At 42.4% G+C, this 115343-nt stretch carries 117 protein-coding genes, 1 tRNA gene, 1 other RNA gene, 1 pseudogene and 1 riboswitch (2 of these 121 cut by a window edge); of the genes and pseudogenes, 23 read left to right on the forward strand and 97 right to left on the reverse strand.

Going from position 1 to position 115343, the window contains the following annotated elements; genetic code table 11:
• From NST59_RS15505 to NST59_RS15515, 3 genes are all read right to left on the reverse strand, one after another.
• Window positions 1-930 carry the 5' portion of an amino acid permease gene (locus tag NST59_RS15505; protein WP_039181382.1) on the reverse strand. The gene continues 477 nt to the left of window position 1, outside the view, so the window shows 930 of its 1407 coding nt (coding positions 1-930); it begins with the start codon at window positions 928-930; its stop codon lies off the left edge, out of view.
• Between the two features lie 191 nt (window positions 931-1121).
• A riboswitch (Lysine riboswitch) is annotated at window positions 1122-1300 on the reverse strand.
• A 122-nt stretch (window positions 1301-1422) separates the two neighbouring features.
• A complete protein-coding gene (gene sspJ, locus NST59_RS15510) occupies window positions 1423-1566 on the reverse strand; it encodes a small acid-soluble spore protein SspJ (RefSeq protein ID WP_041088277.1) in 144 nt (47 codons plus the stop codon).
• An 81-nt stretch (window positions 1567-1647) separates the two neighbouring features.
• Window positions 1648-2076: a MarR family winged helix-turn-helix transcriptional regulator gene (locus tag NST59_RS15515; protein WP_047202395.1), complete on the reverse strand. Its 429-nt coding sequence runs from the start codon at window positions 2074-2076 to the stop codon at window positions 1648-1650.
• 171 nt (window positions 2077-2247) lie between these two features.
• Between NST59_RS15515 and NST59_RS15520 the strand changes: the two genes are divergently transcribed.
• From NST59_RS15520 to modB, 4 genes are all read left to right on the forward strand, one after another.
• Complete coding sequence (locus tag NST59_RS15520; protein WP_047202394.1) at window positions 2248-2733, forward strand: metal-dependent hydrolase; 486 nt, start codon at window positions 2248-2250, stop codon at window positions 2731-2733.
• A 123-nt stretch (window positions 2734-2856) separates the two neighbouring features.
• Complete coding sequence (locus NST59_RS15525) at window positions 2857-4707, forward strand: LTA synthase family protein (protein WP_341040813.1); 1851 nt, start codon at window positions 2857-2859, stop codon at window positions 4705-4707.
• Window positions 4708-4823: 116 nt separating this feature from the next.
• The gene (gene modA, locus NST59_RS15530; RefSeq protein ID WP_126682310.1) at window positions 4824-5600 is read left to right on the forward strand and encodes a molybdate ABC transporter substrate-binding protein; all 777 of its coding nucleotides are present in this window, start codon (window positions 4824-4826) and stop codon (window positions 5598-5600) included.
• Entirely contained in the window at window positions 5600-6265 is a 666-nt protein-coding gene (modB, locus tag NST59_RS15535; RefSeq protein ID WP_058838157.1) for a molybdate ABC transporter permease subunit, read from the forward strand. The genes modA and modB overlap by 1 nt, the downstream gene beginning before the upstream one ends.
• 29 nt (window positions 6266-6294) lie before the next feature.
• Here the strand turns inward: modB and NST59_RS15540 are convergent, their stop codons facing one another.
• The 10 genes from NST59_RS15540 to NST59_RS15585 all read right to left on the reverse strand — a co-directional run bounded on the left by NST59_RS15540 (window position 6295) and on the right by NST59_RS15585 (window position 17218).
• The gene (locus NST59_RS15540) at window positions 6295-7257 is read right to left on the reverse strand and encodes an ABC transporter permease (RefSeq protein ID WP_126682311.1); all 963 of its coding nucleotides are present in this window, start codon (window positions 7255-7257) and stop codon (window positions 6295-6297) included.
• The gene (locus tag NST59_RS15545) at window positions 7232-7894 is read right to left on the reverse strand and encodes an ATP-binding cassette domain-containing protein (RefSeq protein ID WP_058838159.1); all 663 of its coding nucleotides are present in this window, start codon (window positions 7892-7894) and stop codon (window positions 7232-7234) included. The genes NST59_RS15540 and NST59_RS15545 overlap by 26 nt, the downstream gene beginning before the upstream one ends.
• A gap of 110 nt (window positions 7895-8004) precedes the next feature.
• A complete protein-coding gene (locus tag NST59_RS15550) occupies window positions 8005-8508 on the reverse strand; it encodes a hypothetical protein (RefSeq protein WP_126682312.1) in 504 nt (167 codons plus the stop codon).
• Between the two features lie 237 nt (window positions 8509-8745).
• Entirely contained in the window at window positions 8746-9591 is an 846-nt protein-coding gene (locus tag NST59_RS15555; RefSeq protein WP_039181397.1) for an aldo/keto reductase, read from the reverse strand.
• A 69-nt stretch (window positions 9592-9660) separates the two neighbouring features.
• Window positions 9661-10530 (reverse strand): ROK family protein, encoded by an 870-nt coding sequence (locus NST59_RS15560; protein WP_058838161.1) that lies wholly within the window; start codon window positions 10528-10530, stop codon window positions 9661-9663.
• Window positions 10531-10593: 63 nt separating this feature from the next.
• Window positions 10594-12609 (reverse strand): Na+/H+ antiporter, encoded by a 2016-nt coding sequence (locus tag NST59_RS15565; protein WP_058838162.1) that lies wholly within the window; start codon window positions 12607-12609, stop codon window positions 10594-10596.
• A 312-nt stretch (window positions 12610-12921) separates the two neighbouring features.
• Window positions 12922-13533 (reverse strand): trimeric intracellular cation channel family protein, encoded by a 612-nt coding sequence (locus tag NST59_RS15570; RefSeq protein WP_058838163.1) that lies wholly within the window; start codon window positions 13531-13533, stop codon window positions 12922-12924.
• Between the two features lie 347 nt (window positions 13534-13880).
• Window positions 13881-14294, reverse strand: coding sequence for a disulfide oxidoreductase (locus NST59_RS15575; protein ID WP_047202387.1), 414 nt, complete (start codon window positions 14292-14294; stop codon window positions 13881-13883).
• Window positions 14291-14977 carry a DsbA family protein gene (locus NST59_RS15580; protein WP_058838164.1) on the reverse strand — a complete coding sequence of 229 codons (687 nt, stop codon included), beginning with the start codon at window positions 14975-14977 and terminating at the stop codon, window positions 14291-14293. Before NST59_RS15580 ends, NST59_RS15575 begins: the two co-directional genes overlap by 4 nt.
• A 141-nt stretch (window positions 14978-15118) precedes the next feature.
• Window positions 15119-17218 carry a heavy metal translocating P-type ATPase gene (locus tag NST59_RS15585; protein ID WP_058838165.1) on the reverse strand — a complete coding sequence of 700 codons (2100 nt, stop codon included), beginning with the start codon at window positions 17216-17218 and terminating at the stop codon, window positions 15119-15121.
• Window positions 17219-17631: 413 nt separating this feature from the next.
• Here NST59_RS15585 and NST59_RS15590 point away from each other — a divergent pair, with 413 nt between their 5' ends.
• From NST59_RS15590 to NST59_RS15600, 3 genes are read left to right on the forward strand one after another with little or no spacing between them, the layout of a single operon-like run.
• Window positions 17632-18375: a metal ABC transporter ATP-binding protein gene (locus tag NST59_RS15590; RefSeq protein ID WP_058838166.1), complete on the forward strand. Its 744-nt coding sequence runs from the start codon at window positions 17632-17634 to the stop codon at window positions 18373-18375.
• Window positions 18375-19247: a metal ABC transporter permease gene (locus NST59_RS15595; protein ID WP_058838167.1), complete on the forward strand. Its 873-nt coding sequence runs from the start codon at window positions 18375-18377 to the stop codon at window positions 19245-19247. Before NST59_RS15590 ends, NST59_RS15595 begins: the two co-directional genes overlap by 1 nt.
• 13 nt (window positions 19248-19260) lie before the next feature.
• Window positions 19261-20199 carry a metal ABC transporter substrate-binding protein gene (locus NST59_RS15600; protein ID WP_039181414.1) on the forward strand — a complete coding sequence of 313 codons (939 nt, stop codon included), beginning with the start codon at window positions 19261-19263 and terminating at the stop codon, window positions 20197-20199.
• 37 nt (window positions 20200-20236) lie between these two features.
• On the opposite strand, the gene NST59_RS15605 is transcribed toward NST59_RS15600, so the two are convergent.
• The gene (locus NST59_RS15605; RefSeq protein WP_039181417.1) at window positions 20237-20785 is read right to left on the reverse strand and encodes a hypothetical protein; all 549 of its coding nucleotides are present in this window, start codon (window positions 20783-20785) and stop codon (window positions 20237-20239) included.
• An 88-nt stretch (window positions 20786-20873) separates the two neighbouring features.
• Between NST59_RS15605 and NST59_RS15610 the strand changes: the two genes are divergently transcribed.
• Window positions 20874-21479 carry a TetR/AcrR family transcriptional regulator gene (locus tag NST59_RS15610; protein ID WP_039181420.1) on the forward strand — a complete coding sequence of 202 codons (606 nt, stop codon included), beginning with the start codon at window positions 20874-20876 and terminating at the stop codon, window positions 21477-21479.
• A gap of 18 nt (window positions 21480-21497) precedes the next feature.
• On the opposite strand, the gene NST59_RS15615 is transcribed toward NST59_RS15610, so the two are convergent.
• The 10 genes from NST59_RS15615 to NST59_RS15660 form a co-directional block, all read right to left on the reverse strand.
• Window positions 21498-22430, reverse strand: coding sequence for a response regulator (locus NST59_RS15615; protein WP_034280916.1), 933 nt, complete (start codon window positions 22428-22430; stop codon window positions 21498-21500).
• Window positions 22427-23743, reverse strand: coding sequence for a sensor histidine kinase (locus tag NST59_RS15620; RefSeq protein ID WP_268473789.1), 1317 nt, complete (start codon window positions 23741-23743; stop codon window positions 22427-22429). The genes NST59_RS15615 and NST59_RS15620 overlap by 4 nt, the downstream gene beginning before the upstream one ends.
• 116 nt (window positions 23744-23859) lie before the next feature.
• Window positions 23860-25305 carry an aspartate ammonia-lyase gene (aspA, locus tag NST59_RS15625; protein ID WP_039181426.1) on the reverse strand — a complete coding sequence of 482 codons (1446 nt, stop codon included), beginning with the start codon at window positions 25303-25305 and terminating at the stop codon, window positions 23860-23862.
• 18 nt (window positions 25306-25323) lie between these two features.
• Window positions 25324-26601, reverse strand: coding sequence for a cation:dicarboxylate symporter family transporter (locus tag NST59_RS15630; protein WP_039181428.1), 1278 nt, complete (start codon window positions 26599-26601; stop codon window positions 25324-25326).
• Window positions 26602-26776: 175 nt separating this feature from the next.
• Window positions 26777-26911, reverse strand: coding sequence for a hypothetical protein (locus tag NST59_RS15635; RefSeq protein WP_257218418.1), 135 nt, complete (start codon window positions 26909-26911; stop codon window positions 26777-26779).
• Window positions 26908-29343, reverse strand: a complete 2436-nt coding sequence (locus tag NST59_RS15640; protein WP_059377605.1) for a heavy metal translocating P-type ATPase — start codon at window positions 29341-29343, stop codon at window positions 26908-26910. Before NST59_RS15640 ends, NST59_RS15635 begins: the two co-directional genes overlap by 4 nt.
• Before the next feature lie 80 nt (window positions 29344-29423).
• Window positions 29424-29630, reverse strand: coding sequence for a copper chaperone CopZ (gene copZ, locus NST59_RS15645; RefSeq protein ID WP_024423475.1), 207 nt, complete (start codon window positions 29628-29630; stop codon window positions 29424-29426).
• A gap of 72 nt (window positions 29631-29702) precedes the next feature.
• Window positions 29703-30008 (reverse strand): metal-sensing transcriptional repressor, encoded by a 306-nt coding sequence (locus NST59_RS15650; RefSeq protein ID WP_012011272.1) that lies wholly within the window; start codon window positions 30006-30008, stop codon window positions 29703-29705.
• A gap of 107 nt (window positions 30009-30115) precedes the next feature.
• Window positions 30116-30571: a DUF6376 family protein gene (locus tag NST59_RS15655; RefSeq protein WP_099663690.1), complete on the reverse strand. Its 456-nt coding sequence runs from the start codon at window positions 30569-30571 to the stop codon at window positions 30116-30118.
• A 261-nt stretch (window positions 30572-30832) separates the two neighbouring features.
• Window positions 30833-32434 carry a histidine kinase N-terminal 7TM domain-containing diguanylate cyclase gene (locus tag NST59_RS15660; protein WP_039181438.1) on the reverse strand — a complete coding sequence of 534 codons (1602 nt, stop codon included), beginning with the start codon at window positions 32432-32434 and terminating at the stop codon, window positions 30833-30835.
• A gap of 239 nt (window positions 32435-32673) precedes the next feature.
• On the opposite strand from NST59_RS15660, the gene NST59_RS15665 reads away from it, so the two are divergent.
• Entirely contained in the window at window positions 32674-32913 is a 240-nt protein-coding gene (locus NST59_RS15665; protein ID WP_106025611.1) for a hypothetical protein, read from the forward strand.
• A 91-nt stretch (window positions 32914-33004) separates the two neighbouring features.
• On the opposite strand, the gene NST59_RS15670 is transcribed toward NST59_RS15665, so the two are convergent.
• The 9 genes from NST59_RS15670 to NST59_RS15710 all read right to left on the reverse strand — a co-directional run bounded on the left by NST59_RS15670 (window position 33005) and on the right by NST59_RS15710 (window position 39711).
• Window positions 33005-33574 (reverse strand): hypothetical protein, encoded by a 570-nt coding sequence (locus NST59_RS15670; protein ID WP_341040815.1) that lies wholly within the window; start codon window positions 33572-33574, stop codon window positions 33005-33007.
• Between the two features lie 7 nt (window positions 33575-33581).
• Window positions 33582-34055: a hypothetical protein gene (locus tag NST59_RS15675; protein WP_039181448.1), complete on the reverse strand. Its 474-nt coding sequence runs from the start codon at window positions 34053-34055 to the stop codon at window positions 33582-33584.
• A gap of 298 nt (window positions 34056-34353) precedes the next feature.
• Window positions 34354-34716: a transfer-messenger RNA gene (gene ssrA / locus NST59_RS15680) on the reverse strand.
• A 175-nt stretch (window positions 34717-34891) separates the two neighbouring features.
• Window positions 34892-35362, reverse strand: coding sequence for an SsrA-binding protein SmpB (smpB, locus tag NST59_RS15685; RefSeq protein WP_012011279.1), 471 nt, complete (start codon window positions 35360-35362; stop codon window positions 34892-34894).
• Window positions 35363-35501: 139 nt separating this feature from the next.
• Window positions 35502-37844, reverse strand: a complete 2343-nt coding sequence (gene rnr, locus NST59_RS15690) for a ribonuclease R (protein WP_268464310.1) — start codon at window positions 37842-37844, stop codon at window positions 35502-35504.
• A gap of 19 nt (window positions 37845-37863) precedes the next feature.
• A complete protein-coding gene (locus tag NST59_RS15695) occupies window positions 37864-38610 on the reverse strand; it encodes an alpha/beta hydrolase (RefSeq protein WP_151284825.1) in 747 nt (248 codons plus the stop codon).
• 127 nt (window positions 38611-38737) lie between these two features.
• Complete coding sequence (secG, locus tag NST59_RS15700; RefSeq protein ID WP_003212746.1) at window positions 38738-38971, reverse strand: preprotein translocase subunit SecG; 234 nt, start codon at window positions 38969-38971, stop codon at window positions 38738-38740.
• 186 nt (window positions 38972-39157) lie between these two features.
• Window positions 39158-39448, reverse strand: a complete 291-nt coding sequence (locus NST59_RS15705) for an AbrB/MazE/SpoVT family DNA-binding domain-containing protein (protein ID WP_047202977.1) — start codon at window positions 39446-39448, stop codon at window positions 39158-39160.
• A gap of 29 nt (window positions 39449-39477) precedes the next feature.
• Window positions 39478-39711 carry a helix-turn-helix domain-containing protein gene (locus tag NST59_RS15710; protein WP_024719830.1) on the reverse strand — a complete coding sequence of 78 codons (234 nt, stop codon included), beginning with the start codon at window positions 39709-39711 and terminating at the stop codon, window positions 39478-39480.
• Between the two features lie 154 nt (window positions 39712-39865).
• Between NST59_RS15710 and NST59_RS15715 the strand changes: the two genes are divergently transcribed.
• From NST59_RS15715 to NST59_RS15725, 3 genes are all read left to right on the forward strand, one after another.
• Window positions 39866-40270 (forward strand): helix-turn-helix domain-containing protein, encoded by a 405-nt coding sequence (locus tag NST59_RS15715; protein WP_034660010.1) that lies wholly within the window; start codon window positions 39866-39868, stop codon window positions 40268-40270.
• Window positions 40271-40400: 130 nt separating this feature from the next.
• Complete coding sequence (locus tag NST59_RS15720; protein ID WP_126682592.1) at window positions 40401-40802, forward strand: helix-turn-helix domain-containing protein; 402 nt, start codon at window positions 40401-40403, stop codon at window positions 40800-40802.
• 81 nt (window positions 40803-40883) lie between these two features.
• A complete protein-coding gene (locus NST59_RS15725) occupies window positions 40884-41204 on the forward strand; it encodes a winged helix-turn-helix transcriptional regulator (RefSeq protein WP_024423485.1) in 321 nt (106 codons plus the stop codon).
• An 80-nt stretch (window positions 41205-41284) separates the two neighbouring features.
• Here NST59_RS15725 and NST59_RS15730 read toward each other — a convergent pair whose 3' ends face one another.
• From NST59_RS15730 to NST59_RS15745, 4 genes are read right to left on the reverse strand one after another with little or no spacing between them, the layout of a single operon-like run.
• Window positions 41285-41974, reverse strand: a complete 690-nt coding sequence (locus tag NST59_RS15730) for an ABC transporter permease (RefSeq protein ID WP_034280931.1) — start codon at window positions 41972-41974, stop codon at window positions 41285-41287.
• A gap of 21 nt (window positions 41975-41995) precedes the next feature.
• Complete coding sequence (locus NST59_RS15735; protein ID WP_047202978.1) at window positions 41996-42913, reverse strand: osmoprotectant ABC transporter substrate-binding protein; 918 nt, start codon at window positions 42911-42913, stop codon at window positions 41996-41998.
• Window positions 42914-42926: 13 nt separating this feature from the next.
• A complete protein-coding gene (locus NST59_RS15740) occupies window positions 42927-43580 on the reverse strand; it encodes an ABC transporter permease (protein WP_025094045.1) in 654 nt (217 codons plus the stop codon).
• A 13-nt stretch (window positions 43581-43593) separates the two neighbouring features.
• Window positions 43594-44742 carry a betaine/proline/choline family ABC transporter ATP-binding protein gene (locus NST59_RS15745; protein ID WP_039181485.1) on the reverse strand — a complete coding sequence of 383 codons (1149 nt, stop codon included), beginning with the start codon at window positions 44740-44742 and terminating at the stop codon, window positions 43594-43596.
• Window positions 44743-45011: 269 nt separating this feature from the next.
• Between NST59_RS15745 and NST59_RS15750 the strand changes: the two genes are divergently transcribed.
• A complete protein-coding gene (locus tag NST59_RS15750; protein WP_024426065.1) occupies window positions 45012-45548 on the forward strand; it encodes a GbsR/MarR family transcriptional regulator in 537 nt (178 codons plus the stop codon).
• Between the two features lie 55 nt (window positions 45549-45603).
• On the opposite strand, the gene NST59_RS15755 is transcribed toward NST59_RS15750, so the two are convergent.
• Window positions 45604-46236 (reverse strand): MarC family protein, encoded by a 633-nt coding sequence (locus NST59_RS15755; RefSeq protein ID WP_058837609.1) that lies wholly within the window; start codon window positions 46234-46236, stop codon window positions 45604-45606.
• 118 nt (window positions 46237-46354) lie between these two features.
• Here NST59_RS15755 and NST59_RS15760 point away from each other — a divergent pair, with 118 nt between their 5' ends.
• Both NST59_RS15760 and NST59_RS15765 read left to right on the forward strand, forming a co-directional pair.
• On the forward strand, window positions 46355-46819 hold the full coding sequence (locus NST59_RS15760) for a hypothetical protein (RefSeq protein WP_126682317.1): 465 nt from the start codon (window positions 46355-46357) through the stop codon (window positions 46817-46819).
• A 14-nt stretch (window positions 46820-46833) separates the two neighbouring features.
• Window positions 46834-47298, forward strand: coding sequence for a GNAT family N-acetyltransferase (locus NST59_RS15765; protein ID WP_251181283.1), 465 nt, complete (start codon window positions 46834-46836; stop codon window positions 47296-47298).
• A gap of 22 nt (window positions 47299-47320) precedes the next feature.
• On the opposite strand, the gene NST59_RS15770 is transcribed toward NST59_RS15765, so the two are convergent.
• The 13 genes from NST59_RS15770 to NST59_RS15830 form a co-directional block, all read right to left on the reverse strand.
• Complete coding sequence (locus NST59_RS15770) at window positions 47321-47602, reverse strand: hypothetical protein (RefSeq protein ID WP_039181498.1); 282 nt, start codon at window positions 47600-47602, stop codon at window positions 47321-47323.
• Window positions 47599-47967: a hypothetical protein gene (locus NST59_RS15775; RefSeq protein WP_126682319.1), complete on the reverse strand. Its 369-nt coding sequence runs from the start codon at window positions 47965-47967 to the stop codon at window positions 47599-47601. Before NST59_RS15775 ends, NST59_RS15770 begins: the two co-directional genes overlap by 4 nt.
• Window positions 47964-49361: a hypothetical protein gene (locus NST59_RS15780; RefSeq protein WP_126682320.1), complete on the reverse strand. Its 1398-nt coding sequence runs from the start codon at window positions 49359-49361 to the stop codon at window positions 47964-47966. Before NST59_RS15780 ends, NST59_RS15775 begins: the two co-directional genes overlap by 4 nt.
• Window positions 49333-50100 carry an ATP-binding cassette domain-containing protein gene (locus tag NST59_RS15785; RefSeq protein ID WP_047202985.1) on the reverse strand — a complete coding sequence of 256 codons (768 nt, stop codon included), beginning with the start codon at window positions 50098-50100 and terminating at the stop codon, window positions 49333-49335. The genes NST59_RS15780 and NST59_RS15785 overlap by 29 nt, the downstream gene beginning before the upstream one ends.
• Before the next feature lie 58 nt (window positions 50101-50158).
• On the reverse strand, window positions 50159-50428 hold the full coding sequence (locus NST59_RS15790; protein WP_041107838.1) for a hypothetical protein: 270 nt from the start codon (window positions 50426-50428) through the stop codon (window positions 50159-50161).
• A 255-nt stretch (window positions 50429-50683) separates the two neighbouring features.
• Entirely contained in the window at window positions 50684-51976 is a 1293-nt protein-coding gene (gene eno / locus NST59_RS15795; protein ID WP_003212752.1) for a phosphopyruvate hydratase, read from the reverse strand.
• 30 nt (window positions 51977-52006) lie between these two features.
• Complete coding sequence (gene gpmI / locus NST59_RS15800) at window positions 52007-53542, reverse strand: 2,3-bisphosphoglycerate-independent phosphoglycerate mutase (RefSeq protein ID WP_039181511.1); 1536 nt, start codon at window positions 53540-53542, stop codon at window positions 52007-52009.
• Window positions 53535-54296, reverse strand: a complete 762-nt coding sequence (gene tpiA, locus NST59_RS15805) for a triose-phosphate isomerase (protein ID WP_017359213.1) — start codon at window positions 54294-54296, stop codon at window positions 53535-53537. Before tpiA ends, gpmI begins: the two co-directional genes overlap by 8 nt.
• 30 nt (window positions 54297-54326) lie before the next feature.
• Window positions 54327-55511: a phosphoglycerate kinase gene (locus tag NST59_RS15810; protein ID WP_039181514.1), complete on the reverse strand. Its 1185-nt coding sequence runs from the start codon at window positions 55509-55511 to the stop codon at window positions 54327-54329.
• Window positions 55512-55724: 213 nt separating this feature from the next.
• Window positions 55725-56732 carry a type I glyceraldehyde-3-phosphate dehydrogenase gene (gene gap / locus NST59_RS15815; protein WP_012011304.1) on the reverse strand — a complete coding sequence of 336 codons (1008 nt, stop codon included), beginning with the start codon at window positions 56730-56732 and terminating at the stop codon, window positions 55725-55727.
• A 31-nt stretch (window positions 56733-56763) separates the two neighbouring features.
• Window positions 56764-57801 (reverse strand): sugar-binding transcriptional regulator, encoded by a 1038-nt coding sequence (locus tag NST59_RS15820; RefSeq protein ID WP_039181517.1) that lies wholly within the window; start codon window positions 57799-57801, stop codon window positions 56764-56766.
• 309 nt (window positions 57802-58110) lie between these two features.
• Window positions 58111-59484: an amino acid permease gene (locus tag NST59_RS15825; RefSeq protein ID WP_058837626.1), complete on the reverse strand. Its 1374-nt coding sequence runs from the start codon at window positions 59482-59484 to the stop codon at window positions 58111-58113.
• A gap of 138 nt (window positions 59485-59622) precedes the next feature.
• Window positions 59623-60816 carry an ornithine--oxo-acid transaminase gene (locus NST59_RS15830; protein WP_039181526.1) on the reverse strand — a complete coding sequence of 398 codons (1194 nt, stop codon included), beginning with the start codon at window positions 60814-60816 and terminating at the stop codon, window positions 59623-59625.
• Between the two features lie 209 nt (window positions 60817-61025).
• Here NST59_RS15830 and NST59_RS15835 point away from each other — a divergent pair, with 209 nt between their 5' ends.
• On the forward strand, window positions 61026-62468 hold the full coding sequence (locus NST59_RS15835; RefSeq protein ID WP_144467935.1) for a sigma-54 interaction domain-containing protein: 1443 nt from the start codon (window positions 61026-61028) through the stop codon (window positions 62466-62468).
• A 27-nt stretch (window positions 62469-62495) separates the two neighbouring features.
• Here NST59_RS15835 and NST59_RS15840 read toward each other — a convergent pair whose 3' ends face one another.
• A complete protein-coding gene (locus NST59_RS15840) occupies window positions 62496-63233 on the reverse strand; it encodes a FadR/GntR family transcriptional regulator (RefSeq protein WP_058837601.1) in 738 nt (245 codons plus the stop codon).
• A gap of 172 nt (window positions 63234-63405) precedes the next feature.
• Entirely contained in the window at window positions 63406-64704 is a 1299-nt protein-coding gene (gene rpoN, locus NST59_RS15845) for an RNA polymerase factor sigma-54 (RefSeq protein WP_268464313.1), read from the reverse strand.
• A gap of 70 nt (window positions 64705-64774) precedes the next feature.
• On the opposite strand from rpoN, the gene yvfG reads away from it, so the two are divergent.
• Complete coding sequence (yvfG, locus tag NST59_RS15850; RefSeq protein WP_144490057.1) at window positions 64775-64990, forward strand: protein YvfG; 216 nt, start codon at window positions 64775-64777, stop codon at window positions 64988-64990.
• Window positions 64991-65011: 21 nt separating this feature from the next.
• On the opposite strand, the gene NST59_RS15855 is transcribed toward yvfG, so the two are convergent.
• The 19 genes from NST59_RS15855 to NST59_RS15945 form a co-directional block, all read right to left on the reverse strand.
• Entirely contained in the window at window positions 65012-66337 is a 1326-nt protein-coding gene (locus NST59_RS15855; protein ID WP_144490055.1) for an MATE family efflux transporter, read from the reverse strand.
• Between the two features lie 60 nt (window positions 66338-66397).
• Entirely contained in the window at window positions 66398-67213 is an 816-nt protein-coding gene (gene nikE / locus NST59_RS15860) for a nickel import ATP-binding protein NikE (RefSeq protein WP_341040816.1), read from the reverse strand.
• Window positions 67214-67226: 13 nt separating this feature from the next.
• Window positions 67227-68042, reverse strand: a complete 816-nt coding sequence (gene nikD / locus NST59_RS15865) for a nickel import ATP-binding protein NikD (RefSeq protein WP_285604184.1) — start codon at window positions 68040-68042, stop codon at window positions 67227-67229.
• A 4-nt stretch (window positions 68043-68046) separates the two neighbouring features.
• A complete protein-coding gene (nikC, locus tag NST59_RS15870) occupies window positions 68047-68880 on the reverse strand; it encodes a nickel ABC transporter permease subunit NikC (RefSeq protein ID WP_039181542.1) in 834 nt (277 codons plus the stop codon).
• Window positions 68877-69821: a nickel ABC transporter permease subunit NikB gene (nikB, locus tag NST59_RS15875; RefSeq protein ID WP_039181545.1), complete on the reverse strand. Its 945-nt coding sequence runs from the start codon at window positions 69819-69821 to the stop codon at window positions 68877-68879. The genes nikC and nikB overlap by 4 nt, the downstream gene beginning before the upstream one ends.
• An 18-nt stretch (window positions 69822-69839) precedes the next feature.
• Window positions 69840-71462, reverse strand: coding sequence for a nickel ABC transporter substrate-binding protein (nikA, locus tag NST59_RS15880; RefSeq protein ID WP_126682324.1), 1623 nt, complete (start codon window positions 71460-71462; stop codon window positions 69840-69842).
• 149 nt (window positions 71463-71611) lie between these two features.
• Window positions 71612-72790 carry a DegT/DnrJ/EryC1/StrS family aminotransferase gene (locus NST59_RS15885; RefSeq protein WP_106025603.1) on the reverse strand — a complete coding sequence of 393 codons (1179 nt, stop codon included), beginning with the start codon at window positions 72788-72790 and terminating at the stop codon, window positions 71612-71614.
• Complete coding sequence (locus tag NST59_RS15890; RefSeq protein ID WP_064498019.1) at window positions 72787-73476, reverse strand: acetyltransferase; 690 nt, start codon at window positions 73474-73476, stop codon at window positions 72787-72789. Before NST59_RS15890 ends, NST59_RS15885 begins: the two co-directional genes overlap by 4 nt.
• Window positions 73439-74032 carry a sugar transferase gene (locus NST59_RS15895; protein WP_039181552.1) on the reverse strand — a complete coding sequence of 198 codons (594 nt, stop codon included), beginning with the start codon at window positions 74030-74032 and terminating at the stop codon, window positions 73439-73441. Before NST59_RS15895 ends, NST59_RS15890 begins: the two co-directional genes overlap by 38 nt.
• A 20-nt stretch (window positions 74033-74052) precedes the next feature.
• Entirely contained in the window at window positions 74053-75567 is a 1515-nt protein-coding gene (locus NST59_RS15900; protein WP_064498018.1) for an MATE family efflux transporter, read from the reverse strand.
• Between the two features lie 28 nt (window positions 75568-75595).
• Window positions 75596-76618 (reverse strand): polysaccharide pyruvyl transferase family protein, encoded by a 1023-nt coding sequence (locus NST59_RS15905; protein ID WP_239690719.1) that lies wholly within the window; start codon window positions 76616-76618, stop codon window positions 75596-75598.
• A gap of 11 nt (window positions 76619-76629) precedes the next feature.
• Window positions 76630-77652: a glycosyltransferase family 2 protein gene (locus tag NST59_RS15910; protein ID WP_327842131.1), complete on the reverse strand. Its 1023-nt coding sequence runs from the start codon at window positions 77650-77652 to the stop codon at window positions 76630-76632.
• A 27-nt stretch (window positions 77653-77679) separates the two neighbouring features.
• Window positions 77680-78783 carry an EpsG family protein gene (locus NST59_RS15915; RefSeq protein ID WP_059376647.1) on the reverse strand — a complete coding sequence of 368 codons (1104 nt, stop codon included), beginning with the start codon at window positions 78781-78783 and terminating at the stop codon, window positions 77680-77682.
• Between the two features lie 14 nt (window positions 78784-78797).
• Complete coding sequence (locus tag NST59_RS15920; RefSeq protein WP_268502058.1) at window positions 78798-79928, reverse strand: glycosyltransferase family 1 protein; 1131 nt, start codon at window positions 79926-79928, stop codon at window positions 78798-78800.
• The gene (locus tag NST59_RS15925) at window positions 79921-80760 is read right to left on the reverse strand and encodes a glycosyltransferase family 2 protein (RefSeq protein WP_064498013.1); all 840 of its coding nucleotides are present in this window, start codon (window positions 80758-80760) and stop codon (window positions 79921-79923) included. Before NST59_RS15925 ends, NST59_RS15920 begins: the two co-directional genes overlap by 8 nt.
• Window positions 80753-81901: a glycosyltransferase family 4 protein gene (locus NST59_RS15930; RefSeq protein WP_144491524.1), complete on the reverse strand. Its 1149-nt coding sequence runs from the start codon at window positions 81899-81901 to the stop codon at window positions 80753-80755. The genes NST59_RS15925 and NST59_RS15930 overlap by 8 nt, the downstream gene beginning before the upstream one ends.
• Window positions 81867-83741, reverse strand: a complete 1875-nt coding sequence (locus NST59_RS15935) for a polysaccharide biosynthesis protein (RefSeq protein WP_039181574.1) — start codon at window positions 83739-83741, stop codon at window positions 81867-81869. The genes NST59_RS15930 and NST59_RS15935 overlap by 35 nt, the downstream gene beginning before the upstream one ends.
• Before the next feature lie 165 nt (window positions 83742-83906).
• A complete protein-coding gene (locus NST59_RS15940; protein WP_024423527.1) occupies window positions 83907-84590 on the reverse strand; it encodes a CpsD/CapB family tyrosine-protein kinase in 684 nt (227 codons plus the stop codon).
• The gene (locus NST59_RS15945; protein ID WP_024423528.1) at window positions 84580-85311 is read right to left on the reverse strand and encodes a YveK family protein; all 732 of its coding nucleotides are present in this window, start codon (window positions 85309-85311) and stop codon (window positions 84580-84582) included. Before NST59_RS15945 ends, NST59_RS15940 begins: the two co-directional genes overlap by 11 nt.
• A gap of 257 nt (window positions 85312-85568) precedes the next feature.
• On the opposite strand from NST59_RS15945, the gene slrR reads away from it, so the two are divergent.
• A complete protein-coding gene (gene slrR / locus NST59_RS15950; RefSeq protein WP_058837587.1) occupies window positions 85569-86039 on the forward strand; it encodes an HTH-type transcriptional regulator SlrR in 471 nt (156 codons plus the stop codon).
• A gap of 86 nt (window positions 86040-86125) precedes the next feature.
• Here the strand turns inward: slrR and NST59_RS15955 are convergent, their stop codons facing one another.
• The 4 genes from NST59_RS15955 to NST59_RS15970 all read right to left on the reverse strand — a co-directional run bounded on the left by NST59_RS15955 (window position 86126) and on the right by NST59_RS15970 (window position 89438).
• On the reverse strand, window positions 86126-86350 hold the full coding sequence (locus NST59_RS15955; RefSeq protein WP_039181582.1) for a phage holin: 225 nt from the start codon (window positions 86348-86350) through the stop codon (window positions 86126-86128).
• Window positions 86351-86494: 144 nt separating this feature from the next.
• Window positions 86495-87394 (reverse strand): iron-hydroxamate ABC transporter substrate-binding protein, encoded by a 900-nt coding sequence (locus tag NST59_RS15960; RefSeq protein ID WP_039183325.1) that lies wholly within the window; start codon window positions 87392-87394, stop codon window positions 86495-86497.
• Between the two features lie 17 nt (window positions 87395-87411).
• Window positions 87412-88413, reverse strand: a complete 1002-nt coding sequence (locus NST59_RS15965) for a FecCD family ABC transporter permease (protein WP_064498011.1) — start codon at window positions 88411-88413, stop codon at window positions 87412-87414.
• Window positions 88410-89438, reverse strand: coding sequence for a FecCD family ABC transporter permease (locus NST59_RS15970; protein WP_180272443.1), 1029 nt, complete (start codon window positions 89436-89438; stop codon window positions 88410-88412). The genes NST59_RS15965 and NST59_RS15970 overlap by 4 nt, the downstream gene beginning before the upstream one ends.
• 323 nt (window positions 89439-89761) lie before the next feature.
• On the opposite strand from NST59_RS15970, the gene NST59_RS15975 reads away from it, so the two are divergent.
• Window positions 89762-91171: a polysaccharide deacetylase family protein gene (locus NST59_RS15975; protein ID WP_047203008.1), complete on the forward strand. Its 1410-nt coding sequence runs from the start codon at window positions 89762-89764 to the stop codon at window positions 91169-91171.
• A gap of 15 nt (window positions 91172-91186) precedes the next feature.
• Here the strand turns inward: NST59_RS15975 and abc-f are convergent, their stop codons facing one another.
• From abc-f to NST59_RS16020, 9 genes are all read right to left on the reverse strand, one after another.
• On the reverse strand, window positions 91187-92746 hold the full coding sequence (gene abc-f, locus NST59_RS15980; protein ID WP_338595129.1) for a ribosomal protection-like ABC-F family protein: 1560 nt from the start codon (window positions 92744-92746) through the stop codon (window positions 91187-91189).
• Window positions 92747-93078: 332 nt separating this feature from the next.
• Window positions 93079-93849, reverse strand: coding sequence for an ABC transporter ATP-binding protein (locus NST59_RS15985; RefSeq protein WP_058837584.1), 771 nt, complete (start codon window positions 93847-93849; stop codon window positions 93079-93081).
• Window positions 93843-94661 (reverse strand): ABC transporter ATP-binding protein, encoded by an 819-nt coding sequence (locus NST59_RS15990; protein WP_341040817.1) that lies wholly within the window; start codon window positions 94659-94661, stop codon window positions 93843-93845. The genes NST59_RS15985 and NST59_RS15990 overlap by 7 nt, the downstream gene beginning before the upstream one ends.
• The gene (gene opp1C, locus NST59_RS15995) at window positions 94624-95511 is read right to left on the reverse strand and encodes a nickel/cobalt ABC transporter permease (protein ID WP_106025651.1); all 888 of its coding nucleotides are present in this window, start codon (window positions 95509-95511) and stop codon (window positions 94624-94626) included. The genes NST59_RS15990 and opp1C overlap by 38 nt, the downstream gene beginning before the upstream one ends.
• Before the next feature lie 5 nt (window positions 95512-95516).
• On the reverse strand, window positions 95517-96446 hold the full coding sequence (gene opp1B, locus NST59_RS16000; protein ID WP_268464320.1) for a nickel/cobalt ABC transporter permease: 930 nt from the start codon (window positions 96444-96446) through the stop codon (window positions 95517-95519).
• A 14-nt stretch (window positions 96447-96460) separates the two neighbouring features.
• Entirely contained in the window at window positions 96461-98104 is a 1644-nt protein-coding gene (gene nikA, locus NST59_RS16005) for a nickel ABC transporter substrate-binding protein (RefSeq protein WP_341040818.1), read from the reverse strand.
• 119 nt (window positions 98105-98223) lie between these two features.
• Window positions 98224-99393 (reverse strand): macrolide family glycosyltransferase, encoded by a 1170-nt coding sequence (locus NST59_RS16010; RefSeq protein WP_099663668.1) that lies wholly within the window; start codon window positions 99391-99393, stop codon window positions 98224-98226.
• Window positions 99394-99561: 168 nt separating this feature from the next.
• On the reverse strand, window positions 99562-100452 hold the full coding sequence (locus tag NST59_RS16015; protein ID WP_039183327.1) for an ABC transporter substrate-binding protein: 891 nt from the start codon (window positions 100450-100452) through the stop codon (window positions 99562-99564).
• A gap of 174 nt (window positions 100453-100626) precedes the next feature.
• Window positions 100627-100702: transfer RNA gene (locus NST59_RS16020), tRNA-Arg, on the reverse strand.
• A gap of 253 nt (window positions 100703-100955) precedes the next feature.
• Between NST59_RS16020 and clpP the strand changes: the two genes are divergently transcribed.
• A complete protein-coding gene (clpP, locus tag NST59_RS16025) occupies window positions 100956-101552 on the forward strand; it encodes an ATP-dependent Clp endopeptidase proteolytic subunit ClpP (RefSeq protein WP_024427684.1) in 597 nt (198 codons plus the stop codon).
• A 60-nt stretch (window positions 101553-101612) separates the two neighbouring features.
• Here the strand turns inward: clpP and NST59_RS16030 are convergent, their stop codons facing one another.
• On the reverse strand, window positions 101613-102191 hold the full coding sequence (locus NST59_RS16030; protein WP_041088147.1) for an LOG family protein: 579 nt from the start codon (window positions 102189-102191) through the stop codon (window positions 101613-101615).
• Window positions 102192-102324: 133 nt separating this feature from the next.
• On the opposite strand from NST59_RS16030, the gene NST59_RS16035 reads away from it, so the two are divergent.
• Window positions 102325-102654 carry a MazG nucleotide pyrophosphohydrolase domain-containing protein gene (locus NST59_RS16035; protein ID WP_126682334.1) on the forward strand — a complete coding sequence of 110 codons (330 nt, stop codon included), beginning with the start codon at window positions 102325-102327 and terminating at the stop codon, window positions 102652-102654.
• A gap of 37 nt (window positions 102655-102691) precedes the next feature.
• On the opposite strand, the gene NST59_RS16040 is transcribed toward NST59_RS16035, so the two are convergent.
• Both NST59_RS16040 and NST59_RS16045 read right to left on the reverse strand, forming a co-directional pair.
• Window positions 102692-104314, reverse strand: a complete 1623-nt coding sequence (locus tag NST59_RS16040; protein ID WP_047203861.1) for a SulP family inorganic anion transporter — start codon at window positions 104312-104314, stop codon at window positions 102692-102694.
• Window positions 104315-104351: 37 nt separating this feature from the next.
• Entirely contained in the window at window positions 104352-104933 is a 582-nt protein-coding gene (locus NST59_RS16045; protein WP_047203875.1) for a beta-class carbonic anhydrase, read from the reverse strand.
• A 553-nt stretch (window positions 104934-105486) separates the two neighbouring features.
• Between NST59_RS16045 and NST59_RS16050 the strand changes: the two genes are divergently transcribed.
• The gene (locus NST59_RS16050) at window positions 105487-106464 is read left to right on the forward strand and encodes a 2-hydroxyacid dehydrogenase (protein WP_064498004.1); all 978 of its coding nucleotides are present in this window, start codon (window positions 105487-105489) and stop codon (window positions 106462-106464) included.
• Window positions 106465-106809: 345 nt separating this feature from the next.
• Window positions 106810-107136, forward strand: a pseudogene (locus NST59_RS16055) (ribonuclease); the annotation flags it as partial.
• 50 nt (window positions 107137-107186) lie between these two features.
• Here the strand turns inward: NST59_RS16055 and NST59_RS16060 are convergent.
• From NST59_RS16060 to NST59_RS16100, 9 genes are all read right to left on the reverse strand, one after another.
• Entirely contained in the window at window positions 107187-107930 is a 744-nt protein-coding gene (locus NST59_RS16060) for an arylamine N-acetyltransferase family protein (protein WP_064498003.1), read from the reverse strand.
• A 38-nt stretch (window positions 107931-107968) separates the two neighbouring features.
• Window positions 107969-108226, reverse strand: coding sequence for an HPr family phosphocarrier protein (locus NST59_RS16065; RefSeq protein WP_024423549.1), 258 nt, complete (start codon window positions 108224-108226; stop codon window positions 107969-107971).
• 26 nt (window positions 108227-108252) lie between these two features.
• A complete protein-coding gene (gene whiA / locus NST59_RS16070) occupies window positions 108253-109203 on the reverse strand; it encodes a DNA-binding protein WhiA (RefSeq protein ID WP_003213321.1) in 951 nt (316 codons plus the stop codon).
• A 17-nt stretch (window positions 109204-109220) separates the two neighbouring features.
• A complete protein-coding gene (locus NST59_RS16075; RefSeq protein WP_047203858.1) occupies window positions 109221-110180 on the reverse strand; it encodes a gluconeogenesis factor YvcK family protein in 960 nt (319 codons plus the stop codon).
• Complete coding sequence (gene rapZ, locus NST59_RS16080; RefSeq protein ID WP_039183329.1) at window positions 110181-111068, reverse strand: RNase adapter RapZ; 888 nt, start codon at window positions 111066-111068, stop codon at window positions 110181-110183.
• Window positions 111069-111107: 39 nt separating this feature from the next.
• Window positions 111108-111572: an 8-oxo-dGTP diphosphatase gene (locus NST59_RS16085; RefSeq protein WP_144494084.1), complete on the reverse strand. Its 465-nt coding sequence runs from the start codon at window positions 111570-111572 to the stop codon at window positions 111108-111110.
• 357 nt (window positions 111573-111929) lie between these two features.
• On the reverse strand, window positions 111930-112880 hold the full coding sequence (gene trxB, locus NST59_RS16090; RefSeq protein WP_039183330.1) for a thioredoxin-disulfide reductase: 951 nt from the start codon (window positions 112878-112880) through the stop codon (window positions 111930-111932).
• A 234-nt stretch (window positions 112881-113114) separates the two neighbouring features.
• Window positions 113115-114509 carry a C40 family peptidase gene (locus NST59_RS16095; RefSeq protein ID WP_058837575.1) on the reverse strand — a complete coding sequence of 465 codons (1395 nt, stop codon included), beginning with the start codon at window positions 114507-114509 and terminating at the stop codon, window positions 113115-113117.
• Between the two features lie 363 nt (window positions 114510-114872).
• A protein-coding gene (locus NST59_RS16100; RefSeq protein ID WP_144490035.1) for a tetratricopeptide repeat protein crosses the window boundary here: on the reverse strand, window positions 114873-115343 show its 3' end. Its footprint extends 990 nt past the window's final position; 471 of the gene's 1461 nt are visible here — the last part of the coding sequence; its start codon lies beyond the right edge, outside the window — the gene reads right to left on this strand; its stop codon occupies window positions 114873-114875.

The raw sequence follows: 115343 nt of genomic DNA on the forward strand, positions 1-115343 counted from the left end.
GCAAATAATCGCCAGCAGAGCCATGACAATTCCACCAGCTGGCCCAATAATAAGCTGAAGCACATCTACGAATGGTTTGTCAGAGCCTTGCAATTGATCGTGCGGCAGAACGCCCATCGTAATCAATGTGATAATCATGTAGATCGAAAGTGCGATTAAAAGACCTGTAATGGTCGCACGTTTCACATCACGCTGTGAGGATGCTCTTCCTGATAAAATGACAGCTGATTCAATTCCAATAAATGCCCATAGTGTGGAAATAGCCGCATGATGAATTTGACCTCCAAGGCCAAGCACTCCTTCGCTGCCTGTTTCAACCGGGAAGTAGTAATGTTCAAATAATGCCGTTTGAAATGCAAATAATCCCGCAACAATAAAAAGGACGAATCCAAGCACCTTTGAAAAGGTCGTAATAAAATTCAATTTACTTGCAGCACTTAAGCTTGTAATTAAAATGGTATGTGTTCCCCATAGAAGAAGGGTACATACGATAAACGTCATGAGCTGACCAAGCGTGACCGCTTCTTTTCCAAAGGTAAAAACTTCAGTCTTCACTGTGAGAATCGGGAAAAAAGTCGTTAAATAACCAGCAAGACTTGTAATAATTGCGACATTACTAATCCAGCTTGCCACCCAATATCCCCAAACCATTGTAAATCCAGCCGCTTTCCCTTTTTTCGGATCTTTAAAAAGCGCCCTTGCATAACTTTGTGGTCCAGCCGTCAGCTGCGGCTTATGAATGGACAAATGCCCAAATACAAGCGCAATCATAAGCACACCGCCGCCTGTGACAAGCCATGCCATCGTCACACCTAAAGGACTTGCATGCTGGGCAAGCGTACTTGGCAGCATAAAGATGCCTGAACCTACCATATTTCCGACGACAAAAGCCGTCAATAACCAAAAACCCCATTTTTTTGTCTGTTCCATTTCCGTACCTCCGTTTTATTCACTTTGGACCAGACCCGGCAGTATCTTCATTGATATATTTGTGAAGCAATGACTTGCATTCTTTATGTTCATAATGGATTACTTTTTAACAGCATACCCTTATTTTTGTGACTCAGAACATAAAAAAAAGCCTGAACAAAAGTCCATGCTTTTCAAAACATACACCTTGATCTCCGGATAGCCCTCCACGCTTCAAAGACGTGGCAGTCCTGCATTTATTCAATGCAGACCCAGCATAAAGAAAGTTGGAGCTCTCTCTACACTTCGGCGCTGATGCCTTTTTTCTCATGATCTACGATTCCATCTCTCCTATGAGTGACTCATCATCCGCGCAACCTCTACCTCACTGAGACATAGCGTGAGGATTTCTATTCATTTTTACTACACGAAGGTTATCAAACATTCTCACATCTGTCAAAGGGAAAAACATAGAAAAAAGGCAGAGAACTGTTTCTCTGCCCTATACCTTGCTTATTGATCGTTGTTTTTCTTCTTTTGTACAGCTTCCTGAAGCGGATCGCCTGCTAGCTCTTTACTTGCTTCCTCTAACAGCTGATCTACCTGCTGATGGTTTTTCTCACTTTTCGCCTTTTTATCCTTTTGGAAAAATGACATCGCTGTTTCCTCCCTTTTCATATAATGCGGTTGCCTGTTTAATTTGTGCTACAGCGCTCAGCATTATACAAGGGAAGAGGCTCAATCATCATGAAAGGTCTGTCTCATTTTTTGCAAGTACGTCAGAAAGGTTTTTAAATCATCCTTTGTGAAGTCTGACATCATATGCTGAATTACCTTTCCGAAAAGACGTGTATGCTTTTCATAAATGGCCATCCCTTTTTCCGTGACTTCTAAACGGACAAGTGATGAATCGTCCTTGTCCCGTTCTCTTTGAATATAACCCTGCTCACATAATTTATTGAGTGCAATAGAGGCTGCACCAGGGTTTAAAGAGAGTCTTTGCTTCAGCTCTTCGGCATGTGATACTTTGCCTTGTATCAAAATAGAAAGAGCATATATCTGTGGGGGCGTGATGTCTTTCTCTAACTCAAGTAACTTGCGGTTTAATTTACGGCTGACTTCATAATGTACAAGAACAATTTCTTTTAAAATGTCTGCATTACCCATCCGAATCGCATCCTTATCGTTAGTATCAACATGACTTCCCCCTTATTATAGAATGTTTTTCCATTCAGCCAACCCTTTTGGCCTCTTTTTCTTTAGAAATAAGCCTTGCTGAATGAATCCTCCCTTGATATAGTGAGTACTTGAACTAAAGATAGAACAGGAGTACGCATCATGACAGGAAAAACACACATCATGGGCGGAATTGCCGCCTCCACAGCCGTTGCCTACTATTATGGATTCGACCCAGTGACGATGGCTGCTGCTGGATCAGCAGGTGCTCTGATCCCTGATCTTTGCCATACAAAAAGTAAAATCGGCAGAAAATTCCCGCTGCTCTCGACACTGATCAGCAGTGTGTTCGGTCATCGCACGTTTACACACAGTTTATTATTTTTGCTGATCATTTATTTTCTAGCAACAACATACATTCCAAATGACAGCCTAAGTATCGGTTTACTAGTCGGGATGGCAAGCCATCTCATTCTGGATGCAGGAACAGTGAATGGGATTAAATTTTTATTTCCGGCTTCCATTAAAGTGCGTCTTCCCTTCTATGTCAAAACAGGCAGCACAGGAGAACAAGTCGTACTAGCTGCTCTCACCGTCGTTACCTGCTATTACATCGCTGTCCTCTGCGGCATCTCCATCCCATTCTAATGAATCAGAAAGAGTTTTCCGAAAAACACAGGATATGAATTGATCATTCCTCATTTTTTTAGTAGGTTTAAGATAAGTGTTTTTGCCTTGCAGCTGAATACAGAATGGTGAGGAGCTACATAAATGAAAGCGTTTTTCAAAAATCACTGGTTTTTAGTGTACTCCATCCTCTTCATGTGGATGAAAACATACATCATTTATCAATTCGGATTTCACATACGAACGGCCAATCTGTTTCATGAATGGCTGCTTTTGATCAATCCACTTAGCTTTTTGCTTCCTTTGTTTGGGATTGCTCTTTTTTTAAATGAAACGAAGCAAAAGGTATTTTTATTAACCGCAAATTTGATTTTGACAGCGATTCTCATATCGAATACGATCTTTTATGGATTTTATATTGATTTCATTACAATCCCTGTCTTATTCCAAGCGAAAAACATGGGAGATATGGGCAGCAGTATGACAGAATTATTTCACCCGCTGTTTTTACTGATGCTCATTGATTTCGTGGTGCTGGCGTGGCTTTTAAAGCGCAAACCTTTACCGCCAAAAGCCTCCTTTAAAACAATCAAAACATATTATGCGGTGTGCTGTAGCTTTCTATTGTTTCATGTCAGTTCAGCCATGATGGATCACCCTCGCTTTCTGACAAGCTCTTATGATCGAGAAGTGATTGTACGAAACCTTGGGCTGTTCCAGTTCCACCTGTATGACGGCGCTGCCCAAACAGCGCGTATTGGACAAAAAGCCTTTGCAGATGAAGATACACTTTCAACCGTAGCAAACTACACAAAGGCTGATTACAGTGCACCAAACGAAGAGTACTTTGGACTTGCTAAAGGTAAGAACGTTGTGTTCATTTCACTCGAATCAACACAGCAATTTGTCGTTGATCAAAAGGTGAATGGACAATACATCACCCCCTTTTTAAATCAACTCGCTAAAAAGAGTTTTTATTTTGATGAATTTTATCAGCAGACTGAGCAAGGAAAGACATCGGATTCAGAGTTTATTGTCGCAAATTCCCTCTACCCATCTAGCAGCGGCGCTGTCTTTTTCACAGCGAGTGACAACGAATACGACACGTTATACAAGCAGTTGAAAAAAGAGAACTATCAATCCGTCCAATTTCATGCGAATAATAAAACGTTTTGGAATCGTGATGTGATGTATGAGTCGTTTGGGATTGACCGCTTTTATGATGTCGATTCGTATCAGGTCAATGAACAGAATTCAACTGGCTGGGGCTTAAAGGATATTGACTTCTTTGACCAATCCATTGATTATTTAAAAAAGTTGAAGGCGCCTTATTACAGCACGTTTATTACCTTGACCAATCACTTTCCATTTGAAATCGATCCAAAGGATCAATTGATTGATGAATATGATTCGTCCAGCGCCATTTTAAACCGCTATGTGACGACCGTCCGCTATCAGGATGAAGCCATTAAGACATTTTTTGACCGCATGAAAGAAGAAGGACTGTATGAAAATACAATGTTTGTCCTCATGGGGGATCACTATGGTATCTCCGAGGCACATCATCAGGCAATGGCAGAGCTGCTCAAAAAAGATGAAATCACACCGTTTGATGCTGTGAAATTGCAGCGGGTGCCCTTTTTAATTTACATTCCGGGGGTCACAGATCAAGCACCGCAGACAATTTCTGAAACAGCTGGGCAAATCGACGTGAAACCGACACTCCTGCACTTACTCGGTATTGAAACGAAGGATGCCATTCAATTTGGCAATGACTTATTTTCAAACGAACGGACGCCTTTTGCTGTTTTGAGAAACGGGAACTTTATTACAGATGATTATCTCTATACAAAGAACACCTGCTATGATCAAAAAACAAAAGAACCTGTTGAACAGGATGAGGTGTGTCAGCCTTATATCGAAAAAGCCAATAAAGAACTTTCCTTATCAGACAAAGTGATCAATGGGAATTTGCTGCGTTTTTATCAGCATTAAAAAGTCGCCATCTGGCGGCTTTTTCTTTTCTCTTTTTACTGAAAGCCTATGAATGGTCAAATAAGTTTGCTTATAATAAAGAATACATATGATATTGAATAATAAGAGGTGTGAACATGAAGTATGCGTTCTTCCCCTTCATCGCCATCTGCTTGCTCCTGAGCGGGTGTCAAACAGAGATGAAGTCATCGGATACAAGCAAAAAAACAGAGCTTGTCATTTCAGCAGCGGCAAGTCTTCAGGATGCACTAAAGGAAATTGAATCCGCCTTTAATGATGAGCACCCGAATGTGACATTAACAAATAATTTCGGGTCATCCGGCGCATTGAAGCAGCAAATCGCACAAGGGGCAAAAGCAGATCTCTTTTTCTCAGCAGCTGAAGCGCCCTTTGATGAGCTTGTGCAATCTGGAGATATCGATCAACATTTTATCAAGGATGCCATCCGAAATGAGCTTGTACTCATTGTGCCAAATGATCATTCTTCCTCTATTAAAAGCTTTCAAGACGCCCAGGACATAAAAGGGAAGATTGCTCTTGGCACACCAGAATCCGTTCCTGCTGGTACATACGGCAAAGAGATTTTCACAAAGCTGAACATCTGGGATCAAGTGAAAAAGAACGCTGTATACGGCAAGGATGTGCGGCAAGTTTTAAGCTACGTAGAAACAGGAAATGTGGAGGCTGGTGTTGTGTATAAGACAGACGCCCTCGTTTCCAAAAAAGTAAAAATTGCGGCTGAAGCCAATCAGGACATGCACTCCCCAATCATTTACCCAGTAGGAATCGTTAAAGGGACAGAACATGTAGAGGAAGCCAAGTCCTTTTTTCAATTTCTTCAATCAGAAACAGCCAAATCAATTTTTAAAAAGTACGGCTTTCAAGTGAATTAATGCCTATGATGACTGAAGAATTCCTATCTCCCATTTGGCTGTCCGTGCAGGTTGCCGTTGTAAGCGGGCTGCTGGCAACTGTTTTTGGTACATTGATTGGCTATTGGATGGCGCGAACATCATTTAAGGGAAAAATGATCGTAGAAACGCTCTTGATGATGCCGCTTGTCCTTCCGCCAACGGTTGTAGGTTTTTTATTGCTCGTCATATTCGGAAGGCATAGCATGATCGGGGGCGCGATTGAATGGATCTTTCACCAGCCGGTCATTTTCACTTGGTGGGCGGCAGTTATTGCATCAACAGTTGTGGCATTCCCGCTTATGTATCAATCTGCAAAGGCTGGATTTTCTACGATTGAGTCAGACATTGAAGGGGCTGCAAAAGTAGATGGTGCTCATTCATTCCAAGTCTTCGCCTATATTACAGTACCACTTGCCCTGCCTTCCCTCTTATCAGGCAGCATCCTCAGCTTTGCAAGAGCCCTTGGAGAATTTGGGGCGACCTTAATGTTTGCCGGCAACATCCCAGGAAAAACGCAAACACTCCCAACCGCTATCTATGTGGCGATTGATTCCGGACGAATGGAGCTTGCTTGGGCTTGGACGATTTGTATTGTGATTCTATCTTTTATCATGCTGTTGGCTGTACGCCGAAGCAGTACGTAAAAAATCCCTCTATGTGAGAATAGGGGGATTTATACTACATATTTACTTTGCCGTTTTGCTATAGTATAAGTCAGCAAGGACGACAAACAGATAAGCAATGAAATGCAGATCAGAATTGTGGTTATATTCATGGAAATAGGCATAAATAATTGATAGTTCCCTTTAAAAGAAAACAGGTGCAAAGCTAAGTTGGCAATCATATTTTTTAAATCAAATGCACCTAAGTTAGGGATCAATAAAAAATAGACCATATAGATAACCAAAGATAAAATAAAACTTCGACATATACTACCTAAATAAAAAACAAGTGTACTAAATAACCAGCTTGTACATACAACAAACATTAATTGAAGCAGTATAGAATGTTCGGTACTATCTTTATATGTAAACAATTGAACAGATATATCTTTTGATATGACATAATAAAAGATATGACTAGCCATGTATGAAATAAGAGAAAGAATAGGAATTAAACATAGAATGATTACATAAAGAGACAGTTGCTTTGAAAACATAATATCGTTCCACCGATATTGAACCGCTTTAATTTTCATCGTTTTATATTTCACATCATATGTCGCTAAATAGATCGCATATAAACCAAATACAAGTGGATAAAAGATAAAACCCATCCATTCTAAATTAGTTGAAATGGCTTGAGTTGGCTCCATCAAATGAAGTGATTGAATAAACTTCTCGTAATCATATTTTAAGACATTTTCTACGACTTCTCCTTCAGCACCTGATAATTCTCCTTCTTCTATGTTAACTGGCATCGTCAAAGCCTTTTTTATATCAATACCTAGCTCCTTATATTCACTTTCTGTTTTTACATATTGGGCATAGTTTGATTTTGTCGTTTCATATTGAGAATATACATTCCATAACGAAATCAGCATCAATGGAATAAACAAGATAAGAAATGTTTTAGCATAATATTGATATAAAAACTCTTTTTTCACTAACTTAAAGATATGCTTGATAAATGTCACCCAAATCCTCTCCTTTTTCCTGAAAGTCATGGATTTGAATCATTGATTTGTCTTTTAAAATAAACAATTCATCAACAATTGATGAATAAAATTCAAACTGATGACCTGTAGCTATAATGGTCATGTCTTTAGACCACTTCTTAATCATTGCTTTTAATTCCATCATTGTTCCATAATCTAAACCATTTGATATCTCATCTAAGAACAAATAAGTTGGTTTTGTTAATGCAATCAATATGAAACTCAATTTCTTTTTTTGGCCATAAGAGTAATGTTTGACCTTCTTCTTGAGGATCTCATGTGGTAGATATTCCTTTGCCAGTGTATCACATCTTTTTTGGTCAAAAGGGCTATTTAACAATAATCGTATATTTTGATAACCGTTTAGATTCAAATAGAGTGGTGAATCATCGTACATTACCTGAATTTCATTCCTTACTTGATCAATTGGCTGATGATTATACAAGATCTCCCCTTCATACTGTTCTAACTGAAGTAAACATTTCATAAAAGTTGTTTTGCCAGATCCATTTTTCCCCATGATGAAATTTATTTTTTGATGTTGTATTTGAATATGTAAATCTTCAAATACAGGCTGCTGTCGATATGTTTTTGTCAATCCTTTTACTTGGATCATTTTCCAAAAACTCCTCTTACTATTTTTTGAGATTATTTATAATATTTAAACAGCGCTACTATGATTTGTAAATAGATCTTAAGTAGCGCCTTTTCTATTAATCTATACTATTAATCCCAACCATGTTTTCCTTTTCCATTAACCCAAACTCGATCTGTAAAAGAGTTACTCACAAAGGTAACATCTCCCCACGGAGTAGGTGTTCCAAATTTAAGGGTTGTTTTATGTGCCCATTTATGAAGATTGGCTCCCTTATAGTATCTTTTAGAACCATTTTTCACCACTTTGTTAGGGAAGACGTAACCCGCATCTTGAGAACCAGAACTCGATTTAACTTTACCCGAAGAATATTTCCAATCAACATATGATTTTGACCACGCCATAAAGCTCCCTCTAGATGTGGTTAACCTTTTCGCATACACTTTCGAAGCACTTGTAGACATCTCACCTTTATTCGTTTCCTTTATTGTTTGTACATACATGGTACTACTAGAATAATCTTCTTGAATTACTTTTTGCTCATTACTCAAATCAACATTTGTTGCTCCGGCAAATGTCGTAGGTAGGATCGTAGCACCCAAAGTTAACGACAAGCCTAGTATGACTTTTTTCATATAATAAACCTCCTTTTATTTACAATTAGTAATTTACCATAAAATTCATTATAGTTCCATAAATTTCATGATATTTAAGCTAGATTTAAGGAATTCTTCTCGTTTTTCAAGATAACTTAGTAGCATAGAATGTCTTCAATGTCTTTTATTCATAGAAAAAACACCTATTCATTAGTCATGGAAGTGTATCACTTCTACGCCTATCGAAAGGTGTTCTATAATTATTCAATTTCTTTATTATTCAAACCCAACCGTCATCGTCTCTGGATTCGAGCCGACGCGTTCGTTATTGTTTAATGCATCGATTTTTTCCATGTCTTCTTTAGAAAGCTCGAAGTCAAAGATGTCTGCATTTTGTTTAATACGTTCTTCATTGATTGATTTAGGAATTGTCACGACACCGCTTTGTAGATCCCAGCGCAAGATGACTTGAGCAACAGATTTGTTGTAGCGTGCAGCAATGTCTTTCAAAACGTCATGATCTAATAGCTTCCCTTGCATCAGCGGAGACCATGCTTCAATTTGAATGCCTTTTTCCTTTGCATATTGACGCAGTTCAACAAGTGTCAGTTTCGGGTGAAACTCCACTTGGTTCACAGCTGGAACAACCTCAGCATCTTTTAACAGCTCTTCTAAATGCTGAATATAGAAGTTGCTGACTCCAATGGCTCTGACTTTCCCGTCTTTATAAAGCTTCTCAAGTGCACGCCAAGTGTCTTTAAATGTATCTGCATTTGGTCCAGGCCAATGAATCAAATAGAGGTCTAAGTAATCAAGACCTAATCGGTTTAAGCTTGCGTCAAACGCCTCAAGCGCTTTATCATAGCCTTGATCTGTGTTCCATACTTTAGACGTAATAAATAAATCTTCTCGTTTCACACCAGATTCTTTAATCGCTTTTCCTACGCCTGTCTCATTTTTATAAACAGCTGCCGTATCAATGCTGCGATATCCGTTCCGTATGGCTGCTTTTACGGCATCTACCACTTGATTGCCGTCCTCCACTTTGAATACACCTAAACCAAACCAAGGCATTTCTACTCCGTTATTCAGTGTTACGGTATCATTCAAGCTTTTGACCATTTTAACAACCACCTTTTTTATAGATTCCATCTCTTTCATTATCTCATGTTGTGCTTCAAAACTCTATTATCAGGCGTTTCTCTTCGCTTCGATGGCTAAGAGCAGCGCACCAGTCATGCCAGCCTTGTCCTCAAGTTTAGGGGAGACAATGTATGTATCAAGCGGCGGCAGGTCCACATAATCATTGACATAAGCAGCTAGCTTCTCTCGAATGAGTGGGAATAGTTGCTTTTGCTTCATGACACCTCCGCCCATGATGATGCGCTCTGGGCTTAAAATGAGCGAGTATTGCATAAGCGCTTGCGCTAAATAATCCGCTTCAAGTGCCCAAACCGCTTCATCCTGCGTCAGCTCTTTGGCAGGTTTCCCCCACCTTTTCTCAATCGCTGGTCCAGCTGCCAGTCCTTCTAAGCAATTTCCATGTGTCGGGCAGACACCTGCAAATGGATCAGATTCATGCTGCCTGACAAGGATATGCCCCATCTCAGGATGTGAATGACCGTGTAGAAGCTCATTTTTCACAACAGCCCCCGCACCAATGCCTGTACCGACCGTGATATACAAACAGCTGCTTAGCCCTTTGGCTGCCCCTTTTGTTAATTCACCTAGTGCTGCGGCATTGACATCAGTTGTAAAAGATACGGGGACACCTAATTGCTTCTCAAGCTCAGGAATGAACGGGTATTGCTTCCACTCCACTTTCGGTGTGTTCATGATATAACCGTATGAAGGATCGTCCTGTTGAACACAAATGGGTCCAAAGGAGCCAACCCCTAATGCTGCAATGTCATGCTGCTTGAAAAATGGAATGAGCTTTTGTATTGTTTGATCCGGGTGCTCTGTTGGAATCGTCATTTCCTCTAAGATGTCTCCATGCTCATTACCGATTGCACAACAAAATTTTGTACCACCAGCTTCAATTGCTCCATAATAGGCCATCATTGATCTCCCCCTGCTCGTTCTCTTTCTTCATCATAAAACATGGGGGAGAAGATGACAACATCACGTATTGGTGAGCAGAACAGCTTCCATGTCATTAATATACTCTCTTAAATGATGGGCAATATCACGATTGATCTCACCATCTTCATATAAGGTTTGTATTTCATTTCGAATCGTCTGTACAGCTTGGAAGTTAAGCTCTTTTTTCTTTCGGTCAAATGAACGGTCTTTTTGCTGGAAGAAGCTTGGACCGTGTTCACAGCGGAAAATGACTTGGTTGTAAAAACCAATGACTTGGTGGCACGTTTGCTGGTTTTCATCTGTCATATGCTGTTTGATCGAGTCTACCGCAGCCTCAGCCGTTTTCTTACGGATTTGTTTATACGAGTCCTCTTTTTCTAAAATACCGTTTGAAATGTGCTGATTCGGCCGCCATAATTGCAGCCATTGAAGCAAGCGGAGAAACTTCACCTTTGAAAAACGAATTTTGAATGAGTTTGAGTACAGCATTTCCAGCTCATGAAATCTCTCTTGCAGCTCATAAGCTTCTTCCTTGTCAATTTTCTCATCATCAATTAATTGTTGAAGTTTCATCTGTTCTGCTTTGATACCATGCAGTCTGATTTTTTTCTCTTGTCTTCTCATCCCGAATTGGTATGGTTCACGCTGGATATTTCTCAGCTTCATTCGGTAATCATTGATGAGTGCAAGGGATACTTCCCTGTTGTCCTCATTCATCCCTTCTTTTAACGTTTTAATAGCACTTCTGAGCAGCTTCCGTTTTGCATGCTGAATCTTTGTATCCAAGTCCACGTCGACCTGCTTGTCTTTTTTCTCAGATAAAAGAGGCAGTAACACACTAGCTAAAATGAGTGTACATAAGATCACGCCTGCTGCGAGGAAAATAATCAAGTGCCGCTCTGGAAATGGTGATCCGTCCGCAAGCGTAAATGGGATAGAGAAGGCACCGGCTAATGTCACAGCCCCGCGGACACCAGAGAATGTCATCAGCATCGAGGCGCGAAACTTCGGCTTTTTCACATTTTGCTTTTTTGTTGCACTCCATTTTCCTGCCCAGAACAGCCATACCCATAAGAACCGCAGCACCATGAGACATAGTGTAATAATTAAGATGTAGCCAATCACCTGCATGTTGTTAAAGGATTCATCTTGGAAAATGACTGTAGAAACATCCGGAATCTGCAACCCAAGTAAGACGAAAACAAGTCCGTTTAAAATAAATAAAATAATATTCCATGTGTTTGATGAAGCAATTTGCAGTTTGGCTAAATTCGCTTCCATTCGATCTTGCTCAATAGCATGCGTCACACCACCGGCCACAACGGCTAAAATTCCGGATACACCAATTTCTTCTGCTGCTAAATAAATCACAAATGGTGTAAGGATTTGCAGGATGATATGCATCGTGACATCGTCCATTCCTAAACGGCGGAGAAAATAGCGAAAACGAATGATAAAGAAGGATAGAATAAATCCAGTTAATAAACCACCTGCGGCAATGAGTACAAAGCTAAAGGATGCCTGAGCAATTGAAAAGGCTCCCGTCACTGTTGCGGCAATGGCAAATTTAAAGGCGACAAGTCCTGATGCATCGTTCATCAGCCCTTCGCCTTCCAGCAGTCTCATGATGCCCTTTGGCATATTCACACGGCTGGATAAAGCACTTACTGCCACCACATCTGTCGGTGATAAAATCGCTGCAAGCGCAAATGCGGCTGGAAGCGGTATGCTTGGAATCATCCAATGAATGGTATATCCCGCTACAACGACAGTCGCAAACACTAAACCGAGCGCTAAAAGAAGAATAGGTGCTCTTAATTTCCATAGCTCGTCCCTTGGGGTACGCTTCCCGTCATTAAATAACAGCGGCGCAATAAATAGAACGAAGAAGAGTTCAGGATTTAAAGAAATATGTAAACCTGAAGGAAAAGCTGCCACCAATATTCCTAAGCCCACTTGAATTAACGGAACAGGAATAAAGGGGACAAAACGATTGATAATATTAGATGCTGCAATGAGTGCCAGTAGTACGAGCACTGCCAAAAAAATCTCCACTAGTACATGTCCCTCCTCTGTATATTTTTCGTCAAGTTTTGCTTACATGCAAAGATGTGTTCATTTCATCCATCCGTCCGATCAGAAGTGCTTCTTTAGTATTCCGCAAAAAGTGAAACCAACACATAACAATCCATCTAGGCAAAAAAAGGCTGAATCCAGATATTCAGCCTGCTGACAAAATTTTCATCATATGTATTGTTCAAATGATGAACAATAGACCTTTTTTTATTTTACACGAAAACTCCAACATCTGCTGACATTGAGCTCTTAATAAACAAAAAAAAAGAGCGGAATCGCCCTTTTTTCGTTTCACCCTTTATTTAAAAAATAAGACCTGGCGGGAAGACGCCATTTGAATAAGTAGGAACAAACCCTGCATACGACGAGGATGACAAACAGCAGATATAAAGCAAGCTCGCCTTGCGCTAAGCCGAGTCCGACGAATAAGCCGCCAAGTGCTGCCCATACGGCGTAAATTTCTGCTTTTAGCACAAGCGGCTTTCGTCCTGCTAATAAATCACGCACAATTCCGCCGCCGCTTCCAGTCAAAACGGCTGCCACAATGACCGCACTGAGCGGAAGTTCTCTTTGCACAGCAAATAGTGCGCCTTGAATCGCAAACGCTGCTAAACCGATCGCATCCGAGAAATTTCCCCATGTGCTCCAGTGCTTAAGCAAAAGCTTTGGAAAAAGAAACACAATCGTAATAGATACAAGGGCAATGGTAAACATTTTGCCCTGTGACCATAAAGCAGACACCGGAAGACCAATTAATAGATTCCGAATCGCTCCACCGCCAAATGCTGTCACAATCCCTAAAATGTACACACCAAGAATATCGTACTCTTCCTCCATTGCCACAATCGCACCACTAATGGCGAATGCGACAATGCCAATGATACTTAAGACTTCCCATGCCATTTTCCGCTTATCTCCTTACCATTATCTAATCATCTAATACTACTCCCTTAATGTATATCTGACACAGGCGAAAAGCAATACAAATTTTCTTTAAATTTTATCTTTTTGCAAAAATAAAAAATAGCCCGCTTATAAGCAGACTACAGATTGTTGACAAAGGGCTAAAATGATCTTTATTTTAGCTCTTTGTCTTCTTTTCAGCGTGATAGAAAACCTTTGAAGTCTAGGAAGGACGAGTACTGGAGCGGAGCGAATTTGACATTCGTGAGCACCAGCGCGCAGGACTGACAACGAATGCGAGGGTTTGTCTACACGCTGATAGCCCGCTTATAAGCAGGCTATCTCCTTCAATCTTCTTTTGCATTTAACAGCAGCATACTAATGATGATGAGAATAAATGCAATAAGGGCTAGTAGTGGAATGGTGATAAAACCAAACCAGTTCAAATAATCAACAGAACAAGGAATACCGCTCAGGCAAGGGCGAATCGATGCAAAGCCAGGTATCTTTTGTTCCATATAATGATAGATAGAAAAACAAGCGCCAATCACAGCCAAAGGCAGGACATAATATTTTATTTTGACATCGCCTCTGAATGTCGCAATTCCAAGTAAAAGCACAAGCGGGTACATGAAAATGCGCTGAAACCAGCACATATCGCATGGGATAAACTTTTTTACTTCACTTAAATACAGGCTGCTCATCGTCGCAACGATAGAGACGATCCAAGCACTGTATAAGTAAACAAGCTTATTCTTCATGATTTTTTCCCTTTGAGCTCTTGATCAATTAATTCTTTGATTTCATCATAGTCATAAAAGTTTTGGACTTGTTTATTGTTAATGAAAAGAGTTGGTGTTGCATTCACTTTATATTGGTTCACAAGCTGATCGTCTGTGTTCAGCTGCGGCTGATATGTTTTCTTCGATAGGTTATCTTTAAGCTTGTCCGTATCTACTTTTGTTGTCTTTTTCGCTAGCTCCGTCAGCTTAGCAGGCGTGACCCATTCTGCTTCACTATCTGGCTGTGCTTGATAGACAGCTTCATGAAATGCCCAAAAGTTTTTCGGATCTTCCTTCCACACTTCTTCAGAAGCTAGTGCTGCTAATACAGCGCCATCTCCATGAACAGGAAGTGGCAAGTTAATAAACGAAAATGATACATCGCCTTTATCTATGTAGTCCGCTTTCAGTTTTGGGAAAATGTCTGTTTCAAATGATTTACATGAAGGACATTTATAATCCCCAAACTCGACAATTTGCACGGCTGCGTTTTTATCTCCCATGACAGGCTGTCCTTTAATAGAAGGCTTACTGTCAACCGTTTGTGCTTCTTTGCTGTTGTTGTTCCCAATGACGACGAATAATCCGATGAGAAGAGCTGCGATAATGGTTAAAATAACAGCAAATTTAATGGATGAAGATTGATTATTTTTTTTACTCACAAAAGCACCTACCTTATCTTTTTCATTCCTTCAAAAGAAAAAGGATAATAGCTTAGAATAATGCCATTATCCAACTTCTTCTATTTTAACAAGAGGGGATTCATTATGAAAGATGGTATTCATGAATTTTTCCTTACAATTTTATTTCATCACCCTCATGGCATTTAAAACAGCGAGTACGGTCACACCGACATCCGAGAAGACGGCTTCCCACATGGTCGCAATACCAAATGCACCGAGTAATAGGAAAACCCCTTTAACCCCAAGAGCAAATGCAATGTTCTGCCAGACAATCCTTCTTGTTCGTTTAGCGACAGCGATGGCTTCTGCAACTTTTGACGGTTGGTCTGTCATAATGACGATATCAGCCGCTTCTACCGCTGCATCTGAACCAAGTCCGCCCATCGCAATACCTATGTCTGCTCTTGCTAATACCGGTGTATCATTAATGCCATCCCCAACAAATAATAATTTTTCTTGAGGCGCTTTTTTCTGATCAATTTCTTCTAATTTTGTTACTTTATCCTGCGGTAATAATTCTGCATGTACTTCATCTATGCCAATTTGCTGGGCGACCGCTGTTCCGACTTGTTTGGCATCACCAGTCAGCATGACAGTTTGAATGCCAGACGCTTTTAGAGCGGAGACAGCTTCAATTGCATCATCCTTTAATTCATCTGCAATCAAGATCGATCCGGCAAACTCACCGTTAATCGCCATGTACACAACCGTTCCGCTTCGTTTTTCTTTTTCATATGAAATGCCTTCTCGTTCCATCAAGCGATGATTTCCCGCCAAGACTTGTGAACCACTGATGGTCGCTTTAATTCCATGTCCTGCAATATCCTCATATGCTTCGATCTGGCTTTCATCAAGCGGAGAACCATATGCCGCTTTAATTGATTCAGCAATCGGATGTGAAGAATGAGCTTCTGCTAAAGCTGCAAAAGAAAGCAGCTCCTCTTCTGACCACTTTTCGCTAGCTGTCACGATATTGGTCACCGTAAAGTTTCCTTTTGTGAGTGTGCCCGTCTTATCAAATACAGCATAGCTCACAGAGTTCAGTGCTTCTAAATAGTTACTGCCTTTTACAAGGATGCCTCGTTTAGAAGCTGCCCCAATTCCCCCGAAGAATCCTAATGGGATGGACACGACAAGCGCACACGGACATGAAATAACAAGGAAAACGAGTGCCCGGTAAACCCAGTCAGACAATTGTGCTGATGGAATGAGAAGCGGCGGCACAAAGGCAAGCAGTAATGCCAATACAACAACAGCCGGTGTGTAGTATTTTGCAAACTTTGTAATAAAGTTTTCTGTCTGCGCTTTTCGGCTGCTCGCATTCTCAACCAAGTCTAAAATTTTCGTCACTGCCGATTCGCTAAGTCCTTTTTGCACTTCAATTTCAAGAATCCCGTTTTGATTCACAAACCCTGCAAGAACTTCCTTCCCTGCTTCTACATCCCGCGGCACAGACTCCCCTGTTAATGCGGAGGTATCCACGAGTGAAAAGCCTTCAATGACGAGGCCATCAAGTGGAATTTTTTCGCCTGGTTTCACGACGATACGGTCACCGACTTTTACTTCTTCCGGCTTCACTTTTTTCGTTTCATTTCCTACTTTGAGATTCGCATATTCAGGGCGAATATTCATTAATTCACTAATGGATCGTCTTGAACGATTCACTGCTGCCCCTTGGAACAGCTCTCCAATTTGGTAAAACAGCATCACTGCCAGTGCCTCTGGATATTGCTGAATCACAAAAGCGCCAGCTGTTGCAATGGTCATTAAGAAGTTCTCATCAAATACTTGGCCGCGCACGATATTTTTCAGCGCTTTAAAAACAACATCACCGCCGACTAGTAAATAGGCTGCGAAAAACGTGATGAATTTTAGTAAGCCATCTTCTGGTATGAAATAAGCCGCTGTTCCAATGACTGCACCGCCAATTAATTTCAGCACAATCGCTTTTAAATTCTTTGTCCCATGATCATGATCGTGATGATGGCCTTCTTCTTTTGGTGATACACTCACATGAGGTTCGATGGACTGAACCGTTTTTTCAATACGCTTTGACATCGTTTCTTGCTTATCTGCATGTGTGACAGTCAATGTCCCTGTCGCAAAATTAACGGAACAAGCTTCAACGCCATCCATTTTGCTGACACCTGTTTCAATTTTACGTGCACAGTTTCCACAATCAAGACCGTTTAATACGTATTCATCCTTCATTTTTTTCATGTTCTCACCTTTTTTCTATATGATAAGTAACGTTCCCTGGATCGATTAAACCTATTAAAAATCAAAAACTTTATATATGAGCATATATTCATATATTGGATTACCTTTATTATATGAGGAGTTCTTGTCTTCTGTCAATCATTTATGAAGAAATAATTGGTTTTTTTGTGTCCGATTCTGTCATACGGATTTTCAATAAATCAAGCTCATGTCCCCTGCTCCCCGCATAACATAAAAACGATCGTTTTCAGTTTTTCTCTTTACAAAAGAAGGACAGACGCTTAGAATAAAATAAAAGTTTCCCTAAGGAAACAAATTAGCATTAGAGAATCATTTCATCCTTTAGTCAAAATTATTTATTTTATGCATATATCTTTAGGAAGTGCAATCATGATTGAAAGGGGCCGCAAGAGATGTCAAATGCTTTAACAATCGACCGTCTTCATGTCTCATATCACGGACAAGATGCATTAGAGAACGTCTCTCTTTCCATACAGGAAGGGACAATGACAGGAATCATCGGTCCAAATGGTGCTGGTAAATCGACGTTACTCAAGGCATGTTTGGATTTAATTGAAAAAGATCAAGGGGATATTCGTTTTTTTGAACAGCCCTTTAAACAAGTGAGAAAACAGATCGCCTATGTACCGCAGAGAAATGATTTAGATTGGACGTTTCCCATTCATGTACTGGATACCGTACTACTTGGAACATATCCGAAGCTCGGACTAATGAAACGTCCAAAAAAAGAAGACCGGGCATATGCGTATCACTGTTTAGAAAAAGTCGGAATGCAAGACTTTGCCAAAAGACAAATCGGTGAGTTATCCGGCGGGCAGCAGCAGCGTGTCTTCCTTGCAAGGGCTCTTGCTCAAAACGCACAGCTCTTCTGTTTGGATGAACCGTTTGTCGGGATTGATATGGCAAGTGAAGAAACGATGGTGCGCATTTTGAAGGAATTACGAGATGAAGGAAAAACCATTTTGGTTGTCCATCACGATTTGAGTAAGGCAGATGATTATTTCAGCCATCTTGTTCTGTTAAATAAAAAACTCATCAAAGCAGGGTCTGTACACGACATCCTTCGCCCAGAGATCATGCTGGAAGCATATGAAACACAGCTGCCATTCTTAAAATCAGCAGGAGGAGACGTGTAATGGAATTTTTAACCGGACTCTTTGAATATGCTTTTTTACAAAAAGCGCTATTTACATCCGTTATGGTAGGCATCATTTGCGGCGTTATCGGCTGCTTTATCATTTTACGCGGCATGGCCTTGATGGGAGACGCCATTTCACACGCCGTACTGCCAGGTGTCGCCATTTCTTATATGCTTGGAATTAACTTTTTCTTCGGTGCCGTTTTAACTGGCGTGTTAACAGCGATTGGAATCGGTTACGTGAGTCAAAACAGCCGCATAAAAAATGATTCAGCCATCGGCATTGTCTTTACAGCCTTTTTCTCAATCGGGATTATTTTGATCACATTTTTGAAAAGTTCGAGTGATCTATATCATATTCTATTTGGAAACGTACTAGCTGTTCGATCAGCTGATATGTGGATTACACTTGGCATCGGCATTTTTATTTTGCTAGCCGTCATCGTTTTCTACAAGGAACTGCTCATTAGTTCATTTGATCCGGTGATTTCTTCGGTTTACGGTTTGCCGAATCGTATGATTCATTATTTTCTCATGACCTTATTGACCCTTGTAACCGTTGCATCACTGCAAACCGTTGGGATTATTCTTGTCGTTGCCATGCTGATCACGCCGGCAGCCACCGCTTATCTCTTGACAGACCGGCTCTGGATCATGATTTATTTATCTGCTTTTTTCGGTGCTGTATCTGCTGTCGTAGGCCTAGGGCTTAGCTTTACGTATAACTTATCGTCTGGTGCTTCCATCGTGCTGGTCGCCACCATTTTATTCGGCAGTGCCTTTATCTTTTCACCAAAGCAAGGCATTCTATGGAGATCATTAAAATCTAAACGAAAACGAACGCACTTAAAAAAGGAAGCGTCTATGTAAAAGGAGGACATATATGAAGAAGGTATTTGCAATCCGTTTGACCGCAGTATTCATTGCCCTTATGATCATCGCAGGCTGTTCGACCCAGCAAAGTAATTCCGGTAAAGATGACGGCACATTAAAAGTTGTCACGACCTACTCCATTCTTTATGACATTGTGAAGGAAGTAGGCGGGCAGCATGTCTCTATTCACAGCATTGTTCCCATTGGTACAGACCCACACGAATTTGACCCACTGCCAAAGGATGTTCAATATACGACGGATGCAGACCTTGTTCTATATAATGGCTTGAACCTTGAAACAGGAAACGGCTGGTTTCAAAAGCTGCTTGAATCGAGCGGCAAGGACGGGGATGATGCACCTGTAGCCGAGCTGAGTAAAGGCGTCAAAGTGAAGCATTTGTCTTCAAAAGGGCTCGAAAGCCAGCAGGACCCCCACGCATGGCTGAATGTTGAAAATGGGATCCTTTATGCCCAAAATGCCCGAGATGCGCTTATTCAAGCGGACCCTGAGCATAAAGAGGATTACGAAAAAAATGCAGAAGCCTATATCAAAAAGCTTCAAGCGCTTCACGATGAAGCAAAAGACAAGTTTGATCAGCTGCCAAAAGACAAAAAGCTCCTAGTCACAAGTGAAGGAGCATTCAAGTATTTTGCAGAGGCGTATGGACTGAAAGCCGGCTACATTTGGGAGATCAACACAGAAAGTGAAGGAACACCAGGACAAATGAAGCGCATCATTCATTTTGTCAAAGATCATCAAGTTCCTGCTCTCTTTCTTGAAACAAGCGTTGATAAACGAAGCCTTGAAAGCCTCTCTGAGGAAACCGGGGTTCCAATCAAAGGAAAAGTCTTCACTGACTCTATTGGAAAAAAAGGTGAAGATGGAGACAGCTACTATAAGATGATGAAATGGAATATTGACACCATTTACAAAGGGTTGTCATCATAAGGAAAGACAGGTGGAGTGAATCCGCCTGTCTTATTTGTCAGCCTGCTATATTTTCCGGATGTTTTTTCGGCCAAATGACGTAGCTGATGCTAATGACAAAATCAATGGCTAGGATCATTCCCCATGTATTGACAAGCTGCATCAGCGCTTCCGTCCGCTCTGGTGCTTGGATGAGATAGGTCAAACCATATAACAGCCCCGCTCCGATGACATAAGAAATGACATGCCGAGCCCAGCCGACCATTTCATACATAGACCGCTCTTTACCGTACTTTGGTTTTCCCTTTGGCTTAGGGCCACCTGCAAAACGATAAGCAAACTTAGCATCTGCCCATTTCACCATTTGATGTCCAAAGGCCAGACTCACACCAATATAAACAGCCGCAAGCCCGTGGATGACAGTCGCCACAGCCCCCTGTCTTAAATCTATATAAGTAGCCGCAAGAAGGATGAGATCTAAAACCGGCGTACAGACAAGAAAGAAAGCACCCCACTTTTTCTGTTTAAACACATAACGAAGCGTTAAACCCATTAAAATAAACAGCCAAAAACCAATTTCACATGCCACAATCAGTAACCCGACCAATTTCCCCACATCCTTTTTAACACAATTGTATTAAATAAAAAATAACACAGATGTGTTAAAAAAACAACAGCTATGCTAAAATCAATGTATGCCAAAAATCGTTGATCACCATAAACAAAAACAAAAGGTCGCTCAAGCTGCAATGAGAGTGATTAAACAAGAAGGTTTGGAAAGCGCTTCTGTACGAAAAATAGCAGTAGAAGCTGGAATTTCAGCCGGCTCTATGCGTCATTATTTTTCCACACAGCAAGAGTTGTTTTTATTCTCCATGAATTTAATTCAGGAAAGAGTCAAGGAGCGGATTACAGGGCTTCCATTAAACGGTTCAACGGAGGAAAATGTCATCACTTTATTGGAGCAGGTTCTTCCACTTGATGAAGAACGAAAATTTGAAATGGAGGTGTGGCAGGCTTTTTCAGTCAAGGCACTGACTGAACCAGATCTACAGCCGCTCAATGCAAAGATGTATGACGAACTTTTCCAAACCGCCCAATATTGTTTAATGAAATTGAAAGAGGATGGGCTGCTGCTAGATGATATCGATCTTTTATTAGAAACTGAGCGGCTTTATGCGCTTATCAATGGGCTTGCATTGAATGGAATTGTACAGCCTCATCGGTTACCGCCTCAGCTCATACGCTCCGTGCTTCAGATGCACCTGCAATCCATCACAAAAAAAGACATGTCTCCCTAATTAGAGAGCATGTCTTTTTTAATCTTCCATAAAAATACGTTTTGCTTCGTAGTAAAGCACCTGCACAAATTTCTTCACATTGATACGGGTGTGTTCTTCTCTTCCGCTCATCTCTTTCGTCAATTCACTCATTTTCTTTCGCACGATGGTGAAATCGAAAAATTTTGATGCGTAATTTTCAAATGTTGGATGGGAAAAATCGGTTAGCCCAAGTGATGCGATATGTTTCAATGATTGGTTGATCGCACGTCTTACCCGCTGCTCGGCTGCCTTTGCTTCTCTTGCGATGTCTGCCGATGTGTAGGGCTCACTTAATTTATCCTCCGTAATCCCAGTGAAAATGATCTTTAAAGAAGGAAAGGAATCATGATGATCAGCATGCAGCGCTAAATACTGGTCTGTAAACAGAATCATATCTAATAAATCTTTAGACCCCTTCTCACCAACAATACCAAGCTCCGCCAGCAAAAACTGCCCTGCCTCTGCAAGACTTTTCCCCCGCTGCTTCGTTTTCGTCTGACCGCGCTGCTGAAATTGCATGACCGATTTAAGCGAGTGCTGAATATTTTCAATTGAATGCTCTAAATGAAGACGTTCAATCATGAGATGGAGGACGCTTAAGACCTCTACACGATTGATCGGCTTTGTCACATAATACTCGACGCCAAGCGTATACGCCTGTCCGATTAATTCCTTTGTTTCAACCTGTGACAGCATTAAATATTTCCCGTGAAACTCATCCTTGATTGCTCGAATCGTTTCAAGCCCGTCTCTTTCCGGCATCAATAGATCAATACATAAAATATCAATGTGCAAATCATTTAAGTAGCTGGCTGTTAACTCTGCGCCATCCTCTGCTTCTCCGGCCACAATACCAAGCTCTTCATCTTCAATGAGCTGAGCCAGTGAAGAACGAACGGCTTCATCATCATCAACAATAAAAAATCTCATCTCCCAATCCCCTCTTTTCTACTGACTTGATCTACTGGTATCGTTAATGTGAAAATCGTTTGTTTATTTGGGATACTCTTCATCTCAACACTCCCACCAAGCTTCTCCGCTGTATCCTTTACATACGCAAGCCCGATACCGCTCGATGGATTCCCAACCTGGTCGTATTTTAAAGTGAAGCCTGGTTTAAAAATAACATGATGATTTCGTTCTTTAATGCCAGGCCCGTTGTCGCTGATTTGAAAAATCACCTGGTTTTCTTTCTGTGAAATAGAAAGTGACACCTCTCCTTCTACAGGAATGGCTTCAACAGCGTTGGATACGATGTTATTTAACAAAGATAGAATGGTATACACGTGATAGGCGGGGTGCTGCCCATCTTCATCATAATGAAAGACGATGTTTTTTTTAAGAGCTTCAGCATAATTTTCATGAATGCGAATGACAAGCCCAGCGATATGAGAAGGACTCTCATAAGCCTGGAAATTTTCCTCATGAATCAGCTTTGATAAGGCAGAAAAAATCCGCTGGTTATCCTTTTTGATTTCATGCACCTCTCCTGCAATTTGCAAGGCGGTTTTACCGAGCTTTTTCAAATCCAATGATTCCGCGTCCTTTGCATGGTGAAGAGATTGATACAATTGATAGGATGTAGCCGTAATGTGCTCAGCATGTGCGAGTGTTTTATGAAAATATGTAGATTCCGTGTAAAGGTTGGACAGGAGCATCAGCAGATGTTCCTTTTCCTTTTTCATCTGACGCTCTCTCGCCTGCTCTTCATATAAGCGAATCATTGTATAACAAGCTAACACGAAAAAGCTTCTGAAAATCGCCAAAACAAATAATTGAAACAGCGTCCGCCCCGTTAAAATTTCATCCATGGTGCCTCGAAGTGCAATGATCTCAACAACGCTTGCGCACAGCTCCATGATGATGCCTGTTGCTCCAATCAGCCAAGGCTGATCACGGAAACGTCTGACCTTCAATAAATAAAAGAGTGTGCCATAGACGACATAATAAAGTAGGGAAGGAAATCTTAATGAAACCGCCTCTTCCAGAGGAAGATGCCCTGTCACTGCTGTATCAAGCAGCACGCGAAACGCAAAAACAGATATCCCAGCGATGATGCCGCTTGCCCATGCAGGAAATCTTTTCATTTGAAGCAGGATAAAGAAAAAGACAACGGTTCCAAAGCTGACCCGAAAGCTGTCCTCAAATGGATAAAATTTAAACTCTCCGCCAATCGGCGTCAGTACAATGAGCAGCACAATTAAATAAGGCTCTGTATTCAGCCATTTTTTTAGTAGATTCAAACGCAGTCACATCCCTAATAATTGACGATAGTATACTATGTGAGCTAAAGAAAAACAAACCTTCATGAAAAAGCGCACACCGGAACTTTGCCGGTGTGCGCTTCTCATGATGCCGCTTAATCTTCTAAACGATCTTTTTCTAAAAGTGATGCGCCAGCAATACCTGGTTTTGTCATTTCAAAAGGATTTAAGATGACATCAAGCTCTTCCTCTGTTAACACATCATTTTGCAGACAAAGCTCACGTACAGATGCGCCTGTAAGAATGGCTTCTCTTGCAATTCGTGCAGCCGCTTCATAACCAATATGCGGGTTCACCGCCGTCATGACACCGGCACTCTTTTCTACATATTCTTTTAATCTAGATTCATCTGCTTTTAGGTCACGCAAGCAGTTGTCCACGAAGGACTCGAATACATTTTTCATCATGCTGAGAGATTGAAGCAGGTTGAACACCAACACTGGTTCCATAACGTTCAGTTCAAGCTGGCCAGCCTCTGATGCAAGACAGATTGTGTGATCGTTCCCAATGACTTGGAAAGCCACTTGGTTCATGACCTCAGGCATAACTGGATTGACTTTCCCTGGCATGATAGATGAACCTGGCTGTCTCGGCGGCAAGTGCAGCTCACCAAAGCCTGCTCTTGGACCAGAAGCCATCAGACGAATATCGTTCGCCATTTTGGACATGTTCATCATACATACTTTAAGCGCAGCAGATACTTCTGTATAAGCATCTGTATTTTGCGTTGCATCAACTAAATCTTCAGCACCAACTAACGGTAATCCGCTAATGTCAGATAGATAGCCAACCACTTGGCGAATATATTTAGGATCTGCATTCAATCCAGTTCCGACTGCTGTTGCACCCATATTGACTTCATATAAATGCTGTCTAGACTGCTTGATACGTTTAATATCACGAGCAAGAACTTTTGCATACGCACTAAACTCTTGTCCAAGTCTGATTGGAACAGCGTCCTGAAGATGCGTACGTCCCATTTTGATGACATGATCGAATTCCTGCGCTTTTTCAGTCATGACTTGATGCATGTTTTCCATCGTATAAAGTAGTTTTTCAATCATATTCAATGTTGAAATATGAATCGCTGTTGGGAAAACGTCGTTTGTTGACTGCGACATGTTCACATGCGTGTTTGGACTTAGCTCAGTATAAGCGCCTTTTTCCTTTCCTAGTAGTTCAAGCGCTCTGTTTGCAATGACTTCATTGGCATTCATATTCATTGAAGTGCCAGCCCCGCCTTGAATTGGATCGACAATAAATTGATTGTTCCATTTTCCTTCGATGACCTCATCTGCCGCTTCAACAATTTTTTCTCCAAGGCCAGAATATAGTCGCTGTGTATCCATATTTGCAAGTGCGGCTGCCTTTTTGACAATCCCTAATGCTTTGATGAGTTCCTCGTGAATACGGTAGCCTGTAATTGGAAAGTTCTCCACTGCACGTAATGTTTGAATTCCATAATATGCTTGAGTGTCTACTTCCTTTTCACCTAGAAAGTCTCGTTCGATTCGAACTTGCTTGTCCTGTAGCTTCGTCATTTGAAAAGATCTCCTTTTTTACGCTGCTTTTGTTTGTTGTTTCAATTCCTCAATATACTTCTTCGATTTCTCTTGATCAAATACTTTTTCCCACTTAGACATGACAATGGCAGCAAGTGAGTTACCAAATACGTTCACTGTTGTACGAACCATGTCAAGAAGTCGGTCGATCCCAACGATGAAGGCAAGTCCTTCAAGCGGCAGTCCCATAGCACCAAGAGTTGTGATGACAACAACGATCGATGCACCTGGTACACCAGCCATTCCTTTAGATGTCAGCATTAAAATTAATAGTAACGTAATTTGCTCATAGATGGAAAGCGGCATGCCGTACATTTGTGCAACAAATATCGCAGCAATGGATTGATAGATGGCACTTCCATCTAGGTTAAAGGTATAGCCTGTTGGAATAACGAACGACGTGATCGCTTTCGGGCAGCCGAACTTCTCCATTTTGTCCATTAATCTAGGCAGTACAGCTTCTGAACTTGCTGTTGAGAATGCAAGAATGATTTCTTCTTTTAATACTCTAAATAGTGTAAAGACGCTTGTTCCAGCCATTTTAGCAATAATGCCAAGTACAACAATGACGAAGAATGCCATTGTACCGTAAACGACAAGTACCAGTTTACCTAGCGGGAGAAGCGCTCCGACCCCGAATTTGATCACCGTCACACTGATGAGCGCGAATACACCAAATGGTGCAAACTTCATCACTTTATTGGTCACCCAGAACATGGCTTCGAGTATACCCTCAAAGAATCCTAATACTGGTTTTCCTTTATCTCCTACTGCGGCAATTCCTAATCCGAATAAGACTGTAAAGAAGATGGTTGGTAATAGATCACCTTCTGCAATAGATTGGAAAACGTTTGTTGGTACAAGATGAACCAACGTTTCAGAGAAAGTCGCTTTTTCAGAAGAAGCCTTAGATGTCTCTTCATATTTAGAGATATCGCCTTTCTCCATGTTGCTCATATCAATTCCTGTACCAGGATGGAAGACGTTTGCTGCAAGCAGTCCAACTGCTAATGCAATCGTTGTCACAATCTCGAAGTAAAGAATTGTTTTTCCGCCGAGTCTTCCGATCGTTTTCATATCGCCTACACCTGCAACTGCTACAATCAATGCAGCAATAACAATTGGAAGAACGATCATTTTAATTAAATGGATGAATATATCGCCAATCGGCGTTAACACATTAATAACGGTTTCATTTTGATAAAACAGCGCTCCCACGACAACACCCAGAACAAGTGCAATGAGTATTTGAGAAGCTAACCCTAACTTTTTCATACGTGAACCCCCTTTTTTTGATAACGCTTTCTTTGTTGCTTAATCGCATCTTAACGACGAACCTACAAAAAACGACAAAAAGGAACAAAAAGAAGTGAATTTTTTATGAAAAATCTTTAAAAAGGTGGGTTTTTCCACAATATTGTTAAAAAAAGACTTCGCTTTTGGCGAAGTCTTAATGATTTTGCATTTGTTCACTTGGTGTATCTTGTTGTGTAGAAAATCTATCGTACATCGCATATCCAATGAGGACAAGAACAACGTAGAACAATGCACTAATCGTCCAAACCCATTTGACATTCATCTTCATTCTGCCACTCCTTCTCTGACTGGCTTCAATCGCTGCAATCTGAGCGCATTCAGCACAACGGACACGGAGCTAAAGGCCATTGCCGCTCCTGCAAGCCATGGCGCAAGGAAACCAAATGCAGCGATCGGTATCCCAATACAGTTATAGGCAAGCGCCCAAAATAAATTTTGCTTAATGTTTCTCATTGTTTTTTGACTAAATTCCAGCGCATCTGCAATCGCATGGAGATCTCCTGTCATGAGCGTAATATCTGCTGCTTCCATGGCAACGTCTGTCCCTGTTCCCACAGCCATCCCAATATTCGCTGTTGCAAGAGCTGGGGCATCATTGATACCGTCTCCGACCATGGCGACTTTTTTTCCTTGTTTCTGAAGCGCTGCAATATGAGCCGCTTTTTCTTCAGGCAGCACTTCAGCAATGACATGATCAATGCCTGCCTGTTTCGCAATCGCCTCTGCTGTTAGTTTATTATCACCTGTCATCATCACAACGTGAATCCCCTGCTCTTTCAGACGAGCGATGGCTTGATGAGAGGATGATTTGATCGTATCTGCGACCGCGACAATGCCAGCGACTTCGCCGTCAATCGCGACAAGCATAGCCGTTTTTCCTTGCTCCTCCAGCGTTGTGACGGATGATTCGACTTGATCATATGGGATATGATGTTTCTGTAATAGCTTACGCGTTCCAATTAAAAGCTTGTGTCCTGCGGCATTTGCTTCAATTCCATGACCTGGATCTGCTTGGAAGGCTTCAACTCCGACTGCTTCAAGACCTTGTTCCTTCATTCCATCTGTGATCGCTCGGGCAAGCGGGTGTTCCGACTGCTGTTCTGCCGATCCTGCTAGTTGCAGCACCGCATCTTCTGTCCAATTCGCGTATGCCAACACATCTGTCAGACTCGGCTCCCCTTTTGTCACAGTTCCTGTTTTATCTAACACCACCGTGTCGAGTGATTGAGTCACTTCTAAATGCTCTCCGCCTTTAAACAGAATGCCTGATTCAGCCGCACGGCCGCTGCCAGCCATAATAGAGGTAGGTGTAGCAAGTCCGAGCGCACATGGACATGCGATAACAATGACGGCTATAAAGGTTTCAAGTGCTGACGTCACATTCCCAGGGTCGACAAAGAAAAACCATATGAGGAATGTGAGCACAGCAATTCCTACAACGATGGGCACAAATATCCCTGATATTTGATCTGCCATTCTTTGAATCGGTGCTTTTGAGCCCTGCGCTTGTTCTACGACTCGGATAATCTGGGAAAGCGCCGTCTCTTTTCCGACTTTTGTCGCTTTTATTTTGATGAATCCATTTTTATTGATCGTTGCTCCGATGACCATATCTCCTGCTGTTTTATCAACAGGCAGGCTTTCTCCTGTAATCATGGACTCATCTATTGCGGTTGTCCCCTCTATGATCTCTCCATCTACCGGCACTTTTTCACCCGGTTTGACAAACACAAGATCATTCACTTTCACGTCAGAAATAGGCACAGTCATCTGTTTGCCATCTCGTTCGATAACCGCTTCTTTCGCTTGTAAGCCCATCAGCTTTTGAATCGCTTCTGATGATCTTCCTTTTGCTCTTGCTTCCATTAATTTTCCGAGCACGATCAATGTAATGAGGACAGCACTTGTTTCATAATAGAGGGCTGCCTCATGTGTGCCTCGAATCGCTGACTCGATGCTTTCATATAAACTATAGAAAAACGCGGCAGATGTCCCAAGTGCGACAAGAACATCCATATTGGCGCTTTTATTTCTTAAAGCCTTATACGCGCCTACATAAAATGGCCAGCCGACAATAAACTGCACAGGCGCTGCTAACGCCAGCTGAACCCATGGATTCATGAACGCTTCAGGCAGCCATATAAAGGATGTGAAAGAAAAATGGCTGACCATTGCCCAAAGAAGCGGCAGTGACAAAATCATTGAGAATAAAAAGCGTGCCGTCTGCTTCTCTATTGCTGCTTGGCGGTGATCTTTTTTTCCTCCCTCTGCTTGATCTACGTCTGGTTCAATTAAAGAATACCCTATAGACTGCACTGCATCTTTTATATCATTTGTAGACGTTTGGCCCGGATGATATGTGACCTGAAGTGTCTCTAGCGCAAAGTTTACAGACCCGTGATCGACACCGTCCATTCGGTTAATTTTTTTCTCGATTCGGTTTGCACAAGCCGCACAAGTCATTCCCTCTATATCAAATTCTGCTTTCTCTATCACCACATCGTAACCAAGAGATTGGACTTTTCGCTTCAAATCATCTGGTGTTAACTGCTCTGATTCGTAGATGATATGGGAAGTTTCAAGCGCCAAATTCACACTGGCATCCTCCACACCTTCCAGCCTGTTCAATCCCTTTTCGATGCGGCCTGCACAGGCAGCACAGGTCATCCCCGTAATTTGAAAGTCAATTTCCTTTTTCATTGATCTCACCTCTCCACATACTCCATGGGGGTATTATATTTTGAAAAAAAGACGTGCTGTCATGCAGCACGTATGTTCATTTATACGACATCATATCCCTGTTCTTCAATCACATCAGAGATACGGTGTAATGTGACTTGATCCGGGTGAAATGAAACCTCCACCTGTCCTTTGTCTAAATGGACTTTCACAGATTCCACACCTGCTAATTCTCCTACATTTCCTTCGACTGCTTTCACGCAATGTCCGCAAGACATGCCCTGCACTTGAAGTGTTGCTTGTTCCACTTCTCATCGCCTCCATCAATCATTTTCTATAACTTACTATACCCTAGTAGGGTATCAATGTAAACATAAATGCTACGATTTTGTCAGTTTCGTAAAGACCGTCATTAACTCTTCAATGGCTTCATCCCCATTGCCGCTCTTGATAGCATCTGCTACGCAATGATGTGTATGCTTTTCCATCAAATGCAGACTGACTTTTTTCAAAGCCGCATTGACTGCGGAAATTTGATTCACAACATCTATACAGTAACGATCGTTTTCAATCATTTGCTGAATCCCGCGAACTTGTCCTTCCACTCGTTTCAAGCGATTGATCAATTGGTCTTTTTCCTTCTCGGCTCTTGGCGAAGCCATATGTCGTTCTTCATGTTCTGTCATGTGTGATCACCTTTTTCTATTATGACTTTTCATTACCTAAATTAAAGCATATCTCCACCGGAAAAGGCAAAGATATGCTGAGCATCGCATATAAAGCTATGTTGGTCCTAATTTGTTAATTGTTCGATATCCTGCAAAAGATTGACGGATTGTTGAAGCTGTTTCATCAATCCCTGCTGATCCTCCAGTATGGAGGCAGCATCGATATCGCCTGCTTCCAATTGCTGTAAATACGTTTGGATTTCCTCTGACAGCACTTTATTTTTTTCAATGATTTGTGCATGCAGGTCTTTTGCCATTTTTGGCGCTGTGACTTCATTAAAATCTTGAATATCTGCCTTCAATGATTCAAGCTGCTGCGTTAATTCTGCTTTTTTGGCGGCATTTTGCACAGCTTCTTCAGCGAGTTTTGGAAAGTCCTCTGTAAATTGCTGAATGTCTGTCACATAGTCATTTGCCTCAGTGACATATGTCGTTGTATCGTTGACCTGATCAAGCAAGCCGGAGCACCCGCTTAATACAAGCGTTCCGGAAAATAGGAAAGCCATCACATATTTTTTCAAGATCGATCATCCTTTCATCTGTAGGATTAAAAGCATCATTTGTTCCGCTTCCCTCTATATCACACAGATGCAAAAAGACCTTAAAAATAGCCAGACCTTTGCCTCATGTGTGATAGGCAAAGGTCTGGCTAACATTGTTCATGCCGGAATGACCGAGAAACAACGAATGTTTCTGTAATGACGACCAGACCGTAAAAGCTACTCCCCTTTTAGGAAACCGTTCAAATGTTATGTTTATCATATCGAATGTCGGGACAACAGTCAATTCGGGAGGTCCTGCTCATGATACAGCACATGGCCCTTACCAGTTGATGCATAAATCCGGTTCCGTCCTTGGCGTTTTGACATATACAAGGCCTGATCCGCTTCAAATAGAAGTGTTTCTAATACACAAGGATCATTGGCTGTATGAGCAATTCCAAAGCTCGCTGTCACTCGCACTTTTTCCTCATCATTCGTAAAGAAACTCGCTTCAAACGAATGTCTTATTTGTTCCGCGATATGACATGCCTCTTTAAATGACTGATGCGGCAGACAAATGGCAAACTCTTCTCCCCCATATCGTCCAAATAAATCATCCATTTGTAAATGCTCCTGACAAATAGAGACAACATGACGCAGTGCTTCATCTCCAATATGATGTCCGTGTGTGTCATTAATTTGTTTAAAGAAATCAATATCAAACAGCATAACCGCCGTATCCTGCGCATCCTCTTCCAAAATCAGCTGCGTTCGTTCGATGAAAGAAGAACGATTGAAAATATTCGTCAAACCATCGATATACGCACGACGCTCCAGCTCTTCCTGCAGCAAACGCTGCTCTGTTACATCACTGATCACTATTTGCCTGCCCTCGATCTCTCCTCTTTTATTAAATAGAGACGAAGCGGTCAGATGATAATAGCAGGACTGGTCTTTTTCCTTTTTCCACATTAGATCATATTGCGAATGATCCTGCGGAGAGCGCAGCCACTGAATGAACGCTGAATCTTTGATGATTCCAGAGAAAATATCGTCGACTTTATAGCCAATTCCCTTTTTATTCGCAAGTGTCGGAATGATCGATGCTGCAGCGGGGTTGTAATCAATGAGTGTCCGATATCGATCTAAAATCAGAACCCCTTCAGACATATGCTCAAACACACGCTCCATTGCAATGGGAGAGATTTTAAAGAGCTGGAACGACATAATCGCCCATAAATAGAGTGCGTTAGTCAGAAACATCACCACAGGGACCGGATCAATATGAAAAGGAGTGACGCCTAATAAATAGATAAAAGAAGTCATAATGGGTAATAACATTCCCACTAACAGTATCAGAATCTGCTTTAAATATTCTTTTTTTGTGACACGTAAAAACCAAACCAGCATAAAAATAGCGAGCATCGAACAGCCAAACGTATAAACGCCATGGATGATATACCAATAGCCAATCGTAAAATCAGCCAATAAAAAACCATCTACTGGATTTATCGTGATGTCTCGATAAAAGAGCGAATGTAAAGAGTTGGTGAACACCAAAATGGTTGTGAGAGTTGGAATCAATAAGATGAGAAGCACGCGGCGCTTTGTGAAATATTGATGGAATCCCGTAAATTGCAGCACAATCAGCAGACTGAGCGGTGCGATAAACGGAAGACCTATGTATTGAAAACAAACCCAGAACATGATTTCTCCAGGGGTACGAGCCAATAATTCAAACGTATGCCCAAAGATATAAATCGCAGTTGCTCCAGACATGTACATAAACAATTGACAGCCAATATACCGATGGCGGTTTGCATGAGCAATGATTGATAATATCACGGACAGAATGCCAGAAACACTCATGATCACAATAAAATGTAAAACAATCGAATCCATGTAAACGCCCCAATTTCAGTCATTTAGAACTAGTCTAATCTTACTATATATGAGGACGTCACAAATGGGAAGATGTGATTTTGAATTGGTTGGAGGTTTTTTGTAAAATTTCAGGCGTTACCTGTTCGTGCCCCCTTATATTTTCACTACTTTTTGCTTAATTTGAGGGAGAAGTATGTTGCGCCCAGAAAAATATATGTACAATGTGGGGATCAATGGAGAGGAGACTCGAAAGGAATATGACTTTTTGGATCATCATGATGGGGCTGTTTATGCTGATTCTTTTGGAAAAACCGTTTGAAAAGAGAAGTTCTGGATTATTATTTTTGATCAGTTACTTGCTGCTGATTGCGATTTATGTGATTCAGACTACATTTGTGGAACTTGTGTCAGATGAATTTTTGATGATGTTTGCGGTGGTTGTCGTTTTTCCTTTGTTTGTTCGGTTGTTGGTGTCTTCTATGAGAAACCGTACATAAGAAAAGAGATGCCAGATGTGGCATCTCTTTTTCTGTTGTGATCCAAGTTCGGTGTATCTCCCTTAAAAAGTTCCAGCATCATTTTTTAAAATCAAGATTTTGATTTGTCCTTTGGTGTATCTTTAGCTTTCTCATCTTCAATTTTACTAACTTCTGTTTTTGCAAGAACCATCTCTTCTAATGCTTTCTTCATTCTAGAATCTATGAAATTCAAATCATCATCAACGACCTTATCTTGCTTTGTAACCTTTATGATATCTTTGAAGATCGGTTCTAATTTGTCATCTGTTTTTACTAAGTAACTATTTACTTTTTTATACGTATCAGGAACTTTGTTTTCGTTTTCTTTGGCTTCGCTAAGTAATTCTCGCAGGCTATCAATTTTCTTCTCAAGTTCACTAGCCCATTCTTTATCATAAACATTATCCATTGGAACTAATGAAAAAAAGAAAGGCATAATTCTATCTTCAAAACGTTTTAAATACCCCTTATACCATGCAGCATATTCTTTATCGGTCATCTTTTCAATTTTTTCTTGTTTTGCCGGCGTTTTATTTGACGATGAACCGTTTGCTGCTTCATTTTTACCGCATGCTGTGCTCATCATCAATGTAAATACTAGAAGAAATACTGAAATCATTGTCCTTTTATTTGTCTTCATGTGTGAATTACTCCTTATCCTTTGAGACTTTTTCTACTTCGTCATCGGCTTTGGCTGTTTGATCGTATGCTTTGTCGAGACTTTTCGAAATGTTATCCAATGATTCAAGATCAAGATTTTCAAGTGCTTTCGGTGTTTCTTCTACGGCATATTGATATCCTTTGTTTGCTTTTAGCAAATACTCATGTGCTTTTTTATAAGCACCAGGAACGTTTTTCTTTTCATTACCCTCATCAATGACTTTTTGTACATCAAAAAGTGACTTCTCGACAGATCCAAGCCATTCATCATTACCTGCATCAATGGCCACCATCTTTTTAGCAAACACGAGCATTGTGTCTTCGATATCACTTCTGTAGTTCTCATACCACTCGGCATATTCTTTTTCTGCTTTTTGGTTGCTGCACGCTGTACCGAATACCATCAGCACAGCAAGCATGATCATCGTTGCGAATAGTGATTTAGTCTTTACTTTGTTCACTAAGATAAACTCCTTCTGCATTCCTGCTGTTATTTTCAAGCTTTAAATTTAATGAAATTGCCACTTGTATATGGTGTAACATTCCTACATTTCATCGGTTAAATAGTAGTTATATTTAGCTATTCATTCAATTTATTAGTAAATAGATCCTCATTTGGCTTTTCTGTTAAAAAATTATAAAAAGCATAAAAAAAAGACGCTATCAATAGCGTCTTCTTGTATTTAATCTCAATTTTCATGTTGCCAGTCCCGCATCAAGAGCTTTCAAACCCTTGATACGACTGCATTCTAAAAGTTTTGATGGAGACGGTGGGAGTCGAACCCACGTCCAGAGACATCGATTACTTAAGCGTCTACGAGCGTAGTCAACATATTTTGTGTTCACTCATCCTCATGCCTGCTGACGGGCGCTTGGAGAGCTAGTCTGATGGATCTCTTCTTACGTCCTCAGACGGAAACGTAAGCGTAGCCTACTTCATTGGGCTCCTCACAGACACATAGGCGATGTCAGGAAGAGCTCGCTGCGCTTATTAGGCAGCTAGTGCTAAGTTTTGGTTAAAACTTTTAGTTTTGCCAGTTACATTTAAGTGCGTGTTAACGAGATCGCCTCTCGGCTCGCAGCCTAAGCTCGAACCATCCCTGTCGAATCCGTAACGTCCCCTTGTAAAAAGGGATATACGGGATGGAAGTTCAGCTTCACTGCTTCCGTATATAACTATTATAACAATCTCACTGTTCGAAACAACTGGTGGTTTCTGTCAAAACAGCGTTGATTGTTTACTGCATAACATATTGTAGCATAATGCTTCCGCTCTCAGCAAGCCATCTGCATCAGGCTAGAATTGCTTTTGACGATCGCGGAAGGCACGTTCGATTTCACGTTTTGCATCTTTTTTCTTCAGATCTTCACGTTTATCGTATTTCTTCTTCCCTTTCCCAATTCCAATCAGCACTTTTGCAAAGCCATTTTTCAAATATAGTTTCAGAGGCACAAGTGAGTAGCCTTCTTCCTTTGTCGCACCAATCAATTTGCTGATTTGCTTGCGATGAAGCAGCAGCTTTCTCGTTCTCAGCGGATCATGGTTATAACGGTTCCCCTGTTCGTATGGGCTCACGTGCATATTGTGAAGAAACACTTCTCCTCGCTCGATTTTGGCAAAGGAATCTTTTAAATTCACTTTTCCAGCACGAATCGATTTGATTTCAGTTCCTTGTAATACAAGGCCGGCTTCGTAAGTTTCTTCTATAAAGTAATCATGATTTGCTTTTTTGTTTTGGGAAACAACCTTTCCCTCTCCCTTTGGCATTGGCGTACACCCTCCTTTTGACACAGACACGGTCCAAATCGTACGGATTATTTTATCAAACAATCCACCTTTCGACAATGCTGACGCCATGTGGTCAAAAAGCAAATAGAGCGTGATGCCCTATTTGCTTTTTGGCACGTTACTTTTTCTTTTTCCGTTTTTGTTTCGGTGCGTTTTCAAATACACGTTTTTTCTTTTTCTTCTTCTTACGGCTTGTGAACCAGTCACTTCCGCTTTTATCCTCTTTGCCTTTTTCCCCAGAGGCTTTTTGACCTCCACGCCCTTTTTTCGCTGGTGGATCTGTCCGTTTTTTGAACTTGAAATCTTTTGGTGATTTACGGCGAGTGCCCTTCATACCGACGATTTCAAAATCAATCGAGTGCTCATCTTTATTGACATTCACGACTTTGACAGTGATTTCATCACCGATACGGTAGACATTTCCTGTCCGTTCACCGATCATGGCAAAGTGCTGCTCATCAAAGCGATAATAGTCGTCAGTCATGTAGCTGACATGGACAAGACCTTCTATCGTATTTGGCAGTTCAACGAATAGTCCGAAGTTCGTCACGGAACTAATCATGCCATCAAACTCTTCACCGATTTTATCTAGCATAAACTCTGCCTTCTTCAGATCATCTGTTTCACGCTCTGCATCGACTGAGCGGCGCTCCATCGTAGATGCATGATCTGCGATTTCAGGCAGCAGCTGGCCCCACTTTTCTAAGGTCGCTTCATCTGTCTTTTTCTGAATCAAATAGGTTCTAATCAGTCTATGCACGATTAAATCCGGGTAACGTCGGATCGGTGATGTGAAATGTGTATAGAATTCCGTTGATAATCCAAAATGGCCAATGCTTTCTGGATCATACTTCGCCTGTTTCATAGAGCGAAGCATCACAGTTTGAATGACGACTTCTTCTGGTTGATCCCTGACAGCATCGAGGACACTTTGAAGTGCGCGCGGGTGAATATTCGTTGACGTTCCTTTTACAATGTAACCAAACGTCGTCACGAACTCTAAAAAGCGCTGAAGTTTCTCAGGATTTGGTTCTTCGTGAATTCGGTAAATGAACGGAACATTCATCCAGTGGAAATGCTCTGCAACCGTTTCGTTTGCAACAAGCATGAATTCTTCAATTAATTTCTCTGCAACGGAACGCTCACGAATGACAACGTCTTTTGCTGCTCCTTCATCATCTACAAGTACTTTTGCTTCCTTGAAATCAAAGTCTACAGCTCCGCGCTCCATTCGTTTGTCACGTAGAATCTCTGCAAGCTTCTCCATCTCTTGGAACATCGGAACAAGCGGCTCATATTTGTTTAGAAGTTCTTCATCTTGGTCGACTAAAATCTTATTTACATCGGAATAGGTCATTCTCTCTGTCGTTTTGATCACACTTTGGAAAATCTCGTGTTTGACGACTTTTCCGTTTCGATCAATGACCATTTCACAAGACAAGGTGAGACGATCGACCTTGGGATTCAATGAACAAATACCGTTAGACAAACGATGCGGAATCATCGGAATGACGCGGTCGACGAGATACACACTCGTTCCACGTTCATAAGCTTCCTGATCAATCGGGGAATTCTCTGTAACATAATGAGAAACGTCTGCAATGTGAACGCCAAGCTTATATTTGCCATCCTCCAGCTTTTGCACAGTTACGGCATCATCTAAGTCCTTCGCATCTGCACCGTCAATCGTCACAATCGTTTCATTGCGCAAGTCGCGTCTGCCTTCAAGGTCCTTTTCATCAATCGTTTCCGGTGTGTCCGCTGCCTGCTGAAGCGCTTCTTCTGGGAACTCACCTGGCAGACCGTGCTTATGAATGATCGACAAAATATCAATGCCAGGGTCATTTTTATGACCAAGGATTTCAGTCACTTCACCCTCTGCACTCATTCTTCCTTCAGGGTAGCTTGTCAGCGTCACAACGACTTTATGACCTTCGACCGCTCCATTTTTAGCGGATTTCGGAATGAAGATATCGTTTGTGATTTTTTTATCATCAGGAATAACAAAGCCAAAGCTTTTCGTTTCAGTATAGGTACCGACAACCGTCTGAGTATTGCGCTCCAGAATGCGGATGACAGTTCCTTCTTTTTTCGTGCCGTTTGATTTGTGGCTGACACGAACCATGACGGTATCGCCATTCATCGCTGTGCCTAACTCATTTGGCGGAATGAAAATATCATCCTGTCCAAACTCTTCTGGCGTTACAAATGCAAATCCTTTTGCATGAGCAGACAGCTTTCCTTTTACTAAATTCATTTTTTCTGGTACACCGTAACGGTCGCTGCGCGTGCGAACGATGAGTCCTTGATCTTCCAGCGTCACAAGTGCTTTGACGAGCTCTTTATAATCATCAGGATTGGTAATCTCCATCATGACTTCCAGCTCTTGAACTGTTAACGGTTTATACGCTTCTTCTTTCATAAAAGCGAGTAATTCATCCATAAATTCTTCTTTTTGCACACTCTAACCCCCTATATATTTAAATTGACCAATCAAGCGATTCTAAGAATGCATAGACATCCTGATGAACCTTCTCCCGCTCTTTATCAAGCGTGATGACATGGCCTGATTCTTCATACCATTTCAGATGCTTATCATCTGTCTCTACTTCGTTATAAATGATATTCGCACTGTCTGTATTAATCATATGATCGTGACGTGCCTGCACAACAAAAGTAGGTGAATAGATCATGTCGACATTGTTTCTGACATCTGCAATCAGTTCTTGCAGGCTCTTGAGAGTATCCATTGGTGTCTTCTTGAACGCTTCCATTTCTTGTTCAATTTGATTCTCTGACTTACCCTCAAATTTCTTATAGTTACGGGCATAATCTAGTACACCCTGGTACATGACTTCTTCACTTTTTATGTACATAGGTGCACACATAGGTACAATTCCCTTTACAGGTACAGTGTAACCTAATTTCAATGAAAAAACTCCTCCGAGGGATAGTCCGCAAACCGCAATCTCTTCATAGCCCTCATCTTTTAAGAATTGATAGCCTTCTTCTACATCTTTCCACCAGTCAGCCGGGCCTGTATGGACAAGCTCTTCTGGCGGCACACCGTGACCTTTATATTGAGGTGCATGACATGTATATCCTCTTTCGTTCAAATAACGGCCAAGCATTCGAACATCGGCTGTATTCCCAGTAAAACCGTGAAGAAGAAGCACCGCCTTTTCTCCACCTTTAAACGTAAATGGTTTTGGTGTAACAACTTTCATGATGATGTGACTTCCTTTCCTTCTGATATGGTTTATATTTTCCACTTGTATGTATGAAACAAACACAAAAGAGTGCTGATAATAAAAAAAGGTCTGAAAAAAGATCAGACCTTCTGTTACTCGCGCTTTACACGCCTAAATATGCCAATGCAAGTGTTAAGATGAAGAAAAGCACTGACAAAATAACCGTTAATCGGTGAAGAATCAAGTCAAGGCCTCTCGCTTTTTGTTTACCGAAAAGCTGCTCGGCTCCACCTGAAATAGCGCCTGACAGTCCAGCACTTTTACTTGATTGTAGTAATACAACGATGATAAGTGCGATACTGACAATTACGAGTAATGTGATAACAAATGCGTGCATGAAAACACCTCCAGACAAACTGGTACACATAACTTTATTTTACATGAAAACAAGGTGCATGTCACGAAACATCAAAATAAAGATTTCCTATATATTGTCGACTTGATTCGTTATTTTGATACAATTTCGTTCCAAAGTGCTGGCTGCAGCATTTTTATATGCAATTTTTCGGTTGAAAACTCATTTTTAATGAGTTGCTTCTTCCTTCAATAGCTGTTTTAATTCTTCTAACAAACGTTCAGCTCCTTCAGGACTCAGCATCACGCTTCCATTTCCATAGCTTTTGTTGTACTTCGTCACTTGTCCCGTTAGCAGGCAGCTCTTATCTGCATCATATTTTTTCAGCATAATGGTTTGATCTTCAATGAAAATTTCTAACAGCTGCTCTTCTTTAATATTGAGTACCTTGCGCATTTCTGAGGGCAGAACAATTCTGCCGAGAGAATCAATTTGTCTGACCATCCCAGTCCTTTTCAATGACATTTCCTCCTTGGTGATGATATGAATTATTGACTTTTGTCAACATTTTCATAGTAAAATAGATCTTCAAATTTTTTATCAAAGTAATGAATCATTTTGCCAATGACAAGCTGTCCTGGTTTTCGGTGACCATTTAATACCCTGCTAAGAGTGGCAGGAGAGATGCCAATTTCATCAGCGAGCTGATTTAAAGACATATCGTTCTCGATCATATACTGCATGACAAAAGCCCGCCTGATCTGAATCTTTTCGACCATCATTACAACCTCCTATGGAATCAATATGTACAACATGTAAGGCTCTCACATCAAGCAGATTCATTAACTTATGTCAACACTTTTGCCCCTCTGCTATTTCCTTTGGTCAATGATCATACTAAAATAAGTCATATACTGAAATGTGAGGTTCGATGTCATGAATCACTTTGGTGAACAATTACGCATTTTAAGAGAAAATAGAAAAATGTCGGTCAATCAACTTGCCATGTATTCAGGTGTAAGCGCTGCTGGTATTTCTCGTATTGAAAATGGAAAGCGCGGTGTGCCAAAGCCTTTAACCATAAAAAAATTAGCACACGCCTTGAAGGTGCCTTATGAGGATTTAATGCTGCTTGCCGGTCATATTGAACAGGAACAAGTTCATGAAATGAAACCGAAATATGAGTCCATGTTAAAAATCTATCAAACGGCGCTTCAAAAGGATGTAGAACATCTTCCCATTTTTGACGGGGACAAATGGGAAAGGCTCTCCGCACAAGACATCAGCCAGCTGAATGAATACTTTCTCACGCTCATCAACCAAAAAAAGGCGAACAAATAGCGGGGCATAAACCTAATGTACATCCACCATTAACTAATGTCAATATTTTCATGGTATACTTATTGCCAATAGTCAACAAATCAAGTAGAATAGACATATCGAATCTATAACCATGTGAGGTTTTGCGTTGATGAACTTTGGTGCATATTTAAGAGCATTACGTGAAGAAAAGAAGCTTTCAGTGAACCAATTAGCGATGTATTCTGAGGTCAGCGCTGCCGGTATTTCTCGTATTGAAAACGGGAAACGCGGCATTCCGAAACCTCCTACGATTAAAAAGCTAGCTGGTGCGTTAAAGGTACCTTATGAAGACATGATGCAGGCTGCGGGCTATATTGAGGAAGTCTCTCCTGTCCATCAGATCAAGGAAGAGGATCTGGCTTTATCCAAAATAAAGGAAGCCTCAGCGAAATATGAACTTGATGATCTCGAAATATTTGATGGTGACATATGGTCGACCCTTTCGAAAAAAGAAATAGAGGACCTCAACCGCTATTTGTTATTTATGTTAAACAGCCGGTCGTCCTCATAAATGTTTTCATCATTGACAAGCTTTTTGCGCCGATTTATGACAGATGTACGGTATAATGGGTTCAGATTGGAGTGAAGGAAGATGAATCAATCTGACATGTGCCCGCGGTTTGAAAAAGCAGTTGAGTTATTGAGCAAACGCTGGGTGGCACTGATTGTTTTTCAGCTTCTCTCAGGTCAGCAGCGCTTTAGTGAAATTGAGGCGGCTCTGACAAATTTAAGCGGAAGAGTATTATCTGAGAGATTAAAAGAGCTGGAGGCAGCAGGTATTGTAAAACGGGAGGTTTTTGCTGAAACACCCGTGCGCATAGAGTATTCTTTAACAGATATGGGGCGTTCACTTGCACCCGTTTTTGAAGAAATTGCGAAGTGGTCCTCTGAATGGATCACGCTTGAATCATAAAATACATGCATGTGAACTGCCTGATCATCATAAAACAACCTCCCTTACAGATGTAAGGGAGGTTTTGTCTTTTCAACCGCTTAAGCAGATGTGATGTTTTTTTCAGCTAACGCTTTTCTTTCTTTTTTCTTGTTTGTCGGGCTTAAATAGCGTTCGAGCCAGCCCATGACAAGGTCAGCAATGATAGCCATGAGTGCCGTTGGGATCGCACCTGCTAAAATGATAGCTGTTCCGTTTGTGGCGTTTGATCCCCTGATGATGATATCACCAAGACCTCCCGCGCCCACAAATGTTCCAATCGCTGTAATACCGATGGCGATGACCAGTGCGGTTCTTAAACCTGCCATAATGACTGATAAAGCAAGCGGTAATTCAACCATTCTCAGCACTTGCCATTTCGTCATGCCCATCGCTTTACCTGATTCTAAATAGGCATGTTCAATGCTGACGATGCCTGTATACGTGTTTCGGATGATCGGCAGAAGCGAATATAAAAAGAGTGATAGGATGACTGTATTTGCGCCAAGACCTAATACAAGCATCAACACAGAAAGCATCGCTAATGCCGGTATCGTTTGAATGACGTTGGTAATGGCGAAGACCCAATTGCTCAGCTTGCGGTAATGCGCCACAAAGATGCCTACTGGAATCCCGACAATCGCCGCAAACAACACCCCGTACGCCGACATGAGAAAATGCCGATAAAATTCTTCTAACACATATGAACCGTTCTGCTGATAATACGTCCATAATTGCTGCAGTGTGTCCATCAGCCGTGACACCTCCCCATCTTACTCAAAGTAATTGTGTTTTTTCAGGAAATTCTTTGCAACGGTTGCTGGTTCTTGAAGCTCGCCGTCGACTTGGTAGTTCAGCTCTTGCATTTGTTCTGTATCGATTTTTCCGATCAGCCTGTTGATCACCTTATTAAGTCCTGGATTTTCTTTTAAGACTTTCTCCGGGACTACTGGCGATGCATCATATGGCGGGAAGAACCGTTTATCATCTTTTAAGATTTTGAGGTTATAGGCCTTGATTCGTCCATCTGTTGAATAGGCAAGCACAATATCCATTTTTTCATTTTTTAATGCATCATAGACTAAACCAATTTGCATCGGAAATGTGCTGCCAAATTTAATTCCGTATGTTTTCACAAACCCTTCATAGCCGTCGCCTTTCTTTTTGAGCCATACGTTATCGACACCAAAACGGTAATTGTTCGCATTCTTTTTCAAATCAGAAACCGTTTCTAACTTGTTTTCCTTCGCCATCTTCTGCGTCACGGCAAAGGCATACGTATTATCAAATCCATAAGAATCAAACCATTTGTAATCATATCGTTTCTTAAATTCTTTTTGGACGATCTCCATCGCACGCTCCGGGTCTTTTTCTGCATCCATTCCAAGCGTACTTGTTAAATCCGTGCCTGAATATCTTGTGGCAGAGATGTCAACGTCTCCGTTTTCCATTGCTTTCTGCTGCACAGTGTTGGAACCTAGGTTTTTCACAATGGTTGTCTTTTTATCTGTGTAATGTTCGATCATATCGCCAACCATATAGGCCATAATTTCTGATTCGGTAAAGTTTTGTGCTCCGATTCGCAGCGTGCCCCCTGAGGAGCCGGCTAGTCCAGGAAGTGAACAGCCGCTTATCAATAGCAAGCATCCGGCAAGCAGTGCACTGATCCATTTTGTTTTTCGATTCTTCACATAAGCCAACTCCTTATGAAACTTCCTTCAATCCTTTTAAGCCTTCTGGTGTTACTTTTTTCTCCAGCTTCATTAATGATAGGTCGATGATGACTGCTAAAATCGTGACTGGGATCGCACCTGCAATAATAAATTCCGGCTGATACAGCTGAAGTCCAATCAAAATGTAGTCACCTAGACCGCCTCCACCGATAAAGGCTGCAAGTGTTGTCCAGCCAATCAAATAAATCGTTGACGTTCTGACACCTGCCATAATGACCGGTACAGCAAGCGGGAGTTCAACAAGACGAATTTGTTCCCATGTTGTCATCCCGATTCCTTTACCGGATTCAAGCAAGTTTTTGTTCACACCTTGGACCCCGGCATACGTATTTCTTAAAATAGGTAAAACCGAATAGAAAAAGAGAGCAACGATTGCAGGTATTTTCCCAACCCCCAAAATAGGAATAAAAAAGGCAAGAATCGCTAAACTAGGGAGTGTTTGAAAGATATTCACGATACCGATGATAAAACCTGCGCCTCGTTTCATTCGTGTGAGAACCACACCTAAAGGAACGGCAACGATAATACCAAGCACAACAGCAATTAAGGAAATATATAAATGCTCCCACATTTTTGTAAGGAGTTCCCCACCATTTTTCTCTAGAAAGTCGATGATTTGATCCATGTGTACACCTCCCTTAATTCATTTCAGTGACAGCCGCCGGCGTATCGTCTCCCCAAATGGAGTCGTACACAACATCTACAAGACTTGCACGTGTCACAATGCCTTTTAAGTGCCCTTCTGCATCCACAACCGGTACATATTTAATGCCGCGTATTAAGATTTTCCGGACAGTGTCTCTTAGAAGTGCGCCTTCTTGTACGGTATAGAACTCTGTATTTAAAATATCACCAACGAAAGCTGCTTTTCTGCGGTTCGCATCGATTGTTTCAATATCGATATAGCCTTTTAGCACATGATGTTCATCTACTACAAGCAAGGAATCGACCCGCTTTTCTCTCATGATGTAGATGGCATCTGTTAATGTTTTTTCAACTGTAATGGTAACTGGTGACGTGTTCATCATTTGTTCTACACGTTCCATGTTCGGGTTCGATTGAAGCAGTCGTTCTTTGCCGATGAATTCTTCTACGAATTCATTGGCAGGGTTCCGCAGAATATCGTCAGGCGTACCTACTTGGACAATCTCTCCATCTTTTAAAATCACAATTCGATCAGCTAGTTTAATGGCTTCGTCCATGTCATGTGTGACGAATACGATGGTTTTATTTAACGTTTTTTGCAGTTTCTTAAATTCTTCCTGCAATGAATCTCGTGTGATTGGATCAAGTGCGCCAAACGGTTCATCCATGAGGATCAGGGGGGGTTCCGCTGCTAGTGCGCGAAGAACACCGATGCGCTGCTGCTGTCCTCCGCTGAGTTCATGAGGGTAGCGCTCTAAATATTCTGGTCCCATGTCGACAAGCTTCAGCAGTTCACGTGCCCGTTCTTTTCGTTTTTCTTCCGGCCATTTTAACAGCTTTGGAACAAGTGAAATGTTTTGTGCGATGGTCATATGGGGGAACAGTCCAATTTGCTGAATCACATAGCCAATTTCTCTTCTTAATTGAACTGGATCTTTTTTCATAATATTTTCTCCCTCGATGAAGATGTTTCCTGAGGAAGGTTCGATGAGTCGGTTGATCATCTTCATGGTTGTTGTCTTACCACAGCCACTCGGTCCAATAAAACAAATAAATTCTCCTTTTGCTATTTCTAAATCAATATTTTTGACAGCCTTTTTTCCGCCTTTATACGTCTTAGATACATTCTCTAGTTTCAGCAAATGAGACACCTCCAATTAGTCGGATCAATATTTTCAGAAAATTTACACCTTATTTATTATAGTGCAAACTTTATAAAATAAAAAGTTTACGATGTGTTTGTATTGCATAACATTTATTTAAAATTTTCAGTTAACGGCCTGCTAGATAGAGATCTCTCCTTTTTCCTCCAAATTACGAGCAAATACTCAATATTTATTGTTTTCATCAACAAACAGGTATATGATATATTGTGTTACAAATTGTCAGTCGTGAAGGGATGAATCGGGGAGTGGACAAGCAAGCGTTAGGCGCCATTCAAAAAGCACAGGATCATTATATTGAAAAAGCTGCCGAGAACATGAATGCCTTTGGTCTTTCTTCTACAGTAGGTAGAGTGCTTGGTATCATTCACATGAACCGTAAACCAATGACGCTTGGAGAGCTATCAGAGGCGACAGGCATGAGCAAAACGAGAATGAGTCAAGTCGTTCGAGAAATGCTCGATTTGAATATTGCGGAAAAGGTTTATGAAAAAGGAATACGTAAAGATCTATATGACGTTGAGCAAGATCAATACCAAACGTTTATTTCCTTGTTTGCAGCCAATTGGTCCCGAGTTGTCAGCAAAAACCGCAAAGCACATAAGAAAACGTGCAAGGAATTGCTGGAATTGCTTGAACAGGACGACCTGCCAGAAGAGACAGAGGATAAAATCAATCTGCTTCTTTCAGAAATCAAGGAAAGTCTTGATTACTATGATTGGATTAGCCGCTTAATTGAATTCTTTGAGAGTGAAGAAGTATTTAAGCATGTGCCGAAACCTTAAAAAAAGCTGTTTTATTTTACATCATTGTAGAAAAAAACAGCTTTTTTATATACACTTATGACATAAACATCGGAAACATCCCTTTTAAGCCCGCACCAATCATTTCAACTGCCACTACAGCAAGAATTAATCCCATTAAGCGCGTCACGACATTCATCTCTGTTTTCCCCATTTTTCGCATAATGAAACTTGAATAATGAAAGGCATAAAAGGTCATCGCCAGTACGATGACAATGCCGATTAAAATCGCAAACATGTGAAGCATCACTTGACTTCCCGGGGTTAAGCTCATCACTGTAGCGATTGTACCGGGACCAGCGATGATCGGAATCGCCAGCGGCGTAACGGAGACATCAGCCTTTTCTTTGCTTTCTGCCTTTTCCTCAGAATGAGGGTTTTGGACATGTGACTCCTTTGCATTCAGTAAATTGTAAGCGATACCAAAAATGAAAATACCTCCGGCGATGCGGAGTGCATGAATATCGATCCCAAACAATTTGAAAATGAGCCTCCCTGCCAATAAAAAGGCAACCAAAATAATGAAAGAGACCACAATGGCTTTTTTGGCTGTTTGGGAGCGTTCTTTCTCTGTATATCCTTCAGTTAAGGTGATAAAAAGAGGCACGTTTCCAATGGGGTTTGATACAGCAAATAATGAGACCACGACATGAATCATAAAGGAAATCAACAGACACCCTCCTTTTTTCTTAGTGTCTGCCAATCTGATGTGAATATTCCCTTGTGATGTTAAAACCTGTATATATTTAACCGATGATAATAAAGGTTTAAAGAAAGGGGAATGACACATGAAGAAAACGATCACCATCATCCTTTTATGTGCTGTGGTTTTAGGAGCAGCCGGCTGGATTGTTTGGCAGCAGCAGTCCATCAAAGCAGCAGAGGAAAAACATCAGCAAGAAAGCAAAACAAACACTGAGCAGCTTTCGAAGTTAAAATCAAATCAAGCAGATATGAAGCATAAAAACGAAGATCAAAAAAAGAAACTGTCTACCATCACGAAAAAGCTCAAAAAAGAAAAGAAAGCCTATCAAAAAGAAGTCAAACAGCGTAAAGCGCTTGAGGCAAAAATCGACCAGCTTCAAAAAGAGCTGACAGCAGCGAAAGCCACTGCTCAAGCGAATAAGCAGACTTCACAGACTCCAAGGAAAACAACTGTCAAAAAAGACCCAAATGTCACCCACAATCCGCCCTCACAATGGGTACAGGATCAATATGATTGGGGTGTGAAACAAGGATATATTAAAGAATAGAAAGGATGAAAAACATGATACACATTCGGCCATTGTCAGGTGATCATGCTGTCCCTATGGACCTTTTACTCTTAGCTGATCCTTCAAAGGAAAAGGTTCTTGAATATGTGCAATCCGGTACTTGTTATGCCGCTTATCATGAACAGGACGTGATTGGTATCTATGTGCTTTTATCTCTGTCTCAGCAGACAGTCGAAATAATCAACGTCGCAGTGAAGGAATCATGGCAAGGAAAAGGAATTGGAAAGCAGCTGATCCGCCATGCCATTTCTGAAGCGAAAGCCGCCGGCTTTCACACGATTGAAATCGGCACAGGCAACTCGAGCATTCAGCAACTCGCACTTTATCAGAAGTGCGGCTTCCGCATGACATCTATTGACCAAGATTTCTTTCTTAAGCATTATGATGAACCGATTTTTGAAAATGGCATTCAGTGTATGGATATGGTACGGCTCTCACTCACTTTGCAAGCAGACTGATGTTTTGTTCCGTCTGCTTTTTTTATGTTCTGCGCTTTTTCACCACATGCTTCACATATTGAATGAAAAAATAGAGCACGGCGCCAGCTAAAAAGCAGACCACACATCCAAAGAGCGTCGCCTCTGAACTGAATTGATACTCTTCAATTTTCATGATATAAAATGGCATGCCAAACATTGATGGACTTGATTCAACATGATTGACCTCTAGCAGCAGTAAAAAAACAGGGGTCATAAACACAGCAAATACATACAGCATCGCAAGTGTTAAACCGCTGGAAAACGAATGAAATACTTTAATCATCTCTTTCTCTCCTTCATCTCTTTTAAACTGGCTGTGATATTTTTCCCGTCTGGGCAAGCTGGATGCAGCATCACCGTATTTAGTAAAGAAAAAAACAGCAGTTGATGACTTATCGGATGCTTCCATATCATAAAAAGCACAATCGAACAAAGCACCGGAAAGAGCGGACCTGCAAGTGCCACCATCATATTGAAGCTCGGACGGACAAATTTCTCATGGACCAGCGCCACATGCTTCCAATCAATCGTTATCACAAAATCAAAGAGCGGCCTTTTTTCGATTTTGTTACACACCATGATCATCAGCATATGACCGAGTTCATGTATCAGCACAACCAATAGGAAACTACACACAAGCTCTATCATCGCAAGACAGGCCTCTTTAACATGACCGCATATATACAGCTAAAAAATGCAAGTGAACCTAGCAGATAGGCGGTGGTGAGAAGATACACATCTGTTGAAAGCCACTTCAATAAAAGCATATCGATGAAGCTGAATACAGCAATCATCATTACGATGACAAACAGTTTATTAAACTCACTGATCTTCACGATAAATCCGGTACAGGCCGCCATGGCAGTGATCAACAAAATGGACAAACTTGCAAGGACATGGCCTTCACTTTCAATGCCTATCACTATAGATGCAAACCCAATAAACACAAAATATAGCAACAAATTAATAGCGTAATAAAATAAAATTCTCGACAACAAATAAGCGCCCTTTGATGTATTTAACATAAAGATGGCCCTTTGATTCATATGATATTCTCTGCCAATCATCAGCGGAAGCATGATCAATATTTCCTTTAACGCATACTGAACAATAAAGGCATACAGCCAGCCGATTTCTACCGGTGTAAAAACAAAAGGCAGCCCCGCCGTCAAACAAACGAGAAATAAAAACAAAATGCCCTGTTCTTTAAAAACAGCTGAACGGCTGAAATAGACCAATTCCTGCCGCAGGTGCGTCAGAAAGGAAGATTGCGTTCTGATTTTCTTATAAGAAAACGACTTCACCTCTGTTTTCAGCTGCAAAAACATCCAATGGACATAAGAAGCCGCTAACCCCTTCAGCCATAGCCAGGCAGCGCTTAGAAGGATCATTAGAAATATGAGATAGACTGATGGCCATACGCGGATCATCTCCATTGCTTTTTGCAAAAGGAGAAACACCAATAGATTCAGCACCGCAAAGCCGAGCGTTTGCAGCAGCAAATGCTCTTTTGTTTTTGATACGAAATGGCTCACAGCAATCCGCATCACCATCCAAGAAGCGAGTGCAAACAGAGCCAGTACACAGCAAGTCATGCATACAACCGTTATCCAATAAAGAGATGGCGTAACACCGCTGATCAAAAGGCCTAATACAATCGGTAAAAAAAGCAGTCCAACCACGAGGAAACAAAAGAGCATCGGAAAGAAATATACACAAAGGACAAATGGCACACTTTGTATCGCACTATTCAAAAAGTAGAATTGATATTCCTGGCGCTTTAATTTATTGCGGGATAACACAATGCCTGCGCTTAAAAGTAAAAGCGTCATTTTCATCAATTGGAGGTATAGAGTAGCCGGCTCGCTTTCTCCTGCCTGCATGAAAAAGCGCAGGCTGATAACGACGTATATCGCATACATGAGCAAGAAAAAAGCCGCGGCTGCGAGAAGCTGTATTGGGTACTTTTTTGCGAGCTGCTTTCCTTTTGCTGTCAGCATCCCCCATTCTATTTTATGAAGAACGTGTCGTGTCCAGATCATTGAGTAACCTCTCCACCTGCATATAGTAATCTCGATTCACTTCTTTATAAATCTCTTCAAGTGCCTGATGAGGAAATGTCTGATTCGTTTCTTGGCGGGACATATCCAGCTTGACGTCACCATTTCTCAAGATCATGAGATGGTCATAAAGCGTATCACCAAAACTCAAATGATGGGTTGAAATGAGAATGCCAGCGCCTTGCTCTCTCAGCTTCATGAGCACCTTTTTTAAGATGATCATCATATCTGGATCAAGTCCGTTCGTTGGCTCATCAAACACATAATAATCACATGGCCTGAGGAGCTGTGAAATGATCTGCGTTTTCTTTTGATTGCCATGAGACAGCTGAGCGATAGGCTGATCCATATACGACCCCAGCTCAAACAGATCAATGAACGTCTCTTCCCGTGTGACATCTTGCTCATTTGGCAGCTGAAGTAATTGAAAGTATTCCCTCGGCGATAAATAATCGAACAACGAATGGTCATCAGGAATATAGGAAACATGTTTTTTCAACAAGGAGATATGTTCTGAGGATTGAAGGTTCAGCTGTTTACCATGTAAAGTGACGCATCCTATAAATGGCGTCAGCCCAAACATGGATTGGATCATCGTCGTCTTTCCCGCACCATTATGCCCCAAAAGCAGCAGCATCTGCCCTTTCTCGACACTTATTTGAATATTGCGGAGAGAGAAGGTGCGGCTATATGTTTTTTCTTTTAATTGTAATGTCAGCATCATATCCCTCCGTTTGATTCAGATAGAACAGATGACCTTGCATCTGTTCTCATCCCTGTTAATAACCACACTGGATTTTAACGTACATGCCTAATAATTTGAACTCTCCTAAAAATTTCGAGCCCCGTCCAAAGGTCTTGCATGCCCAAATCAATGCTCCAAGTGAAATAATGCCCAATATAGCGGCAAGGACATAAATCCAAAATGCGTTTTTCTGTACATTCTTAGAAGTTAGAATTCGTTGCTTCCTTTCATCATATGCCGCCAACAGGTGAAGGACATACATATACACACCTACTGGAAAACGAAGGCTAAAAGGATTCAGCATCTCATCACCCCCTAATATATGTAAAATGATACCACTCCCTTACAGAAAGCATAAGTTCATTTCAGATCATATTTTTAGACGAATTTTCATGATTTAGTGCTTATAAATGGGGGGGATTTTGACTTTTTCTCTAACTGAAGGAGGAGGTTTTACAGAAATAGGATAAGTCAAATGAATTAGCCAGCGGATTTCGCTCAACAAAAAAACGCTGCGTCCCGCTCTCATGAAAGAGTGGAACGCAGCGCATAGCTGACATTATTTATTCAAGTTATAGAATGTTGCAATGCCGTGATATTGTGCTGTTTCAGCCAATTGATCTTCGATGCGAAGTAATTGGTTGTATTTCGCCACACGGTCCGTACGAGACGGAGCACCTGTTTTGATTTGTCCAGCGTTTGTTGCAACAGCGATGTCTGCAATTGTGCTGTCTTCAGTTTCACCAGAACGGTGAGAAATAACAGCTGTGTATCCTGCGCGTTTTGCCATTTCGATTGCATCAAATGTTTCAGTTAATGTACCGATTTGGTTTACTTTGATCAGGATTGAGTTACCAACGCCGTTTTTGATTCCTTCAGAAAGCTTCTTCGTATTTGTAACGAACAAGTCGTCTCCTACTAACTGAACCTTGCTGCCAAGGCGCTCAGTTAATAGTTTGTGACCTTCCCAGTCGTTTTCATCAAGGCCGTCTTCGATAGAGATGATTGGGTATTTCGATACCATATCTTCATACCAGTCAACCATTTCAGCAGATGTTTTCACAACACCTTCGCCTGATAAATGATATTTACCGTCTTCTTTGTTGTAGAACTCAGAAGATGCAGCATCCATTGCAAGTTTCACTTCTTCACCTGGTTTGAAGCCAGCTTTTTCGATCGCTTCAACGATTGTTTGAAGTGCTTCTTCGTTAGAACCAAGGTTTGGAGCGAATCCACCTTCGTCACCTACAGCTGTGTTTAAGCCTTTTGCACTTAATACAGATTTCAGGCTATGGAAGATTTGAGCGCCCATGCGAAGTGCTTCACGGAAGTTTGGAGCACCTACAGGCATAATCATGAATTCTTGAATGTCTACGTTGTTATCCGCATGCTCTCCACCGTTGACGATGTTCATCATCGGTACTGGAAGCGTTTTGGAGTTGAATCCACCAAGGTATTGATAAAGTGGAATTTGTAAGAAATCAGCAGCCGCACGTGCTACAGCGATAGATACACCAAGGATTGCGTTTGCGCCTAATTTCCCTTTGTTTTCTGTTCCGTCAAGTTCGATTAACATTTTGTCGATCGCTACTTGTTCTGTTACATCAAAGCCTAAAAGCTCTGGTGCAATGATTTCGTTTACGTTGTTTACAGCTGTCAGAACACCTTTTCCAAGGTAACGGTCTTTGTCTCCGTCACGTAGTTCTACTGCTTCATATTCACCAGTAGAAGCACCACTTGGAACAAGCGCACGGCCAAAGCCGCCAGATTCTGTGTAAACTTCTACTTCAACTGTTGGGTTACCGCGAGAGTCTAATACTTCGCGTGCATATACGTCAACAATGTATGGCATTTTTAATTTCTCTCCTTTTGAATCAATTTGTTATTTTTGAATCAATGATGTCCCTGTCATCTCTTTTGGTTTTTCAAGGCCAAGTAAGTCTAAAAGCGTTGGAGATAGATCGGCTAAAATGCCGCCTTCTCTAAGCGTCGCACCTTTTTTCGTCACGATGACTGGCACAGGATTCGTTGTATGTGCAGTATGCGGCTTTCCTTCTTCGGTAATTAGCACGTCTGCGTTACCGTGGTCTGCCGTGATGATGGCATGTCCGCCTTTTGCCAGGATTGCGTCGACTACAGCTCCTAAGCACTCATCTACTGCTTCAATGGCTTTGATTGTTGGCTCAAGCATACCTGAATGACCAACCATATCCGGGTTAGCAAAGTTCAGAATGATCGCATCATGCTTGTCAGCATTGATGTCTGCAACAAGTGCATCCTTTACCTCATAAGCGCTCATTTCCGGCTTGAGGTCATAGGTTGCCACATCTGGTGAATTGATTAAGATGCGGTCTTCACCAGGAAATTCTTCTTCACGGCCACCGCTCATAAAGAACGTCACGTGAGGATATTTCTCTGTTTCAGCAATCCGCAGCTGTTTCAATCCGTTTTGAGCAAGCACTTCTCCTACTGTGTTATCCAAATTTACTGGTTTGAAGGCAACATAGCCGTCAACCGTTTCACTGAAGTGTGTGAAGCAAACGAAGTGTAAATTCTTCGGATGAGCTTCTCCGCGGTCAAACGAGCGGAAATCTGCATTTGTGAAAGTGTTCGAGATTTGGATGGCACGGTCTGGACGGAAGTTATAGAAAATCACAGAGTCGCCGTCGTTTACTTTGGCAACCGGCTCACCATTTTCTCTCGTAATGACAGATGGAATAACGAATTCATCGTAGATTCCATTTTCATAGGAGTCATCAACGACATCATAGATGTTTTGATAACTTGGGCCTTCACCATACGCCATCGCGCGGTACGCTTTCTCCACACGATCCCAGCGTTTGTCACGGTCCATTGAGTAATAGCGTCCAGAAAGTGTTGCCACTTCACCGACACCGATTTCTTTGATTTGTTCTTCCAGCTGTTTTAAGTACACTTTGGCTGTCTTCTGACCAACGTCACGTCCGTCCAAAAAGCCATGAATGTATACCTTTGTTAAGCCTTCTTTTTTCGCCAGCTTCAGCAGGGCAAAAAGATGCTGGATGTGACTGTGCACACCGCCGTCTGACAAGAGACCAAATAAATGAAGCGCCTTGTCATTCTCTTTTGCATAAGTCATTGCATCTAGGAACGTTTCGTTTTTCTCAAATTCCCCATCACGAATGGCAACATTCACTCTTGTTAAGCTTTGATACACAATGCGTCCTGCACCGATGTTCAAATGCCCCACTTCAGAGTTCCCCATTTGACCTTCTGGGAGACCTACTGCCTCACCTGAAGCCGTTAAGGTTTGATGCGGAAATTCGTTCCAGTAGCGGTCAAAGTTCGGTTTTTTTGCTTGTGCGACAGCGTTACCGACTGTTTCGCCTCTTAAACCGAACCCGTCTAAGATGATTAATGCAGCTGGTTTCTTACTCATATTGACCTTCCTCCAATAATTGAACGAAAGACTGAGGTTCTAAGCTTGCGCCGCCTACCAAAGCACCGTCAATATCGGATTCTGCCATATATTCTTTAATATTTGCCGGCTTCACGCTTCCGCCATATTGAATCCGAAGGCTGTCTGCCGCTTCTTGACCAAATTCGCTTGCAACGGTTTGGCGGATGTGTGCGCAAACGTCGTTTGCATCTTTCGCTGTAGAAGATTTTCCTGTACCAATAGCCCAGATTGGCTCATAGGCAATCACAGATTCAGCCACTTGCTGCTTCGTTAAACCAGCTAGTGCTTTCTTCACTTGATCAGCGACAAGTTCATTTGTTTTGCCAGCTTCACGCTCTTCAAGCGTTTCACCTACACAAATAATTGGAACGATGCCATGCTTGAATGCAGCATGTGCTTTTTTGTTCACTGTTTCATCTGTTTCAGCAAAGAATTCACGGCGCTCTGAATGCCCAATCACTGAATAGCCGATGCCTAGATCTTTTAGAGCAGCAGGGCTGATTTCACCAGTGAATGCACCATTTTCTTCAAAGTGCATGTTTTGTGCACCAATTTTAAGGTCTGTTCCGTTTGATAGGCTGTTTAGCTTTTCAAGGAAAAGAGCTGGCGCACAGACAATGGATTCCACTTTGTCAGGAGATGGAATAGATGACTTAACTTCTTCAACGAAGCTGACTGCTTCGCCAAGTGTTTTGTTCATTTTCCAGTTCCCAGCTATAATTGGTTTTCTCATGATTGACACTTCCTTATAGCAGTTTTGGTCTTATTTATCGTTTAATGCAGTAACACCAGGAAGTTCTTTGCCTTCCATAAATTCAAGTGAAGCGCCGCCGCCTGTAGAAATATGGCTCATCTGATCGGCAAGACCAAATTTCTCAACAGCTGCTGCTGAATCTCCACCGCCAATGACAGAATATGTATCTTTTGCTTCTGCCAGTGCTTCTGCGATTGCTTTTGTTCCTTTAGCGAATGCATCGATTTCAAATACACCCATTGGCCCGTTCCAGACAACAAGTTTGCTGTTTTTAATAACGTCAGCATACTTTTCTCTTGTCTCTGTTCCAATATCAAGTGCTTCTAGATCACTTGGAATTTCAGAGATTGGCACAATGCTTGTATTCGCATCATTTGAAAAGTCGTCGGCTACCAGAACATCTGTTGGAATCAGGAAGTTCACGCCTTTTTCTTTTGCACGGTCCATAAAGGATTTCGCTAAATCGACTTTGTCTTCTTCTAATAGAGATTTCCCTACCTCGTGGCCAAGTGCTTTCACAAATGTGTAAGCAAGTCCGCCGCCGATGATGAGGTTGTCTACTTTATCAAGAAGACTTTCAATCACACCGATTTTATCCTTTACTTTTGCGCCGCCGATAATCGCTGTAAATGGGCGATCAGGATTTGAAATGGCTTTTCCTAACACCTCAAGCTCTTTTTGCATGAGGAAGCCTGAAACAGCCGGAAGATAAGCTGCAATACCTGCTGTCGATGCATGTGCACGGTGTGCAGCACCGAACGCATCATTGACATACACATCGGCTAAATCAGCAAATGCTTTTGATAATTCAGGATCGTTCTTTTCTTCACCAGGATAGAAACGAACGTTTTCAAGCACTAGCACATCTCCTTCTTTTAAGTCAGAGATTTGCTTTTTCACGTTGTCGCCGTAAGCTTCATCTGCTTTTTCCACTTCTTTTCCAAGAAGCTCTTGCAGACGTTTTGCCACAGGTGTCAGACGCAGTTCTTCAGTAACTTGACCCTTCGGACGACCCAAATGACTAGCTAGCAGTACCTTTGCGCCTTGTCCTGTTAAATACTCAATCGTTGGTAATGCTGCGCGGATACGAGTATCATCCGTCACTTCTCCGTCCTTCATTGGAACGTTAAAATCTACGCGGCAGAACACAACTTTACCTTTTACATCAATGTCTTTTACTGATTTCTTATTCATGCTCGTCAGGAGATCCTCCTTTATTCTGGTTTCCTTACGCGTTGGACAAGACTCTCTTTATCCTTTTCCCATTTTGCCCTCATCAAAACGAGAAATCGTGCAGAACGGATAAAAACAGAGAAAAAGGGAAAGGGATGCTTCCCCTTCCCTTGTCCGTCTTCATTATATCGTGTCTCTAGGAAAGAACCAAGTGAGTTCCTTCAGTGTGAGAAATTAAAGACCTTGTTTTGCAATGTAAGCTGCAAGGTCAACAACGCGGTGAGAATATCCACTCTCGTTATCGTACCAAGAGATCACTTTCACCATGCTGCCTTCCATCACCATTGTAGAAAGAGCATCGATTGTTGAAGAGTTTGCATTACCATTGTAGTCACCAGATACTAATGGCTCTTCACTGTAGCCAAGGATTCCATTAAGTTCTCCTTCAGCTGCTTCTTTAAGTGCTGCATTTACGTCTTCAGCAGTTACATCTTGGTTTAATTCAGCAACAAGGTCAACTAAAGAAACGTTAGGTGTTGGAACACGCATAGCGCCACCGTTTAATTTACCTTTAAGTTCAGGCAATACAAGTGAAACAGCTTTCGCAGCACCTGTAGAAGTTGGGATGATGTTTTCCGCAGCTGCACGAGCACGACGGTAGTCTTTGTGCGGAAGGTCAAGAATTTGCTGGTCATTTGTGTATGAGTGAACAGTTGTCATCATACCGCGTTTGATACCAAATTTATCGTTAAGTACTTTTGCAAATGGTGCTAAGCAGTTTGTCGTACAAGATGCATTAGAGATGACATCGTGGCTAGCTGCATCGTATTTGTCTTCGTTTACACCCATAACGATTGTGATATCTTCTTCGTTAGCAGGAGCAGAGATGATGACTTTTTTAGCGCCAGCTTCTAAGTGTTTCGCAGCGTCTGCACGTTTTGTGAAGAATCCAGTAGATTCAACAACGATTTCTACGCCTTGTTTACCCCAGCTTAATTTCGCAGGGTCACGCTCAGCTGATACTTCGATTGTTTTACCGTTCACTACTAAGTTTGTACCGTCTACAGAAACCTCTGCATCTAGTTTTCCGTGAACAGAGTCATATTGTAAAAGGTGTGCAAGCATGTTAGCATCTGTTAGATCGTTAACCGCTACTACCTCAACTTCAGGATTATTTAATGCTGCACGAAATACGTTACGTCCAATACGTCCAAATCCGTTAATACCGACTTTTACTGCCATGATGTTTCCTCCTTTTATAGGTCACAATGTTTTATATTGAGGGATCAATTGACTCCCTTAATAACTCTTTTGCGGCTCCTTCGTCTGTGACGAGAACCGTTCGGCGTGGTTTTTTGAAATAAGCTTCAATCGCCCCCGCCTTTGATGATCCACCTGCAACAGCAATGATGTGTGGAATGCTTTCTAGATCATCTAGCTGCATGCCGACGGAGTGGACTTTGTGTACGACCTCACCATCACGATTAAAGTAATAGCCAAAGGCCTCTGTCACTGCGTCATGCTCATCAATCTTTTTTAAATCTTCAGCTGGTGTATTTCGTCTCATCGCCATTGTTTTTGCTTCACCAATACCATGAATGAGCATCGTGGACGATTTAATCGTTTGAAGCACTTCTTTGACGGACGGCTCTTCAATAATGGAAGAGTATGCACCTTCTGACAGCTGCCCTGGAACAAACAGCAGTTTGTAAGTACCGGAAGCTTTTTCAGCCATGTGGGCACAAATGGTGTTTGCCTGATTTTTTACATTCTCCCCAAGACCGCCTCTCGCAGGGACAAACATCATATCGCGGTTTTTGGCATCAGGGGTCATCATTTCGGCAACGGCTTCCATCGTCGTTCCGCCAGTGACGGCGACGATATTATTTCCAGTAAACCTTTTTTTCATACATTGGACAGCAGCTCTTCCCATTTCTTGCTTCACCCACGGGGATTCGTCACTGTCACCAGAAACGATAATGACTTCTTCCAGGCCTAACTTTCTCTTTAGTGTATTTTCCAAAAAGGTTAAACCTAAAACGTCCTTCATCATTCCTTCAAGCATTTCAAGCAAAGCGTGACCCTCACTCGTCAGCATCATGCCGCTCGTTTTGACATCCAGCAGATTTTGTTCTTTTAGAAACTGAACTTCAGCACGTAAGATGCGCTCACTGAGACCAAGACTCGTCGCAAGACTTCTGCGGCCAATTGGTTCAGCTAATCTGATGTACTGCAAAATGTCGTAGCGTTTTTGCATAACAATGAGAAGATCTGGCAATAATTTTTTTTGAGCTTCCAATAAACGATTCATGGCTAACGACCCTTTCTTTTCACGTTGGACTAAAAACGTCCCACTGTGACAAAAAACGTCCCGCCACAGCCAAAAAAAATCAATCCCTGCTTTCTTTAATTATTTTAACAGGATAATCTTGCATTTTCAACTCTTAGAAACACATTTAGACAAAAAATAGACACATTTTCACCGAAAGCCTGCTTGTCATCAAGGTTCTTGCGATGATATTTCTTTTCAAAATATTTATTTCCCTTTATATAGAATGAATACACGATTGAAAATGTGCATGCTGGTGATATCAGCATGCACATTTTTTTCAGGACCTGCTTATGTTTTTGTGATGGTTCCAAACTGTTTTGCCTCTTCCTTCGGTTTGATTTTAAGATAATAAATGATGTAGCAGGCGGCCATGAACGGGATTCCGCAATAAAGGCCGATCCGCTGATCCTCGATAAAAAATAAGCTGATGAGGACGATGCCAAATGCGATAAAGCCTGCTAATGGAACAAATGGATAGAGCGGTGTTCGGAAGACGAGATCCTTTACATCTCCGCCCTCCTTTATGAATTGTTTTCTAAAGAAATACTGAGACAAGCAAATGGACATCCACACCACAACAAGGACCATACCAGAAATCGAAATGAGCCACACATACACCGTTTTTGGTGCTACAACACTTGTAAGCAGAGATAGTGCAGATACACCCATTGTCACCAATAATGCATTGATCGGAATTTTACGCTTGGACAGTTTTTTCGTAAAGTTGGGTCCTTTTCCGTCTTTCGAGAGCGCCCAGAGCATACGTGATGATGCATATAACCCAGAGTTTGCTACAGATAAGACGGCTGTGATGATGATAAAATTCATGATATCTGCAGCATATGGTATGCCGACCTTGTCCAGCACGACGACAAACGGACTGTCGACGGTGCCTGCTGTCTGCCACGGAAGAAGAGCGGCCAGAACCGCAATGGATAAAACGAAGAAGACCATCGTTCTCCAAATAATATTTCGTATAGATCGCGGCAATGTTTTTTCAGGGCTTTCACTCTCTCCTGCGGCAATCCCTACAAGTTCTGTTCCTTGAAAGGAGAAATTGACCGTGACCATGGTTAATAAAATAGCAAAAACACCGTTAGGAAATAGTCCGCCATGATCCGTCAAATGACGAAATAGAGGGGCTGGTTCTCCATCTTTCAGATGAATCATTCCGAAAATTGCGCCAATTCCAATGATAATAAATAATAGGATGGCAGCGACCTTAATGGCTGAAAACCAAAACTCGGTTTCAGCGAAGCTGCGAGCTGAGATGGCATTCACGGCAAATAAAATCACACTAAATGCAAGACACCACAGCCAAACAGGGATATCTGGGAACCACCTTTGGAGCAAAATGCCTGCTGACGTAAACTCCAGTCCAATTGTACATGCCCAACTAAACCAATAAAGCCAGCCGATCATAAAGCCTGTGGACGGGCCTATATATTTGGTTGCATACTCTTGAAAGGAACCCGCTGTCGGCATCGCCACTGCTAATTCTCCAAGACAGAGCATCACCAAATACATTAACAATCCGCCAATGATAAAGGAGAGAATGGCTCCCCCGGGTCCAGCCTGATGGATAATGAGTCCTGATCCAAGGAAAAGACCAGTACCAATGACGCCGCCTAAGGCAATCATAAAGAGATGCCTGCTTTTCATGGAACGTTCTAGTTCATTATGCTGTTCTTGCTTCAAATCCGCTTCCCCACTTTCACTCTTCTATTCATCATCCTTTGACAAAATTCGCTGTTCGTGGAAAGAGAAAGGGAGAAAGTGATGGTTCTCCCCCTTTGACATTTATGCTTGAAATAATGCTTCAATATGACCAATCGCCCAGTCTAAATCTTCTTTAGAAATAGTGAGAGGCGGTGCAAAGCGGATGACGGTCTCATGGGTTTCCTTACATAACAGTCCTGCTTGTTTCAGCTTCTCACAATAAGGTCTCGCAGCCTCTGTCAGCTCCATGCCGATAAATAATCCGCGGCCGCGCACTTCCTTGATAACAGGACTTTGAATGCGAGACAGTTTGTCTTTTAAGTATTCGCCAAGCTCCATAGAACGCGCTGCAAGGTTTTCGTCGATTAAGACATCTAGTGCAGCCAGCGACACCGCACACGCAAGAGGATTGCCGCCAAAGGTAGAGCCGTGAGACCCAGGGTTAAACACGCCTAATATATCGCGGTTTGCTACTACACACGAGATTGGGAATACACCGCCGCCTAAAGCTTTCCCAAGAATCAGCATATCTGGCTCAATGTCTTCCCAGTCGCATGCAAACATCTTGCCTGTTCGCGCTAATCCGACCTGAATTTCATCTGCAATGAACAGCACATGTTCCTGTTCACAAAGCGCCTTCGCTTCCTTCAAGAAGCCCTCTGGCGGCATGACAATTCCCGCTTCCCCTTGAATAGGCTCAATCAGAAAAGCCGCTGTTTGTGGTGTGATGGCTTCACGTAACGCTTCAATATCTCCGTAAGGAATCAGTTTGATGCCTGGAAGCATTGGGCCGAAACCTCTTTGATATTCTGCTTCAGAAGAAAGGGAAACAGCCGTCATTGTTCTGCCATGGAAATTTCCGACGCACGCAATGATTTCTGCGCGATTGTCTTCGATTCCCTTGACGTCATAGCCCCAGCGTCGTGCTGCTTTTACAGCTGTTTCTACAGCCTCAGCTCCAGTATTCATAGGGAGTGCCATCTCTTTATTCGTCAGTTGACAAATTTTCTCATACCATGGTCCAAGCTGATCATTGTGAAAAGCTCTTGAGGTCAGTGTCACACGGTCTGCCTGTTTTTTGAGCGCCTCAATAATGCGGGGATGGCGATGGCCTTGGTTCACTGCGGAATACGCACTCAGCATATCCATATATCGATTGCCTTCAGGGTCTGTCACCCAAACTCCTTCAGCCTCTGAAATCACAATTGGCAGCGGATGATAGTTTGCCGCACCGTATTGTTCCGTTTGTTGAATCAATTCATTTGTCTGTGTCATCGTCTATTCCTCCTTCTATAAGCTAGCCTTTTTTAAATTAGGTTCATCTACACACATATGATATGCAAGGATCGTGCCAACTTTCTGCCTGCATCATGGCGATGATTGAGCAGGTTATTTGTGCAAAATATCTTTGCGCATGCCAAATTTTTTAGAGGAAACCGCAAAATTTTTCATGTAAAATAGAGGTAACGTCTGGAGGTGGCGCAATGAAAGAAGATTCTTATACTGCAAAGCTAGCAAATGAGATTGATCTGTATAAGCAAATGCTCGATTTAATAGATGTCGGGGTTCATGCAATTGACGAGAATGGCAATACTGTTTTTTATAATAAAAAAATGATGGAGATTGAGTCTTTGAAACGCTCTGATGTTCTCCATAAAAATGTATTAGACCTCTTCGTCTTCCAAGACGAAATGCACAGTACGCTCGTCCAAGCACTGCGAACTGGGAAACAAACCGTTCATGCAAAGCAGACGTATCATAATTACAATGGAAAAGAAATCACAACGATTAATCATACATACCCGCTCGTTCGAGATGGCCTCATCCAAGGAGCGGTTGAAATTTCGAATGATGTGACCAAGCTGGAGCGGCTGATTCACCACAATATGAAGAAAAAAGGAAGCACGCGCTTTACCTTTGATTCCATTATTGGACAAAGCCCTGCGTTTTTAGAGGTGATTGAGCATGCAAAACGAGCAACACGCACCTCTTCCTATGTGCTCATTGTGGGAGAAACAGGAACAGGAAAAGAACTATTTGCTCAAAGCATTCATAACGGCAGCAGCCGGTCATCTGGACCATTTATTACCCAGAATTGCGCGGCACTGCCTGATAATCTCATTGAAAGTCTGCTCTTTGGTACACAAAAAGGGGCTTTTACCGGCGCAACTGATCAGCCCGGTTTATTTGAACAGGCGCAGGGTGGTACACTTCTGCTTGATGAGATCAACTCATTGAATCCTGGTCTTCAAGCAAAACTGCTGCGCGTATTACAGGAGAAGCGGGTGAGAAGGTTAGGCAGCACAAAAGAAATCGCCGTTGATGTAAGAGTCATTGCCAATATGAATGAGGACCCTGTAGATGCGATCGCAGGCGGACGCATGCGCAAGGATTTATTTTATCGGCTAGGTATTGTCACCTTATTTATTCCGCCGCTTTCTGAGCGAAAAGAAGATATTCCTACGTTTGTCAGTCATTTTATTCAAAAATATAATGAGCTGTTTCAAATGGAGGTGAAGGCGGCTGATGAAGAGGTACTAGCCCTTTTTCAAGCGTATGATTGGCCGGGGAATGTACGGGAACTGGAGCATGTGATTGAAGCGGGGATGAATATGATGATGGATGAGGATTACTTAAGCATGCATCACCTTCCATATCATTTTAGATTTAAACATAGGGAAGGCCGTCCCGCAGCGCAATTACAGACGAATCCTTTGCAGCATACCGCAGCAGCTGACACGTTTATTTATACAAGCGCAGAACATACGACTGATTTCCAAACCCAAATGGAACGATTCGAAAAACAATACATCGTCCATTACTTAGAAAAAATGGACGATAATATTTCACAGACTGCAAAGATATTGGGCATGAGCAGGCAAAGTCTGCAATATCGCATGAAGAAACTGCATATTTCTCGTTCATAATAGAGCTGTGCCCTCATTCGGCACAGCTTACTGTGGTTCTGACTGTCCTGCCGGTTCTTGACTCACATCACTCAGCAGTTTTTCTACATTTTTTAAATGCGTGAGCATCGCTCTTTCTGCTTCTTCTGGCTGTCTTGCCATAACAGCTTTGTAAATGTGTTCATGTTCTTTGTAAAGCTGCCGAATGGAGGCTTTCCTTGAAAACAAGACGACTTTTCTCGTTTCCCGCATTGTTTCTACCAGCAAGGTGGAGACCTGATTCATTAACGCCTTTAATAAATCATTCTTTGAGGCTTTGGCTAAAGCGAGATGGAAGGAGAGGTCTGCCTCTTCACCAATTTCTTTATGCGCTTCTGCTAGTTTCATTTGTTCGAGTGCCTCACGCAGCTGATGAAGGTCATCGTCCGTTCGCAAAAGCGCTGCCTTTTTGACAGCACCCGTCTCAATAATGGTTCTTAATTCAAGGAGCTGCGTGATATCATGCTGCTTCATTAAAAATGCAGGAGACAGACTAAATGTGAGCTGCTCAGGATCGAACTGCTTCACATACGTGCCTTCCCCTTGCTTCATCTCTATTAATCCGATCGCTTTAAGAGCAGACAGTGCCTCTCTTACAGCGGAACGGCTGACTTGAAAGCTTTCTGAAAGCGCTTGAACCGAATCTAATTTTTCCCCCGGAAGAAGCTCACCTGTACGAATGGATTCAATTAATGCATCCGCAATTTCTTCATATATTTTTTTCGTTTTGATTTGTTTATATTTCAATTGGTCTCACCTCATCACTGTTGTCTATCCCTATCGGCTCATGCCCTATCTTATACTTTACCCCAAAATTTCAGATCACACGTCTCCCCTCTTTAATTTTCAAGAAATCTTCGAGCTGCCTTGCTTTCAACAAAAAAAGAAGCACGTGCCATGTTCTGGCAAGTACTTCTTTTTAATCGTAGCGTTTCCTCAGCGTTGAGGCTGGAAGATTCATTTGTTCGCGATATTTTGCAATGGTTCTGCGCGACACGCGGATGCCAAAGGTTTGCTGAAGCAGCGTCATGATTTGCTGATCTGAATACGGCTTTTTCTTATTTTCCGTTTGAATGAGCTCTGCAATATGCGTTTTGACTGTGTAGCTGGACGCCTCTTCTAGCGAATGCCCTTCTAATTTTGCTTGGAAAAATTGTTTCATTTCCATGAGACCATAAGGGGTTTGCACCATTTTCCCTTTTACAGTACGGCTGACTGTTGACTCATGGACTTGCAGTATATCTGCGATCCGCTTCATGGTAAGCGGTTTCATTTTATGTTTCCCTGTTAGGAAAAAATCCGTCTGATGTGAGATAATCTCACGAACGACATGAGTCATCGTTTGCTTTCTTTGCCTCAGCGCTTGGACAAGCCAATTGTACTGCTGCTCTTTTTCCTTTAAATACGTGTATGCTTCGTGCCGCTTTTGGTCTTGAATCATGGCGAAGTAGCCTTCATTCATTTCAACGTCTGGAAAAGCGCGCTGATTTAGCTCAAATGTGATGTGATCCTGCACCACAGTAATCGTCACATCAGGCTCGATATACACATGCTCTTCATCAGATGAGAAATGAAGACCTGGTCTTGGTTCAAGCTGAGACACTTCATCTTGTACCGCTTGGAGTGTTTTCATTGTAACACCTGTTTTCGCCGCAATTTCCTTCCAAGCCTTTCTGGCAAAAAGAAAGAAATGCTTTTCGATGATCAGCTCGGCTTCATACCAGCGCTCCTTTTTTCTTCTCAGCTGAAGGAGAATGCATTCCTGCAATGATCTTGCGCCAATCCCGGCAGGCTCTAGTGATTGCAGCTGATGAAGGACGGCTTCTACTTCTTCAGCTGGCACCTTTAAGACAGCTGCCATTGCGTCGATCGGTTCATTTAGATAGCCATTGGAATCAATGGACTCAATCATAAAATGAAAGATTTTTTGATTCTTTTCACTTAAATTCAAATCAATCGCCTGTCTTTTTAAAAACATTTGCAGGCTTTCTTTTTGATGCGTTCGATACGGCTCTGTCATTCGTTCTTGTGATTTTTTATGATAAACTGGTTGATAGCTGTCCGTGTCTTTCCGCTCAATCAGAGGGTTCTCAAGCGCTAACTGGTCAAGATACTCGCCGAGCTCTGCGCAATTCAGCTGCAGCAGCGTAATGGCCTGCCTGAGTTCTTGTGTGAGCACCTGCTTTAATACCTGTTCTTGTTGCAGTTTAAGGCTCATTGTCTCCCCTCCCTCTCATCATTTTACATGAAGATTGACGGACCGTATATACGAAATAGGAGTGATTTCTATGTCTGAACTTTTTTCCGTTCCATACTTTGTCGACAACTTGAAACAGCACATCACCATGAACCAAAATGAAGACAAAGTTCATGCGATGAATGCCTATTACCGCTCAGTGGTGTCAACGCTTGTTCAAGACCAGCTGACCAAAAATGCGGTTGTATTGAAGCGAATTCAGCATCTTGATGAAGCCTATCAAAAGGTGAAAAAAGAAAGCGAATGAACGAAAAAGAACACCCTTTTGTCAAGATGACAAAGGGTGTTTATCATATGCAAAAAGCTTCTGATCCAGCCTCGATTTATACATCATTAAAAAGCCAGACCGCCCTACAGTATAGATGATAAAGGCAAACCATAGGCCATGATTGTGCCAAATGGGCGTGACCACGGTTTGAACGACGATAAACAAAACCATTGCAAACAGCATCGAATTTCTAACAGGGGCAATTTCTGTCGCACCTGTAAATACGCCGTAAATGACCAAACCGAAACAAGCCGCAAACGGATAAAGTACAAGCCAGTCCGCATAGCGTAATGTCACGTCAAGCAGCTGAGGGAGATTTGTAAACAGGCTCAATATCGGCTCTTTTAATAGAAAATAAACCGCCGCAATGACACATGCCATAACAAGTGCCCACTGCCTTGAAAGGGTTAAAGTTTTTTCATAAAGAGAACGGTCATTTGCACCAACTGACCGCCCAACAAGGATGCTGGAAGCATTGGCAAAACCATCGAACAAATAAGCCATGATGTAGTGAATTTGAAATAAGATGGCATTAGCAGCCAGCAGCTCCGTACCAAAAGAAGCCCCTTTTGCCGTAAACATGTTGATGACCACTAGCAGACAGATCGTCCGGATAAACAAATCTTTATTCACATGAAACATTTTCTGCATTGCGTGAGTATCCATGATTTTCTTAATGGAAGGCATCTGGAATCCGTTTGACGAATGCTTCATGATGATCCATGCCCCTAACACAAAAGCGGTTAATTCAGACATCAATGTCGCAGCCGCAACTCCTTTGACCGCAAACGAAAACACATGAACAAGCAGAAATGCAAGCGCCATATTCATGACATTGATCAAGATTTGTAAAGAAAGGGCTTCTTTCATTTTTGCCATCCCCATCAGCCAGCCCAATATGACATAATTCATTAAAGTAAAAGGCGCTCCCCAAATGCGAATATGAAAATAGTCCGCAGCAAATTGACGGACATCAGCATCAGGAGAGATCACTAGAAAAGCAGATTGAATAATCGGCCATTGCAGGGCAATAAAACAAAGTCCGACGATGATAGCGACGAAAAAAGGTCTTAGAAAAGCAAGAACACCCTGCTCCTCATTCTGCGCCCCGTTTGCCTGGGCGGCAAAAGCAGATGTACTTACCCGCAAAAAACCAAACAGCCAATATAATGTACTGAAAATGAGACTGCCGACCGCAACGCCTCCAATATAAGCAGGATTTGCGAGCTGACCGACAACCGCTGTATCAACAGCTCCAAGTAAAGGAGTGGTCATCGTTGAAATCGTTAAAGGAATGGCCAAAGCTAAATACGCTCGATGGTTCACGACGCCACCTGCCTTTCATGAAAAATAGCCTCTTCTCAAAGAGGCGTTGATAATAAAGCTTTACCGAACCGGTCTGCCAATCGTTCGTGACAAAGGATGGTCTGCGAGCATTGCATCTCTCATTTTCCGCACCGCTTCCTCTTCTGATGAAAAGAATTCTTCCTTTGATTGAAATTGGGCGACAAGCTTTCCTTGATCAAGAATCGCCAATTGATCACTTAAGTGATAGGCTGCTGTCATATCATGTGTAATAAATACGTAAGCCACACCCAGCTCCTTTTTTAATTCTACTAATAAATCTAAAATGACAGCCTGTGTGACCATGTCTAAGCTGCTGACAGATTCATCAAGTACAATGAGCTTTGGCTGGAGCAATAAAGCTCTAGCAATGTTGATCCTTTGCAGCTGGCCGCCGCTGAATTGGTGCGGATATTTAGACAAATCTTTTTCACTGAGCCCGACTCTTTCCAACCAATGAATCAGCACGTTTTTACGTTCCTTTCGGCTCATGGTTTCATAGTTTTCAAGCGGTTCAGATAAAACTTGTTCAACTGTCCATCTTGGATTTACTGCCGAATAGGAATCCTGAAATACCGCTTGCACATGCCTGCGAAAATGCTTACGTGTTTGCTGATCTGCACGATAAACATCCTGACCTTCAAAAAGAACCTGTCCAGCTCTTGGTTTCTCTAAACCAAGTATGATGCGGCCAAGTGTACTTTTTCCTGCACCGCTTTGTCCCAGCAGCCCAAGGCATGTGCCTTCTTCAATGTTCAAATCGACGCTTTTCAAGACAGGGGCTGCGCCTTTATTTCTCATTAGAAACGACCGGCTGTTGTATGCATGACTGACTGCTTTCACTTCTAATAAATGCAAGGGCCTTCTCACCTCAAATCGGGCAAACAGCTGGGATGGATGGACGAGCTGCTAGTAGTTTTTTTGTATAATCATGCTTTGGTTGTTCAAAAAGTTCAAGAACTCCTGCCTTTTCCACAATTTCTCCTTGTTTCATGACGACAACTTGATCTGCCATTTCAGCAATGACACCAAGATCGTGGGTAATGAGTAAAATGGCCGTTCCATAGTCATGACGAATTTGGTTCAGATGCTGAAGCACCCGTTTCTGATTGTGTACATCTAAAGCAGTTGTCGGCTCATCTGCAATGATGAGGGGCGGGTGCATACAGGCAGCCATGGCGATCATGACACGCTGCAGCATCCCTCCGCTTAATTCAAAGGGGTATTTGTTGAACAGTTCGTCTGGCTGCGGCAGATTCATTTGTGCTAATGCATCTATTGCCTGTGCTCGTGCCTGCTTTTTACTAACAGCAGTATGCCGGCGGATGGTTTCAACCAGCTGATGGCCGATTGTCCATACCGGCGTAAAGCTGTTCATTGGATTTTGCATAATATATGAGATGTCTTTGCCTCGGATGGACCGCATATTCTTTTCACTTATACCGATCAATTCTCGTCCCTGTAATGTGATACTGCCAGTAACTTCAGTTGTTTTTCGATCAAGCATACGTAAGATCGACATGCTTGTCACTGTTTTCCCGCAGCCGCTCTCACCAATTAATCCAAGGATTTGACCTCGCTCTACTTCAAACGATACTTCTTGAATAAGAGGGGTTGTCCCTTGAGGTGTTTTCGTATGCACATGCAGGTTCTCTATTTGTAAAATGGGCTCTTGCACATTGATCATTCCTTTACACACGGCGTTTGATACCATATTTCTCTGAAAGGGCTTCTCCTAGTAAATTAAACAGAATCACCACAGTCATGATCACAAGACCTGGGTACAGCATCAACTGAGGATTCGTTTGAATATACGACTTCCCTTCATGAATCATTGCTCCCCATTCAGGCATAGGAGGCTGAACCCCTAATCCGAGGAAAGACATCGCAGAAATGTCCATAATCGCCCAGCCCATTTCGAGTGTTCCAATAACTGCTAATGGCGGCAGGACATTGGGAATCATATGCTTTCTCATGATATTCCAGTGCGATGTCCCACTGATTTTTGCAGCTGCAATAAAGTTCTGTTCTTTTAAACTGAGCACCATCCCTCGGAAGACGCGGGCATAATACACCCATTGCACAAGCATCAAGGCTAGTACGACTTGAGAAAGTCCCGGACCGAAGATACCGACTAATCCAAGGATCAGCACCAGGTTTGGAAATGCCATGACACCGTCACAGATTCTCATCAAAACATGATCAATCCAGCCGCCTTTGTATCCTGAAAACAGGCCGACAATTAAACCAATGAATAACGAAGAAAGAAAGATTAATAACGCACAGCCGAGCGAAACACGCGCACCATATAAAATACGAGATAAATTGCACCGCCCTAATTGATCTGTTCCAAGCGGATACTCCCACGAAGATCCCTTTAGCTTCATCGCTAGATTAACAGCTGCCGGATCATGTGGAGCGATCCATGGCGCACATATTGTGACAATCAGCAGGAGACCGAGCAGCAGGGCGCAGATCGAGATCATCTTTTGATGAGAGAAGAGATGTTTTACTTTTGTCATCATTGCTGGCGGCCTTCCTTTCTAGAAATACGAGGGTCAATGATCAGCTGAATCAAGTCAACCATCAAGCTGCTCAAGATAAAAATACAGGCTGACATGAGGACATAAAATTGAATGACTGGCAGATCCCGGTTAAAGATCGCTTCAATAAAAAAGCGGCCAAACCCTGGCCATGAGAAAACAGCCTCTACAATAATGGTTCCAGTTAACAGCTTGCCAAGGTTCACCCCAAGTCCGGTCAGCATCGGCGATATCGCAATTCTGAACACATGCTTGAACATGATCGATTGTTCCTTCAATCCTCTCATTCTCGCATATTGAACGAAAGGTTCTTGAAGCGCCTCACTCACACTTGAACGTAACAGCCTTGTATACGTAGCAATTAAAGGGACTGCCAGTGTGATCGACGGCAGGATGAGATGCGCCCATGTTCCGACCCCTTCAACTGGTAAAAGGTCTAGCTTCACTGAAAAAAAGAAGATGAGCAAATACCCCAAAACAAACGTTGGGATAGATGCTCCTAAGAAAGAAATCAGCCGGCTCACATGATCAACGGCACCATTTTTCCTCATGCCGCTGAAAAAGCCGAGCGGAATGCTGACACAAATAGCGATCAGCAGACTGGTCAGTGCCAATTGAATCGTTGCCGGTATTCGATACATCACCTCATCAACGACAGGCTGATTGGACATATACGACCGGCCGAAATCAAGATGAATGACTTTTTCAATGGTATGAAGATACTGCATATAAAATGGCTCATCTAAGCCGAATTCACTTCGTTTTTGCGCTAATATTTCATCCGTAGGTTGGATATGAGCCGCTGCTAAATATGCCTCAGCCGGGTCAACTGGCGAAAGGTGAATCATACCAGTTGTGAGCAGTGTGGCTAATAAAAATACAGGAATAATTGATAGCAATCGTTTGACGATATAGCGGCCCATTTCCTTACCTTCCTTCTGTTACTTCAGCTTAATGCCTGTGAAAGGTTGTTCATCACGATTCGCAGGGAATTCAAAGTCTTTCACAGCTTTTTGATAAACGGCTGTCTTTTTAAAATAAGAGATTGGCACAATTGCCCCTTGATCCTGTAAAGAGGATAAGACAGACGAATACAGTGCTTTACGTTTCTTTTCATTTGTTGTTGATGGAATTTCCGTCATTTCTTTGATCAGCTTTTCCTTATTTGGGTAGGCTGAAATGGCTTCTTTGAATCCAAATCCATCTGATGAGAGAACGTTCATAAACGTATGCGGATCATACGGCGCTCCGTAGTTGCTAAAGAAGTTCATATCAAACTTATTGGCTTTAAAGCGCTGAACCTGTGTGGCCAAATCCACACCCTCAAGCTTGACGCCGACACCAACGGCTGCCCATTCGGCTTGCAGCGTTTCTGCCATCGCTTTTTGAATCGATTCTGCCGAGTCATACATCATGCTGAACTCAAGCTTTTTCCCATCTTTTTCACGAACGGATTTTCCTTTTGGAAGTGTCCAGCCCGCTTCATCCAGCAATGCTTTGGCTTTATCCACATCATATTTGAAAGACTTCACCTGAATGTTTGACGTATACGGCATGTTTGTCGGCAAGATGTGATCTGCTTCATCCTCTAAACCAGAGGTGACCCCTTCTACCATTGATTTTTTATTGAAGGCATATTGAAGGGCATGACGCACTTTCTCATCTGACAGCTGATCCACTTTTGTGTTCATGACAAGCTGTCTCGTTGCAACAGGCTCTGACATTTTCGTTTCATACTTGCCGCTTGCCTCTAGCTGTTTGTAGGAATCAAGGCTAATGGTTCCTTCTCCGTAAAGTAGATCCACATCACCTTTTTCAAATGCCATGACTCTCGTTTCCGCATCTGGGATAACCTTTACCTTGATTTCTTTTACCTTTGGTTTTTCTCCCCAATAATGATCGTTTCGTTCGAAAATAGCATAATCATCTTTCTTATATGTTTTTAAAATCCAAGGGCCTGTCCCCACTGGTTTTTCAATTCCTTTTGACGTATCTCCATTTTTAGGGAAGCCTGCTTCACCTAAGAAACGAACTGGACGAACAACGGCTAATTCTTGAACAGTTGGATAATATGGTGCTGTTAATGTGAGTTTAAATGTCTTTTTATCAACGGCTTCTGTCTTTTTGATTTTCTTAATGACACCTAACCAGCTATGTAAATCTTTATTTTTTAAAATCGTATCAAAGTTCTTTTTAACAATATCCGCATTAAATTCAGAGCCATCTGAGAATGTTACTCCGTCTCTTAAATGGAACGTATACACCTTGCCATCCTTTGAAACATCCCATGATTTCGCTAATTCTGGTTTCAGCTTTCCATTCTTTTGATAGCTCACCAACGGCTCATAAATCATTGATTGTGCAAACAATTGTGATGGGTTGTATACGTGTGGATTCATTTCACCAATATCTCTTGGCCACGCCATTGTGATCATGTCAGGGTGATCCTTGTTTCCATCCGCTCCATTGTTTGTTTGAGAGCATCCTACTAATAAAAAGAGAATAAGCAGGAAGGGTAACACAGTATTTATTTTAATTTTCGGAAAATTATTCCAAATAGTCATAAGTTGCTCCTCCTAATTGATGCTGATAATCATTTTCATTTTAAGGAGGAAGGGAGCCCTTGTCAATATCATATTTGAAACGACATGACAATACTTATTCCTAATTATTCCACAAATTGAGGAATTTGATAGAAAGAGAGGCAGGCTGCTTACGAATGAGCAGCCTGTGAAGAGGTAAATGTTTTTTCTCGCAGCATGTCATGAAGTATATGGATGATACGCTCCTGATCTGCATCTGTCATGCTCGTTCCAGACGGGAGACAAAGCCCCCTCTCAAATAACAGCTCGGATACAGGCGTCCCTTTTTCCGCAGTATAAAAAGGGCAATGGCGAAAGAGCGGCTGCTGGTGCAGCGGCTTCCATACATGCCTTGCTTCGATTTGTTCTTTTTCTAAAGCAAGAATGATATCTGCTGGAGACAATTTTGTATCACGATCAATTGTCAATGCCGTCAGCCAGCGGTTGGATTTCGTTTCTTGATATTCTGGCATCAAATGAAGACCCTCCGCTTCTGATAAAGCGTCCTGATAACGCTGGAAAATGCGGCGCTTTTGATCAACACGCTCGTCCAGCACTTCCATTTGAGCAATCCCGACCCCTGCTAAGAGGTTGCTCATGCGATAGTTGTAGCCCATCTCTTGATGCTCATAGTGCATGGCTTGTTCTCTGGCCTGTGACGCAAGAAAGCGGCATCGTTCAATCGCAGCTTCATCATCACTCACAAGCATTCCGCCCCCTGATGTTGTAATGATTTTATTTCCATTAAAAGAATAGATACCGAACCTGCCCATTGAGCCGCTTTTTCTTCCTTTATACAGCGCACCTAACGATTCAGCCGCATCCTCAATGACGGGTACATCATATGCTTCACACAGAGCCATGATCTCGTCCATTTTTGCACTTTGCCCATATAAATGGACGACAATGACCGCGCGAGGTTTTTTACCAAGACGTTTTGATTCAACAAAGGCTTTCTCTAAAGCGAGCGGGCACATATTCCACGTCTCCCTTTCAGAATCAATAAAAACGGGCGACGCTTGTTCATATAAAATCGGATTTGCCGTTGCAACAAACGTGAGGGTGGAACAAAAGACAATGTCTCCTTTTTGTACACCTATCAGCTTTAAAGCAAGGTGAATCGCCGCTGTTCCTGAGGATAAAGCCGCTCCTGACTTCACTCCTGCATAGTCCGCTACTGTCTGCTCAAATTCATTCACAAGCGGTCCAAGCGGCGCAATCCAGTTGCTCTTGAAGGCTTCCTCTATTTTGAGATCCTCTTTTCCGCTCATATGCGGAGGAGATAAGTAAATTCGCTTCCTTTCTTTCATGACTTCCCACCTTCTTTCCGATCTTTGATTTCCATTGCAGGAATTCCTACCGCGACCTTCTGATCATGTATATCTCTTGTCACTGCCGCTCCAGCCCCAATGACCGTCCAGCTTCCAATCGTTGTACCCGGTGTCACGACGGCACCTGCCCCAATATGTGCACCCTCCCGCACGGAAACACCGCCAGTCAGAACCGCGCCTGGTGACAGGTGCACAAACGATTCGAGTATGCAGTCATGCTCCACGATAGATCCTGTATTCATAATCGCATGCTCACCGATGGCTGCATCTGCTTGTACCACTGCCCTTGCCATCACGACAGTCCCCCTTCCAATGACAGCTGACGGACTTATGACCGCCTCTGGATGAATGAGTGTGGCGTACGCTGTATTTTCAAATGAGAGGCGTTCCTTCATGAGCAGTCTGATCTCATTTTGCCCGATTGCAATCAGCCATTTCATATGTGGCATGGTCTTTCTCAGCTGCTCACTCATGGAGATCGGTCCATACAAAATCCCGCTTTGAGTGACCACCTCTTCAAATTGATCATCTAACACCGCACATAATGAGTAATCGGAATGTGCAAAAATGAGATCTTGGATGACTTTGCTATGTCCTCCAGCCCCAATTAAACCAATGGTTTGCTTTTTACATATCGGTTCCTTTGAATTTTTCAGCTGTGGCATGATCCGGCTGCTGCACCCCCTCTGTTTTCATGACTTTCAGCAAGGTCATCCATAGAATTTTCATATCGAGCCAAAACGATTGATGCTCGACATACCAAAGGTCATAGGTGAATTTCTCCTCCCAAGAAAGCGTGTTTCGGCCGTTCACCTGTGCCCATCCTGTTATGCCGGGCTTCACAAGATGACGCCTTGCTTGTTCCTCTGTATACATAGGCAAATACTCCATCAAAAGCGGTCTTGGCCCGACGAGACTGAGCTCTCCTTTGAGTACATTGACAAGCTGCGGCAATTCATCAAGACTAAGCTTTCGAATCAAGGCGCCGGTTTTTGTTAAACGCAGATGATCTGGCAGCAGCTCCCCATGTTCGTCGCGTTCATCGGTCATTGTCCGAAATTTATAGAGCATAAAAGGCCTGCCATACAGACCAGGCCGCTTCTGCCGAAACACCACAGGCGTTCCAATTTTCCATCTAATCAGTCCATAGATGAGAAGAAAAAGAAGACTGCCTGCGATGAGCAGCGTCAATGCCACCATCACATCGATCATTCTTTTCATCATTGCATCTCCTTTTCATATTAGCGGGAGACCGCATGTTTTACCTTACGCATCAGCTGCATCCGCTCTCGTTTCGTTCCTGCAAACACATACAAGTAGCCTATATAGAGAATGAAACAAAGCCCGCCAATACAAAACAGCTCCCACCATGAAGTCACGTTATATACCACTTGAATTCCTGCGCAGACGCCCCAAATAAATAGCGCTCCTGCAAGCGGAACCAGCGTATGCTTGTAAAAGATGGTGCGTTTCTGATTCGTGATGCTAGCCGTATAAAATGGCAGAAACACAATATTTTTGATCAATAAAACCATTGCCCCCGCGGATGCAATGCCATATAAACCGAGCTGCAGCATATGAGTCAATCCATAGGCAAAAAGCACATTAGACACACCTAATATAAGGGTGACAACCGCAGGAACTTTAAAACGATTAAACACGGTTGGCACATATGTGAGCGGTAAAAACATCAAGGTCAAACATAAATAAGCCGCATGAATCATGAGAAGCCATTTCAGCTCCTCAAAAGCAGGGCCAAGCCATAGAAGCATGAGCGGACCAGCGAGACCTCCTAAAAGCGCGGCTGGGAACGCAACAAATAAGCCGCTCCACTTAATAGCGTTTGCAGCATATTGAATGAGCCCCTCTTTGTCGTGATTCGAATAAAATTTCGTGATTGTTGGTGCAAACACAACGGCCAGTGTCCCTGCCAGTGTGCGTAATAATAATGGAAACTGTAAAATCGCCGCATATTTGCCTGTCGCTTCAGCTCCAATGAGCAAGTTGGTCATCAATAAATCAATTTGTAAAAACAACAAAATCCCCATTTGCTCAAATGAATGCCAGACCCCTGATCGAACAAGAGTGAGACTAGACGATAATGAGACATGCCGCCACTTAAACGAAAACCAAGGGATGAGTTTTTTAAAATAATAGATACCGATTCCCATAGCCGCTAAGCTTCCAATGACGGCCGCAAGTGGAATATGCCAAATGGCTGGTGTCGTCCATGTAAACAGGATGACAATCATCAGTGCTCTCAGAAACATTTGAATTGCCTGTCCAACACTTGATACATAGAGCTTATTCGCATAAAACGGTGCAGCCCCAATGCCAGACATGACGAAATTGAGCATAAATAAAAGACCCCCTAAAATAAAGGCGGTCTGTGTGTCTTTTGCGAGATGATCGGGCACATGAAGCCACTCAACCAGCTGATGAGATATGAAAAGACAAAGCAAAAAGAGACTAATAGATAGTAAAAACGAACTGACGAAATAGGAAGCGAGATAGCGCTGCGCCCTCTCCATCTCTCCTTTATGAGCCGCCACAGAAAAAAAACGCACAACAACCGCACTTAACGAAGCGGTAATGACCGATAAATAGTTGATCATATTTTGCGTCAGATGGATTAAGCCGAATGCTTCCACTCCAAGTGTATGAACAATATAAGGTGTTAAACAGACAGACATGAGCATCATCAGGACAAATGTGATTAAGTTCGCACTGGCATTATAAAGAAACGCTCGATTCATTGTGCTTTCACGCAGCGTTTAAGAGCCCTCATCCAGCTTCCTCTCCCTTTTGACCACTTGTTTTCATCAGCTGATGAACGGCCTCTTTCACAGCGGCCTCATTTGGTTCTTTTAAAAGGGTCATAAACGGAAGGTGAGCCACCCATTCAAATCCTTCCATTACCTTATGATCAAACGATCTCAGGACAACACACGGTGTATGAGTGATCGCACAAAAGATCATGCCATGCAGACGATCTGTCACGACGACCTGTGCTTGTTTTAACTCCGTCCATAAAGCCGTTAATTCATCTAAGCGAGTTGTTCGATCGACCCGTCTGCCAATTGTCGTTGTGATTAAACCGACTTGATCATATGTCTCTTGAATATACTGCTGTAGCTGTTGGCGCTCCTCCTTTGTGAGATATGCTTCTTGATCCTCACGCAGACAAAGCAAAACCCCTTCACGTGTTTCATCCTTTGATGATTCGTCTAATGACAGCACCATATCAGGCTGTTTCCACACATCTTGATCAGGAAAATGCTGCTTCATCCATTCATAGGTTGTTTGATCTCTTGCCATGAGGAGCAGTCTTGGGTGCTGCTTATACGTGTGTATGGCGCGTCGCTCCTCCCGTTTCCCTTTCTTTGTTTCTGTAAAATGAACAGTAGCAGGCAGCTGGATCATAGGATAGGACTTGAAGGTCTTGATGATAAATTGTCTCGTCCATTCTTCGTATCGGTATAAATCCCCCATATTGCCCCCACCGATCATACAAACGATGTCTTCTGGGTGCCGGCTGCGCTTTAGCGGACGAGCGAGGCGATAGATCTCTTTCATGTCCACTTCTATGATGTCATAGGCTGGAAAGTGTTTCTTTAAAAAACAATAACTCGCATAGGCAATCGCATGATCCCCCAAATTATCATGTCCCGGCAGCAGCGTGAGAATGATTTTCTTCTGATGACTCAGCTCTGGCAGTCTTTGGCGGCTCAGTCTATACTCAAGCGGATATTTGACCTTTAAGAGCAGCCACTCTGCGGCGTTTGCCTTCAATTGCTGCAATGTCAATCCCATCACCCCTATTTCCTTGTCTGATATTCGATCCATTTTTGATAGCTAGAAGCCGCAGCAGAAAGCGGATAAATCAATCGGCACTTAGCAAGAAATAAGATCATACGCTTTCGAACTGTGAGCTTCGATGGTTCCACTTGTTTGACGGCATGCTGGAATGCATCGTGTGTCACCATTTCCCGCATGTGATCAAGCTTTTCCTGAATGGAGAGGTCATTTTGGCTCTTCCATTCGTTGAGCATACAATGAAGCGTATGATTGACGATAAAAAAGTCTAATGCTTTCTCATATAGAGAGATGTCATCATGCTCTTTTAAAAACGAGCGCTGTGCATGATAATAGGTCAGTCCATGATGAAAATACTGCTTCTGATATCGTTGCACAATAGATGACAGATGAACCCTGTAGTAATAAAGGGGCTCATGAACAAAAGCAATGCTGCGTGATAAAGAAAAACAGCGCAGCGTCACATATTGATCTTCAATGTTCTCAAGCTCCCCCCGCAGCGGAAATCGAATGTGATGTTCTTCCATGAAGGCACGCCGATACAGCTTATTCCATGAGAATCCAGTTAAGTTTCCATGTAATAACGCTTTGATTAAATCCGTTTTTTCAGCTGACCGCTTGTCTAACAGCGTCGTTGGTATCGTTCGCTTTGACTGTTCAAATTGAATCCAATACTCACTCACAACAAGATCTGCCCCGGTCATTTCGGCTTTTTCGTACATGGCTTCACAGTAATGAGGAGCGAGAATATCATCTGAATCCACAAAGGCGAGGTACGTCCCTTTCGCTTCCTCGATGCCCCTGTTTCTCACAGCGCCTAACCCTTGATTGGATTGATGAATCACCCGGAAACGCTCATCACGCTCAGCAAATGCTTCAAGCCATTCACCGCTGCGGTCGGTCGATCCATCATTGATAAGAATGACTTCTATATCGGAAAAGCTTTGATCTGCAATTGATTGAAGACATTGCTCCACATATTGACTCGTATTGTAAACTGCGACCAATAGACTGATAGCTGGCATTACAGCATGCCCCACCTTTCTTCAAATCTATTTATTAAATATCGTTCTATACGGCAAAACCGAAGAATCGAACGGCATCAGCATGATGCTGTACAGAATATAGCAAACAGCAATCCCTACATACATAAACACATTAGACCGCTGATCAAAAATGCGTGTGAAATATGGCAGTAAAATGAGCTGATACAAGCCAAAGTAAATATGAAATCTTGCATAAATGACATCTTTCGTTGCAAGGATGCCAAACAAGAAACCAAGCAAACAAAAATTCACAACGTAATCACTCTCAGGTGTCAGCTCACGAAGTCGTTTTCGATAAAAGAAAGCGAGCAGAAGCGGCAAAATCAAGACACCGATTTTTGTCACATTCATTCCATTCGTATTCGTTGTGAGCCATTCCTCGTAATGACCATATGAACTTCCTTGCAGCATCACGACAAACACTGAGACAAAACGGTCATAAAGCGCGGTTAAGCCTAAGAAAATCAGGCATAAGAACAGCATCATCCAAGACCAAGCCTTTGTCCTCACAATAAAATACACAGGAATCATGATGAGAGCCGATGAATGAAACAATGAACATACAAGGACGAGCGGAAAATACAATTTCCACTGACCATTGATCACCAACCGGATGGCATAAAAAAGAATCGCTGCCACCATATACTGACGCATGCCATTAAATGACGCATAATAATGAAAGGTCCCAAGAAAAAGCAGCATACTGAGCTCAAATGGACGGCCATATTGAATAAGCGTCTTGATAATAAAAAAATAAGTAATGGCTCCGACTGAGATATACATGATTTGCGGATCATGAGTCAGTTGATTAAGCATCCATAAAATAAACGTAAACCCTGGATCCGTTGCGGCTTTATCCACACCGAATCCAAATATATGCCAAGGCTTTTCATAGTTAATGGAGAACTCATACATCTGTCCATATGTGACAAAATCGGTTCCTACTTTATACCGAATACCAGACACGATACAAAGAAACAAAAACGGAAAAAACACAAGAAGCTTGTTAGGCCGCCATCCGCTTTGAATGGTATCATCACGTCTGCCGTAAAATGCGGCAAAGCTCGACCATAAATAGACCATGATCATGTTCACCAAATAAACCGCCATCTGCCATTCCTTCCTTACAGTCCATATAGATTCATCACACGTGTAATATTCTGTTTCACATCAAATCCTCTTTGTTCAAGCTGTGAGGTAATGGTCTCTTGAAGAGGAGGTTCTGCATGATATGCTTCAAGCACCGCCTTCATCCATTCATGCGCGGAATCTCGCAGCGACATCCTTTTCACAAGACCGCAGCCTAAATCTACTTCCTCTGTAATATGATCTGAAATCACACAAGGCAGCCCAGATGCCTGTGCTTCCACTAATACAAGCGGAAGACCTTCAAACAAGGAAGGCATCACAAAAACATCAAATGCTTTCATATACTGTGGAACGTCTGATACGACGCCTGTAAAGACAATGTCCTCCATCAAGCCTGCCTTCTCCGCATACGATTCGACTACTTGCTTCAGCGGTCCATCTCCTACGAGGACAAGCTGAAATGAAACGCCTTGCTTCTTTAAGGTCTGGGCCAGCTCCATAAAAAAAACATGATTTTTTTGCTCATGGAACCGCCCAATATGACCGATGATCATGTTTTTTTCGCGAAGATAGAGCTGCTTTTTGATCTCCGCCTTTTCGTCTGGATCAGGCTGAAAAAAAAGGGATAAATCAATCCCATTTGGCAGCACCTCAACTTGCCCGTTCTGCATTTTTTTCTGTCCAAATAAAAAGACTCCGGCATCCTCGCCGCATGCAACAAGCTGTGTAGAGAATGCAAAGATCAGCTGGCGAAACCCTTTGAGCATCATATGATCCAGCCAGTTTGGCGACTGCTTCCACGCTGTATTATGCGAATGGCAAATGCGCACCTTCACACCCGCTAGTTTTGCAGCAAATGCGGAGAAGCCTGTCTGAAAATCCGTATGTGCATGCACGGCCTGATAGGGTCCTGTTTGCCTAATTGTCTTTGTCAATGTTTTCACAAAAGCAACCGGAGAGGACGCCCCAATACTCGGGACATAAAAGATGCGTCCCCCAAGCTCGCGAATTTCCTCATCATAATCACAGACGTCCTGCCGGTGGGTAATGAAATCAAATTGAAGGACATTCCTGTCGAGTGCACGATAGATGTTCATAATCATCGTTTCAGCTCCGCCGCGGTTCATCCCGCCCACAATATGAAGCACGCGCTTTGGCTCACTCATCCCGAACAGCCCTCCTCTTCAGCATAGACGACGCCAGCTTCCGGCGATGATAAAGCTTCATGACCTTCGGTGACAAGCAGGCACGGACCACCGGTTTTAGAGCAAATAAATAGTCAAGCGGCGATAGCTTTAATAGCCAGCATGCTTTCAAAACGAGCCAGGCATTATCCATCGAATATCGAAACTTTCGCCGCTGAAAGGCTGCTTCATCCTCTCTCACAAGATATAACGGCTCTTGTAAATTAAAGCCTTTCCTCCCAGCAGCAAAAAAGCGGATCCAAAGATCGATATCTTCCATCCGCCTTGTTGTTTTCACAGAGCGATATCCATTTAAAGCTTTGTAAGCAGAAGCCCTCATCATAATGGTCCCATGACAAAAAGGAGTCCCTCTTGCCATCACCTTCCGATCAGGCTCTGAAACAAGTGCCCGTACACCCTTTGTTCCCGTTTCATCAAAAACTGTCATCGCCGTACCGACCACATCGTATTCAGGATATGTATCGAGGAAATGAACCTGTTTTTCTAAACGAACAGGCACCGATAGATCATCGCCATCCTGCCTTGCAATCAACTCTCCCCTCGCTTCAGCCAGACAGCGATTGAGACTGGCAGCGAGCCTTTGATTTTGTTGATTACGGATCATGCGAATTTTTTCAGGATGTCGTTTTGTATAAGACAGCACTTTCTCATAAGTGCCATCTGTTGATGCGTCATCACATATGATGAGCTCCCAGTTTTCATATGTTTGATGAAGAATGGATTCAATACTTTCTTCTACTGTCTCTTGGCAATTGTAGACACCCATGATAATAGACACCTTTGGTTTACGCATGCTGTATCACCTTCTCTGCTTGATCCATATAAATTGTATAAATTTCTTCCATTGCACTGACCGTCTGCTCCTGTGCAAATGCATGAGCGATAGATCGTCCCGCTTTTCCCATGAGGGGCAGCTGATCCTTTTTGTCATAGAGCTGCTGCAAGTAATCAGCTAAACCATTCACATCTTGCGGTTTAACTAAAAAACCATTGACGCCATGTTTGACAAGCTCACAATGCCCTCTATTCTCCGTTGCAATCACGGGTTTTTCTGCCGACATCGCTTCAAGCAGGTTCATGCCGAGCCCTTCTCTCAAGCTGGTGGAAACACACACATCGCTCAAATGCATCCATTCCTCCATTTGTTTGCAAAACCCAGCAAAGTGAACATGCTTTTCAAGCTGGAGCTGGTGAGTAAGCTTTTCATAGTTTGGCCTCATTGTCCCTTCCCCGGCAAACACGATCTTTATATTTGGTATTTTCCTAGACAGCTGTGCACATGCTTTGATGAGCATTCCTTGATTTTTATTCATGTTTAATTCGCCAGCACACAGTACGATAAAATCTTCCGCAGAAAAGCCGTAGGCTGCGCGGAGACGCTGTTTCTCTTTTTCATCAACTGGTGCGAACCGTTTCATATCCACACCCATACCGGGCACATAATAAACAGATGTCCGCTCTTTTGATAGACGGTCTGCTCTTTTAAAATCCTCCCCATTAATGGTGATCAGTGCGTCTGTATAGCGGGCAAGAAATCTCTCAATTGGATAATAGAGCAGCCAGTTTTGAAGCGGCGCCCCCTGCCAAAAGTGAAAGCCATGTGCCGTGTAAAGAACCTTCGTTCCTTTTTTGCGCGCGCCTTTGGCTGCAAGCCTGCCAATGACACTTCCCATTGGTGTGTGGCAATGGATGAAATCATAGTGCTCTTTCGCTAACAGCTTCTTCAGTTCTACATACGCAAGCCGGTTGCGGACATGAAAAGGAGAGCGCTGAATCGGAATCGAGTGAGCTTGATTCACATGGGGCAGCTCCAGCTGGCCATTTGCCGCTGTATGCACTTCCCATCCTTTTTCCTGAAACCACCGGAAATATGGAAGATGAAAGGCCTTAAAGTGATAATCAACCGTTGCGCAAAACAAGACTTTTTTCTTCATTGGCAAGCGGCTCCTCCTCTCGTTTCATCTGTTCGGACAACATATCATGCGACTCAATGGCAGCAAATAATGCTTGTCTCATTTGCTCTTCACTCATCATGTCAAATTCATGTATAAAGCGGTTCAGCACATATGGGTCACCATCCAGCGCATGGCCGATATGAATTTTCGGGAAGATTTGTTCCTGTGCTTTTTCATGCTGGTTCAGTAGTTCTTCGTACATTTTCTCCCCAGGACGAATGCCTGTGAAAGTGATCGGAATCTGGTCTGTGGTGTAGCCTGAGAGGTGAATGAGGTTTTCTGCGAGGTCTACGATTTTCACTGGCTCCCCCATATCTAAAACAAAAATCTGTCTTCCTTCTGCCAGTGCACCTGCCTGAATCACAAGCCTTGATGCTTCTGGGATGGTCATAAAATATCTTGTCATGGCTGGGTGCGTGACTGTCACCGGCCCGCCTTGCTCGATTTGTTTCTTAAAAATAGGGATGACGCTCCCTCTGCTTCCAAGTACATTTCCAAATCGAACGGCGACAAATTTTGTTTCGCTGCTTGCCCCCATTTGCATAATCAGCATTTCAGCAAACCGCTTAGTGGCTCCCATCACATTGGCAGGGTTGACTGCTTTGTCAGATGAGATGAGGACGAATGTTTCAATGCCGTGCTCGTGTGCGGCTTCCGCGACATTTTTTGTGCCGATAATATTGTTTTTCACAGCTTCTTTCGGACTGATCTCCATGAGCGGAACATGCTTATGTGCCGCAGCATGATAAATCATATCCGGTTGAAACTGACCAACGATTTCACTCATTTTCTGTTTATCTTGAATATCCGCAATTTGTGGATAGAGTCTGATGCTGTCTCCATATAATTCTTTCAGCTCTAGTAAAATAGAATGAATGCTAAATTCTCCATGTCCCACAAGTACAATCGCTTGAGGAGCAAACACACAAATTTGACGGCAGATTTCTGACCCAATTGATCCGCCTGCCCCTGTGACCATGATCGTTTTTCCTTTTAAATGAGCAGATAGACGGCTCGTATCTAATTGAATCGGTTCTCTCCCTAGTAAATCCTCTGGCTGTACATCCCGTAATTGATTCAGCGCATGGGTTCCTTTTAAAATCTGCTCCATTTCCGGCATGATCTGTGTTTTGACTCCAGTCGCTACACATTCCTTATACAGCCCTTTTAAGGTGTGGCTGCTTTTAGATGGAATGGCAATGATGATCTTCTGAATATCCATCATCACGACAGCTGTTTGAATTTGTTCTTTTCCTCCTATGACAGGCAGACCCATAATTTCAAGCCTATGTTTCGTCTTGTCATCATCGATGAAGGCGACTGGCTCAATATGTACATCACTCGATTGCTGTAGCTGACGAACGAGCATGGTCCCCGCTGATCCGGCGCCAATGATTAATGCCCGCTCCTTTTCTGCCTGAAGCCGCTTTGCTCCGTCATGAAATAGCCTGGAAGCCATCCGAGAGGCACCGATGAATAAGATATGAAAAAGCCACACGATGAATAAAAACCGAAATGGCCATGTCTGCACGAAAAGGTACAGCATCGTCATCGAAAATAAAAAAGAACACACAAAGGTCTTCATTAAAGAAAATAACTCTCTTACTCCTGTATAAGCCCATACTTGCTTGTACACATGAAATATGCAGGCAAATAGATGGTGCCCAATGAGCAGACTGAGTGAAGAAATGGCGAGCATTTCAAATGTATAAACGGTTAAAGCCGCCTCTTGGACAAATTGAAAACCAAAAAAGACGGCAACTAAGATGAGATATGAATCTAGTGCTACGATGATTGATAATCTTTGGGCGTAAGTCAACGCTCCTCCCCCTTTTTAAAGCATCACTATTCTTACGTAACATGGGCATCAAACCCGTCCTCACATCCCACTACTGATGACGAGCATCTAAGGCACCGGTTGTGCCCACAGCAGGATCGAGTGCCTCCATTGTTAAAGATTAGGAGACATCACCTATCAATCTTTTTAATACATGTACAGCCTGCCCTTTTTCTCTTTCTTGCCATTTAGCATAGCTCCAAGCAGTTTACTTGTTGTTCCCTCTAATACTTCTTTTGATTTCTTCACAGCAGCAATCTTTGTTTTGCCGCTTAAGACAACGAGAATGCTCCCATCCGTCCGGTTCGCCAAGATCTTTGCATCTGCAACTGGCAGAAGCGGCGTGGAATCAACAATCACCATGTCATATTGCTGTTCAATCTCATAAAATAGCTGCTTCATCACAGAAGAGGAGAGCAGCTCTGCTGGATTCGGCGGAATGGTTCCGCTCGGAAGCAGCTCTAAATGCTCAATCGGTGTAGGTAAAATAGCTTCTTCCAAGCTGCAATTATTTAATAGCACATTTGTCAAACCGGTGTGATGACTCAGGTCAAAATATTCATGAACGGCCGGCTTTCGCAAATCAGCGTCCATGAGCAGCACCCGCTTGTTCTGCTGTGCAAAAACAGCTGCTAAGTTTGCAGCCGTAAATGATTTCCCTTCCTTCGGCAAGGAGGAGGTCACTAATATCGATTTCAGCCTTGTTTGGATCGATGTGAATTCGATGTTTGTTCGGATCGTACGGAATTGTTCCGCAATGACAGAGTGAGGATTTAATACAGAAATACAGGATAAATCTCTCTTTTCTCTCTTCTTCCTCTTAAAGATCAATGTTCTGTCCTCCCGTTATGACGGACTGCTTGTCTTTTTTGGCCCTCCTGTCTGCCTGCATCTGATAGACACTGCCAAGGGACGGCAATCCGATCTCTTCTCTTATTTGATGTGTTCGTTTTACAGTATCATCGAGTAAATTCATTAAGAAAATGAGTGTCATTCCCCCTAATAAAGAGGCGCCTAGTGCCAGAACGATATGAACGAATTTTCTCGAATTCATCAGAATCGTGTTGGACAGCTTGGCTTCAGACAAAACATTAATGCGATCCATATTCATTGTTTTTTTGATTTCTTCTTGCAGCACCTCTGTTGCAGTATTCGCAATGGCGACTGCCTTCGCGCGATCCTCATCTTGTACAGAAATATTGATGACCTCAGACTCATTTTCTGTACTTGTGGCAATTTTGTGTTTTAGTCCTTCTGCTGATTCTGTGAGATGGAGTGTTTCTTTTACTTTTTCAATGACAATTGGGCTTTTTAATAAAACTTGAAAGGTACGTGTATATTGAAGGTTCATCTGAATATCGTTTAAATCTGCTTGTGCGTCATTGCTGCGTTTATGAACAAGAATTTGAGTGGTTGCCTGATATACAGGAGTCGAGACATAGAACTGATAATAGGCTGAAATGCCCGTTACGATCAGGACAATCAGGATCAGAAGGGCCATTTTCTCTTTAATGACAGAAAACAGCTGCTTAAAACCTATATTCTCATTCATAGATACCTCCCGATTTCATCATAAAAAGGTTATATATGGTTTCTTTTTGTTAATGATTGGATTATAAAAGATAATACCCGCAAAGAAAAATGTCATAATAGGTCTTATAGTTCTTTTTAAAGAACGAAATCGTTCGTTTTCTTTTGTTTACTTCCTGATTCTTACGTTTTTGAATTTTATAAAGAACAATTTATTTCTTATAATGAACGAAAAGGTCGCAGAACTATTCGCCGGGGAGAAGGGAGATCATTGATCGAATGATAGGCAAGGTGATACGCATTTACCGAAAGAGAAAAGGATACTCGATTCAGCAGCTGGCTGAGGATGCTCATGTCTCTAAGTCATATTTGAGCAAAATTGAGCGTGGTGTCCACAGGAATCCATCTGTCCAGTTCTTAAAAAAGGTATCCTCTTCATTAGAGATTGATTTACAAGAGCTGTTTGATGCAGAGACGATGATGTTTCATTACACTGAGGGTGATGAACACGAATGGCGGGAGCATATCGTCAATGCCGTCCAAGCCGGCATGCCTAAAGAAGAGCTCTATCAGCTGCTCCAAACGTACCGAAAGGAGCAGGAAGAAAAGTCGATACATGTCACCCATAGAAAGCTGACTGACTCAAATATTGCAGAATGGAAGCGTCTAATGAGTGAAGCGAAGGCAATTGGCTTAAGCATTGAGGAAGTAAAAGCTTTCCTCAACAACATGGGAGAACGCCGGGCGTAAGCCTTTCAGGAAGAATGATTGCGGGGAGAGGCGTTTGACGCTTCGATGAAAAAGAGCCTTTGATTCATGAAAGGCTCTTTTTTCTCTTATTCTTCTTTTTTTGTTCGTGCTTTTTTCGTTATATCATTGTTTTTCCAATAGGCCCATAGTGATGTAATCCCAAGAAAGGCCAGCGTGATGAATTGCTGAACGCCTTCTTCATCAATAGGAATTGGGCTTTTTCCTGCAGCAGTTAACGCACTGTTAATAAGCGCCAGTAAAAGCAGCACAAGCCTTGCAATGGTACCTGCACTAATTTTTTGAACCTCCAACTGTAACCCCTCCCTTTCCTCTTCTTACGGGCGGTATTGCTCGTTCTCTCTCATATGTATGCAGCAGCCAAATGAATAGAAGAACGAATCAAAAAAAGAGACATCATTCCTATATGCGGAATGATGCCTGATTTCATTTGCTATTTATTTAGAAAACATCTCTTTTGCTTCATCCAATGCCATTTTATTGCCTAGAGCTGAGTAATCGAGCCAAGGCTGATCGGCAATCGGATAGACTTGGTTTTTCTTCACTGCTTTTAGACCCTTCCAAATCGGAGTCTTTTCTAATTGCTTGAATGCCTGCTGCGCTTTATCATCACGGTTGACGACAACAAAGATCGCATCAGCATCATAGTCAGGAAGAACCTCTTGAGAAATCACTTCAAATGGGCGCTTGCTGTCCAGCTTTTTCACACCATCGACAGGTGTCAGGCCTAAATCATCGTATAAAATAGGACCCATTGGGCGCTTCATGCTAAATACGCGAAGCTCCTTTGCTGTCACACGGATCGCCATGACTTTTCCGTTTCCAATCTTTTTCTTGATGAGCGATTTGACTTCTTTTGCTTCTTGATTGTAATTCTTAATATATTGGTCCGCTTCTTTTTCTTTATTGACGTGTTTGGCGATTTTTTTCAAGTGATCCCGCCATGTGCCATCATTTAAATTAAACACTTCTGTTTTGGCGATCTTCTTATATTTCGATAAGTCTTGTCCGGCTAATTCTTCATCAACATAAATAACATCTGGTTGTAACGCAAGCAGTGATTCCATATCTGGATCAGCTGCAATGCCGAGCTTCTTCGTCTGACTCAGCTGCTTTTTCGCATGTGGAAGGAAATCTTTTAAGTCTCCTCCTACAACAGAGCCCGCTGGTTTGATACCGAGTGCTAACAAGTCATTCGTTAAATGAATGGACAAGGAAGCAATCTTTGGTGTTCCATTGGTCTTTTCATTTGTTGTATTCTTTGTTTCCTGTTGTCCGCAAGCGGCAAGCAGCAAGAAACAGAGCGTTAATCCAAACACTAGTAGTTTTTTCATGATGAGTTCCTCTTTCATGTTTATTTCGTTTTAGTTAATAAATAGAGAAAATACGGGGCACCGATAAAGGCCACGACCACACCCGCTGGTATGGCATTTGGAGCAAAGATAGATCGCCCGATTGTATCGGCACTGACCAAAATCAACAAACCAAGCAGCGCACTAACTGGTAAAAAATACTGATGCAGTGACCCGACCAGCCGTCTAGCCAAATGCGGGGCGACGAGGCCAATAAAGCCAATACCGCCTGTCATCGAAACACTTGCACTCGCGAGGCCTACCGCTAAGGTCAGCAAGAGGAGACGTTTACGCTGGACTCGTACACCTACACTTGAGGCGACAGCGTCTCCTAATGTCAATGCATTGAGCGTGTTTGACTGCATCAGCGTAAGCGGCACAAGGCATACAATCCAAGGCAGAAGTGCCAGTACATGAATCCAGTCTCTCCCCCATACATTGCCCACAAGCCATCTCGAAGCAAACGTGTATGTATCTTCATCCAGCTTCAATGACAAATATAAGGTGAGTGCACTAAATCCCGCAGCAACCGCAATGCCAACTAAGATCAGACGGATAGGAACAAGCCCTTCATGCCGGTCATATGCAAGAAGCACAATAACCGCTGCCGCAAGCAGTCCGCCGCCAAACGTAAAGAGCGGAATAAGAAGAGACGGATTGCCTTCAAGTGCATGAAAATATGTCACAAACACAATTAAGCCAAATGCTGCCCCTGCATTCAGTCCAATGATTCCAGGATCGGCCAGAGGGTTACGGGATAAGCTCTGCAAAATGCCGCCAGCAATGCCAAGACCAATACCAGCTAACATCGTCACCACGATTCGAGGCAGACGATAGTCAAACAGCACCGTTTCACTTTGGAAATCTCCAAAGCCAAATAACGTCTTGACGACCATGACAGGGCTGAGTTTCAGCGTACCGGTATTTAAACTATACAGAACAACAGCCGCACTCAGGCAAATCAAAGCGACTGTCACGGCAAGAGCACGCTGTTTCTCTCTCATGACAGGTTCCTCCCTTCTTTTCGGGCAATGTATAAGAAGAAAGGAACACCAACAAGTGCCACCATCACACCAATGGCAAGCTCTCTTGGCGGATTGACTGTACGGCTGGCAAGGTCTGCAAAGACAAGCAGCATTGCGCCTAATATCGCTGACATCGGAATAACGAAACGATAGTCTACACCAACAAGCTTTCGTGCAATATGCGGGATGACGAGACCGACAAACCCAATCGACCCGACTGCTGATACAGAAACCCCTGCTAATAACACAGCAGCGGTCATGCCTAGTATTCGCACTTGTCGGGTTTTCACCCCTAAATTCGCCGCTGTATCTTCACCGAGCGATAGTAAGGAAAGTGACCGGCCTAATAGTATTGCCCATACGATCACAATCAGAATGACCGGAGCAAGAATCGTCAGCTGCGGCCATTTCACACCAGCTACCCCGCCTGCATACCAAAAAGCCAGATCCTGACTCAGGTCAAAATAAATCGCGATCCCAGAGCTGAGCGCATGAAGCAATGCGGCGACAACCGCTCCTGCTACAGTGAGACGCAGCGGTGTCAATACGCCGCCAGCCGCCCCAATCGCAAAGATCAGTAGCGTACTGAGCACAGCACCAATAAAGGAGAAAAACATCAGTGCCGAATAAGGCATTCCTGGGAAAAAAGCAAAACAGAGAGCGACCACAAACATCGCACCGCCATTAATACCCAAAATCCCCGCATCTGCCAGTGGATTTCTTGTGATGCCCTGCATAAGAGCACCCGCTACGGCAAACGCCGCTCCCACTAGAGCTGCCCCTAAAACACGTGGAAGTCTTAATTCATGGATGATCTGCTGCTCTGTGACATTTGACTGATAGTCAAATACAGCTGTCCAAACCGTTTGCAGAGACAATGTTTTTGCACCGTATGACACAGCAAAAAACATGGCAGCCGCTAAACCAATAACGGCGAGAAAAAATATTAAAAAGAACAGAATATGTGATGATCGCTTTTGTTGAGGTTTTCGCTTATCCTGCAAAATCGGTGTCATCCTTTTCTTCATTAAAAGTCAGTTTGAAAATGAGAATCATAATCAACAAAATTATAGCCGCCAGCCTCTAAAAAATCAATGTACACCCTATTTTTTAATTAATGAAGGTATGTGCGGAGTAGAGAAAGGCGGGGTTCTTTTTGCCTCACAGAACGACCTATCATGTTTTCTCATATTTTAATAGGAAAATAGTTGACATTTTGCATGAATATCCACTAAAATTACAAAAGTAAGTCAAATGTTATAAAAATATTACAAACAGATGTCAAAATAATAAAGAATGACCCGTCATGAGAGGAGATTTGAAAGTTGTGTCAGTAAAGGGAAAATGGAGTATCGTCCTATTTGCGCTTGCAGTCGTCATTGGAGCAGTTGCTTTCTTTCAAAATCAACAAGCAAGCGGTACAGAGAAGAAAAATGTAAAGCAAGATACGAACTATAAAAACGTGGAAATTGTCACTCTCGTAAATGACGGGAAATTTATGAGATATGCAGTCAACTATCCTCTTTTTCATCAAAAAGAGCTAGATGACAAGATTCAAAGCTATGCCAATTCAGCATTAGAGCATTTCAAAAAAACATTCAGCGAAGCAAAGGATATCGATGAACATAAACGCTATGAACTGAATATTGATTATGAAATGGTGCATTATGCAAAGCAGTCTGCTGCCATTCGCTTTACGACCTATACGTATACTGGCCAGCAAAATGGAACCACCAATCATCTCACGATTAACTTTGATTTTCAGAAAAAAACCTTTCTTGACACAAAAGATCTATTTCTGCCTAAAACCAATTATTTAAAGAAATTATCCTATATTACATATACGGAGCTTCGAAAGGACAAAACCTTATCTAAGGATCAGCCTCTCCTTCAGAAAGGAACAGCCCCTGATGCTCAAAACTTCAGTCAATTTGCCTTGAAAGACAAATATGTAGAATTTTATTTCCCTGCATCTCAAGTAGCCGCAGAGGATCTTGGTCCGCAAACACTCGCAATCAAAAAGACATTGCTGAAGGACATATTAAAGCCAGAATATATGGATAAAATCAAAAATAAAAATGAAATGAAAGAACCGAATCCAAAAAGAAAAGCCGTCAAGCTTCCGCAAAAATCAAAGCTTGACCCGAATAAAAAAGCCATCGCACTCACATTTGATGATGGACCGAATCCAGCGACAACATCAAAAATTTTAGATGCGCTCAAGAAAAATAAAGGACATGCCACCTTTTTCGTCTTAGGCAGCAGGGTGCAGTATTATCCTGGAATGCTTGCCGACATTCTAAAAGGCGGGAATGAGATCGGAAACCATTCCTACAATCACCCTTTATTAACAAGACTGCCTTTAGAAGAAGCCGTGAAACAAGTGAAGGACACCCAGCAGCTGATTGAGAAAGCAAGCGGATATACACCTACGCACTTTAGACCGCCATATGGCGGTACAAATCAAGACATCAATGAGGCGATTGGGATGAAGGTCACTTTGTGGGATGTTGATCCTGAGGATTGGAAAATCCGCAACAGCCAGCAGATCACAAACCGCGTTCTCTCACATGCAGCAGATGGCAGAACAGTGTTAATGCACGATATTTATGAAAGCTCAGCTCAAGCAGCAGTAAAGATCATCCGTGAACTCACCAAACAAGGCTACCAGCTCGTCACAGTGAGTGAACTTGAACAATTAAAAAAAGAACGACATGAACAAACCCCTGTAGAGTAAACAGGGGTTTTTGTTTTATGACTCCAAAGACTTTTTTTGCTTCAATAATGCTTGAAATCTCTCTTCAAGCTCTTGCGACGGCTCAATACTTAAACGGCTGAGCACTTCAGACAGCTCCATATCAATTAACAGAAGCTCCTCTTCTCTATTTGTCACAGCTGGTTTTTCTTCCTTTTGTTTATATGCTTCATATGTGCCGTCAAATCCTTCAATACGTTCCTCATGAATATGGAAAATACGAGTGGCAACCTCCTCAATCAGCCTGCGATCGTGGGAAACAAACACAACGGTACCTGGATAATCCTTCAAGAGACCTTCAAGTGCTTCAACTGCGGCCAGATCTAAAAAGTTCGTCGGTTCATCCAGCATGAGAACATTGGCATCACTGACGAGTAAGGACGCAAGCATCGTTTTCACCCGTTCTCCCCCGCTTAATACGCCAACAGGCTTATGCACATCATCCCCTCTAAATCCTAGTCTCGCCAAAACCGTTCGAACCACTGTCTCTTCTTGAACTGCCTCTTTCAGCGCATTTTGTAAAATCGATTCATCTACCTTCAGTCCTGAAAGATCCTGACGGAAGTACGCTAGCTTGACAGCCTCTGAGCGAGTAACTCCGGGATGTCCATTCACTAACATACGGAGAAATGTCGTTTTGCCGCTCCCGTTCTTTCCGATAATAGCAACCTTGTCTCCGCCCCTCACTTCCACATTTGCCTGCTTCCAAAGCACTTTATCGCCCGCCTTGCCATCTACATTTTCCACGCGCAAAATGGTACGGCTAGCTACTTCCTTCATCGTATGCTGAGTCATTTGGATCGGCTGAATGTCCTTTACTTTCTCAACCTTTTCTAATTTCTCCATCCTGGTTTCAATGGATTTGGCTGTTTTTTGCAGCTTTTTTTGCTTATTTGCATAGTAGGGCTTTGCAATTTTAGGTCCTGAGGATTTCACCTTTTGGGATGGCTTTGTCGCTTTGTCCGCCTTTTTCTTTTTCTTTTCCAGTGCATGCTCTAATTGTTTTTTCTTTTGTGTATAAGCTTCGTACGCTTCCACCTGCTGACGATGTGCCAGCTCTTTTTGCTGTGCAAAATGTGTGTAGTTGCCTTTGTAATGATGAAGCTTCCCATGATCTAGCTCCCAAATCTCCGTACAAATTGCATCTAAAAAAGCACGATCATGTGAAACAACAATGAGAGCTCCCTGATAATGACGCAGCTTATCTTCCAGCCACTCAATATGCTCTGTATCCAAATGAGTTGTCGGTTCATCTGCTAATAAAAGGGCTGACGGCCGGCTTAATGCTCTTTCAATATAAGTCTGGGTCATTTCACCGCCACTCTGTCTGCCATCTCCTTGTTTCAATTGTGGAAGCAGGGTACAAGTCGCAGTGGCGGCCACCGTGCCGCTGTCTGGTGTTTCCTGCCCCGCCAGCACATGTAATAAAGTCGTTTTGCCGCTGCCATTTGTCCCTACAAGACCAATGCGATCATCTTGATGGATGGCTAGTTCCTCAATATCAAATAACAAGCGATCTTTTCGAAATACCTTTAACTGATTGGCTTTTAATAACATCCAATCCTCTCCTTTCGTATCAGGAGACATGAAAAAGCCTCCCATTCTCAGAATAGGAGGCAAAATGGTGTACAAAAATAAGCGGATTGATCCAGTATGGTGTGCCGTTCCAATTTGAACACACACATCCCACGTATCAATCACCTCATTCTTTGATTCCCAAGCTGTACCATCCTATTCCGAAGCTAAAAAATGAAAACGCAGCAAACATGGCAAACCGATCGTTTGCTCACTGCCTTCGTTCGTTCATTTTGCTTACAGGTCATAGGATTAGTACTTCATTGCATTGGGTCACCCTTCCGTCGTTTGTTACGTATACGATAAAAGATTGGTTATTTTTTGTCAAGCTGAAAAGGCATAAGTGAGTCGATTAACTGGAGTGTAAATGGATGGGACACTTCAAACAATTCGTCCTTTTTGCATTCCTCCACTAGGCTTCCTTCATGTAAAAATAGAAGACGGTCACATAGATACACCGCTGCTTCTACATCATGGGTAATGAGAAGGATCGTCATGTCTAGCTCTTGTTTTAATGTCTCAAGCAACTCCAATATTTGTACTTGAACAGAAACATCCAGTGAACTCAGGACTTCATCTAGTATGAGAATGGATGGGTGCGTTGATATAGCTCGTGCGATGCACACTCGCTGAAGCTGACCGCCGCTTAGCTGATGAGCATATTGATTCAGTACAGACGAGGGCAGCCTGACTTGCTGAAGTAATGACAAAACTTTCTGATCCAGATTCTGATTCTGCTTTAACAAACGCATCGGTTCTGCTACGATCTCTTTCACCGTAAAGGAGGGATGAACAGAAGATAGATAATCCTGAAAAACAACACTCATTTTTCCCCGATTCACCCTCCGCCACTTGTCAGCTGGCATGCCATCAATCTGTACCTCGCCTCTATCTATTTTTTCTAAACCGAGCAGGATACGTGCCAATGTACTTTTGCCACTGCCGCTCTCACCGACTAATCCGGCACATTGTCCTTTTTCAATTTGAAACGAAACGTTTGATATGCGGTCTTTTTGTTTCTTTTGATGTGAAAAAAGACCTTTCTTCTCACCGTGTTTGACTAGATTTATAGCTGTGATCAACATGGAAACGCCTCCGCTCTCTTCTGCTGCCGCAGTGCTTTAATAGGAGCAGATAATCGAAGCCTCGTCTCCAGTAAATGCTTTGTTTGGGGATGCTCGGGTGATGTGAACACTTCCTTGGCTGACCCATGCTCAAGCATTACTCCTTGGTGCATGACCATCAACTCATCGGCGATTGCCTGAACGATGCCTAAATCATGCGTTATGACGATCAAGGTAACACCGGTTTCTTCCTTTAGCCTGTGTAATTGTCTGATGACTTCACGCCGATTAAAGGCATCAAGCGATGCAGTTGGCTCATCTGCAATGATCACGTTAGGAGAAAGCATCATCGTGATGCCAATCATCACACGCTGAAGCATTCCTCCAGACAGTTCATACGGATATTTTTTCATCAAATCATATGGATTTTTTAAATGAACACGTGCAAGCCCAGCCATAGCATGTGCTTTTGCTTCTTTCCCGCGTAAGCCCAAATGCTGCTGAAATGTTTCCATTATTTGATGACCAATCGTTTCGATGGGATTGAATGCATTCATAGCATCTTGTGAGATGAAACCTATTCGTTTCCCCCGCCATTGATGCGCTTCTTGATTTGTCAATGTTTTGCCGTCAAAAATGATCGTTCCTTCCACTTCTAGCGAAGGGGCGACAAGGTCAATTAACGCTTTTGCGACAGTTGATTTTCCACTGCCACTTTCTCCAATGACGGCTAAACAGCGTTGTTGGTGTAAAGAAAATGTGATATTCGTCACTATATTCTTTTGCTGCTGTGGATCATGTACGGACAGATTTTTTACGTCGATTAAAGGCAAATGGCCTCACCCCTTTCTTTCTTGTATGATGCATGGCAGGATTCGCGGCATGCTGAAGGCTGTCTCCTAAAAAGTTCAACGCCATGACCACAAACAAGATGGCAAGTCCAGGCGCAAGCATATGGGCAGGATGTGTCACCATGACATTCTTCGCCTCGTTGAGCATCATACCCCATTCTGGTGTAGGTGCACTCACACCTAACCCAAGAAAAGACAGTGCTGATATATTTAAGATTACCCAGCCCGCATCAAGTGTCGCAAAAACAGCAATTTCTCCTGAGATGCGAGGAAATAGATGTCTCCTCAATATGTAAAAGGGTGTGCCGCCAGACACCTTTGCAAACTGAACAGAAGGTTCATTCGCATATTGAAGGACAGACGAACGAATCATCCTTGTATACCAGGCCCATTTCGCTAGGACATTCGCCAAAATAATATTGAATAGTCCAGGTCCGAGGATTCCCACAACCGCAAGGATCATCACCTCTGCTGGAAAGGAAAGCATGACATCACACAGCCTCATCAAAACCCCATCCACCTTTCCTCGAAAGAATCCTGCCATGAGTCCAAGTACACTGCCAATGAGCATCGTGATACACATCGTCAGCATGGCCGCAAGCATTGTTGTCCGAATGCCATATAAAAGCCGAGACAATACACATCTCCCTAGATGATCCGTTCCTAATGGATAAGTAAGACTGATACCGGCATATTTTTGAAGAATGTTCGTATTTGTTGGGTCATGTGGTGCTAACACTGGTGCAAACAGTCCAGCTAATGCAACCAGTGCTAACAGCCAGATTGAAAGAATCGCCATACGGTCTTTTCTTAATTGATGCCACCCTATCATCGTTGTCAGACCTCCTTTCGCAACTGCGGATTCATGGTCATTTGGATCACATCAGCGATGAGATTGCACATAACAAACAGGAACCCCATCACAAATAAATAGGCTTGAATAATAGGGAAATCAGCATGGAAAATAGCTGTTACACACAACCGGCCAACCCCTGGCCAAGCAAAAAGGTTCTCAATAATAACAGTTCCCGCAATGAGCTTTGGAATAGACATGCCAAGTGCTGTCACCGCTAATTGCAGGGCATGCCTCATGACTTTCAGTTGAACGGTTCGTTCCTTTAAACCACGTGCTCTTGCGTAAAAAACAAAGGGCTCGTGCTGAAATTTTAGAATTTGATTGCGTATCAGTCTCACATAGGTCGATAAGTAGCCAAATGATAATGTGACAGCTGGAAGAAGAATCGATTTGAACCCTTCCATTCCACTCGTATTGACCCAATTGAATTTGACAGAAAAAAGCCAAATCAACAATATCCCCAGCCAAAAACTAGGCATTGAAGCGGCGATAAACACAAAGGCTCTCAAGATCCGGTCCACCCAGGAATGATCAGCATATGCACAAATCACCCCGAACAACAAACTGAGCAATATGATCAAAAAGAGCGCTGCTCCTGCAAGCTGCAATGTAGCAGGCAGCGCCTCCATGATAAGATTAAAAACCGGCTCCTGTGTGACATAGCTCTTACCAAAATCACCTGTTAATCCATCTTTAAGCCATGTGGCATAGCGGATGAAAAACGGCTGGTCTAAGCCTAATTCCTGACGCATCGATTCAATCATTTCTTCTGTTGGTGTGACTTGATTCACCCGCAAAGCGACCTCAGCTGGATCACTTGCCCGCATCGTCAGCAGGACAAAAGCAAAGAAGGTGATGAAGATCATAAGCGGAAAAAGCATCAGTATTCGTTTTAAGAGATAGCGAGTCATGTCTCTACCTCGTTTTATGACGCAAAATACATACGGTCAAATGGGATTTCATACTGAGACACATGAAAACCTACGCCTTTCAGGCGCTTATTATAAACGGCCTTTGTCACAGAATAAGAGATTGGGATGTAGACATTTTCATCATGGATATACGTCAATATTTCTTGATACATTTGTTTCCGCTTTTGCTCATCTGGTTCTACTAATACTTCCGTAATCGTCTCATCCAGCCACTTTTTCTTTTTCAGTCCTAATTGGGCTTGATAATCAGCATGGGATGCTACACGGAATGAAGAGACATAAGTTTGTGGATCATATGGGAGTCCCCAAGACAGCGAGTACATCAGATCGAACTTTCCTGTTTTTTGGCGATCTAAAAATGCCTGTTTTTCTTCTCCTCTAATATCCAGCTTGATCCCCACCTGCTTGAAATCTTGTTGAATTGATTCGCTGATCGTTCTTTCCCCTGCATTATCGGAATTATAGTAAATAGCCACACTCAGCAGTTTGCCATTTTGATAGCGATACCCGTCTTCTTTCATCCTCCAGCCTGCCTCATCCAATATTGCCTCTGCTTTCTTCTTTTGATCAGTTTTCTTTTTCAATGGAATATTTGCGTAAGGGACAGAAGGAGCAAGCAATGTGTGTGCCACCTTTTCCGTTCCATTTAAAATGCCTTCTGTGATCATGTCCTTTTGAATGGCGTATTGAAACGCTTCTCTTACTTTCGGATCTTTTGTGATTGGCTGGTTTGAATTAATGACTATCGATCTTGAACCAACAGGAGGACTCACGGTTACACCATATTGACCTGCTTCTTTTAAAGCCTGGAATGAGTCTCCATCGATCATGTCACCATCTGCTCCAAATAAAAGATCTATCTCTCCTTTTTGGAGCGCAAGTAAGATGGTCTGGTGATCCGGCATGACTTTCCATTTCACGGTTGAAATTTTCGGCTTTTTCCCCCAATAGTGGTCATTCATTTCAAAAACGGCATATTGATTTTTCTTATGTTCCTTTAGAACATAAGGACCTGTACCTGCATAGCTTTTGACTCCTTTTGCAGTCGTTCCATCAATGAAGCTTTTTGGAGAAATAAAACGGAAGGGGCGTGTTAAGCCCAGCTCTTCTAACGTAGGATAATAAGGCTCTTTCAACGTGAGAACAAATGTATCGTCATCTAACGCCTTTGTGGATTTGATTTCGGATACGAGATTAAGCCAAGCGTTCTTTTCAATATTTTTGACGACAGCATCAATATTCAATTTCACTGCCTTTGCATTAAAAGGCTCACCATCTGAAAAAGTCACACCTTTTCGAAGATGAAAGGTGTAGGTTTTTCCATCTTTTGAAATGTCCCAGCTTTTCGCTAAGGCAGGCTGAACGCCCTTCTCTGTATTGACGACAAGCGATTCAAACACCATATTTTGAGCAGCCATCTCTCCGCCGTATAGATGGGGATTGATGTCCCTGATATCTTTTGTACTTGCATACACGAGCTCATCTTCTTCTCTATCATTCATGCTGGAAGATGCTTTGTTTCCAGAGCATGAGGCCAATAAAAAACAAGCCATCACTGAAAACAGCATCAAGGTGTATGTCACATAGGGATGCTTTTTCTCATATTTCTTCTTTATGTAAACAGGTTGATCACTCATATGTATTTCCTCCAATTCAACATTATCGTAATCATTACGATTATTAATCGAAATGATTACGAATTGAATATTAGCATACAGAAATGGGAAATACAACGTCTTTTCATAAAAAAACAGACTCATGATTGAGTCTGTTTCGCTTGTATGAATTGATCGATCACCCTTAATGCTTTTTCTGTTCCACCTGCTGCTTGGAAGCTTTCTTCAATTTTCTCAATCCCCGCCCGGTACGTATCACTGCCTAAAACCGTCTCAACGGTCTCTCTTAGCTGCTCTGCTGTCAGATGATCTTTATCAAGTGCACAGGCAGCAGATAATTCAGTCAGTCTTTGTGCCACCATCGGCTGATCTTTGTCGACTGGAATGACGACCATCGGAACGTGGTAATGAATACCTTCATTGACACTGTTCATTCCGCCGTGCGTTACAAACACATCTGTCAATTCGAGCACTTCAAGCTGCGGCACATAAGACTCGATCAGAAAATGAGCAGGCGCCTCTTTTAAGAGAGAACGATCTACTTTTTCACCTGTTGCGATGATTACTTTTCCGTCAAAGTCTGCGAAGGCATCTATACACATATTAAAAAATGCTTCTGTATCCCCAAGAACGGTGCCCATGGAAATAAAAACGACTTTTTCTTGCTCAAGTGCTTCCAGCGGGAAATCATGCTGGTCGGCTCTTTTTAGAAAGCTCGGTCCAATGAAGACAAACGAATCGTTTAATGAATCAACAGAAGGCTGGAAATATTCACTTGTATAGACGATATTCAGTTCTCCACGGTTTTTCATAAATTGCATCAAACGCGTTGGCTGAACGCTAAAACGCTCTTGTATTTTTTCTAACAGATGCTCAGCTTTCTCATCCTTCCTGTATAGCGGTGTATCAAAATGCGCCTCTTGCAGCACAAAAGATGGGTTGGATCCAATGCTCGGAATGCGCAAGTAATCTCGAACAAGCTCTCCTGCCCCAAACATATCGTAGTAGACCAAATCAAATGAATGCTTATCGGAAAGTGTTTCCACTACCTCTAAAATATCATATGATGTTTGCAGCATGGCATGAAAGAACGGCTGCATGGAATCTAAATCTCCTTCTTCCACATGTAATGTCCGAATATAGTCTGGATGTATATGTACGTGAGCGCCTAAGCGTTTGATTCGTTCCTGATAATGTACAGTTGTAACCGCATGCACTTCATCGCCTCGATCCGCCCATGTTTTGATCATTCCTAACATAGGGTTCACATGTCCTTCAGCTGGAAACGTAATCAATAAAATCTTCGCCACAAGAAATCCCTCCTCATTGTCAATTCCCTTCCATGTTAATCATATACAGCAAGCCGGCTCAACAAATACGCCTGAAAAGGGAAGAAATGAGTCTTATGTCCAGTATTTCATCATAAAGTGGCAGAAAAAAAGACAAAGTCTCCTAATAAGCACTTTGTCTTTTTCACATTATGATTTGAGCAGCATTTTTTTAAATGCATCAGACTGTTTTTCAATGGAGATCGGATCTGCATAGATAAATTCCTTGATTGAATAGTACAGGACATGCCCTTGCTTCACCGCTTGATTTTTCTTCCATACAGCGCTGTTCGTAATATCAAGATTTGGCTCTTTTCCATCCTTTGTTGGTACAAGTAAATAGTCTCCTGTATACTCATTCATCTCTTCTAATGAAATTCCAAGATAGCCTTCCTTTGGAAGTGCCTTTTCTGCCTTTTCAGGTAAGCTGAATCCATAGCCTTGATAGATGACTTCCCCGCCGCGGCCAAAGTCCGTACCAAATAAGTACACTTGCTTTGGCTGGACATCCATAATGGAGAATGTCTTGTCATCACCAATTTTCGCTTTCACTTCTTCTCCGTCTTTCTTCAGCTTCTCGTCCATTTCTTGTATTTGTTTTTTCGCTAACGCTTCTTTTCCAAGAATCTTTCCAATTTCAATATGCATCTCTTTGAAGCTATGTTCACTTGTCGTAAACGTGATCGTTTTGGCAATCTTTTTATACTTTTCAATCTGTTTGTTTTGTGAATAAGCAATGATTAAATCAGGCTTCAGCTTTGCAATCGCCTCCACATTTTCCATCGGCACCCGCTTCACACCTGTTTCATCTAAAAAGGATGATTTAGGATAAACATCTGTCATGCCAACAGGTGTCACACCTAACTTTTTAAAGTTCCCAAGCTGCGCTGTTAACACAACAATCCGCTTCGGCTTGGCAGGAATCGTGATCTTTTCACCCGTTTCCGTTGTATATGTACGCGTACTTGCTGCTTGCTCTTTATTCTCTTTCTGCCCGCATGCTACTAACAGCAGTGCCAGCAGACTGACTAGCCAAATCATTTTTTTCACTTACAAAACCACCTTTAATTGAGAATGATTATTAATTATAGCATAAATAAACATTCATAGATGAAACGTTTTAAAAGTGAATCATACATGAGGCGGAACAAAAAAACCCTCTCCAAAGGAGAGGGCTTCGTTGAGACCATTGTCTATCGTAAACAAGGTCAAGTACGCGCTCGGAGGGATTCGAACCCCCGGCAGACGTGGTACCGGAAACCACCGCTCTATCCAACTGAGCTACGAGCGCACGATATGTTTTTTGAACGTCAGCATATCAAATTATAAGGGAAATACTGCGAGAAAGCAATGATTAATCATTCGTCATGATGATGTATTTTCTTACTTTGGATACATAAACTAATATGATGGTTTGAAGTGGAATGATTTTGGGGAAAATGGATAGGGGTATTTGAATTTAGGTCAGCGTTTTGTTTGACCTTTATTGACCAAAAATGTATCATTGAATTACATACTTACCTAAAAGGTGAAGGAGGAACATTATGAATTTAATACCTACAGTCATTGAGCAAACAAATCGTGGGGAAAGAGCTTACGACATTTATTCTCGTCTTTTAAAAGACCGTATTATCATGCTTGGTTCTGCGATCGATGACAATGTTGCCAACTCCATCGTGTCACAGCTGCTTTTCTTAGAAGCTGAAGATCCAGAAAAAGATATTTCTATCTACATTAACAGCCCTGGCGGTTCAATCACAGCTGGTATGGCCATTTACGATACGATGCAATTTATTAAACCAAAGGTATCAACTATTTGTATTGGTATGGCTGCATCTATGGGTGCGTTCCTGCTTGCTGCTGGTGAAAAAGGTAAGCGTTATGCTCTTCCAAACAGTGAAGTCATGATTCACCAACCACTAGGCGGAGCCCAAGGTCAAGCAACAGAAATTGAAATTGCGGCAAAACGAATCCTTTCTTTACGCGATAAACTGAACCAAGTACTTGCTGAACGTACTGGTCAGCCAATTGAAGTCATTGAGCGCGATACAGATCGTGACAACTTCAAAACAGCGGAAGAAGCACTTCAATACGGACTCATTGACAAAGTCTTGACCCGTAATACAGAAGACCAAAAATAATGATCACAACACAAACCGTCTGTTCCTTGAACAGACGGTTTTTTGTCATTTAAACATACTTTAAGACAGCTCCGTCCATTTCTGCTGAAGAGACGGTGTTTGATAAGAAGCCATCTGCGTGATTAATTCCTCCGGTTCGCTCGAAGCATGTAACAATTGAAGGTGTGATTCATTTGAAAAGCCTTCCTGTACACTAAACTTCACCATGTCCATAAGCGGGTTGAAATAGTCATTCACTTGATACAATCCAATCGGCTTTTGATGGATACCGATTTGTGCCCAGCACAGCACCTCAAATAATTCTTCATATGTACCAAAGCCACCTGGCATCGCGATAAATCCATCGGCCAGCTCGCTCATTTTCGCTTTTCGTTCATGCATGCCTGTTACCTCAATTAACTCTGTCAGCTCTTGATGCACGACTTCTCCTCTAAAAAGCCCCTTAGGCATGACCCCGATCACTTGTCCGCCATGTCTCATGACCTCATCGGCAATCGCGCCCATTAACCCAATACGCGATCCGCCGTAAACTAGACGAATGCCCTGTTTCGCCATATAAGCCCCCAGCTCTACAGCCTTTTGTTTGTAGACATCATTTACACCTGGATTCGAACCAGCAAACACACAAATCGTTTTCATCAAAACAGCTCCATCTCTCTCTATGATTTCTTCACTCATTCTACTATAATGATTTGTAAAAAAACAGCCGTTTCTTCTATATATAGTGTAAAATCAAAAGAGTGAACACCATATAAGGAGCTGTATAGAGAGAATGCAAACAACTGAAATGGAGAAGTGGATCAAGGATTTTTATCAAATGAGAAACTGGACAGAATATGGACCGTTTATCCGGTTAGGCTTCTTAATGGAAGAAACGGGAGAACTCGCTCGTGCTGTTAGAGCAATAGAAATTGGACGAGACCGGCCTGATGAGCAGAGACAGGAATCATCTGAGCTGAAGAAAGAACTCATTGAAGAAATGGGAGATGTCTTAGCAAACCTCCTCATTTTAGCGGATCTCTATGACGTCACAGTAGAAGAGGTCTTCAGCGCTCATCAACAGAAACTCACAAAGCGTTTTCTGGAGAAAAAGAGTCAGTAAAAAACACGTGACCAAGCTGTCACGTGTTTTCTAAGCCTTAAAGATGCTGTGGTGAGATGTCATCTGTTCGTTCAAAGAAATGCTGCTTTCCGATATGATGGAAAAGACCTGTTCGATGCAAAAGCTCCTTAGGCTGTGATTGAAGCCCAACGATCATCAGCTTTCCATTATGATGCTTTAACCGATTGGAGATATTCATGAGAACCGCTTCTGCCGACGTGTCCATATAATTGACTTTATTCATAAGCAGAATGAGTGTTTTCGGTTTTGTTTGAACATGGTCCAAAATCGAATTTTCCAATGAATCTGTTGTTCCGAAAAAGAGCGGCCCTTCGATGGAATACATACTGATCCCTTTCTCGTCTACCTGTTTTTCTAAAGCAGCTGCTGTTTCCATCTGAGGAACAGCGACATTTGTATGGATATTGGTCGTCTGGCTCATTTTTTTGATAAAAGCGATAAACGCTAAAATGAGACCAGCGGTGACGCCAATAATCAAATCACCGATCACTGTGAGCAGGAAGGTCACGACAAGTACAAGCGAATCGGCATTTTTCACTTTCACAATATTGATAAATTCTTTTCTCTCACTCATATTCCAAGCAACAAACATTAAAATTGGTGCCATTGCAGCAAGTGGAATCATTGACGCATATGGCGCAAATACCATTAAAATTAACAAAACGACAACGCCATGCACAACACCAGAAATCGGACTTGCTCCGCCATTTTTTATGTTCGTTGCCGTGCGGGCAATAGCGCCCGTCGCTGGAATTCCTCCGAAAAGCGGTGCCGCCATATTGGCAATTCCTTGCCCAACAAGCTCTTTATTGCTGTCATGCTTAGAGCCTTTCATATTATCAGCAACCATTGCGGACAAAATCGATTCCACGCCGCCTAAAAGTGCAATGATAATTGCTGGAGGCAGGAGGTATATCATTTTTTCAATCGTCAATTCAGGAAAAGCGAAGGTTGGCAGCTGACGAGGGATTTCACCATATGCAGAGCCAATCGTTTCAACTTGTCCTTGAAAGAAGAGAACGGCGAGAAACGTAGAAGCCAATAGACCTAATAGAGCACCAGGTATTTTGGGAATGTATTTTTGTGCCGCCAAAATCACAATGAGCCCGGTGACGGCTGTGATGATGGCGAGACTGTTTGTGGTACCGAGATGGACCACGATTTCTCTCATATTGAGGAAAAAGCTTTCATGTTTTTCAACACCCTTTAATCCGAGGAAGTTGGCAATCTGTCCTGAAAAAATAATGACAGCAATGCCAGCAGTAAAACCGATGATAACCGGACGAGGAATAAATTTCATGAGCTTTCCTAGTTTGAATATTCCGAATAATACAAGCATACAGCCTGCCATAAAACCGGCAATGAGCAAGTTTTCAATTCCGTACTGGCTGACGATCCCGAATAAAATTGGAACAAACGCCCCAGTCGGCCCGCCGATCTGATACTTTGAACCACCAAACAACGAAATCAAAATGCCGGCAACGATGACTGTGTATAATCCATATTCTGGTCCGACACCAGATGCAATGGCAAATGCCATGCCTAAAGGAATTGCCACAACCCCCACGACAAGCCCAGCGATTAAATCGCGTCTAAACTTTGATGAATTGTACCCTTCAAATCTTCCATAAAAACGCATGGTATGTGTTGGCCTCCTTTAAGTATGTGTAGATGATTTAGGTATACTGCGGGTCAATCAGTTTATCTTTCACAACGACATCCAGCTTTCCTGTTGCTGGATGAATCACCAGTCCATGAACAGCCACATCACTTGGCATCAGTGGATGCTCTTTCACTAATTTCACACTTTGGGCCACGCTCTCTTCAACTGAATCAAAGCCTGTCAGCCAGCCCTTTAAATCGACACCTGAGTTTTTCACAATGCTTAAGCATTTCTCTTCGATTCCTCGTGCTTTCGCCTTTTCAAGTAAAGGATCCGCCGCAAGACCTGCCATTCCGCATTCATGATGACCTACAATGCATACTTCCTCTGCCTTTAGCTCATAGATAGCTAAAAGGATACTCCGCATCACACTGCCGAACGGATGTGTCACGATGGCTCCAGCATTCTTAATGATCTTTGCATCCCCGTTGCGCAGCCCCATAGATTGCGGCAATAATTCCAAAAGGCGGGTATCCATGCATGTTAAAATGACCAGTTTTTTCTCAGGAAATTTCCCCGCTTTGTAAGGCTCATAATGTCTCTCATTCACAAACTCTGAATTGTGCTGAAGAATCTGTTCTAATTTTGATCCCATTTTGCCATCTCCCATCTTTTTTTAAGTAACGTAAGCTCGTGCCCGTCCCCCTTTTCCTTCTCGTGTTCTCAAGAATAGAGAAGAAAAATGATAGAAAAAAAAGAAAAAAATGAGAAAACGATGAGAAGAAATATCATTATTTTCTCTATTTTACGCTGCATCCCAGCGGATTCGCGGGTTTGTTTTCAATCTATTATTCTCATCACACTAAAAGACAATAAAATGGTTTAGTAGAAAATGACCATCCCGTTTAATACATTTCAAATATAATAAATTTTCTATCAAAAAGTCTCGATCTATTTTCCAGTTTGTCAGATAATCTCTCGTAAAATCTTGCAAATTCACATGTCTCCTCTACTATCCGCTTATTTTTATATAGATAAAAAATGCAACAGATGGCATATGAATCTACTTTTTCATTAAGAAAATGTCTTTCTTTACCGTTATTTTAGTATATTAAATATTGAGCTGCTAACATTCAAACGTGTTCTGCCGAAATGGTTGCTTTATAATAAAAGGAGTAAGATGACCATGTGAAAGGAGCGAATTGACTGTGACACCACACATTTTTGTCGCCAAACCCTTACCTGCTTCTTTTGAGGAAATGCTAAAGGAACATTGTACATACGAGGTTTGGCAATCCAAAGACCCTATTCCAAGAGACATTTTGTTTGAAAAGCTGCAGCACGCTGATGGTCTTTTAACGTCTGGAACGAAAATCGATCAAGAGCTGTTAGATCACGCACCAAAACTCAAGGTAGTGAGTAATAACTCTGTCGGCTATGACAATTTCGATATAGAAGCGATGAGGCAAAGAGGCGTGATTGGTACGCACACCCCTTATACGCTCGATCATACCGTGGCTGACCTTGCCTTTTCGCTCATTCTCTCCTCTGCGCGAAGAATCGCCGAGCTTGATCGTTTTATCCGTGAAGGAAAATGGACAAAATTCGTACAGGAAGAAGAGATCTTTGGCATCGATGTACATCACCAAACGCTCGGTATTATTGGCATGGGACGTATTGGAGAACAAGTTGCCAAACGGGCAGCACATGGTTTTGATATGAATGTTCTTTATCATAACCGAAGCCGGAATGAAAAGGCTGAATCGGCGTATGGCGCTGTCTATTGTGCACTTGATGATCTTTTAAAACAAGCTGATATCATTGTGTTGATTACACCGCTGACCGAGGAAACGTATCATATGATTGGGGAACGAGAATTGAAGTTAATGAAGCAAACGGCTTTATTTGTAAACATTTCCCGCGGGAAAACAGTGGATGAAAAAAGCCTCATTCAAGCACTTCAGAAGGGATGGATCAAAGGCGCTGGTCTTGATGTGTATGAGCAGGAACCGCTTCAAGAGGATCATCCTTTCAAAGAGATGAACAATGTCACCCTAGCCCCTCACATCGGTTCCGCTACTGAAACAACAAGGGATCTCATGCTGAAACGAGCCATTCATAATGTGATTCATGGAATAGATGGGAAGGCGCCTGTTGATGTTGTGAAGGAGCTTGCTTCCTCTTGATCAAATAAGACGCAGGGAACTGAACTGCGTCTTTTTATTTATTTCTTTAAGAGGATTCAGGAGAAAAGTCTCATTTTAGCAAAGATCCTGATTCTTTACATTTCCTTCATGTTCGGGTGCTATAATATGAGGTAGACAAGCATCAAGAGGACGGCATCGGATTTCCTTAATAGGAGGATGAAGATGAAAAGATTGAGTTCAGTTTTGACTATGTTCGCTCTGATCGCTGCTATTCTGTTTTCTGGATTTATCCCGCAGCAAGTTCATGCAGAAACACCTCTTACACCAACAGCCACAACTGAAAATGCTTCTATTCAGCTCACGCCAGATGTACGTACCCTTGCCGTCATTAATACGTTTGATGGTGTAGCAGATTATTTAATTCGCTACAAACGACTGCCTGATAACTACATTACGAAATCACAAGCAAGTGCTCTCGGATGGGTGGCATCTAAGGGAAATCTAGCAGAAGTGGCGCCAGGTAAAAGCATCGGTGGAGATATTTTCTCAAACCGGGAAGGACGTCTTCCTTCAGCAAGCGGCCGCACATGGCGTGAGGCAGACATCAACTACGTTTCAGGCTTCCGCAATGCTGACCGTCTTGTGTATTCAAGCGACTGGCTCATTTACAAAACAACAGACCATTATGCGACTTTCACACGTATTCGATAATCAATAAAAAAGACAGCCCTGTTTCATCTGGGGCTGTCTTTTAGTATGGTTTACGGTATAAGCTTTTTCACGTAATCCTCAAAAGGAACCGGAAGCGGCTTTTTCGACACTTCTTCATGTTCATGTGTGGTGACATGATCCTCAGTAACGACCACACGTCCTGTTGGCGTGAGCTTTGACGCAAGTGGTCTTTTGTTAAAAGTAGAGGATTCATTTTCATAAATCTCGTGTCTCAATTGGACCAATGCAGCCTCGTCCACCTCGTTCAATGTGAAAGCATAGCCTGTTTCAGCACCATCTCCCCTATCTAATTGGAGTAGATGTGTCCCCTTTTCGGTTTTCTCTGCTTTGACGCGAAACCGAATAGACGCTCCTTCCACCCAATCTTCTGTAAAAGGCACAGGCTGAAGAGGTAAATTCACACCAAATCCCCCATCAATGAGAAAGCGTTCGTTATGATGCTTCAACATAATGGCTACATGCGTGCCATCAATGGCCCACGTGTCCGCTTCTTTGATATACACTGTCCCTTGAAGAAGCTGTACAGAGAGCCCTGCCTCTTTTAACACATAGTATAAGAGAGGATTGAGATCGTAACAAAGACCTCCTCTGTTTTCTTCAAGAAGATGCTGCTTCAACCCTTCTTGATTCAAAGCGTAGGATTGTTTGTTCAGAACAGATCTATTTTCGAATGGAAAGGTATAGGCCATTTTTTTTAATAATACAGGTAAGTCATTAAAGGTTATGGACTGACCTTCATATCCGATCTTCTGTAAAAAAGCTGATTGAATCATGACATTCCCTCCTAAAAAAACTGAGCCTTTGAAGAGACTCAGTTTTCTTGATTGATAAAATCTGTTAACGCCTCAATGGCTTCTTGTTCGTCCGCACCATCTGCAATCAGTGTGACAGTAACCCCAGAGCTGATCGCAAGACTCATGAGACCCATAATGCTTTTCGCATTGACTTTTTTCCCGTCTTTCTCTAGAAAAATATCAGCTCCAAAGCGATTGGCTTCTTGTACAAACAAAGCAGCTGGACGTGCCTGCAAGCCTGTTTTCAGCTGGATGGTGACCGTTTTTTCCACCATATGATCTGCCTCCCTTTTTCATTCTCCTATTTGAGTGTAACAGCTTGTCCGTTTCGTAATTGTTCTGCAATTTGATCTAGCTTTCTTAAACGGTGGTTAATCCCTGACTTGCTAATCTTGCCGCTTTCCACCATTTCTCCAAGTTCCTTCAGCGTGACCTCTTGATAGTCGACTCGCAGTTTAGCAATTTCACGAAGCTTATCCGGCAGGGCATCAAGTCCAATTTTTTCATCAATAAATTGAATGTTCTCGACCTGACGCAGTGATGCACCAATCGTTTTATTCAAGTTTGCTGTTTCACAATTGACGAGCCGGTTGACGGAGTTCCTCATGTCTCGGACGATACGCACATCTTCAAAGCGAAGCAGTGAGTTATGAGCGCCCACAACACTTAAAAATTCCGTGATTTTTTCTGCTTCCTTCATGTACGTAATGTACCCTTTTTTGCGCTCAAGTGTTTTACTATTGAGATGAAATTGATTCATCAGCTCACAAAGGGCATCATTATGTTCTTTATATAGTGAAAAAATCTCAAGGTGATAGGAGGACGTTTCTGGATTATTCACAGAACCGCCTGCTAAAAAAGCACCTCTCATATAGGAGCGCTTGCAGCATCTTTTCTTCACGAGCTCCTCTGAAATATTGCGCTCAAATACAAATTGCTCACCTAATATTTTCAAATCCTCTAAAATGGTTTTCGCTCGTTCTACCAGTCTGACAATATACACGTTATTCTTTTTCAATCTCATTTTTTTACGGACGAGCAGCTCGACTGTCACATCGTATTTCTTTTTGAGCAGCGTATAAATACGTCTTGCAATGGCTGCGTTCTCTGTCTGTATATCTAAAATCAATTTTCGATTAGAGAAAGATAATGAACCGTTCATACGGATGAGGGCAGAAAGCTCTGCTTTTGTGCAGCAGTCCTTCACGTCCAGATTAGTCAGCTCTTTTTTTGTTTCGGATGCAAATGACATCCTTGCCACCCCCATTCCTATTTTTTCTGATGCAGCAGATCGACAAGCAGCGAGGCTACTTTCAGCGTGTCATGACGAATGACATGCTGGTCGTATGTAATGATTTCTCCAGGAATCACTTCTAGTCCCATTGCTTTCAGTGCATCTGTGTCGAATTGGACAGGCTGTGCCTGTTCTTCTGCATATTTTGCTTTGATTTCTTCTGGAATTTCTTTATTGTTCACAAAAATCGTATCGATAAATGGACGAGCCATATGATCATTTAATGCCTGAACATGATCAGCTGCACTGTAGGAAAGCGTTTCCCCCGGCTGCGTCATGACATTGCAAATATACACTTTTTTCGCCTTTGAGCGAATCACTTCTTCTCCAATATGCGGGACAAGCAAGTTTGGCAAAATACTCGTATACAGACTGCCAGGCCCAATGACGATCAAATCCGCCTCACGAATGACTTGAATAGATTCTGGCAACGGTTCAATCGTATCGGGTGTGAGGAACACTCGTTTAATTCGCTCACCATAGGTAGGAATTTTCGATTCTCCTGTCACCATTTGCCCATTTTCTAATTCCGCATGAAGAACAACACTTGAATTTGCTGCTGGCAATACTTTTCCTCTCACATTTAAAACCTTGCTCATTTCAGTGACGGCATGAAAAAAATCACCGGTTATATTTGTCATGGCCGCAAGAATGAGGTTGCCGAGTGAGTGGCCTGTTAAGTCATTCCCTTTGTTAAAACGGTGCTGAAATAAATCTTCTACAAGCGGTTCAACATCAGAGAGAGCCGCAAGGACATTTCGAATATCACCTGGAGGGGGAATATTCAAATCATGCCGCAGTCTGCCTGAGCTGCCTCCGTCGTCAGCAACCGTTACTATAGCGGTAATGTCCACTGGCTTCGTTTTTAGCCCTCTGAGCAAAACAGATAAGCCAGTGCCACCGCCAAGAATGACCACCTTTGGTAGTGTCGTCATCTATTTTCTGCTTCTCTTTTCAATGTCCCGGTGAGTGACATGTGTATAGTAATCGTTTTTAAAATACTCCGATAAATAGTTGGCCAGCGTCACAGATCGATGCTGCCCGCCTGTACAGCCGATGGCGATCACAAGCTGGCTTTTTCCTTCCCTCTTATACGACGGAAGCATAAAGCTGAGAAGATCGATTAATTTCTCTGTGAATTTTTGCGTTTCACTCCATTTCATCACATAGGAGCGCACTTCTTCATCGTTTCCAGTCTGTGGACGCATACTCTCAATATAGTAAGGATTCGGCAGGAATCTCACGTCAAAGACAAGATCAGCATCAATCGGCAGACCGTATTTAAAGCCAAAAGACATCACGTTTACTGTAAACACCTGTCCTTGGTTTGTGGCAAAGTGCGTGACGATTTTTTCTCGCAGTTGTTTTGGTTTTAAATCCGATGTATCAAAAATCATTTGAGACCGGCCTTTTAACTCCTCTAACAGCTCGCGCTCCATTGCAATTCCTTCAAGCGGCAAACCTGTTGTCGCAAGGGGATGCGAACGTCTCGTTTCTTTGTATCTTGAGACAAGTACCTTATCATTTGCATCTAAAAATAGAATTCTTGGCGTGATCCAGTCAAGATCGCTCATTTCATCTAATGCCGCAATTAAGCTGTCAAAAAATTCGCGTCCGCGCAAATCCATCACAAGAGCGACCTTGCTCATCTTGGAATTCGATTCCTTCATGAGCTCTAGGAATTTCGGTAAAAGTGATGGCGGCAGGTTGTCAACACAAAAGTAGCCTAAATCTTCAAAGCTTTGAATGGCTACGGTTTTCCCCGCACCTGACATTCCTGTAATAATCACAAGCTGAATATCTTCTTGTTTGTGTGTATTCATGCCTGCTTCCTCTCCTTCTTTATGAAAACGGTTCATGTATTATTCTCCCTGAGGATCTAACCGATAAGCAATCAGCTCAAAATCGGGTGTATACGTAAAAGTGCCGTGCAGAAGTCCTTTTCCTTTGAGCATGAAATCAAGAATATGGGAATCTCCTGGAGCCATCGGCAAATGAGGCACATTCTTTACGTCATGCCATTTTAAAATGCCTTCCTCTGACTCTGTTACGTTTTTTCCGGTAAATGAATCTGCCATAAAGGTGAACATCATCCACTCTTGAACGATTTGATCGCCTTCTTTTATGATAAAGGTAAAAACACCTTTCAGCTGCGGATTTAAAATATAAATACCTGTTTCTTCTCTATATTCTCGAACGACTGAATCCTTGACCGATTCTCCGCTTTCCATTTTGCCGCCCGGTGCTACCCACCAGCCCCGTCTTGGCTTCTGCAGCAAGAGAACTTGATCTTCGTGATGCAGCACACAATTGGTTACTCGTTGCATCAGCTGTCACCTACTCTTTTATGTCTTTAACTTATTATACAGGTTCAACCTGACTCCCACAATGAACATGCCCGTTCTTCCCCGAAAACAGACCGGTTTTCGTTTGAATGATGTAACGAGCCATTTCTCTACTCTTTATTTTACAGCATCTAACGGTTCTCCATGCGTCATTTGTGAACATCTCGTGAATTTCTGATTTTAGGCAAAAAAAAGGACACGGATTCACATCCGTGCCAAACATGTATTCCTTATAAAAGGGGGTCAATTACTAGTTTTATCATAACGGAAAATTATTTCACCCGTGTTACATTCCAGTTAAAAGCCCATGACGCTATATTAAGGATTTACGACAGCCAATTATTTCGTTGCTTTGAGTTTTTCAGCAAGCTCTTCTACATAATGCTGTGCGCTTTGTGCTGCAATACTTCCGTCTCCTGTTGCTGTGACAATTTGACGAAGTGTTTTTTCACGAATGTCACCCGCTGCGAAAATACCTTCCACTCTCGTTTCCATTCTTTCGTTTGTCTCGATGTAGCCTTCTTTATTTGTAATGCCGAGATTTTCAAATGGTTTAGACAGTGGCAGCATTCCGATATAGATAAAGGCGCCGTCTGTTTTAAACTCTTCTTCTTCACCAGTAACCGTATCAACCAATGTCACACTGCCGACTTTCCCGTTTTCTTCATTGATCTGTTTGACGGTTTTGTTCCACATGAAGTCAATTTTTTCATTATCAAAGGCACGTGCTTGTAAAATGCTTTGTGCACGAAGCTTATCGCGTCTATGGATAATCGTTACTTTAGAAGCGAAGCGTGTGAGATACACACCCTCTTCTACAGCAGAATCTCCGCCGCCAATGACGACAAGCTCTTTGTTTTTAAAGAATGCTCCGTCACATACTGCACAATATGATACGCCGCGGCCGCCAAGTTCTTTTTCACCTGGTGCACCGATTTTTTTGTATTCAGCCCCTGCCGCGATAATGACAGAGCGTCCTTTGTATTCTTTTGAGCCGGCTTTGACGATTTTGTACTCTTCACCGTTCACGATTTCTTTGATATCACCATATGCATACTCTGCACCGAATTTCTTCGCATGCTCAAACATTTTATTTGAAAGTTCCGGCCCCAAAATGCTTTCAAAGCCAGGATAGTTCTCGACATCTTCCGTATTCGCCATTTGTCCGCCTGGAATTCCTCTTTCAATCATTAATGTTGAAAGATTTCCCCGTGATGTATAAACAGCGGCTGTCATTCCGGCAGGACCCGCTCCAATGATGATCGTATCGTAGATTTTTTCTTCTGACACAACTGTCACTCCCTCTTCAATTGCTGCTCGCATTTCTTACTAGAATGCCCTTGGGTGATGCTTCCATTCATGACAGAGAGCATCATTTCCACTCTTAGCTTTTATTCCTTACCCATATCCTATTAAATCTGCGGGGAATAAGCGAATCATTTGCTCATATCTTCAAAAAAAGAAAAAGCTTCCTTAAACTGCTGTTTAAGGAAGCCTGTTTACGGTTATATAAAAAGTAATGATTTATTCAACGACTCTTCTTACAACGCCTTTGAATGCTTTTTTCCAGTATACGTTGCTCATCGAGTCAACTGAAACACCGCGAGAGCTGTTATCGTTCAAGAATGTACCGTTTCCTAAGTAAATACCAACGTGTCCATTTACTTTATACGTATCAAAGAACACAAGGTCTCCGCGTTTCATGTCAGATGCACTTACAGCTCTTCCTTTACCTACAAGCGAATCTGTTGTTGTACCGCCAACTGGTCCAAGGTTGATACCTGCTGATGCAAATGCCCAGCGAACGAATGAAGAACAGTCAAAACGACGTGCGTCAATATCGGCTTGTGATCTGCCGCCGCCCCATTTATATGGAGATTGTCCAACAATAGTAGAACCTGTGCTGATTGCACCTTCAATTCCGCCTACGTTACTGCTGACAGGTGATCCACCGCCAGTAGATGGCTTCTTGCTTGGTGAACTGCTGTTGCTGTTATTGTTGTTATTGTTGTTATTAGATGACCCGCTGTTACTTGAAGATGGGCTGCTATCGTTATTTGAGCTGTTGTCTTCCGCTTGAACACTAGCTTGACGCTGCTGCTGTTGTCTTTGCGCTTTTTCTTCTTTTGCTTTTTGAGCTGCTTCTCTAGCTTCTTTTTCAGCTTGTTTTTGTGCAGCTACTGTTGCGTCCTTTTCAGATGCAATGCTGTTAGCCTCACTGTTTAACTCGCTGATTTCAGAAAAAGCACTTCCTTTTTGTTTTTTCACTTGCTTGAATAGCTTGTCTTTTTCATCAAGCTGTTTATTCAAGTCTGATTGAAGTGTTTCAAGCTTTGCAAGTGTGCTTTGCACATTTTCAAGCTTTGTGTTTAATTCGTTTTCAGACTTTTGAAGCTCTGCTTTGTCTTTTTCCTGCTCTTTAATGATTTCACTGTCTGCGTTGATCAGTGTAGAAACTGCACCTGCACGGCTGATGAAATCGCTAAAGCTTTTTGCTCCTAGTAATACATCTATGTATTTCGTAGAACCGCCGCTCTCTTGAAGGGCACGTACACGCTTTTTCAAGAACTCGTTTCTTTCTTCAATACGTTTTTCTGTATCAGCAATTTCTTTTTTCAGTGCTTTGATTTCTTTTTTTGTTTTTTCATTTTCTTTTTGTTTTTCTTCGATTTGATCACTTGTTTTTAAAGCTTTCTCATCAATATCTTTAAGCTTTTGTGCAAGTGCCTCTTGTTTTGCTTCAAGCTTTGAAAGCTCTTCTTTTTTCTTTTGAAGATTCTTGTTTACCTCAGATTGCTTGCTGTCTAGTTCTTGTTTCTTTTGTTCAAAGTTCTGTGCGTTTGCTTCATGTGTAAATGGAATAAATAAACCGCTCGCTCCGATCACCGAAGCTAAACCGAAAGTAATAAACTTTTTCACAAATAGTTCCTCCTTTGACAATTTCCCAAGCGACATTAGAAAGCAGCAAATTCTCTGCGACCAATCTGTGCTCTCTATGTCTTTCTTCCTGATTGTTCAGTCAGATGTTGACCAGATTGTTTCATCACTGGGTGTTTCATTATGTATAGTAAAATATTTAAATATCTATCTTTGTTTTAATCCACGATTTTCATTATACATGAGACATCGACAAAATGAGCTAATATTTTTATTACATTTATGTTTCAAAAACATGTCGTGATTGTCATACTTCGCCAATTCCTTGCAAATCCCACCTTTTTATCCAAGAAAAAAGCATGACCTTTTCGGCCATGCTGGGATGTTCTGAATCTATTTACCTATTTAATCAATTAACGTACAGATTTCTCGTTCGTATTTTGACAGTGTTTGAACACTGATTTGAAAAGCAGACGCAATGTCTTTTTTGCTGACAGCTGATTCTTCTTGTTCATTCATCCATAGATAATAAGATGCTGCTGCCCAGGCAGGCGCATTTTTCTTATCAATACCAGAAGCACGTGCCTGCTGAATAATATGGAATAACCAAAAATAAGGCATATGGCTGTCAGGCTGAACGGCTTCCTCTAAACTGGATGCCGCCTGTTTTGCAAAAACTGCATCTTCTGAAAAAGACTTTTCTTTCATTTCATCTTCATACAAAAGCAGTTCTATGAATTGCTGTTCAAAGGCCGTTTTCGCTGCACGTGCATCAAGGACAGACTGCAGAACGTCACGTTCTCCTTTTTGTTTGCTGACATAGTACGCAGTCAGACGTTCCTCAATCGAGACCATTGGCTCAGTCTCCTCAGGTTT

The organism is Bacillus sp. FSL R5-0439, from assembly GCF_038008805.1.
Lineage (GTDB): Bacteria > Bacillota > Bacilli > Bacillales > Bacillaceae > Bacillus > Bacillus safensis.

Excerpts from the sequence above, each read along its gene's own strand:
- NST59_RS15630 (WP_039181428.1), bottom strand. The coding sequence starts at position 26,601 with ATGAAAAAGTTAGGGTTAGCTTCTCAAATACTCATTGCACTTGTTCTG.
- NST59_RS15670 (WP_341040815.1), bottom strand. The coding sequence starts at position 33,574 with ATGAAGACAAATAAAAGGACAATGATTTCAGTATTTCTTCTAGTATTT.
- NST59_RS15775 (WP_126682319.1), bottom strand. The coding sequence starts at position 47,967 with ATGATAGAGCTTGTGTGTAGTTTCCTATTGGTTGTGCTGATACATGAA.
- modA (WP_126682310.1), top strand. The coding sequence starts at position 4,824 with ATGAAGTATGCGTTCTTCCCCTTCATCGCCATCTGCTTGCTCCTGAGC.
- NST59_RS15615 (WP_034280916.1), bottom strand. The coding sequence starts at position 22,430 with ATGAGATTTTTTATTGTTGATGATGATGAAGCCGTTCGTTCTTCACTG.
- yvfG (WP_144490057.1), top strand. The coding sequence starts at position 64,775 with ATGTCTGAACTTTTTTCCGTTCCATACTTTGTCGACAACTTGAAACAG.
- eno (WP_003212752.1), bottom strand. The coding sequence starts at position 51,976 with ATGCCATACATTGTTGACGTATATGCACGCGAAGTATTAGACTCTCGC.
- clpP (WP_024427684.1), top strand. The coding sequence starts at position 100,956 with ATGAATTTAATACCTACAGTCATTGAGCAAACAAATCGTGGGGAAAGA.
- NST59_RS15595 (WP_058838167.1), top strand. The coding sequence starts at position 18,375 with ATGGAATTTTTAACCGGACTCTTTGAATATGCTTTTTTACAAAAAGCG.
- NST59_RS15640 (WP_059377605.1), bottom strand. The coding sequence starts at position 29,343 with ATGAAAAAGGAAATTGACTTTCAAATTACGGGGATGACCTGTGCTGCC.
- NST59_RS15555 (WP_039181397.1), bottom strand. The coding sequence starts at position 9,591 with ATGGTCAAAAGCTTGAATGATACCGTAACACTGAATAACGGAGTAGAA.
- NST59_RS15910 (WP_327842131.1), bottom strand. The coding sequence starts at position 77,652 with ATGCCAGCTATCAGTCTATTGGTCGCAGTTTACAATACGAGTCAATAT.
- NST59_RS15570 (WP_058838163.1), bottom strand. The coding sequence starts at position 13,533 with ATGGCATGGGAAGTCTTAAGTATCATTGGCATTGTCGCATTCGCCATT.
- NST59_RS15710 (WP_024719830.1), bottom strand. The coding sequence starts at position 39,711 with ATGATGGTCGAAAAGATTCAGATCAGGCGGGCTTTTGTCATGCAGTAT.
- modB (WP_058838157.1), top strand. The coding sequence starts at position 5,600 with ATGCCTATGATGACTGAAGAATTCCTATCTCCCATTTGGCTGTCCGTG.
- NST59_RS15820 (WP_039181517.1), bottom strand. The coding sequence starts at position 57,801 with ATGAATCGTTTATTGGAAGCTCAAAAAAAATTATTGCCAGATCTTCTC.
- NST59_RS16085 (WP_144494084.1), bottom strand. The coding sequence starts at position 111,572 with ATGCAACGAGTAACCAATTGTGTGCTGCATCACGAAGATCAAGTTCTC.
- gap (WP_012011304.1), bottom strand. The coding sequence starts at position 56,732 with ATGGCAGTAAAAGTCGGTATTAACGGATTTGGACGTATTGGACGTAAC.
- opp1C (WP_106025651.1), bottom strand. The coding sequence starts at position 95,511 with ATGATAGGGTGGCATCAATTAAGAAAAGACCGTATGGCGATTCTTTCA.
- NST59_RS15695 (WP_151284825.1), bottom strand. The coding sequence starts at position 38,610 with ATGAAAGTTGTTACACCAAAACCATTTACGTTTAAAGGTGGAGAAAAG.
- NST59_RS15610 (WP_039181420.1), top strand. The coding sequence starts at position 20,874 with ATGCCAAAAATCGTTGATCACCATAAACAAAAACAAAAGGTCGCTCAA.
- NST59_RS15945 (WP_024423528.1), bottom strand. The coding sequence starts at position 85,311 with ATGAATGAGAATATAGGTTTTAAGCAGCTGTTTTCTGTCATTAAAGAG.
- NST59_RS15730 (WP_034280931.1), bottom strand. The coding sequence starts at position 41,974 with ATGGACACACTGCAGCAATTATGGACGTATTATCAGCAGAACGGTTCA.
- NST59_RS15965 (WP_064498011.1), bottom strand. The coding sequence starts at position 88,413 with ATGAGAGAGAAACAGCGTGCTCTTGCCGTGACAGTCGCTTTGATTTGC.
- NST59_RS15780 (WP_126682320.1), bottom strand. The coding sequence starts at position 49,361 with ATGATCTGGACACGACACGTTCTTCATAAAATAGAATGGGGGATGCTG.
- NST59_RS15835 (WP_144467935.1), top strand. The coding sequence starts at position 61,026 with ATGAAAGAAGATTCTTATACTGCAAAGCTAGCAAATGAGATTGATCTG.
- nikC (WP_039181542.1), bottom strand. The coding sequence starts at position 68,880 with ATGATGACAAAAGTAAAACATCTCTTCTCTCATCAAAAGATGATCTCG.
- NST59_RS15810 (WP_039181514.1), bottom strand. The coding sequence starts at position 55,511 with ATGAATAAGAAATCAGTAAAAGACATTGATGTAAAAGGTAAAGTTGTG.
- NST59_RS15590 (WP_058838166.1), top strand. The coding sequence starts at position 17,632 with ATGTCAAATGCTTTAACAATCGACCGTCTTCATGTCTCATATCACGGA.
- NST59_RS15600 (WP_039181414.1), top strand. The coding sequence starts at position 19,261 with ATGAAGAAGGTATTTGCAATCCGTTTGACCGCAGTATTCATTGCCCTT.
- NST59_RS15665 (WP_106025611.1), top strand. The coding sequence starts at position 32,674 with ATGACTTTTTGGATCATCATGATGGGGCTGTTTATGCTGATTCTTTTG.
- NST59_RS16030 (WP_041088147.1), bottom strand. The coding sequence starts at position 102,191 with ATGAAAACGATTTGTGTGTTTGCTGGTTCGAATCCAGGTGTAAATGAT.
- NST59_RS15785 (WP_047202985.1), bottom strand. The coding sequence starts at position 50,100 with ATGCTGACATTACAATTAAAAGAAAAAACATATAGCCGCACCTTCTCT.
- NST59_RS15985 (WP_058837584.1), bottom strand. The coding sequence starts at position 93,849 with ATGTTGATCACAGCTATAAATCTAGTCAAACACGGTGAGAAGAAAGGT.
- NST59_RS15575 (WP_047202387.1), bottom strand. The coding sequence starts at position 14,294 with ATGAAGAATAAGCTTGTTTACTTATACAGTGCTTGGATCGTCTCTATC.
- secG (WP_003212746.1), bottom strand. The coding sequence starts at position 38,971 with ATGCACGCATTTGTTATCACATTACTCGTAATTGTCAGTATCGCACTT.
- nikB (WP_039181545.1), bottom strand. The coding sequence starts at position 69,821 with ATGGGCCGCTATATCGTCAAACGATTGCTATCAATTATTCCTGTATTT.
- nikD (WP_285604184.1), bottom strand. The coding sequence starts at position 68,042 with ATGATCAATGTGCAAGAGCCCATTTTACAAATAGAGAACCTGCATGTG.
- NST59_RS15830 (WP_039181526.1), bottom strand. The coding sequence starts at position 60,816 with ATGACACAGACAAATGAATTGATTCAACAAACGGAACAATACGGTGCG.
- rapZ (WP_039183329.1), bottom strand. The coding sequence starts at position 111,068 with ATGAATACACACAAACAAGAAGATATTCAGCTTGTGATTATTACAGGA.
- tpiA (WP_017359213.1), bottom strand. The coding sequence starts at position 54,296 with ATGAGAAAACCAATTATAGCTGGGAACTGGAAAATGAACAAAACACTT.
- NST59_RS16015 (WP_039183327.1), bottom strand. The coding sequence starts at position 100,452 with ATGATTTGGCTAGTCAGTCTGCTGGCACTGCTGTTAGTAGCATGCGGG.
- gpmI (WP_039181511.1), bottom strand. The coding sequence starts at position 53,542 with ATGAGTAAGAAACCAGCTGCATTAATCATCTTAGACGGGTTCGGTTTA.
- NST59_RS15715 (WP_034660010.1), top strand. The coding sequence starts at position 39,866 with ATGAATCACTTTGGTGAACAATTACGCATTTTAAGAGAAAATAGAAAA.
- NST59_RS15900 (WP_064498018.1), bottom strand. The coding sequence starts at position 75,567 with ATGAATCGAGCGTTTCTTTATAATGCCAGTGCGAACTTAATCACATTT.
- NST59_RS15740 (WP_025094045.1), bottom strand. The coding sequence starts at position 43,580 with ATGGATCAAATCATCGACTTTCTAGAGAAAAATGGTGGGGAACTCCTT.
- NST59_RS15890 (WP_064498019.1), bottom strand. The coding sequence starts at position 73,476 with ATGCCACAGCTGAAAAATTCAAAGGAACCGATATGTAAAAAGCAAACC.
- NST59_RS15585 (WP_058838165.1), bottom strand. The coding sequence starts at position 17,218 with ATGAAAAAAATGAAGGATGAATACGTATTAAACGGTCTTGATTGTGGA.
- NST59_RS15520 (WP_047202394.1), top strand. The coding sequence starts at position 2,248 with ATGACAGGAAAAACACACATCATGGGCGGAATTGCCGCCTCCACAGCC.
- nikA (WP_126682324.1), bottom strand. The coding sequence starts at position 71,462 with ATGACTATTTGGAATAATTTTCCGAAAATTAAAATAAATACTGTGTTA.
- NST59_RS15930 (WP_144491524.1), bottom strand. The coding sequence starts at position 81,901 with ATGAAGAAAAAAGTCTTGTTTTGCGCAACGGTTGATTATCACTTTAAG.
- NST59_RS16035 (WP_126682334.1), top strand. The coding sequence starts at position 102,325 with ATGCAAACAACTGAAATGGAGAAGTGGATCAAGGATTTTTATCAAATG.
- NST59_RS15770 (WP_039181498.1), bottom strand. The coding sequence starts at position 47,602 with ATGATTAAAGTATTTCATTCGTTTTCCAGCGGTTTAACACTTGCGATG.
- nikA (WP_341040818.1), bottom strand. The coding sequence starts at position 98,104 with ATGAGTGATCAACCTGTTTACATAAAGAAGAAATATGAGAAAAAGCAT.
- aspA (WP_039181426.1), bottom strand. The coding sequence starts at position 25,305 with ATGACGAAGCTACAGGACAAGCAAGTTCGAATCGAACGAGACTTTCTA.
- NST59_RS15760 (WP_126682317.1), top strand. The coding sequence starts at position 46,355 with ATGAAGAAAACGATCACCATCATCCTTTTATGTGCTGTGGTTTTAGGA.
- sspJ (WP_041088277.1), bottom strand. The coding sequence starts at position 1,566 with ATGTCATTTTTCCAAAAGGATAAAAAGGCGAAAAGTGAGAAAAACCAT.
- NST59_RS15885 (WP_106025603.1), bottom strand. The coding sequence starts at position 72,790 with ATGAAAGAAAGGAAGCGAATTTACTTATCTCCTCCGCATATGAGCGGA.
- NST59_RS16040 (WP_047203861.1), bottom strand. The coding sequence starts at position 104,314 with ATGCGTTTTTATGGAAGATTTGAAGGGTACAATTCATCAAAGTTTAGA.
- NST59_RS15550 (WP_126682312.1), bottom strand. The coding sequence starts at position 8,508 with ATGAAAAAAGTCATACTAGGCTTGTCGTTAACTTTGGGTGCTACGATC.
- smpB (WP_012011279.1), bottom strand. The coding sequence starts at position 35,362 with ATGCCAAAGGGAGAGGGAAAGGTTGTTTCCCAAAACAAAAAAGCAAAT.
- NST59_RS15920 (WP_268502058.1), bottom strand. The coding sequence starts at position 79,928 with ATGAGTGAGCCAAAGCGCGTGCTTCATATTGTGGGCGGGATGAACCGC.
- whiA (WP_003213321.1), bottom strand. The coding sequence starts at position 109,203 with ATGTCATTTGCATCCGAAACAAAAAAAGAGCTGACTAATCTGGACGTG.
- slrR (WP_058837587.1), top strand. The coding sequence starts at position 85,569 with ATGATAGGCAAGGTGATACGCATTTACCGAAAGAGAAAAGGATACTCG.
- opp1B (WP_268464320.1), bottom strand. The coding sequence starts at position 96,446 with ATGACTCGCTATCTCTTAAAACGAATACTGATGCTTTTTCCGCTTATG.
- NST59_RS15515 (WP_047202395.1), bottom strand. The coding sequence starts at position 2,076 with ATGGGTAATGCAGACATTTTAAAAGAAATTGTTCTTGTACATTATGAA.
- NST59_RS15560 (WP_058838161.1), bottom strand. The coding sequence starts at position 10,530 with ATGGCCTATTATGGAGCAATTGAAGCTGGTGGTACAAAATTTTGTTGT.
- NST59_RS15925 (WP_064498013.1), bottom strand. The coding sequence starts at position 80,760 with ATGCGTAAACCAAAGGTGTCTATTATCATGGGTGTCTACAATTGCCAA.
- NST59_RS15720 (WP_126682592.1), top strand. The coding sequence starts at position 40,401 with ATGAACTTTGGTGCATATTTAAGAGCATTACGTGAAGAAAAGAAGCTT.
- NST59_RS16045 (WP_047203875.1), bottom strand. The coding sequence starts at position 104,933 with ATGGGATCAAAATTAGAACAGATTCTTCAGCACAATTCAGAGTTTGTG.
- rpoN (WP_268464313.1), bottom strand. The coding sequence starts at position 64,704 with ATGAGCCTTAAACTGCAACAAGAACAGGTATTAAAGCAGGTGCTCACA.
- abc-f (WP_338595129.1), bottom strand. The coding sequence starts at position 92,746 with ATGTTATTAAAAGCCAATCAGTTAAAGGTATTTCGAAAAGATCGCTTG.
- NST59_RS16075 (WP_047203858.1), bottom strand. The coding sequence starts at position 110,180 with ATGACGACACTACCAAAGGTGGTCATTCTTGGCGGTGGCACTGGCTTA.
- NST59_RS15725 (WP_024423485.1), top strand. The coding sequence starts at position 40,884 with ATGAATCAATCTGACATGTGCCCGCGGTTTGAAAAAGCAGTTGAGTTA.
- NST59_RS15895 (WP_039181552.1), bottom strand. The coding sequence starts at position 74,032 with ATGAAAAGAATGATCGATGTGATGGTGGCATTGACGCTGCTCATCGCA.
- NST59_RS15525 (WP_341040813.1), top strand. The coding sequence starts at position 2,857 with ATGAAAGCGTTTTTCAAAAATCACTGGTTTTTAGTGTACTCCATCCTC.
- NST59_RS15765 (WP_251181283.1), top strand. The coding sequence starts at position 46,834 with ATGATACACATTCGGCCATTGTCAGGTGATCATGCTGTCCCTATGGAC.
- NST59_RS15650 (WP_012011272.1), bottom strand. The coding sequence starts at position 30,008 with ATGACAGAACATGAAGAACGACATATGGCTTCGCCAAGAGCCGAGAAG.
- NST59_RS15545 (WP_058838159.1), bottom strand. The coding sequence starts at position 7,894 with ATGATCCAAGTAAAAGGATTGACAAAAACATATCGACAGCAGCCTGTA.
- NST59_RS16060 (WP_064498003.1), bottom strand. The coding sequence starts at position 107,930 with ATGATTCAATCAGCTTTTTTACAGAAGATCGGATATGAAGGTCAGTCC.
- NST59_RS15790 (WP_041107838.1), bottom strand. The coding sequence starts at position 50,428 with ATGCTGAATCCTTTTAGCCTTCGTTTTCCAGTAGGTGTGTATATGTAT.
- NST59_RS15915 (WP_059376647.1), bottom strand. The coding sequence starts at position 78,783 with ATGGCGGTTTATTTGGTGAACATGATCATGGTCTATTTATGGTCGAGC.
- NST59_RS15825 (WP_058837626.1), bottom strand. The coding sequence starts at position 59,484 with ATGAAAAGCAGGCATCTCTTTATGATTGCCTTAGGCGGCGTCATTGGT.
- NST59_RS15635 (WP_257218418.1), bottom strand. The coding sequence starts at position 26,911 with ATGAAGATGAATGTCAAATGGGTTTGGACGATTAGTGCATTGTTCTAC.
- NST59_RS15660 (WP_039181438.1), bottom strand. The coding sequence starts at position 32,434 with ATGGATTCGATTGTTTTACATTTTATTGTGATCATGAGTGTTTCTGGC.
- NST59_RS16065 (WP_024423549.1), bottom strand. The coding sequence starts at position 108,226 with ATGGTGGAAAAAACGGTCACCATCCAGCTGAAAACAGGCTTGCAGGCA.